General features: G+C 70.7%; 95 protein-coding genes. 31 read left to right on the forward strand and 64 right to left on the reverse strand.

Annotated features, from left to right (window positions below; genetic code table 11):
• From Amac_RS53960 to Amac_RS57485, 3 genes are all read left to right on the forward strand, one after another.
• Window positions 1-274, forward strand: a 274-nt coding sequence (locus Amac_RS53960) for an HNH endonuclease signature motif containing protein (protein WP_170322819.1), incomplete at its 5' end; no start/stop codon positions are given.
• 104 nt (window positions 275-378) lie between these two features.
• Complete coding sequence (locus Amac_RS35605; RefSeq protein WP_155358819.1) at window positions 379-531, forward strand: hypothetical protein; 153 nt, start codon at window positions 379-381, stop codon at window positions 529-531.
• A 144-nt stretch (window positions 532-675) separates the two neighbouring features.
• Window positions 676-804: a hypothetical protein gene (locus Amac_RS57485; RefSeq protein WP_281356382.1), complete on the forward strand. Its 129-nt coding sequence runs from the start codon at window positions 676-678 to the stop codon at window positions 802-804.
• A gap of 59 nt (window positions 805-863) precedes the next feature.
• Here Amac_RS57485 and Amac_RS35610 read toward each other — a convergent pair whose 3' ends face one another.
• On the reverse strand, window positions 864-1706 hold the full coding sequence (locus Amac_RS35610; RefSeq protein WP_155358820.1) for a TIGR02452 family protein: 843 nt from the start codon (window positions 1704-1706) through the stop codon (window positions 864-866).
• Window positions 1707-1844: 138 nt separating this feature from the next.
• Here Amac_RS35610 and Amac_RS35615 point away from each other — a divergent pair, with 138 nt between their 5' ends.
• Window positions 1845-3101 carry an MFS transporter gene (locus Amac_RS35615; RefSeq protein WP_218041480.1) on the forward strand — a complete coding sequence of 419 codons (1257 nt, stop codon included), beginning with the start codon at window positions 1845-1847 and terminating at the stop codon, window positions 3099-3101.
• Window positions 3102-3114: 13 nt separating this feature from the next.
• Here the strand turns inward: Amac_RS35615 and Amac_RS35620 are convergent, their stop codons facing one another.
• From Amac_RS35620 to glnT, 6 genes are read right to left on the reverse strand one after another with little or no spacing between them, the layout of a single operon-like run.
• Window positions 3115-3684, reverse strand: a complete 570-nt coding sequence (locus tag Amac_RS35620) for a helix-turn-helix domain-containing protein (protein WP_155358821.1) — start codon at window positions 3682-3684, stop codon at window positions 3115-3117.
• A complete protein-coding gene (locus tag Amac_RS35625; RefSeq protein WP_218041481.1) occupies window positions 3681-4829 on the reverse strand; it encodes an NAD(P)/FAD-dependent oxidoreductase in 1149 nt (382 codons plus the stop codon). Before Amac_RS35625 ends, Amac_RS35620 begins: the two co-directional genes overlap by 4 nt.
• Entirely contained in the window at window positions 4826-6091 is a 1266-nt protein-coding gene (locus Amac_RS35630; RefSeq protein ID WP_155358823.1) for an FMN-binding glutamate synthase family protein, read from the reverse strand. Before Amac_RS35630 ends, Amac_RS35625 begins: the two co-directional genes overlap by 4 nt.
• 55 nt (window positions 6092-6146) lie before the next feature.
• On the reverse strand, window positions 6147-6806 hold the full coding sequence (locus Amac_RS35635) for a GltB/FmdC/FwdC-like GXGXG domain-containing protein (RefSeq protein WP_155358824.1): 660 nt from the start codon (window positions 6804-6806) through the stop codon (window positions 6147-6149).
• Window positions 6791-7501: a class II glutamine amidotransferase domain-containing protein gene (locus Amac_RS35640; protein WP_218041482.1), complete on the reverse strand. Its 711-nt coding sequence runs from the start codon at window positions 7499-7501 to the stop codon at window positions 6791-6793. The genes Amac_RS35635 and Amac_RS35640 overlap by 16 nt, the downstream gene beginning before the upstream one ends.
• Window positions 7468-8769, reverse strand: coding sequence for a type III glutamate--ammonia ligase (glnT, locus tag Amac_RS35645; protein WP_155358825.1), 1302 nt, complete (start codon window positions 8767-8769; stop codon window positions 7468-7470). The genes Amac_RS35640 and glnT overlap by 34 nt, the downstream gene beginning before the upstream one ends.
• A 137-nt stretch (window positions 8770-8906) precedes the next feature.
• Between glnT and Amac_RS35650 the strand changes: the two genes are divergently transcribed.
• Genes Amac_RS35650 through Amac_RS35660 form a run of 3 tightly spaced genes read left to right on the forward strand, consistent with a single transcriptional unit; the run spans window position 8907 to window position 10985 of the window.
• Window positions 8907-9515, forward strand: a complete 609-nt coding sequence (locus Amac_RS35650; protein WP_155358826.1) for a TetR family transcriptional regulator — start codon at window positions 8907-8909, stop codon at window positions 9513-9515.
• Complete coding sequence (locus tag Amac_RS35655) at window positions 9512-9712, forward strand: ferredoxin (RefSeq protein ID WP_155358827.1); 201 nt, start codon at window positions 9512-9514, stop codon at window positions 9710-9712. The genes Amac_RS35650 and Amac_RS35655 overlap by 4 nt, the downstream gene beginning before the upstream one ends.
• Before the next feature lies 1 nt (window position 9713).
• Window positions 9714-10985 carry a cytochrome P450 gene (locus Amac_RS35660; RefSeq protein WP_155358828.1) on the forward strand — a complete coding sequence of 424 codons (1272 nt, stop codon included), beginning with the start codon at window positions 9714-9716 and terminating at the stop codon, window positions 10983-10985.
• Here Amac_RS35660 and Amac_RS35665 read toward each other — a convergent pair.
• Together Amac_RS35665 and Amac_RS35670 are read right to left on the reverse strand one after the other, a co-directional pair.
• A complete protein-coding gene (locus tag Amac_RS35665) occupies window positions 10982-11197 on the reverse strand; it encodes an alpha/beta fold hydrolase (protein WP_218041483.1) in 216 nt (71 codons plus the stop codon). The two genes, Amac_RS35660 and Amac_RS35665, sit on opposite strands and share 4 nt — an antisense overlap.
• A gap of 47 nt (window positions 11198-11244) precedes the next feature.
• Window positions 11245-12663 carry an aldehyde dehydrogenase family protein gene (locus Amac_RS35670; RefSeq protein WP_155358829.1) on the reverse strand — a complete coding sequence of 473 codons (1419 nt, stop codon included), beginning with the start codon at window positions 12661-12663 and terminating at the stop codon, window positions 11245-11247.
• A gap of 179 nt (window positions 12664-12842) precedes the next feature.
• On the opposite strand from Amac_RS35670, the gene Amac_RS35675 reads away from it, so the two are divergent.
• Window positions 12843-13664 carry a helix-turn-helix transcriptional regulator gene (locus tag Amac_RS35675; protein WP_170322820.1) on the forward strand — a complete coding sequence of 274 codons (822 nt, stop codon included), beginning with the start codon at window positions 12843-12845 and terminating at the stop codon, window positions 13662-13664.
• 5 nt (window positions 13665-13669) lie between these two features.
• On the opposite strand, the gene Amac_RS35680 is transcribed toward Amac_RS35675, so the two are convergent.
• Window positions 13670-17365 (reverse strand): CHAT domain-containing tetratricopeptide repeat protein, encoded by a 3696-nt coding sequence (locus tag Amac_RS35680; RefSeq protein ID WP_155358831.1) that lies wholly within the window; start codon window positions 17363-17365, stop codon window positions 13670-13672.
• 515 nt (window positions 17366-17880) lie between these two features.
• On the opposite strand from Amac_RS35680, the gene Amac_RS35685 reads away from it, so the two are divergent.
• The gene (locus Amac_RS35685) at window positions 17881-18633 is read left to right on the forward strand and encodes a nucleotidyltransferase (RefSeq protein WP_155358832.1); all 753 of its coding nucleotides are present in this window, start codon (window positions 17881-17883) and stop codon (window positions 18631-18633) included.
• Window positions 18634-18796: 163 nt separating this feature from the next.
• Here the strand turns inward: Amac_RS35685 and Amac_RS35690 are convergent, their stop codons facing one another.
• The 4 genes from Amac_RS35690 to Amac_RS35705 are packed head-to-tail and all read right to left on the reverse strand — an operon-like array spanning window position 18797 to window position 22249.
• Window positions 18797-19969: an ABC transporter permease gene (locus Amac_RS35690; RefSeq protein ID WP_155358833.1), complete on the reverse strand. Its 1173-nt coding sequence runs from the start codon at window positions 19967-19969 to the stop codon at window positions 18797-18799.
• The gene (locus Amac_RS35695; protein ID WP_155358834.1) at window positions 19966-20658 is read right to left on the reverse strand and encodes an ABC transporter ATP-binding protein; all 693 of its coding nucleotides are present in this window, start codon (window positions 20656-20658) and stop codon (window positions 19966-19968) included. Before Amac_RS35695 ends, Amac_RS35690 begins: the two co-directional genes overlap by 4 nt.
• Window positions 20655-21722, reverse strand: coding sequence for a peptidoglycan-binding domain-containing protein (locus Amac_RS35700; RefSeq protein WP_155358835.1), 1068 nt, complete (start codon window positions 21720-21722; stop codon window positions 20655-20657). Before Amac_RS35700 ends, Amac_RS35695 begins: the two co-directional genes overlap by 4 nt.
• Window positions 21719-22249, reverse strand: a complete 531-nt coding sequence (locus Amac_RS35705) for a hypothetical protein (RefSeq protein ID WP_155358836.1) — start codon at window positions 22247-22249, stop codon at window positions 21719-21721. The genes Amac_RS35700 and Amac_RS35705 overlap by 4 nt, the downstream gene beginning before the upstream one ends.
• 145 nt (window positions 22250-22394) lie before the next feature.
• Here Amac_RS35705 and Amac_RS35710 point away from each other — a divergent pair, with 145 nt between their 5' ends.
• Together Amac_RS35710 and Amac_RS35715 are read left to right on the forward strand one after the other, a co-directional pair.
• Window positions 22395-23591, forward strand: coding sequence for a sensor histidine kinase (locus Amac_RS35710; protein WP_155358837.1), 1197 nt, complete (start codon window positions 22395-22397; stop codon window positions 23589-23591).
• The gene (locus Amac_RS35715; protein WP_155358838.1) at window positions 23588-24250 is read left to right on the forward strand and encodes a response regulator; all 663 of its coding nucleotides are present in this window, start codon (window positions 23588-23590) and stop codon (window positions 24248-24250) included. The genes Amac_RS35710 and Amac_RS35715 overlap by 4 nt, the downstream gene beginning before the upstream one ends.
• A 1-nt stretch (window position 24251) precedes the next feature.
• Here Amac_RS35715 and Amac_RS35720 read toward each other — a convergent pair whose 3' ends face one another.
• Window positions 24252-24689: a MarR family winged helix-turn-helix transcriptional regulator gene (locus Amac_RS35720; protein ID WP_170322821.1), complete on the reverse strand. Its 438-nt coding sequence runs from the start codon at window positions 24687-24689 to the stop codon at window positions 24252-24254.
• Between the two features lie 112 nt (window positions 24690-24801).
• Between Amac_RS35720 and Amac_RS35725 the strand changes: the two genes are divergently transcribed.
• Window positions 24802-25647 (forward strand): NAD-dependent epimerase/dehydratase family protein, encoded by an 846-nt coding sequence (locus Amac_RS35725; RefSeq protein ID WP_155358840.1) that lies wholly within the window; start codon window positions 24802-24804, stop codon window positions 25645-25647.
• A gap of 7 nt (window positions 25648-25654) precedes the next feature.
• On the opposite strand, the gene Amac_RS35730 is transcribed toward Amac_RS35725, so the two are convergent.
• The 3 genes from Amac_RS35730 to Amac_RS35740 all read right to left on the reverse strand — a co-directional run bounded on the left by Amac_RS35730 (window position 25655) and on the right by Amac_RS35740 (window position 28500).
• On the reverse strand, window positions 25655-27115 hold the full coding sequence (locus Amac_RS35730; protein ID WP_155358841.1) for an MFS transporter: 1461 nt from the start codon (window positions 27113-27115) through the stop codon (window positions 25655-25657).
• Between the two features lie 73 nt (window positions 27116-27188).
• A complete protein-coding gene (locus Amac_RS35735; protein WP_155358842.1) occupies window positions 27189-27677 on the reverse strand; it encodes a MarR family winged helix-turn-helix transcriptional regulator in 489 nt (162 codons plus the stop codon).
• A gap of 16 nt (window positions 27678-27693) precedes the next feature.
• Window positions 27694-28500, reverse strand: a complete 807-nt coding sequence (locus Amac_RS35740; protein WP_155358843.1) for an SGNH/GDSL hydrolase family protein — start codon at window positions 28498-28500, stop codon at window positions 27694-27696.
• Between the two features lie 160 nt (window positions 28501-28660).
• Here Amac_RS35740 and Amac_RS35745 point away from each other — a divergent pair, with 160 nt between their 5' ends.
• Complete coding sequence (locus Amac_RS35745; protein ID WP_218041484.1) at window positions 28661-28936, forward strand: exonuclease/endonuclease/phosphatase family protein; 276 nt, start codon at window positions 28661-28663, stop codon at window positions 28934-28936.
• Between the two features lie 93 nt (window positions 28937-29029).
• On the opposite strand, the gene Amac_RS35750 is transcribed toward Amac_RS35745, so the two are convergent.
• The gene (locus Amac_RS35750; RefSeq protein ID WP_155358844.1) at window positions 29030-29494 is read right to left on the reverse strand and encodes a MarR family winged helix-turn-helix transcriptional regulator; all 465 of its coding nucleotides are present in this window, start codon (window positions 29492-29494) and stop codon (window positions 29030-29032) included.
• 61 nt (window positions 29495-29555) lie between these two features.
• On the opposite strand from Amac_RS35750, the gene Amac_RS35755 reads away from it, so the two are divergent.
• Together Amac_RS35755 and Amac_RS35760 are read left to right on the forward strand one after the other, a co-directional pair.
• Window positions 29556-29939 (forward strand): tautomerase family protein, encoded by a 384-nt coding sequence (locus tag Amac_RS35755; protein ID WP_155358845.1) that lies wholly within the window; start codon window positions 29556-29558, stop codon window positions 29937-29939.
• A 239-nt stretch (window positions 29940-30178) separates the two neighbouring features.
• Window positions 30179-30676 (forward strand): GntR family transcriptional regulator, encoded by a 498-nt coding sequence (locus tag Amac_RS35760; protein ID WP_155358846.1) that lies wholly within the window; start codon window positions 30179-30181, stop codon window positions 30674-30676.
• Here Amac_RS35760 and Amac_RS35765 read toward each other — a convergent pair.
• From Amac_RS35765 to Amac_RS35780, 4 genes are all read right to left on the reverse strand, one after another.
• Entirely contained in the window at window positions 30649-30831 is a 183-nt protein-coding gene (locus Amac_RS35765) for a hypothetical protein (protein WP_155358847.1), read from the reverse strand. The two genes, Amac_RS35760 and Amac_RS35765, sit on opposite strands and share 28 nt — an antisense overlap.
• The gene (locus tag Amac_RS35770) at window positions 30832-31140 is read right to left on the reverse strand and encodes a DUF6247 family protein (protein WP_155358848.1); all 309 of its coding nucleotides are present in this window, start codon (window positions 31138-31140) and stop codon (window positions 30832-30834) included.
• Window positions 31141-31339: 199 nt separating this feature from the next.
• Window positions 31340-32011: a response regulator transcription factor gene (locus Amac_RS35775; RefSeq protein ID WP_155358849.1), complete on the reverse strand. Its 672-nt coding sequence runs from the start codon at window positions 32009-32011 to the stop codon at window positions 31340-31342.
• Window positions 31990-33246 (reverse strand): sensor histidine kinase, encoded by a 1257-nt coding sequence (locus tag Amac_RS35780; protein ID WP_218041485.1) that lies wholly within the window; start codon window positions 33244-33246, stop codon window positions 31990-31992. Before Amac_RS35780 ends, Amac_RS35775 begins: the two co-directional genes overlap by 22 nt.
• A 110-nt stretch (window positions 33247-33356) precedes the next feature.
• Here Amac_RS35780 and Amac_RS35785 point away from each other — a divergent pair, with 110 nt between their 5' ends.
• Window positions 33357-34097, forward strand: a complete 741-nt coding sequence (locus tag Amac_RS35785; protein ID WP_155358850.1) for an ABC transporter ATP-binding protein — start codon at window positions 33357-33359, stop codon at window positions 34095-34097.
• The gene (locus Amac_RS35790; protein WP_155358851.1) at window positions 34097-36043 is read left to right on the forward strand and encodes an FtsX-like permease family protein; all 1947 of its coding nucleotides are present in this window, start codon (window positions 34097-34099) and stop codon (window positions 36041-36043) included. Before Amac_RS35785 ends, Amac_RS35790 begins: the two co-directional genes overlap by 1 nt.
• On the opposite strand, the gene Amac_RS35795 is transcribed toward Amac_RS35790, so the two are convergent.
• The 5 genes from Amac_RS35795 to Amac_RS35815 all read right to left on the reverse strand — a co-directional run bounded on the left by Amac_RS35795 (window position 36019) and on the right by Amac_RS35815 (window position 41032).
• Complete coding sequence (locus Amac_RS35795; RefSeq protein ID WP_155358852.1) at window positions 36019-36651, reverse strand: response regulator; 633 nt, start codon at window positions 36649-36651, stop codon at window positions 36019-36021. The two genes, Amac_RS35790 and Amac_RS35795, sit on opposite strands and share 25 nt — an antisense overlap.
• Window positions 36644-37876: a sensor histidine kinase gene (locus Amac_RS35800; RefSeq protein ID WP_170322822.1), complete on the reverse strand. Its 1233-nt coding sequence runs from the start codon at window positions 37874-37876 to the stop codon at window positions 36644-36646. Before Amac_RS35800 ends, Amac_RS35795 begins: the two co-directional genes overlap by 8 nt.
• 20 nt (window positions 37877-37896) lie before the next feature.
• Complete coding sequence (locus Amac_RS35805; RefSeq protein ID WP_155358854.1) at window positions 37897-38637, reverse strand: ABC transporter permease; 741 nt, start codon at window positions 38635-38637, stop codon at window positions 37897-37899.
• A gap of 1 nt (window position 38638) precedes the next feature.
• Window positions 38639-39544: an ABC transporter ATP-binding protein gene (locus Amac_RS35810; protein ID WP_155358855.1), complete on the reverse strand. Its 906-nt coding sequence runs from the start codon at window positions 39542-39544 to the stop codon at window positions 38639-38641.
• Window positions 39545-39637: 93 nt separating this feature from the next.
• Entirely contained in the window at window positions 39638-41032 is a 1395-nt protein-coding gene (locus tag Amac_RS35815; protein ID WP_246268942.1) for an SGNH/GDSL hydrolase family protein, read from the reverse strand.
• 373 nt (window positions 41033-41405) lie between these two features.
• Here Amac_RS35815 and Amac_RS35820 point away from each other — a divergent pair, with 373 nt between their 5' ends.
• Window positions 41406-42275, forward strand: a complete 870-nt coding sequence (locus tag Amac_RS35820; protein WP_155358856.1) for an LLM class flavin-dependent oxidoreductase — start codon at window positions 41406-41408, stop codon at window positions 42273-42275.
• 136 nt (window positions 42276-42411) lie between these two features.
• Entirely contained in the window at window positions 42412-44613 is a 2202-nt protein-coding gene (locus Amac_RS35825) for a catalase (protein ID WP_155358857.1), read from the forward strand.
• Between the two features lie 3 nt (window positions 44614-44616).
• On the opposite strand, the gene Amac_RS55490 is transcribed toward Amac_RS35825, so the two are convergent.
• The 3 genes from Amac_RS55490 to Amac_RS35840 all read right to left on the reverse strand — a co-directional run bounded on the left by Amac_RS55490 (window position 44617) and on the right by Amac_RS35840 (window position 46489).
• Window positions 44617-45339: an SRPBCC family protein gene (locus tag Amac_RS55490; RefSeq protein ID WP_218041486.1), complete on the reverse strand. Its 723-nt coding sequence runs from the start codon at window positions 45337-45339 to the stop codon at window positions 44617-44619.
• Complete coding sequence (locus tag Amac_RS35835) at window positions 45336-45923, reverse strand: ArsR/SmtB family transcription factor (RefSeq protein WP_174900267.1); 588 nt, start codon at window positions 45921-45923, stop codon at window positions 45336-45338. The genes Amac_RS55490 and Amac_RS35835 overlap by 4 nt, the downstream gene beginning before the upstream one ends.
• 113 nt (window positions 45924-46036) lie before the next feature.
• Window positions 46037-46489 (reverse strand): Lrp/AsnC family transcriptional regulator, encoded by a 453-nt coding sequence (locus Amac_RS35840; RefSeq protein ID WP_155358858.1) that lies wholly within the window; start codon window positions 46487-46489, stop codon window positions 46037-46039.
• A gap of 103 nt (window positions 46490-46592) precedes the next feature.
• Between Amac_RS35840 and Amac_RS35845 the strand changes: the two genes are divergently transcribed.
• Window positions 46593-47210 carry a LysE family translocator gene (locus Amac_RS35845; protein WP_155358859.1) on the forward strand — a complete coding sequence of 206 codons (618 nt, stop codon included), beginning with the start codon at window positions 46593-46595 and terminating at the stop codon, window positions 47208-47210.
• Here Amac_RS35845 and Amac_RS35850 read toward each other — a convergent pair.
• Window positions 47188-47835, reverse strand: a complete 648-nt coding sequence (locus Amac_RS35850; RefSeq protein ID WP_218041487.1) for a TetR/AcrR family transcriptional regulator — start codon at window positions 47833-47835, stop codon at window positions 47188-47190. The genes Amac_RS35845 and Amac_RS35850 overlap by 23 nt on opposite strands.
• A gap of 109 nt (window positions 47836-47944) precedes the next feature.
• Here Amac_RS35850 and Amac_RS35855 point away from each other — a divergent pair, with 109 nt between their 5' ends.
• Together Amac_RS35855 and Amac_RS35860 are read left to right on the forward strand one after the other, a co-directional pair.
• The gene (locus Amac_RS35855; RefSeq protein WP_155358861.1) at window positions 47945-48871 is read left to right on the forward strand and encodes an NADP-dependent oxidoreductase; all 927 of its coding nucleotides are present in this window, start codon (window positions 47945-47947) and stop codon (window positions 48869-48871) included.
• Between the two features lie 40 nt (window positions 48872-48911).
• A complete protein-coding gene (locus Amac_RS35860) occupies window positions 48912-51497 on the forward strand; it encodes a helix-turn-helix transcriptional regulator (RefSeq protein WP_155358862.1) in 2586 nt (861 codons plus the stop codon).
• 6 nt (window positions 51498-51503) lie between these two features.
• Here the strand turns inward: Amac_RS35860 and Amac_RS35865 are convergent, their stop codons facing one another.
• The 10 genes from Amac_RS35865 to Amac_RS35910 form a co-directional block, all read right to left on the reverse strand.
• A complete protein-coding gene (locus tag Amac_RS35865; RefSeq protein WP_170322823.1) occupies window positions 51504-52436 on the reverse strand; it encodes an ACP S-malonyltransferase in 933 nt (310 codons plus the stop codon).
• The gene (locus tag Amac_RS35870; RefSeq protein WP_155358864.1) at window positions 52421-53008 is read right to left on the reverse strand and encodes a malonate decarboxylase holo-ACP synthase; all 588 of its coding nucleotides are present in this window, start codon (window positions 53006-53008) and stop codon (window positions 52421-52423) included. The genes Amac_RS35865 and Amac_RS35870 overlap by 16 nt, the downstream gene beginning before the upstream one ends.
• Window positions 52999-53799, reverse strand: a complete 801-nt coding sequence (gene mdcE / locus Amac_RS35875; RefSeq protein WP_155358865.1) for a biotin-independent malonate decarboxylase subunit gamma — start codon at window positions 53797-53799, stop codon at window positions 52999-53001. The genes Amac_RS35870 and mdcE overlap by 10 nt, the downstream gene beginning before the upstream one ends.
• Complete coding sequence (gene mdcD, locus Amac_RS35880) at window positions 53796-54617, reverse strand: biotin-independent malonate decarboxylase subunit beta (protein WP_155358866.1); 822 nt, start codon at window positions 54615-54617, stop codon at window positions 53796-53798. Before mdcD ends, mdcE begins: the two co-directional genes overlap by 4 nt.
• Window positions 54614-54919 carry a malonate decarboxylase subunit delta gene (locus Amac_RS35885; RefSeq protein WP_155358867.1) on the reverse strand — a complete coding sequence of 102 codons (306 nt, stop codon included), beginning with the start codon at window positions 54917-54919 and terminating at the stop codon, window positions 54614-54616. The genes mdcD and Amac_RS35885 overlap by 4 nt, the downstream gene beginning before the upstream one ends.
• Window positions 54907-55776, reverse strand: coding sequence for a triphosphoribosyl-dephospho-CoA synthase (locus Amac_RS35890; RefSeq protein ID WP_155358868.1), 870 nt, complete (start codon window positions 55774-55776; stop codon window positions 54907-54909). Before Amac_RS35890 ends, Amac_RS35885 begins: the two co-directional genes overlap by 13 nt.
• Complete coding sequence (locus Amac_RS35895; RefSeq protein WP_155358869.1) at window positions 55745-56116, reverse strand: malonate decarboxylase subunit alpha; 372 nt, start codon at window positions 56114-56116, stop codon at window positions 55745-55747. The genes Amac_RS35890 and Amac_RS35895 overlap by 32 nt, the downstream gene beginning before the upstream one ends.
• A gap of 8 nt (window positions 56117-56124) precedes the next feature.
• Window positions 56125-56895: a GNAT family N-acetyltransferase gene (locus tag Amac_RS35900; RefSeq protein ID WP_155358870.1), complete on the reverse strand. Its 771-nt coding sequence runs from the start codon at window positions 56893-56895 to the stop codon at window positions 56125-56127.
• 87 nt (window positions 56896-56982) lie between these two features.
• On the reverse strand, window positions 56983-58755 hold the full coding sequence (locus Amac_RS35905) for an acetyl/propionyl/methylcrotonyl-CoA carboxylase subunit alpha (RefSeq protein WP_155358871.1): 1773 nt from the start codon (window positions 58753-58755) through the stop codon (window positions 56983-56985).
• 14 nt (window positions 58756-58769) lie between these two features.
• Window positions 58770-60299, reverse strand: coding sequence for an acyl-CoA carboxylase subunit beta (locus tag Amac_RS35910; RefSeq protein ID WP_155358872.1), 1530 nt, complete (start codon window positions 60297-60299; stop codon window positions 58770-58772).
• 92 nt (window positions 60300-60391) lie between these two features.
• Between Amac_RS35910 and Amac_RS35915 the strand changes: the two genes are divergently transcribed.
• On the forward strand, window positions 60392-61054 hold the full coding sequence (locus tag Amac_RS35915) for a TetR family transcriptional regulator (protein ID WP_155358873.1): 663 nt from the start codon (window positions 60392-60394) through the stop codon (window positions 61052-61054).
• Here the strand turns inward: Amac_RS35915 and Amac_RS35920 are convergent.
• The 15 genes from Amac_RS35920 to Amac_RS35990 form a co-directional block, all read right to left on the reverse strand.
• Window positions 61023-62021, reverse strand: a complete 999-nt coding sequence (locus Amac_RS35920; RefSeq protein WP_155358874.1) for a zinc-dependent alcohol dehydrogenase — start codon at window positions 62019-62021, stop codon at window positions 61023-61025. The genes Amac_RS35915 and Amac_RS35920 overlap by 32 nt on opposite strands.
• Window positions 62014-62364 carry a hypothetical protein gene (locus Amac_RS35925; protein WP_155358875.1) on the reverse strand — a complete coding sequence of 117 codons (351 nt, stop codon included), beginning with the start codon at window positions 62362-62364 and terminating at the stop codon, window positions 62014-62016. The genes Amac_RS35920 and Amac_RS35925 overlap by 8 nt, the downstream gene beginning before the upstream one ends.
• A complete protein-coding gene (locus Amac_RS35930; protein ID WP_155358876.1) occupies window positions 62361-63377 on the reverse strand; it encodes a phosphotransferase family protein in 1017 nt (338 codons plus the stop codon). Before Amac_RS35930 ends, Amac_RS35925 begins: the two co-directional genes overlap by 4 nt.
• 14 nt (window positions 63378-63391) lie before the next feature.
• On the reverse strand, window positions 63392-65344 hold the full coding sequence (locus tag Amac_RS35935) for an alpha-ketoacid dehydrogenase subunit alpha/beta (protein WP_218041488.1): 1953 nt from the start codon (window positions 65342-65344) through the stop codon (window positions 63392-63394).
• Entirely contained in the window at window positions 65341-66510 is a 1170-nt protein-coding gene (locus Amac_RS35940) for a CaiB/BaiF CoA transferase family protein (RefSeq protein WP_246268943.1), read from the reverse strand. The genes Amac_RS35935 and Amac_RS35940 overlap by 4 nt, the downstream gene beginning before the upstream one ends.
• Window positions 66507-67169: an SDR family NAD(P)-dependent oxidoreductase gene (locus Amac_RS35945; RefSeq protein ID WP_218041489.1), complete on the reverse strand. Its 663-nt coding sequence runs from the start codon at window positions 67167-67169 to the stop codon at window positions 66507-66509. The genes Amac_RS35940 and Amac_RS35945 overlap by 4 nt, the downstream gene beginning before the upstream one ends.
• 26 nt (window positions 67170-67195) lie before the next feature.
• The gene (locus Amac_RS35950) at window positions 67196-67780 is read right to left on the reverse strand and encodes a TetR/AcrR family transcriptional regulator (protein WP_170322825.1); all 585 of its coding nucleotides are present in this window, start codon (window positions 67778-67780) and stop codon (window positions 67196-67198) included.
• A gap of 32 nt (window positions 67781-67812) precedes the next feature.
• Window positions 67813-69009 carry an acyl-CoA dehydrogenase family protein gene (locus Amac_RS35955; RefSeq protein WP_155358880.1) on the reverse strand — a complete coding sequence of 399 codons (1197 nt, stop codon included), beginning with the start codon at window positions 69007-69009 and terminating at the stop codon, window positions 67813-67815.
• Window positions 68996-70519: a class I adenylate-forming enzyme family protein gene (locus tag Amac_RS35960; RefSeq protein WP_170322826.1), complete on the reverse strand. Its 1524-nt coding sequence runs from the start codon at window positions 70517-70519 to the stop codon at window positions 68996-68998. The genes Amac_RS35955 and Amac_RS35960 overlap by 14 nt, the downstream gene beginning before the upstream one ends.
• 13 nt (window positions 70520-70532) lie before the next feature.
• Window positions 70533-72029, reverse strand: a complete 1497-nt coding sequence (locus Amac_RS35965; protein ID WP_218041490.1) for a sugar ABC transporter ATP-binding protein — start codon at window positions 72027-72029, stop codon at window positions 70533-70535.
• Window positions 72026-73126 (reverse strand): SMP-30/gluconolactonase/LRE family protein, encoded by a 1101-nt coding sequence (locus Amac_RS35970; RefSeq protein WP_155358882.1) that lies wholly within the window; start codon window positions 73124-73126, stop codon window positions 72026-72028. Before Amac_RS35970 ends, Amac_RS35965 begins: the two co-directional genes overlap by 4 nt.
• Complete coding sequence (locus Amac_RS35975; protein WP_155358883.1) at window positions 73123-75249, reverse strand: ABC transporter permease; 2127 nt, start codon at window positions 75247-75249, stop codon at window positions 73123-73125. Before Amac_RS35975 ends, Amac_RS35970 begins: the two co-directional genes overlap by 4 nt.
• A 76-nt stretch (window positions 75250-75325) precedes the next feature.
• The gene (locus tag Amac_RS35980) at window positions 75326-76396 is read right to left on the reverse strand and encodes a sugar ABC transporter substrate-binding protein (RefSeq protein WP_170322827.1); all 1071 of its coding nucleotides are present in this window, start codon (window positions 76394-76396) and stop codon (window positions 75326-75328) included.
• 31 nt (window positions 76397-76427) lie between these two features.
• Entirely contained in the window at window positions 76428-77447 is a 1020-nt protein-coding gene (locus Amac_RS35985) for an ABC transporter permease (RefSeq protein ID WP_218041491.1), read from the reverse strand.
• A 162-nt stretch (window positions 77448-77609) separates the two neighbouring features.
• The gene (locus Amac_RS35990; protein ID WP_155358886.1) at window positions 77610-78437 is read right to left on the reverse strand and encodes an SDR family NAD(P)-dependent oxidoreductase; all 828 of its coding nucleotides are present in this window, start codon (window positions 78435-78437) and stop codon (window positions 77610-77612) included.
• 114 nt (window positions 78438-78551) lie between these two features.
• On the opposite strand from Amac_RS35990, the gene Amac_RS35995 reads away from it, so the two are divergent.
• Window positions 78552-79160 (forward strand): TetR/AcrR family transcriptional regulator, encoded by a 609-nt coding sequence (locus Amac_RS35995; protein WP_155358887.1) that lies wholly within the window; start codon window positions 78552-78554, stop codon window positions 79158-79160.
• 632 nt (window positions 79161-79792) lie between these two features.
• Window positions 79793-80305 carry a hypothetical protein gene (locus Amac_RS36005; protein WP_155358888.1) on the forward strand — a complete coding sequence of 171 codons (513 nt, stop codon included), beginning with the start codon at window positions 79793-79795 and terminating at the stop codon, window positions 80303-80305.
• Here Amac_RS36005 and Amac_RS36010 read toward each other — a convergent pair.
• On the reverse strand, window positions 80245-81315 hold the full coding sequence (locus Amac_RS36010) for a hypothetical protein (RefSeq protein WP_155358889.1): 1071 nt from the start codon (window positions 81313-81315) through the stop codon (window positions 80245-80247). The genes Amac_RS36005 and Amac_RS36010 overlap by 61 nt on opposite strands.
• Window positions 81316-81618: 303 nt before the next feature.
• Complete coding sequence (locus Amac_RS36015; RefSeq protein WP_155358890.1) at window positions 81619-82176, reverse strand: DUF4145 domain-containing protein; 558 nt, start codon at window positions 82174-82176, stop codon at window positions 81619-81621.
• 374 nt (window positions 82177-82550) lie between these two features.
• On the opposite strand from Amac_RS36015, the gene Amac_RS36020 reads away from it, so the two are divergent.
• The 3 genes from Amac_RS36020 (at window position 82551) to Amac_RS36030 (ending at window position 85017) form a co-directional block, all read left to right on the forward strand.
• On the forward strand, window positions 82551-83204 hold the full coding sequence (locus Amac_RS36020; RefSeq protein ID WP_155358891.1) for a PASTA domain-containing protein: 654 nt from the start codon (window positions 82551-82553) through the stop codon (window positions 83202-83204).
• 295 nt (window positions 83205-83499) lie between these two features.
• Window positions 83500-84474, forward strand: a complete 975-nt coding sequence (locus Amac_RS55495) for a hypothetical protein (RefSeq protein WP_218041492.1) — start codon at window positions 83500-83502, stop codon at window positions 84472-84474.
• Window positions 84475-84789: 315 nt separating this feature from the next.
• A complete protein-coding gene (locus Amac_RS36030; RefSeq protein ID WP_218041493.1) occupies window positions 84790-85017 on the forward strand; it encodes a hypothetical protein in 228 nt (75 codons plus the stop codon).
• A gap of 159 nt (window positions 85018-85176) precedes the next feature.
• On the opposite strand, the gene Amac_RS36035 is transcribed toward Amac_RS36030, so the two are convergent.
• Complete coding sequence (locus Amac_RS36035; protein WP_155358892.1) at window positions 85177-85608, reverse strand: VOC family protein; 432 nt, start codon at window positions 85606-85608, stop codon at window positions 85177-85179.
• Between the two features lie 91 nt (window positions 85609-85699).
• Here Amac_RS36035 and Amac_RS36040 point away from each other — a divergent pair, with 91 nt between their 5' ends.
• Complete coding sequence (locus Amac_RS36040) at window positions 85700-86506, forward strand: SAM-dependent methyltransferase (RefSeq protein ID WP_155358893.1); 807 nt, start codon at window positions 85700-85702, stop codon at window positions 86504-86506.
• A gap of 4 nt (window positions 86507-86510) precedes the next feature.
• Here Amac_RS36040 and Amac_RS36045 read toward each other — a convergent pair whose 3' ends face one another.
• Window positions 86511-87146: an HD domain-containing protein gene (locus tag Amac_RS36045; protein ID WP_155358894.1), complete on the reverse strand. Its 636-nt coding sequence runs from the start codon at window positions 87144-87146 to the stop codon at window positions 86511-86513.
• A gap of 232 nt (window positions 87147-87378) precedes the next feature.
• Here Amac_RS36045 and Amac_RS36050 point away from each other — a divergent pair, with 232 nt between their 5' ends.
• Entirely contained in the window at window positions 87379-87735 is a 357-nt protein-coding gene (locus tag Amac_RS36050; RefSeq protein ID WP_155358895.1) for a hypothetical protein, read from the forward strand.
• 98 nt (window positions 87736-87833) lie between these two features.
• Here Amac_RS36050 and Amac_RS36055 read toward each other — a convergent pair whose 3' ends face one another.
• Both Amac_RS36055 and Amac_RS36060 read right to left on the reverse strand, forming a co-directional pair.
• Entirely contained in the window at window positions 87834-88565 is a 732-nt protein-coding gene (locus tag Amac_RS36055; protein ID WP_155358896.1) for a sulfite exporter TauE/SafE family protein, read from the reverse strand.
• 81 nt (window positions 88566-88646) lie between these two features.
• The gene (locus Amac_RS36060; protein WP_155358897.1) at window positions 88647-89753 is read right to left on the reverse strand and encodes a winged helix DNA-binding domain-containing protein; all 1107 of its coding nucleotides are present in this window, start codon (window positions 89751-89753) and stop codon (window positions 88647-88649) included.
• 58 nt (window positions 89754-89811) lie between these two features.
• Here Amac_RS36060 and Amac_RS36065 point away from each other — a divergent pair, with 58 nt between their 5' ends.
• The gene (locus Amac_RS36065; protein WP_246268944.1) at window positions 89812-90306 is read left to right on the forward strand and encodes a GNAT family N-acetyltransferase; all 495 of its coding nucleotides are present in this window, start codon (window positions 89812-89814) and stop codon (window positions 90304-90306) included.
• Between the two features lie 7 nt (window positions 90307-90313).
• Here the strand turns inward: Amac_RS36065 and Amac_RS36070 are convergent, their stop codons facing one another.
• Entirely contained in the window at window positions 90314-90892 is a 579-nt protein-coding gene (locus Amac_RS36070; protein WP_155358899.1) for a TetR/AcrR family transcriptional regulator, read from the reverse strand.
• Window positions 90893-91098 lie beyond the last annotated feature (206 nt).

Raw genomic sequence — 91098 nt, forward strand, 5'->3', positions numbered from 1 at the left:
ACCCGCACAGCGGCGGGCCGTCCTGGCCCGCTACGCCACCTGCTACCGCGAAGGCTGCCCCATCCCGGCCGACATGGCCGAAATCGACCACGTCCAAGGCTGGGCCGACGGCGGCACCACCGACCTGGACCTTCTCGCCCCCGCGTGCACCTGGCACAACCGCGACAAAGCAACCCACCCCGACCGCTACCGCACCCGCCGCAACCACGACGGCACCTGGACCCTCCTCTACCACGGTAAGAGAAGCCGCTTCGCCGGACGGTTCCGGTGCTGAACCGGACCGGCACGAGAGCGCCACCCACCCAGGCCGGGAACCCAGGGGGTTGAGGGAGTTCTCCGATCCTGAGACAGCGCGTGAAGAGTCGATCCTGGCCTGCCATGCGTGGCTACGTGATCGGCACGCCACGCCTGCTGAACTTCACCGACATCGCCGACGGTACCCGCTGGGCACGCGACGACTTCCGCAACCCGCTCATCGCCCTCGGTCTCACTAGGCGAGAGTTCTTTCGGCCCTGGGTGAGGGCCGGGTGAGGGCAGTGTGCACTTGACGTTGGGCAACGCCTTGCCTGATGAGATGAGTGTGGACGGTCTGCTCGTGGAGGCCGAAGCGCTTGGCGAGCTTCTTCTGGGGTGTTCCAGCGTTGTAGGCATCGACCAGCTCAATTACTTCGGCAGGTGAGAGCTTGCGGTTTCTCTGGCCTGGAGGCGTACCTGGGCCGGATCGTCGACACCGGACTGGGCGATGATGGTCTGCGCGGGGTGCTGATCGGCGGGCAGCTTCTGACCTACGGGTTGGCTGCTTAGCGTTGTGAGCAGGCGATTTAGGGGTGTGGGTGGGTTCGAAAGCGAGTCATGGAGGCGCCCTATCTCGAACTCGAACTCCGCGCGAAACGTTCGGCGAAGGCGGCTCGGTTGGCGGAGTCGGGTGAACGGTCCCAGACCGCGAACACCACCCGTTCGAACGCGGTTGAGAATGTGCCGCCCTCAGCGAGATGGGTGTGGAATGCGTCGGCGACCTGGTGGGGGTCGTTGCGGAACACCCCGCAGCCCCAGGCGCCGAGGACGAGCTGGCGCGCGCCGTGGTGGGCGGCCACGGCCAGTACGCGTTCCGCGCGCTGGTAGAGCGCGCGCTGGATCGCATTCCGCGCGTTCGGGTCACGGCGCAGCGCCTCTCCTGCGTTGGGAGCGGGAGAGGTCAGAAATGAGACGCGATACGGATCGGGCAGCAATCGGCCGTTGTCGTCGCGGTGCACCGGGACGTCGGGAGACCAGATGACGCGGTGGCTGTAGAGCAGGTCAGGGGAGGCCCGGTGGGCGGCGTAGTAGTCGGGGGCCTGGAGCAGGCAGGGATACAACAGGGCGTTGCGGCAGAGATCCTCTTCTTGAGCCTTGGCGCCGCCGAGGTAGCCGCCTCCGGGGTTGCGGGCCGAGGCGAAGTTCAAGACGGCGATTTGTTCGGCCCCGGCGATGTGGAGCCGTCGTGCGGCTTGAAGGCTGCTTTCGGCGGTCACCTCGAAAGACGTTCGGTGACCGGTCCCTGGGTGGGGCGGGTCGATGCGTTCGTCCGGTGGATGGCTCACCGTGCCGGAGATCGCCGCCTCCAGCGCTGGGCCTACGACGACGACGGTGCCGTCGTCGGTCGTGTACTCGCCCTCGGCGATGATCTGCGCGTTGACACCCGCGATTCCCAGCAGTCTTCCACTCACGCAACCGCATGGTAGGCCGTGATCGTCTCACCGGCCGAATGGTTTACCGGCTACCGGCTACCGGCTTCCGGATCAGCGTTTGGACGGTGTCGCCGCTGGTCGTTAGGGTGTCCGGCGGGAGCTGGTGGAGGTGACACCGTGACAGCGCGACCACCGGCACCGCCGCGGGTCATGAGCCGCTGGCTGACCTTCCTGTTCGCCGTGGCCGCGGGCGCCGCGGTCGGCAACCTGTACTGGGCGCAGCCGCTGCTCGGCTTCATCGCGGATGATCTGGGCGCCTCCACCGCGATCGCGGGCTGGCTGGTCACCGCGAGCCAGCTCGGGTACGCGGCCGGGATCCTGCTGCTCGTGCCGCTTGGGGACGTGCTCAACCGGCGCAAGCTCATCCCGATCATGATGCTGTGCTCCGCGGCCGCGCTCGTCCTGTGTGCCGTGGCGCCGTCGTTCGGCGTTCTTCTTCTCGCGATCACGGTGCTGGGGGTGACGACCGTTTCCGGGCAGATCCTCACCCCACTGGCCGGGGATCTCGCGGATGACGCCCACCGTGGCCGCGTGGTCGGGGCCGTCGTGTCGGGCATTCTCACCGGCATCCTGGTCTCCCGTACGATCAGCGGACTCGTCGCCGACACTGCCGGGTGGCGCACGATCTTCGTCCTCGCCGCGGTCGTCGCCGTCCTTCTCTCGTTCCTGCTCTACCGGGCGATTCCGCCGCTGGCGCCGAAGACACGCGTGGCCTATCCCGCGCTGATCGCCTCCGTCGCGGCGGTCGTCCTGCGGGAACGGAGCGTGCGATGGACGCTGGTTCTCGCCGCCACCGGGTTCGCCGCCTTCACCATGTTCTGGACGGCGCTGACGTTTCTGCTCAGCGGGCCGCCGTTCCACTATCCGGTGTCCGTGATCGGGCTGTTCGGGCTGGCCGGGCTCGCCGGCGCCCTCGCCGCTCAACGCGCCGGGCGCCTGCACGACCGAGGCTGGTCGCTTCCGGCCACCGGCGCGACATGGGTGCTCACCCTTATCGCCTTCGTCGTCGCGGCGTTCGCCGGTCGCTCCGTCGTCCTCGTTCTCGTCGTGGTCGTCGTCCTCGACGCCGCCCTGCAGGCGCACGGCATCCTCAGCCAGACCCGGGTCTTCGCCGTCTCGGGCGATGCTCGCAGCAGGCTCAACACCGCCTACGTCACCTGCAACTTCATCGGCGGTGCCATCGGCTCCGCCGCCGCGGCCGTCCTCTGGTCCGCCGGTGGGTGGACGGCCGTCGCGCTCGCGGGCGTGGCGCTCAGCTGCGTCGCGCTCACCGTGTGGGCAGTCGGGCGTCGAGGCCCGCTCGTCGTGGGCGAGGGCGCCACCGCCAACCAGGTCGGCCCCACTCCAGCGGCGGAGACCACAGGCCGCGTTTAGCCCAGGCCGAAAGTCAGCCGGGCCAGGCGGTGACCGACAGGAAGCGGATCGGTAGTTCGATCAGGCGTTGGGGGCCGTGAGGGCCGGCGCCGTCGAACTGGAGGCAGTCGCCTGGAGTGAGGGTGTAGCTGGAGCTTCCGTGGCCGTAGACCATTACGCCTTCCAGCATGTAGAGGCATTCGGTGCCGGGGTGCTGGAAGAGGGGGAAGACCTCGCTGGACTCGGTGAGGGTGACCAGGACGGGTTCCAGGCGGCGGTGGACGCCGCGCAGGGCGCCGAGTAGCTGGTAGCGGTGGCCGATCCGGGTGCCGCGGCGGACGATCTCGGCGCCGTGGCCGGCGGGGGTGAAGACCGCCTCGCTTTCCACGTCGACGCCACGGAACAGGGCGGTGACCGGGATCTCCAGGCCCTCGGCCAGGCGGGCCAGGGTGGTCAGGCTGCACGAGGTCTGGGCGTTCTCGATCTTGGAGAGCATGGCTTTGGAGAGGCCGGTCCGGCGGGCGAGGACGGTCGCGGAGAGGCCGGCGGCCTGGCGGTACTCCTTGGTGCGCTGGGCGATGATCTCCTCCAGCGTGCCGCTCACCGCATCTCACCCGCGCCCGCGTACGGATGCGCGCTGGTCAGCGGGCGTCCCTCGGCGAAGCGGCTGAGCCGGAAGTCGGGCAGCGCGGCACCGGTGATCATCTCGGCGGCCATCCGGCCGACGGCGGGGGAGATCTTGAATCCGTGGCCGCTGAACCCGGCCGCGACGAAGAGGCCGTCCGGTCCGGCCGGGCCGATGATCGGGTTGAAATCGGGGGTGACGTCGTAGCAGCCCGCGTACGAGGTGACGAACGACACGTCCGGCAGGCCGGGGAAGCGGCTGCCGAAGCGGCTGGCCGCCCGTTCCAGGTGGGGGCCGTCGGCCCGGTTGAGGTAGCGGTCGGGGTCGGCCGGTTCCGGGTCGGTCAGGTCGCTGTTGCCGATCAGGAGGCGGCCGTCGGGCTCGGTGCGTACATATTGCAGGCTGACCAGGTCGGAGAAGACCGGCACATCCCCGAGAGCCCGGCCGGGGTCGGCGATCACGATGGGCTCGCGGATGGCGCGGACCGGCAGGTCCACCCCGGCGGGGGAGACCAGCGCGGTGGACCAGGCGCCGGCCGCGACGACCACGGTGCCGGCGCCGACCCGGCGGCCGTCGGCCAGCCGCACCCCGATGACCCGGTCGCCGCCGGTGACCAGGGCGGCCACCGGGGTGTGCTGCAGGATGCGGGCGCCGCCGCGCCTGGCGGCTTCGGCGAAGTGCTGGCAGGTCCGGTACGCGTCGCCGTGACCGCCGCGCGGCTCGTACGCGAAGGCGGCGAAGTCCTTGGTTTCCAGCCCCGGCCACATGGCGTGCACGGCGTCGTGGCCGATCAGCGACACCTCGACGCCGAGGATGGACTGGGCGGCGACGTTGGCGCGCAGCGCGGCCTCGTTCTCGGGGCCGACCCCGACCACGTAGCCGGTACGGCGGAACCCGAGCCCGGGCGTGTCCTCGAAGAAGCGCACGCCCTCCCAGGCCATCGCGGCCAGCAGCGGCACCCCGTAGTGGCAGCGCACGATGCCGCTGGACTTGCCGGTGCCGCCGGACCCGATCGTGCGGCGTTCCAGCACGAGCACGTCGCGGACGCCGCGCCTGGTCAGGGCGGCGGCGATGGACATGCCCTCCAGGCCGCCGCCGACGATGACCACCTCGTGCGCGCTCACCGGCCCGGGATCCATTCGGTTCCGGCCAGCGGCACCCGGGCCATCGCCGCCGCCTCGACGGTGAGCGCGACCAGGTCCTCCGGCTCCAGGTGGTGCACGTCGGCCTTGCCGCAGGCGCGGGCGAGCATGGTGGTCTCCATGGTGATCGCGCGCAGGTAGTTGGCCACCCGCTCGGCGCCGCGTACCGGATCGAGCCTGGCCTGCAGGCCGGGGGACTGGGTGGCGATCCCGACCGGGCAGCCGCCGGTGTGGCAGGCGACGCAGTTGCCGGCCGTGGTGCCGAGATCGGCGTAGGAGGCGGGGCCGAAGTCGTGCACGGTGTCGTTGCAGCCGAGGGCGACCAGGGCGGCCATGCCGATGGAGACCGCGTCCGCGCCGAGGGCGAGCGCCTTGGCCACGTCGGCGCCGCTCCGGATGCCGCCGGAGACGATCAGCGCGACGTCCGGGAAGTCGGCCAGCGCGTCGGCGGCCAGCCGGACCGCGGCGAGGGTGGGGATGCCGGTGTGCTCGATGAAGACGTCCTGGGTGGCGCCGGTGCCGCCCTGCATGCCGTCCACCACGACCACGTCCGCGCCCGCCGTGGCGGCCAGGCGGACGTCGTGGTAGACGCGGGTGGCGCCGATCTTGACGAAGACCGGGACTCGCCAGTCCGTCGCCTCGCGCAGTTCCTCGATCTTGATGCGCAGGTCGTCGGGGCCGGTCCAGTCGGGGTGGCGGCAGGCCGAGCGCTGGTCGATGCCCTCCGGCAGGGTGCGCATCGCGGCCACCCGGGGGCCCAGCTTCTGGCCCATCAGCATGCCGCCGCCGCCCGGTTTGGCGCCCTGGCCGAGCACCACCTCGATCGCGTCCGCCGCCCGCAGGTCGTCGGGGTTGAACCCATAGCGGGACGGCAGGCACTGGTAGACCAGCGTCTTGGAGCTCATCCGCTCCTCCGGCGTCATGCCGCCGTCGCCGGTCGTGGTCGCGGTGCCGACCTCGCTCGCGGCCCGGCCGAGCGCCTCCTTGGCCGGGGCGGACAGCGCGCCGAACGACATGCCGGCGATGGTGATCGGGATCTCCAGCACGACCGGATCGCGGGCGTTCGCGGCCCCCAGGACCGTCCGCGTCGCGCAGTGTTCCCGGTAGCCCTCCAGGGGGTAGCGGGACGCGCTCGCGGTGAGGAACGTCAGGTCGTCGAAGGTGGGTACGGCCCTGCGCGCGCCCCCACCGCGGATCGGATATCGGCCGAGCCTGGCTCGTTCCCGGATCTCGTCGAAGCTCATTAGGTTCCCCAGCGGGAGGTTGGGCGGAGACACAGGCGGATGACCGGTTCGCTGCTCATGGAGTTCCCCAGTGGTAGAGCTGTCTGGCGGAGGCCACCCGGGTCACGTTCTCCGGGTCGATGTGGTCGAATCCATGCTGTTTGGCCAGGCGGGCGACCAGTTCGACGTCCGATTCGGCGAGTTCCTCGACCCGGGCGTCGGCGCCGAGGTCCTTGATCCTCCCGGCCACGTAGATGACCGCCTCGTAGAGCGAGTCGCCCAGGCCGCGCCCGGCGTCGCCGCCGACCAGGATCGTCCCGGCCTGGGCCATGAAGCCGCAGTGGTCGCCGACGTTCCCGGCGACCAGCACGGTCGCCCCCTTCAGGGAGATGCCCGCGCGAAGCGAGGCGTCGCCGCGCACGACGATCGTGCCGCCGTGCGCGCTGGCGGCCAGGCTCTGCGAGGCGTCGCCGTCCACCCGGATCAGGCCGGACATCAGGTTCTCCCCGGCGCCCCACCCGGTCGTGCCGTGGACCAGCACGGTGGCGTTCTTGCTGAGCCCGCCGACGTAGTAGCCCGCCGTGCCGTCGATCTCGACGGTGATCTCCTCGGTCAGCCCGACCGCCAGGTTGTGCCGTCCGGCCGGGTTGGTGAGGCGGGCCGTGGCACCCGGGGGGAGGGCGCGGAGGGTGGCGTTCGCGGTCCGGACCGTCGTCGTGCTCAGGTCGATGTCCACAGGTAGACCTCCTCCGGCTCGGGTTCGTACACGCGGGCGGCCTCGATGCCGGGGAGCACGGCGAGCGCGCGGTACTCCGAGGCCATCGCCACCCAGCCGGGGGTCTCGGCGATGATCGCGGGCTTGCAGGCGATGACGTCCCGGACCACGGCGAAGGCGTCCGGCGTCTGCACGGCCAGGGTGTAGAAGCCGTCGAAACGCTCGCAGAGCAGGCGCAGCGCCTTCTCCAGGTCGTCGCCGCTGTCCAGCCGGTACGCGAGGAACCGGGCAGCCACCTCGGAATCGTTGTCGCTGTCGAAGGCGACGCCCCGGGCGAGGAGTTCGCGGCGGATCGTGGCGTGGTTGGCGAAGGAGCCGTTGTGGACCAGGCTGAGGCCGTCGCCGACCACGAACGGGTGGCAGTGCGCGGCGGTGATCGCCGACTCGGTGGCCATCCGGGTGTGCGCCACCGCCTGCGTGCCGGATATTTCATGCAATCGCCACTCGGTGGCCAGCACCGCCGGATGCCCAACCCCCTTAAGCACCGCTATTTCCGGATAAATCGTGATTCCGGCGGAGTCGGGGCCGCGTTCTGCGACCTGGGCCATCATGGCGGCCATCAGGGCGCCCAGCCGGGGCCGCAGGCCGGGGTCCCGGAGCTGCAGAGCGGTGATGCCGCACATCAGAACGCCGTCAGGTAGGTGTCGAGCTCCCACGGGGTCACCGTGTTGTGCCAGGAGAAGAACTCCTCCCGCTTGCGCCCCGCGTAGTACGCCGCCACCTCCGCGCCGAGCACCTCGCGCACCACCGCGTCCCGCTCCAGCGCCTCCACCGCGTGCAGCAACGTCACCGGCAACTCGGCCGCCGAATCCGCGAACCGCCCGGGCCCGCTGGGATCCCCCGGATCCAGATCCCGCTCGATCCCGTCGAGCCCGGCCGCCAGCACCGCCGCGATCGCCAGGTACGGATTGGCGGACCCGTCACCCCCGCGCAGCTCCACCCGGTCACCCTCCGGCACCCGCAGCAGGTGCGTCCGGTCGTTCCCGCCGTAACTGGCCCGCTTGGGCGACCAGGTGGCCCCCGAACTGGTCGTCGCCGCGCCGCGCCGCTTGTAGGAGTTGACCGTCGGCGCGATCACCCCGTGCAGCCCGGCCGCGTGGTCGAGCACTCCGGCCACGAAGGCGTACGCCAGCTTGGAGAGCCCCAGCCCGCGCGGATCGTCCTCGCCGGGGAAGAGCGGGGTCTCGCCGTCCCAGAGGGACAGGTGCAGGTGCAGGCCGCTGCCGGTGCGGTCGGTGAACGGTTTGGGCATGAAGGTGGCGATCATGTCCCGGCGTTCGGCCAGCATGTGCAGCACATACCTGAGGGTGATCACGCGGTCGGCGGTGGTGAGCGCGTCGGCGAACCGGAAGTTCTGCTCGAACTGCCCGTTGGCGTCCTCGTGGTCGTTGGCGTAGTTACCCCAGCCGAGGGAGTTCATCGCGCTGGAGACGGTGGTCAGATGCTCATACATGCGGGTGACCCCGCGCGCGTCGTAACACGGCTGCGCGGCCCCATCCCGCTCATCCGCCACCACCACGTTCCCCGAAGCATCCCGCTTTAACAGGAAATATTCGACTTCGGCGCCGACATACGGGGTGTACGGCATCCGCGCCAGCAACCGCCGCAGGATCACCCGCGGCGCGTACGGCCATGGCTCCCCGTTCACATGCGGATCGCAGTGCACCAGCGCCAGCCCCTCCCGCAGGAACGGCAACGGCGTATACGACCCCACATCCGGAATCGCCATGATGTCCGGATCGTACGGCTGCTGCCCCAGCGCCCCCGCCGCGTACCCCGCGAAGCCGACCCCGTCCGCCTCCAGGTCGTCCACCGCCTCCACCGGCACCAGCTTGGCGCAGGGTTTCCCGGTCAGATCGACGAACGTGGCCAGGATGAACCGCACACCATCGGCTCTGGTCAGCTCTGCGAGCGAGGTCGCCATCGAAGGGCTCCGTCCACTGTCGGTCACCAGCGTTGAACCGAAGTGAACAACCGCGCTGTTGCCGCCGAATGGCCTCCTGGTTTCGACCCTGTTTCCCCGGACATTGACATATCAAATGAACGCTTTTTAATTTGTCCATGGGCCGGATCGCGGGCGTCACCGCCGCCGAGACGCGCGAGCGGCTGCTGCGCGCGGCCGCCGAGGTGTTCGCCGAGCGCGGCTACGACGGCACCCGGGTGGCCGACATCGCCGCGGCCGCGGGGGTCAGCAACGGCGCGCTGTACGCGCATTTCGGGTCCAAGGCCGAGCTGCTGGTGGCCGCGCTGCGCGCGCACGGGCGGCGGCTGCTGGCCGGCCTGTTCGCCGCCGACCCGGATCGCTCGATCACGGATCTGCTCCTCGCCATCGGCCGCTGGCTGCCCCGCCGCCGCGACCCCAGCCGCTTCCTCATCGTGGAGGCGCTGGTCGCGGCCCGCCGGGACGCGGACGTCGCCGGGCCGACCCGCGCCTACGTCGGCGAGCGCGCCGACTGGCTCGCCGAGCTCGTCCGCCTCGGCCAGGCCGGGGACGAGCTCGACCCCGCCCTGTCGCCGGGCGCGCTCGCGCACTTCTGCCTGCTGCTCGCGATGGGCAGCGCGCTGATCACGCCTGATTTGCACGCGGTGGACGACGAGGAGTGGACCGCCTTGCTCACCCGGCTCGCCACCGCGCTCGCCCCCGCCGCACCGAAGGGAACACCGCGGTGAAAGTGAAGATCGACTCCGAGCGTTGCCAGGGGCACGGCCGCTGCTACGACCTCGCCCCCGACCTGTTCGGCGCGGACGACGAGGGATACGGGCAGGTCATCGGCGACAGCACGGTGCCAGAGGGCCAGGAGCGCGCCACCAGCCTGGCGGCGTCCAACTGTCCCGAACGCGCGATCGAGATCCTGCAGGAGGCCTGACATGACCGTCGACGACCGATTCAGCCGGGACTTCCAGGAGATGCGGGCGGACCGGCCCATCGGCACCCGCAACGAGATCGTCACCGGCCCGGTCTCGGACTGGGCGACCGACTTCTCCCACACCGAGTCCGAGTGGGCGGCCGACCCGTACCGCATCCAGGACGAGCTGCGGCAGCGCTGCCCGATCGCGCACACCGAGCGCTTCGGCGGCGGATGGCTGCCGACCCGCTACGAGGACGTCGCGGCCATCGCGTACGACACCGACCGCTTCTCGTCCCGGGCGATCATCATGGGCAACTTCCGGCCGCCGCCCGAGCTGGCCCCGATCGGCGGCTCGCCGCCGATCTCCTCCGACCCGCCGTTCCACCACCACGCGCGCAAGCTCCTGCTCCCGGCGTTCACCAAGCACGCGGTGGCCAGGCGGGAGGCCGCGACCAGGGCGTTCTGCCACGCCCTCATCGACGCGCTGGAGGGGGAGGACGTCGTCGACGCCGCCCGCGACTACGCCCAGCACATCCCGATGCGGGTCATCGCCGACATGCTCGGCTTCCCGCCCGAGGACGGGCCGCGCTTCCGCGCCTTCATCGAGGGCGTGCTCGAAGGCGTCAACCTCCCGCCGGACGAACGCCTCGGCCGGATGGACAACCTGTTCGACTACCTGCTCGCGCAGATCCACGACCACGTCGGCAATCCGCGCGACGACCTCACCACCTACCTGATCAACGTCGAGTTCGGCGGGCAGAAGCTCAGCTCGTCCCACGTGGCGGGCACGATGGCGCTGCTGCTCATCGCCGGCATCGACACCACCTGGAGCGCGATCGGCGCCTCGCTGTGGCACCTGGCGAAGACTCCGGCCGACCGCGAGCGCCTGGTCGCCGACCCTGGCCTGCTGCCGACCGCGATGGAGGAACTCCTCCGGGCGTACGCCCCGGTCACGATGGCCCGGCTGGTCAAGGAGGACATGAGCTGGAACGGCGTGGACATGAAGGCCGACGACTGGATCCTGCTGTCGTTCCCTGCGGCCAACCGGGACCCCGCCCAGTTCGACCGGGCGGGCGAGGTCGTCATCGACCGCGAGGTCAACCGGCACGCCGCGTTCGGCCTGGGCATCCACCGCTGCGTGGGCTCGCACCTGGCGCGCATGGAGCTGCGGGTCGCCCTGGAGGTCTGGCTGGAGCGGATCCCCGACTTCGGCCTCGCCGACCCGGCCGCGGTGACGTGGGCCTCGGGTCAGGTCCGCGGCCCGCGCACGCTCCCGCTCCGGATCGGCTAGCTGCGGTAGGAGGCGGGATCCTCCGGTGTCGCGGACTGCCCGGTGCCCCGGGGGTCCAGCATGATCAACTGCCGATACCCCGGCAGCCCGCCGAGCTCGCCGAGGTAGTCGGAGTCCTGCAGCATGCCGCCCGGCAGGCAGATCACCGGCGCGCCCTCTCCGGACACGTGATAGGCGAGGACGGTTCCATCAGGTGCGGAGAAGGCGGGCATGGCGGCGATCCTTCCAGCGCCGTTCCGGCCGCGGCAACCGAATATGGTCAGCGCTGGATGGACTTGGTCTCCAGGAACTCCTCGATGCCGTAGCGGCCGAATTCGCGGCCGTTGCCGGACTGCTTGTAGCCGCCGAAGGGCGCGAGCGGGTTCCATGGGGCGCCGTTGATGTCGACCTGGCCCGTGCGCAGCCGCCGGGCGATCGCGAGCGCGCGCTCCTCGCCGCCGAACACGCCGCCGGTGAGCCCGTACGTCGTGTTGTTGGCGATCTCGACGGCCTGGTCGTCGCCGGCGTACGGGATGATCGTCAAGACAGGGCCGAAGATCTCCTCCTGGGCGATCACGGCGTCCGGGGCGACGTCGGCGAAGATCGTGGGCCGTGCGTACGCGCCCGTGGGCAGCCCGTCGGGCCTGCCGGGGCCGCCGAACGCGAGGGTGGCGCCGTCGGCGATGCCCCGTTCGATGTAGCCGTCGACCCGGCGGCGCTGCGCCTCCGACGCCATGGGCCCGATGCGGGTGGCCTCGTCGGCCGGGTCGCCGACGGTGTACTCGGCGGCGGCCGCCACGGCCAGTTCGACGATCTCGTCGTGCCGCGACGCGGGCACGAGCATCCGCGGCCAGGCGCCGCACACCTGGCCGCCGTTGGTGAAGGCCATGGCCACCCCGAGTGGTACGGCCTGAGCGAGGTCGGCGTCATCGAGGATCACATTGGCGGACTTGCCGCCAAGCTCCAGCGCGACCCGCTTGACGGTCTCCGCCGCGACGGCCGAGATCCGCCTGCCCACCCGGGTGGAGCCGGTGAACGACATCATGTCGACGCCGGGGTGGGCCGCGATCGCCTCGCCGACGACCGGCCCCGTCCCGTGGACGACGTTGAACACGCCCGCGGGCAGTCCCGCCTCGGCGGCGACCTCGGCCAGGATCCCCGCCGTCAAGGGCGCGATCTCCGACGGCTTGAGGACCATGGTGTTGCCGGCCAGCAGGGCGGGCGCCAGCTTCGAGACGATCTGCTGCAGGGGGAAGTTCCACGGCGTGATGGCGCCGACGACGCCGATCGGCTCGCGTACGACCAGCGAGTTGCCGATCTGCTCGGTCCAGGGGAACTCGGCGGCGAGCGCCGCGACGGAGGCGGCCACCTCGACCGGGAAGACGGCCTGCGCGTGGCGGGAGAGGGTGATCGGCGCGCCCATCTCGGCGGTGATCGTGGTGGCGATATCCTCGGCCCGGTCGCGCAGGCCCTCGGAGACGCGGCGGACGATCGCGGCGCGTTCGGAAATGTCGGTCGCGGCCCAGTGGGGGAGGGCGGCCGTCGCGGCGGCGATGGCCCGGTCGACGTCGGCGACGGTGCCCGACGGCACCCGGGCGACGATCTCGCCCGTCGCCGGGTTCAGCACGTCGATCGTGTCAGTGGATCCGGCGACGGCGTCACCGCCGATCCAGTGGGTGTTCAGCGTTGGTGTGCTCATGGGACCGATCGTGGCAATGCCCGTACGGCCGGATCCATGTACTCCTGATCCGTGGATCGACCCGCTGTGACCTGGATCACGGGATCGGCAGCGCCTGGATCCGGCCGGGCCGCCGGGGTGACGATGGACCTGGCCAGGGGATTTATTGTGAATGACTACCGTGAGAGGGGACGGACATCGTGGACCGTGCTCGGCTCGCCGACTTCCTGCGGACCCGCCGGGAGGCGCTGCAACCCGAGGACGTGGGGCTGCCGCGCGGCAGGCGGCGGCGGACGAGCGGGCTGCGCCGCGAGGAGGTCGCCGTGCTGTCCGACATGTCGATCGACTACTACAGCAGGCTGGAACAGGTACGCGGGCCGCATCCGTCGGAGCAGATGCTCGCCTCACTCGCCCGCGGCCTGCGCCTCTCCCTTGAGGAACGCGACCACCTGTTCCACCTCGCCGGGTACGCCACCCCGCGACGGGCCTTGCGCACCGACCACATCAACCCCGGGATGATGCGCGTCTTCGACGGGCTCGAAGACGCCGCCGCCCAGATCGTGACCTACCTGGGGGAGACGCTGAAGCAGACCCGGCTGTCGGTGGCGCTGATCGGCGACGAGGGCGCGCACACCGGGCTGGCCCGCAGCTTCCATTACCGGTGGTTCACCGACCCGGCCACGCGGCTGGTCTATCCCGGGGATGACCACCCGGCGCACACCAGGCTGATCGCGGCGAACCTGCACCGCGTGTACACACGTGACGGCAAGGACTCGCGCGCGGCGGCGATCGTCGACGCCCTGCTCGCCAGGAGCCCCGAATTCGCCCGGATCTGGGGCGAGCACCCGGTCACGGGCCCGTACTGCCCGCCCAAACGCGTCCAGCACCCGCAACTCGGACTGCTCGAACTGCACTGCCAGACCCTGGTCGACCCCGACCAGTCCCAGCTGCTGGTGGTCTACACCGCGACACCGGGCAGCGAGAGCCACGAGAAACTCCAGCTGCTGTCCGTCGTCGGCTGACCCTCTCAGGCTCCGGCGTGGAGGTAGGCGCCCCACAAGGACGGCGACTGGGGGAAACGCGTCCGCAGGGCGCGTACCGCATGGTGCAGGGAGTGGGCGGCGTGGGAGTAATCGGGTACGCCCGTCGCGGTGAGGTGGGCGTAGAAGTTGTCGGCCAGTTCGGCGGCCACGGCGTCGTTGATCTGCCACTGGGTGCCGATGACGTGGGGGAATCCGGCCAGCTGGAAGGCCGAGGTCAGGTGGATGGCCTCGTCGAGCAGCTCGGTGTCGGCGGTCATGGCCGTGTGGCAGGCCGAGAGGTAGGCCAGCCGGGCGTGGTCCAGGTCGATCGGAGCCAGACCGGCGATCGTCAGCGGGTCGTCGGCGTGGTCGTGCAGGAACAGCAGGCTGCGGGACGGGTTGGTGGGGTCGCTGGCGCCGTGGCAGGCGAAGTGGGCGATGGCGCAGGCGGGCAGGTGGGCCAGGACGTTGGCTTTGGTGGGAAGCGGGCCGGGGGCGGCGGTGTCGAAGAGGGGGTGGGGTTCGGTGAGCTGGACGGAGCCGGGGATGCGGGCGGCGACGTGGGCGGCTTCGGTGGCGGCGTGGGGGAGGCGGCCGCGGTTGCGCAGGCCGGGAGTGGTGGGCATGGCGACGATCAGCGCCCGCTCGGGTCCGCCCGGCCGGCTGATCCGCTGGCGGGCATGGCGCAGGGCGCCGATGGTGGGGGTGTAAGAGGAGACGACCCGGTCCAGGACGCTTCGGCCTTGTTCGTCGTGATGACCGGAGGCGTGGAGGGGCAGCAGGCCGAGCGCGCCGCCGGGGGACCACCAGACGCGGGGCCAGAGGTCGCCCGCGGGCGCACCATGGAAGCCGAGGGCGTCGAGAACGGGGCCGGTCGCGTTGTCCCACAGCCAGCCGAGGATCTCCCGTAGCGTCCCCTGCGCGGCCAAGCGCTCCTCCACCGTCGCGTCCGGGTCGCTCGTCCGGAACAGCGCATTGTGAAATATCTGGATATGTTCGGCCAGGGTGTCGAGGGTCAGGCCGGGGAGGGGCAGCGTGGTGATGCCATCCCGGGTGAGCAGGAGCGCGTCGCAGCGGTGACCGCTGACGCTGAACACCACGACCGGGCCGTGGACCGCCTCGGCGAGGAGTTCCTCGACGGTGGGCGGCAGCCCGAACGAGGCGAACCCGTCCCGCTCCCTGATCGTCTCCAGTAGCCCGGCGAGCTCCTGCGCCAGCCGGTGCCGGTCCGCCGTCGCGTCGTCGGGCCGGCCGAACCGCGGCCGGACCAGACCCCCGTCCTCGGGACTCGCGTCCAGCAGGTCGCGCAACTCGGTGAAACGGCCGGCCAGGGCGGGATGCCGGTCTACGAGTTCGGACAGGTCTCCCCGGGTGGCCAGGCTCTGGCTGAGCAGGACCGCGCGCCCGGCTTCCAGCAGCCGCAGCGCTCGGGCCTCCCGGCCCGGCCCTCGCCCGGCCAGCACGAGCGAGGCCGCACCCCCGGCGATCCCCGACAGGCCGGTCAGGGCGCGCTGCCGGTCGCCGCGGCCGATCCGGCGTGGGGTCATCTCCGGCAGCAGCAGGATGGCCTGTTCCAGCAGATCCGCGGCCCGCGCGGGCTCGTCGTCCAGGAACTGGGCGGCGACCCTGGCGGCGTTGACGCGCACCGAAGGGGCGGCGTTCTCCAGGGACGCGGCTTCTTCGAGGACGGTGATCAGGGCGTCGAGGTCGGCGGCGGCGCCGGATCGTTCGAACCGGCTGCGCAGGGAGACGCTGAGGTTGCCCAGCCGCTCGGCCCGGCTGGGGTGATCCGGCGGGAGCACGTCCAGCGAGTCCTGACCGGCCTCGATCGCCGCGTCCAGATCCGCGAGGTCGCCGGTCCGCGAGAAGCGCAGGTGCAGCGCGTTGGCGAGGTTGGACAGCCGCATCGATCTGCCCGGGTCCTCGGGTGCGGTGGCCTCGACCGCCGTACGGCAGGTGTCGACGGCGGCCTCGATGTCGGGTGCCGTACCGGTGAGCTCGGCCTTGGAGCGCAGCGGGAGCGCGAGGTTGTTCAGGAACATCGGCAGCTGCGGATGGCCGGCGGGGACGGCCGCCACGGCGGTCCTGCAGGCGGCGATGGACGCCTCCAGATCGGCCTCCGACCGGGAGCGGATGAATCGCTCCCACAGGCTGTAGCCGAGGTTGGACGCGAACATGGGCAGGTAGAAGTGCCCGTCGGGGACGGCCTCCAGCACGGCGTGCTCGAGTTCGATCGCCAGGTCCAGGTCGGCGGGCGCTCCCGTCCGCCGGGACCTGGCCGCGTACGAACCGGCGAGGTTGGACATGCGGATGGCGCGCTCGCCGAAGTCCTCCGCCGTGGCGGCGATCGCTTCCCTGCCGACCTGGATGGCCTCGTCCAGGTCCGCCAGCTCGCCGGTGCGCTCGAACCGGGCGCGCAGCGCCGCTCCCAGGTTGGATGACCATTCGGCCCGGTCCTGGCCTTTCTCGGGAGTGGCCGAGATGGCGACTCGCATGGACTCGATCCCTTGCCGCATGTCGTCGGGATCCCCGTACCGCTCGAACCTGATCATGTGTACGGCGCCGAGGTTGGCGTGGTGACGCGCCCAGTCGGAGTCGCCGGGGGAGAGGATCCCGACGATCCGCTGGAACAGGGTCAGCGCGGTGTCGAGGTCGCGGGGCGAGCCGAAGCGGGTGTGGCGCAGGTGCGCCGCGTTCGCCAGCGCGGCGAGGCGGTCGGTGTGGTCGGGGTGGTCGGGCGGGGTGGCCGCGACGGCTTCCTCGACGACCAGGATGCCCCGATCCAGGTCCGCCTCGTCGCCGATCCGCTCGAACCTGGCCAGCAGGGTGTCGCCGAGCCCGGCGAGATACCGCGCGCGGTTCGGGTCGGCGGGATCGACCGTGGATCTGGCGGTCTCAAGCGCCTGGAGCGAGGCGTCCAGGTCGGCGAGGTCGCCGAACCTGTTGAAGCGCTTGCGCAGGGAATTGCCCAGATTGTAGAGGTACATGACCCGGTCGGGATCGTTCGCGGGCGTCGCCTCGACGACGTCGCGGAGCGTGGCGATGGCGGAGTTCAAATCGGGGTCGGACTCGGTGAGATTCAGCCGCGCCATCCGCATGCTGGAGATGTTGTTCAGGAATCCGAGCTGGTCCTCGTGCTCGGGCGGCGTCAGGGCGATGGCCTCTTCCAGGACGGCTATCGCCCGGTCGAGGTCCTGGACAGAGCGGGTGAGGCTCGCGCGGGTCGCGAGGGCGCCGCTGAGATTGGCGAGCCAGTAGGTACGGCCGGAGTCGTCGGGCGCGGCCGTCTCCACGATGCGCTCCCACAACATCACGACCGCCGACAGGAACCGGGCGTCCGCCGAGTGCATCGCCCGTTCGAGCAGCTCGGCGGCCGGCCCCGCGGCTCTGCGCGCGAGCAGCGGCAACACGATCTCCGGAAGCTGGATCTGACCCGCCGCCGCGACGAAGCACTCGGCGAACATGTCGATCGCGAGCGTGAAGTCGTCCTGACCCTCTTCCGGGGGAAGGGCCTGGAAGCGGTACCAGTGCAGCCACCCGAGCACGAGCCACGCGTCCGGGTCGTTCCCGCCCATCGCGTCGGCCAACGCGCCGCCGGCGGCGAGCGCGTCGGGGTGGAGCGCCAGGGCCATGTCACCCTCGGCGGCCACCCGGCCGAGCCAGCCCTCGACCTCCGCGAGGAGACGATCGCGCTCGCTCACGCGGCCGCCAGGCCGCTCGTCCGCAGAGTCAGCATGTCGTTGAATCGCCGCCGAAGAAGAGGATGTTTCACTGGGCAGTCGAGCGGTGGACGTGATCGTGGTGCCAAGGAAACTCACGCCGTACTCTACTTTGTAAAGGCGCTCGCCTTGAGTTGAAATCTGCCAGCGACTACAAACCCGCACTCAGCAGTAGATGCACAACGAGGTCACACTGTCGGGATGGCGGTTCTTCGTCGAGCCGCTGCCCTCAGGCGTGCTGCGTATCGGCGTCGGGCTTGCTCTGCGGCCCGACAGGACCAACATTACAGACCTAGATGTGGCGGCTCAGCGTCGTGCTGCGACCATCGCGGTGATGGGACATCGCCAGCGCGCTCACCGGGTCAACTGGGCCCGTTCCGTTAGACCAGCACGGCAGATCCTTGGGTATTGACCATTGTTCGAGGTGACGTCAGGGAAGATCAGTGCGGGCTAGGCATGCCCTCGCCTTCTGCATTCGTGTGGCAGAGACTGACCGTATGACTGATGAAGCCACAGATCAGCTCCTCGGCCGTTTTGTGCACGCGGTGCATTTGGTTGTGCCTGTCGTCTCCGTGTGGGCGCATGGGTCGCTCGCGGGTGGGGACTACCAGGCGGGCCTTAGCGATCTCGATCTCGTCGCGATTCTCGGACAAGCCTGCTCCTCCGAAGATGAGCGGCGGTTGGAGGAAATGCACAGGCAGTTGAGCGAGTCGACCACCCTCGGATCCGAACTGCACTGCTCCTACCTCGTCCAGGCTGAAGTCGCTGACCTTGCGGCTGTACATCTCCGCTGGGCGCATGAGGAGCTGATGCGCAAACCCCTTACGTCGGTGACCCGGCGTGAGCTTCATGAGTTCGGCTTGGTCCTGTACGGCGAAGAGCCGGGAGCGATCCTGCCGCCGGTGACCGATGAGCAGCTCATGGACTTTGTGGTGGAAGATCTTGAGACCTTCTGGCGTCCATCGCTCGACCATCCGGAGTGGTGGCTTCGTGACATCTGGGTTGACCTTGGCCTGCTAACACTTGCCCGGGCAACAGTGACGTTGCGCACGGGCAAGTTGATCACTAAGCGAGAAGCCTTGGATGTTCTCGATCAATTAGGTGCACCGTCAGAGGTCGTGGAGGACATAAGGCGACGCCGGTATGGGGACGCCGCTCCGGTCTCTGAGCAATGGCTAGCTCGAAGAGCGGAACTGACCCTCGCTTTTCTCGGGCCAGCGATCGAAGCGACGCTGAAGAGGCAACTCTGAGGCGGCACAGATTACCGCTAGATGTGCGGGAAACTGCGACGCGGCGCGAGAGCGAACCATGCCGGGCGGTTGTACCACCGACCAGATCCACACCCAGCTGACGACCATCGACAAGTCCGTCGCCGACACCTTCCGCCGGCACCGCTGATTCGGCGAACGCATGTCAGGTGGATCGGAGCGCGTCGGTGGGGGCGAGGCGGGCGGCGCGGGTGGCCGGGTAGAGGCCGGCGAGGGCGCCGATGGTGATGGCCGCGGCCAGGCCGGTCCAGAGGGCGAGCGGCGGGACGGTCGGGGTCAGGTCGCGGGTGTAGGCGATCGCGGTGGTGACGGCCGCGCCGAGGGCGAGTCCGGTGGTGCCGCCGAGGGCGCCGAGCAGGATCGATTCGGTGAGGAACTGGGCGGCGATGTGGCGGCGGCGGGCGCCGAGGGCGCGGCGCAGCCCGATTTCCGCGTGTCGTTCGAGCACGGCGATGACCATGATGTTGGCGATGCCGATGGCGCCGACCAGGAGCGCGATGGCGCCGAGTCCGAGGAACAGGCCGGTGCCGGACTGGGCCACGGCCAGCCGGGCGGTGAGGGCTTCGGAGGGCCGGCTGGCTTGTACGGCGACCGGATTGCTGGGATTCGCGGTGCGGGCCAGTTTGGCGGCGACGGCTTCGACCTGGCCGGTGTCGGCGCGAAGGTAGATGCGGGAAGGCCCGTCGAGGCCGTACAGCCGGTTGGCGACCGGGAAGCCGATGAGCACGGATCGGTCGATCTCCGGCGCGAGGGGTAATGGCCGCAGGGTTCCGGCGACGGCGAACCAGTGGCCGGAGACCCAGATCCGGTCGGTACGGCCCAGCCGGGCGGCCGCTTCGGCGCCGAGCACCGCCACCGGGAACTCGGCGGTGGCGCTGCTGAGGAATGCGCCGTCGGCGAGGGTGGCGTCCAGGGTGGGCAGCAGGCTGGCGTCGGCGGCGCGCACCGACAGGCTTGCCGTGCGCACCACGGGAATGAGGTCGGTGCGGTAGGCGTGCACGGCGGGCAGCTCCGCGGTGGGCGCGACCGCGGTGACCCCATCGATCCGGTCGATCATCGTCGGCGCGGTTTCGGGGAGCGGCACCTCGCCGCCGCCGATGTTCTGCCCGTCGGCGACCGTGAGCAGGTTGGTGCCCAGCCGGTCGATCTGGGCCAGCAGGTCGGCCTGCGAGGAGGCGGTGACGCCGAGCACGCTGACGAGCGAGGCGATGCCGATCGCGATGCCGATGGCGGAGAGCGCCGCCCGGACCGGGCGGGTGCGCAGCCCGATGGTGCCCAGGGGCAGCAGGTCGGCGGCCCGCAGCGTTGAGCCGATCATCGAGGGCCTCCCTGGGTGTCGGCGATGACGCGTCCGTCGCGCAGTTCGATCCGCCGGTGGGTGACGGCGGCGACGGCCGGGTCATGGGTGACGACGATCAGGGTGGTGCCGGCGCGGTTGAGCTCGGTGAGCAGGGCCAGGATGCCGGCGCCGGTGGCCTGGTCGAGGTTGCCGGTGGGCTCGTCGGCCAGGACCACGGCGGCGTCGCCGACGACCGCGCGGGCGATGGCGACGCGCTGGCGTTCGCCGCCGGAGAGCCGGTCACAGCGGTGGCGCGTCCGGTGGGCCAGGCCGACGCGCGCCAGCGCCGCGGCGGCGAGCTCGCGGCGGCGGGCGGCCGGAACACCGCGGTAGAGCAGGCCGGTGGCCACGTTGTCCAGCACGGTGAGCGCGCCGATGAGGTGGAACTGCTGGAACACGACCCCCAGCCGGTGCGCCCGGACGGCGGCGAGCGAACGGTCCGGCATGGTGGCCACGTCGTCACCTGCGATGCGGATGACGCCGGAGGTGGGCCGGTCGAGGGCGGCCATCAGGTTGAGCAAGGTGGACTTGCCCGAGCCGGAAGGGCCGATGATCGCCACCATCTCTCCGCTGCGCACGCTCAGGTCGACACCGGCGAGCGATTCGACCGGCGGGGTGCCCGGATACTGTTTGCGTACGCCGTGGAGTTCGAGCACGGGCGGGGTCATCGCCGCGGCACCTCCACCCGCATTCCCTCGGCGAGGCCGTCGCCGCGGATCTCGATCAGGCTGGCGCGCTCGTCGAACAAACCCGGCCTGACCGGTACGGATCGGGACACGTTGCCCTCCACGACGGCTATCTCGTACGCTCCGGCGGCCGGAGCGGCTCGCAGCGCGGTGACCGGCACGGCCAGGACGCCCCGGCGCCGCGCGGTGGTGATGGCGACCTGCACGGGCGCTTGGTCCAGTTGGTCCAGGTCGTCGGCGTCGAGGGTGATGGCTACGGCGATGGTGGCCGGTGCGCCTTCGCCGCCGGTGGAGACGGCGACCCGGCCCACTTCGGTCACCGTGCCCGGGGTTCGCCGCCCGCCGGGCAAGGTCACCTCTACCTGCGCTCCGCGGCTGACCTGGCCCTGCCGGGAGGTGGGCAGATCGACGGTCACCACCCGGCGGGTCGTTGATGCTCGCAATACCGGTCCGGTGTCGATGCGCTGGCCGACCTGGGTGAGCACCTCCGCCACCCGTACGACACCGGGGGAGAACACCACGCTGCCCAGTGCCAGCCGCCCGGTCCGGGCGCGGCCCAGGCGTCTCTGCCAGCGCCGGATCGCGGCGGCGGTGGCCGAGGTGAAATAGCCGTCCACGCTTGGCCCGTCGTATCCGAGGCGGGCCAGGTTGTTCTCCAGTTGCCGAACGTCGGGGCCGGGTGACATTCCGGACTCGAATCCGCGCCATGGCGGACGGGCGCCGTAGAGGAGGTAGACCGGGCGGCCGTCCACCTCGTACAGGCGTTGCCCGCGACGGATCATCGCCGCAGGCGTCGGAAGGCCGGTGAGGACGCCCGGCGGGCCGGGATGTTCGATGGTCCAGTCGCCGAGGTAGCCCATCGTGCCCGGCACCTGCTCGCGAGCGCTCAGATCGGCGCGTGTGATCGCCGCTGTGGTGAGGCCGCTCGTGGGCGGTGGGGAGCTCGGGGTATCGGGCCGGGTGAGCCACCGCCAGCCCCCGAGTCCGCCTGCCACCAGTGCCGCGGCTCCCGCGACCACGGCCGCGCGACGCGAGACCGCGCTCACTGGAAATCCTCCAGGAGGATCCGGTCGCAGACGTTGCGCGCGGCGTTGCGGGTGTCCCGCAGCGGCGGATCGGCGTACCGGGGCGGGTCCACGATCTCCCCGTTGGGTCCTGGATCGGGCATGTCGGGCATGCCGTTATCGCGCATGCACTGCACGTACCGCTGCAGGACCTCCATCTGCTCCGGAGACACCGACTGCGCCGCCAGCGGGTTGGCCCGCGCCGGGAGCCGGTCCAGGATCGCCCCGCACGGCTCGCGGACCGCCTGGTACGCCTCCTTCTCGTTGAAACCCTCCGCGACGGGGAAGGCGGCCCTGCCCTGCTCGTCCACGACCGCGTCGGGCATGCCGGCCTGGCCGTTCTCGCGGGCACAGGAGACGAACTCGCGCCACACCGCCGCCGCGCCGGCGACCGCCGTCGAGCTGGGGGCGTCGGCCGGGGTGGCGGGGGCGGCGCCGCAGCCGGCCGTCACAGCCGCCGTGAGGGCGGCGGCGCACAGCAGGCGTTTTCTGGACACCGTTCTGGGCACGGGGCCACGCTCCTTCGGGGATTCGGGGGTGTGATGACGCCACTCTCGACGTCGCGGCCCGTCGCGGTCGTCAGCCTCGGGTCAACAGCCGGGTACATCGCTGGGGGGCAGCCGTCAGCGCGGCCGGGCCGTACGCTGCAGGGTCATGGACCTTCGGCGCATCGCGGTGGACGCTGGTGTCGTCGCGGTGCTCGCGACCGCGACGGCCGTCTACGTTCGCCGGCCCGACAGCTGGTCGTACTTCTCGACAGACCAGGCCTCGATCCTCAAGTTCGGCGGGGCCGCCGTGTGGCAGAGCGAGCTGGCCCGCTGGTGGGCCGCCACCTCGTTCGGGATGGCCGCGATGCTGGTACGCGGGCGGCTGCCGATCGTCGCGCTGGCGGGGGCCGCGGCGATGGCGCTGGTCCATGTCACCTCGCTGATCATGCCCCTGCTGCCGCTGGACGCCGCCGCCGCGATCGCGCTGTTCACCCTGGCCGCCGGGTCCGTACCGCGCTGGATCTCCTACGCCGCGTGCGCGATCACCGTGGCGCTGGCGTTCGTGCCGATCCTGTGGGTGGACCAGATGGACGCGGTCGGCTGGGGCGGCGGCGCCTTCACCCCGCCGGCGGTGGTCGCCTTCGCCTGGCTGTTCGGCGACCGCAGCCGGGCGCGCAGGGAGGAGAGCGCCCGCCGGGCCCGCGAGCTGGAACGGGAACGCGACCAGCAGGCCGCCATCGCCACGACCGCCGAGCGCGCCCGGATCGCCCGAGAGTTGCATGACGCGGTCGCGCACGGCCTGTCCATCATCGTGATCCAGGCCCAGGCCGCCGCGGGCGCGCTGGACCGGCGGCCCGACATCGCCCGGGCCGCGCTGGAGGCCATCGAGGACACCGGACGGGATTCCCTCGCCGAGATGCGCCACCTGCTCGGCCTGGACCGGCCCGAGGCGGCCGATCTCGCGCCGCTGCCGGGCCCGGCCGACCTGCCCGCGCTCATCGAGCGGGTACGAGCGGCGGGCCTCCCCGTCCACTCCCGCGTGACCGGGGACATCGCGACACTGCCCACCGGGATCGGCCTGTCGGTCTACCGGATCGTCCAGGAGTCCCTCACCAACGTGCTCAAACACGCGGGCCCGCTCGCCGGTGTCGACGTCGACGTGCGCCGGGAGGCGGATTTCGTGGAGCTGACGGTGGCCGACACCGGGCGCGGCGCCGGTGGCCCGCTCGACGAGAGGGGCGGCGGCGGGTTGCGCGGCATGCGCGAACGCGTCGCGCTGCTCGGCGGCACGCTGACCCTGGGCGACCGGCCCGGCGGCGGATTCCAGGTCCACGCCCGGGTCCCCCTGGAGGTGACACGATGACCGTGCGGGTGCTCATCGCCGATGACCAGCCCCTGGTTCGCACCGGGTTGCGTACCATCCTCGACAACGCCGGCGGGTTCGACATCGTCGGCGAGGCCGCCGACGGTCAGGAGGCCCTCGCCCAGGCCGGCGCGCTGCGCCCCGACGTCGTCCTCATGGACGTCCGGATGCCCCAGCTCGACGGCATCGCCGCCACCCGCCGCATCCGCGCCGCGCCCGGCGCGCCGAAGGTGCTGGTGCTCACCACCTTCGACCTCGACGAATACGTGTACGCCGGGCTACGCGCGGGCGCCAGCGGCTTCCTGCTCAAGGACGCGCGCGCCGCCGACCTCGTCTCCGCCATCCACGCCGTCCACGCGGGCGACGCCGTCGTGGCCCCCAGCGCCACCCGCCGCCTCATCGAACGTTTCCTGGACAGCACCCCCGAACCCGACCGCGCCCGTACGCACCTGCTCACCGCCCTCACCGAACGCGAACGCGAGGTGCTCGTCAAACTCGCCCGCGGCCTGTCCAACGCCGAAATCGCCGCCAGCCTCTACCTGTCCGAAGGCACCGTCAAAACCTACGTCAGCCGCATCCTCACCAAGCTCGGCCTCCGCGACCGCGTCCAGGCCGTCGTCTTCGCGTACGACACCGGCCTCACCCGCCCCGGCGAATAGCTCAGCGGGGACGTAGCTGGATGGACAGCCGGTGGAGGGTTTTCAGGTCGGCGTGTGACAGGTCCGACAGGGCGGCGGGCGGCTGGTAGAAGCGGTCGAATACCTGGGTTCGGAGTTGCCTGCCGCGTTGGCTGAGGACGACGACCTTGACGCGTCTGTCGGTCTCGTGGGCTTGGCGTTCGACCAGGCCCTGTTTTTCCAGCCGGTCGACGATCCAGGTGACGGTGGAGGCGTCGCATCGCCACATGTCGGCCAGGGCGCGCATGGGTTCGCGGCGGCCTGGATCCAGGCGCATGAGGGCTTTGAGATCTCCGGGGCTCACGCCGAACTCGGCGACGGATTCGAGGTGGCGTTCGTGCTCGTCGAGGAAGAACTCGTACAGCGACTTCCAGATTTCGGACTTGAGTTGTTCGTCCTGCTCAGGGTCGCGGTCTTCCATGAGGGCCATGGTACGTCCGTCGCAGGCGTCGGAATATTTGATGCATCAAAAGGTTGGATGGATCAAAGCTTCTGCTAGTGTCGAGACGACATCGAGCGTCTGGAGTCTCGCTATGACCATCCTGGTGACCGGTGCGACCGGTCGAGTCGGGAGCCGGTTCGTCCCTCGCCTGCTGCGGCAGGCCAAGCCCGTCCGCGTCCTGGTCCGCGACCCGGACCGGGCCGAGTCCCTCGCCCGTCTCGGCGCGCAGGTTGTGATCGGCGATCTGCGTGACACCGGCACGCTGGACGCCGCCGTCAAGGACGTGGACGCGGTCGTTCACCTTGGCGCGGCCTTCCGCGGCGTCCCCGACGAGGAGGCGGTCGCGATCAACCACACCGCCACGGTTGAGCTGGCCGAGGCCGCCATTCGCGCCGGCGTCACCCGGTTCGTCTACGCCAGCACCACTCTGGTCTACGGTCCCGGCCGGGGCCGCCCGGCGGTGGAGGCCGATGAGCTCGCGCCGCCCGCCCGGGCCTATCCGGCGAGCAAGGCGGCAGCCGAGGGTGCCCTGCTGCGGCTTCACCAGGCCGAGGGGTTGCCGCTGCGCATAGCCAGGCTGGCGTTCGTCTACGGCGACGGCGATCCGCATCTGGCCGAATCGCTGCTGTGGGCTCGCGACTGGCCGCTGCACCAGCGCCTGCACCTGGTCCACCACGCCGACGTCAGCCAAGCGCTGATACGGGCGATCCAGGCGAACGGGATCGACGGCCAGATATTCAACGTCGCCGACGACGCGCCCGTCACCGCCCTGGAACTGCTCCACCTCAACGGCGAGCCGATCGCCGAGGACGCGGCGAGCCGTACCCTCGACGACCCCTGGGAGGGCATCGCCGACACCTCCAAGATCCGCCGTGAGCTCGGCTTCCGGCCGATCTATCCCACCGTCTACACCGCCAAGGACGCCGGCTCTCTCTGATATCTGATCAGGCCTTCTCGTACGGACGGGGGGACACGGGCACGGCCTGGGCGCTGTGCGGTTCGGGCTGGCGCAGTACGAGGAACGTGACGGTGAGCGCGGCCACGAGCAGGGCGGCGGCGATGGTGAAGGCCAGGCGGTAGCCGCCGGTCAGCGCGGCCGCCTCGCTCGCCCCGCCGGACAGCAGCCCCGCGGTACGCGAGGCCGCCAGCGTGGAGAGCACCGCGACTCCGGCGGCCATGCCGATCTGCTGGGTGGTGTTGAACAGCCCGGAGGCCAGGCCCGCGTCGTCGGCCTTGGCGCCGGACATGCCGAGCGTGGTCAGCGCCGGGAGCACCAGGCCGCCGCCCGCGATGAGCAGCATCACCGGGAGCAGGTCGGTGACATAGGCGGCGTTCACCGGCACGCGGGTGAGCCAGCCCATCGCCCCGAGCAGGAGCGCCAGGCCCGCCAGCAGGACGGCGCGCGCGCCGAAGCGCGTGTTGAGCCGGGCGGAGACGAACAGGGACACGCCGCCGATGGCCGCCGCCGCGGGAAGCATGGCCAGGCCGGTGTCGAGCGCGCCGTAGCCGAGGACCTTCTGCATGTAGAGCGCGACGATGATCTGGAAGGCGAACATGGCCGACAGCGTCAGGATCTGGGCCAGGTTGGCGCCCCAGACGTTGCGCGGGCGGAGGATCCGCAGGGGCATCAGCGGGGTCGTGGCGGTCGCCTGCCTGGCGATGAACGCGGCCAGCAGGGCGAGCGCGAGGGCGCCGAGTCCGAGGGTGTGCGCCGCGAGCCAGCCGTACTGCTCGATCTTGACCACGGTGTAGATGCCCAGCATCAGCCCGCTGGTGACCAGCACCGCGCCGGTGACATCCGCCCCGGCGGCGAGTCCGATCCCGCGCTCGCGCGGCAGCGCTTTGATCGCCAGCGCGATGGTGGCCAGCCCGATGGGCAGGTTGATGAAGAAGATCCAGTGCCAGTTGAGCGCGTCGGTGAGGACCCCGCCCAGAACCTGGCCGATCGAGGCTCCGGCGGCGCCGGTGGAACTGAAGACGCCGATCGCCATCGCGCGCTCCCGGGTCTCGGTGAACAGCGTCACCAGGATGCCCAGCACGACCGCGGAGGCCATCGCGCTGCCGACGCCCTGCAGGAACCGGGCGGCGATCAGCATGCCCGGCCCGGTGGCCGCCCCGGCCAGCACCGACGCCGCCGTGAAGACCGCGTTCCCCGCCAGGAACATGGCCTTGCGGCCGATGAGATCGCCCAGCCGACCGGCCAGCAGCAACAGCCCGCCGAACGCGATCAGGTACGCGTTGACGGTCCAGCTGAGCCCCGCCGGCGAAAAGCCCAGATCCCGCTGGATGGCCGGCAGCGCCACGGTAACGATGCTGCCGTCCACCACCGTCATGAGCATCGTGGCGGACAGCACGGCGAGCGCCGGCCATCGTGATCGGTTCAGTCGAGGGGAAGGTCGCGCCATAGCCGTCTCCTGTTCAAGAGGGAACAGAAGCGACCGTAGCAGATAGTTCCGTAACAGACGATCCCTTGCGGACCTATTTCGTCCGCTGGCGCGCCCTCCGTGCCGCCTGTGGCGCCTCGGCAGGAATGGCCAGATACCCGGCTACCAGGCGACTCATGGCCCGCAAGAGCACCTCACCCTCACCCTCCGGCAGCGCCTCCAGAACCGCCCGATGCACCCCGTCGACGATCTCCTGGCTCCGCCTCGCCACCTCGGCCCCCTTCTCGGTGACCGCGACGATCCTGGCCCGCCGATCAGCACTGGACGGCCGCCGCTCGGCAAGCCCCGCCTCCTCCAAGGCGTCAACGGTGACCACCATCGTGGTCTTGTCCATATCCCCCAACTCGGCAAGCTGGATCTGCGTGCGCTCCTCCTCCAGAGCGTGAACCAGCACGCAGTGCATCCGCGCCGTCAACCCGATCTCGGCAAGCGCCGCCGCCATCCGCGTCCTCAGCACATGACTGGTGTGATCCAGCAAGAACGACAGATCCGGCTCGGTACGAGCGGGCGCCATAGCGATCATGCCACCATCCTACCAACTAGTCCCGTTCCGGATTATCTACAAGCACACCGGTTACGGGGAGCAGGTGGGGACGTTTGGCCGTGCGCCCGTCGCCGGAGGAGCGGCCTCGCAGGCGTCTGGCGAGCCAAGGGCCGAGGAAGGTGGCGATCCAGCGCAGTTCGACGGCCGCGGTCTGCCAGCCGGTGGGGGTGGCCGCCGGTGGAGGCAGCGGGTGAGTCCAGGAGTCGTCGCTCCCGGGGAGCTGGAGCGCGTGGGCGACGGCCGCCGCGATTCGCTGATGTCCGAGCGGGCTGGCGTGCAGACGGTCCAGAGTCCACAGTCGCGGGTCGGTGACGACCGGATGATGAGAGGTCTCTGCGACGGCCACCCCGTGGCGGCGGGCCGCGTCGCGGATGCGCTGGTTGAGGACGGTGACGCGGGAGCTGATCGGGCGGGCGAGCGGGGTGATCCTCGCGACGTCGGGAAAAGTGACAGTGGCCACGCGGGCACCCTCGGCGGTGAGCGCGGCGAACATCGCCTCCAGATGGCCGCCCACCTCGTCGGCGTCGAACCGGGACCGGAGCAGGTCGTTGACCCCAGCGACGACGGTGGCCAGATCGGGACGTAAGGCGAGGGCAGGCCCGAGCTGCTCGGCATGAACTTGGGCGGCCACTCGCCCCCGCACAGCCAGATTGGCGTAGCGAAGACCGGGATTACGCACCGCAAGCTGTTCCGCGAGCCGATCGGCCCATCCACGCAGCCCACTGATGTCGTCGCCATCACCGAGCCCCTCGGTCTGACTGTCACCCAGAGCGACGTAACGCAGGTACCCATCGTCGGGCATGAGTCATCCGCCTTCCCGCGAGGACCACCCGCCATTTCCCGATAAACCACGATAGTCAATTATATGACTAATCACTTCCTTGACTAGGTGGGAGCCGGAATGCGTGTGCTGACCTGGAACGTGTGGTGGCGCTTCGGGCCGTGAGTCGATCCCCGGCCAGGTGCTCCTCGACGCCTGGGAATACGCCGATCCGCTGGCACCCACGGCCACCTGGGATCCCGCCAACCCCTACGCCGCCCGCACTTTCGAGCCCGCAGGTCGCATCGACTACATCCACGTCGGCCCGCCGGACCCCTCCGGCCTCGGCCGCGTCGTCAGCGTACGCCGCGCGGGCGACGCGCCGATCAAAGGAGTCTGGCCCTCCGACCACGCCGCCGTGGTCGCCGACCTGGCCTGCGACGATCACTCCGCGACCGGCGACGGCGTCGAGGGCTGACGGGCATCGGAACGAAGGTCCCGTTAAGAGAGTTACGCAGGGCGGATAACCCCGCGACATTCGTTCGGATGCGGTCGGGTTCGGTAATCCGAATCAGGTGCTTGTGTGCTTCTCCAGGGCGGCTTCGTAGGCGCGCATCGTGGCGACGATCGTCACTCGTTCAGCGGGCGTGAGCGTGGCCAGCACCTCGGTCCAGGCGGTGGCGCTGCCAGACAGCCACTCGGTGATCGGGGCCGCGTAGTCCGATGCGATCGCGACGATTCTGCGTCGCCGGTCGGCATCGTCCTCCTCCCGCGTCAGGATGCCGTGCCGGGACAGGTCGCCGACCATGAGGCTGACGGTGGTGGGCGCTACTTCCAGCCGATCGGCCAGCTGGCTCACCGTCAGCGGCCCGTCGTATTGCAGGTGGGCCAGCAGGGCGAGATGCCGGGGAGCGAGGTCCAGTCCACGCAGGGCGGCCGGGATCGGCAGGCGCTTTGCCCGTCCGACCAGCCGCGGCATCAAGAGCAGCATCGATCGGACTGCCTGTTCCGTCGTCATGGCGTCGCTGGTGATCATCTCTCCACTCCTGTTACCTTTATAAGCAAATCCTTTTTGGGAACAAATGGAGATCTCGACTATGCCACATCTGATCGCACGTGTGCCCGAGGCGCGACTGGCCGGCCACGAGCCGGCACTGATCACCGCCCTGACCGATGCCGTCGTCCAGGTGTACGGCGAGTGGGCTCGCGACCTGGTGGTCGTCCATCTCGACGGCATACCGCGGGGACGCTGGGGCATCGGCGGACGGGCCGTCGATGACGCCGCGCCCGCGATCACGTTCGGCATCCGCGAGGCAGCCCTGACCCGTCCCGACGGCAAGGAGATCGCGGCACGGCTCGTCGCCGGGCTGACCGACGCGGTAGCCGGTGTACTTGGCGAGCAGACACGCAGCGGTACCAGCGTCGAACTCGTCGCCACTCCTGAAGGCCGCACCAGCCTCGGAGGCACCATCTCCGAATAGCTGGCCGACCGTATCCATCGCACTCCAGGGCCCCGGACTGGTGCGCTGATTCGCCTACGACCGGTCGAGAACCCGCAGGTCAGCGAGATGAGCCAGTCGGAAGTCCGCGATCGCGAGCCAAGCCAGGCTTCACCGTCCGCACGTACGGAGACACGGCCACCAGCGTAGAGACATGATCGGTTTAATGCGCACTTTTCGTCGTTCCCGGCGGGAAACCACAAGGCCAGCGCCCGCTGTACGTGCGGATCGCCAACGACATCGAGACGCTGATCCATAGAGGGAAACTGGTTCCCGGGGACCGGATCGGCAGCCAGACCGAACTGGCCCAGCAATACAGCGTCTCGATCACGACCTCGCGGAAGGCGCATGAGGCGTTGCGGACGCGGGGGCTGGCGCACACGGTGGCGGGGGCGGGCACGTTCGTCGGGCCGGAGGACACCACACCCGCCCCGCATGTGATGCCGGCGTATCTGGTGATCGCCGATGAACTGGCCACCCGGATCCGGGCCGGGGACATCCCGGCGGGCCGCCAGATCCCGAGCCGGAGACTGCTCGCCAAGCGATTCCAGACCAGCCTGGTCACGGCGGGGGAAGCCACAGCCGTCCTGCGGGAGAAGGGCTGGGTGTACACCGTCGCGGACACCGGGAGCTTCGTCACCCCGGCGGAGAGGTGGCCTTCCGAGCAGGAATGGCAAACGACGATCGCTCGTCATCGGGGCCGCAGAGAGGAGAGGTAACCCCAGACGAGCATGTTCCCGGTGCCGAGGCTTCGGCCGTTTTCCGGGGTCATGCGCAGGACCTCGTAGATTTCCAGCAGGATGTCGATCTCAGCGTCGGACAGGTCCGCTAGCTGCGCCTCGGCGACGGGACTGCCTATGCGGATGACGTACACCTACAGCTGGACTCCCCGCCGGGCCAGAACCTCGGCCAGCGTCGGGCCCTTTGGGCGCCTGCCTGACTGGATCTGGTCCGCTTCATGGTGCATCAGCTGCCAGTCGTCCCGGTTCTGGGCGCGTGTGGCAATGCGCCACCACCCGGACAGGAAGCTGTCCAGCGCGGCCAGGTCGACAACGTCGGCGTGGGTGATCGCCTCTAGTTCGGCGTCGAACGCGGCAAAGTTGGCGGCGGGCAGCGCGGCGCGCACGGCGGTGAACGTGCGCTCGATCTCACGGTGGTGACCTTCATGCCGTTGGATGGTCATGACGACGCCTCACCTCCTGCCTAACACCAGCGTTTTCCCAGCTTACTGGGCCGGACACGGACAGGAACGGGAAAGGCAGCTGCTAACGGGACTGCAGACTTCCGATAGACGCTGGCTTCGGCGACGTAGCGCAGGTACTCATCGTCGGGCATGAGCCATCCGCCTTCCCGCGAAATCGAGAGGATAGTCAATTTTATGACTAATCACTTCCTTGACTATAGAGGTAGGCCAGGACGGCGAGCACTCGGCGGTGGTCGTCGCCGCCCGGTGTGAGGTCGAGTTTGAGGAAGATGCCGCCGATGTGCTTGGCCACCGCGGCTTCGGTGACGAAGAGGCCGCGGGAGATGGCGGCATTGGTCTTACCCTGGGCCATCAGTTCGAGCACCTCGCGTTCCCGCTGGGTGAGGCGTTGCAGCGGGTTCTCGCGACGGCGCAGCAACTGCCGTACGACCTCCGGATCGACGACCGTGCCGCCGCCGGCGACCCGGACCAGCGCCTCGGCGAACTCGCGGGCGTTTCCGACGCGGTCCTTGAGCAGGTAGCCGACCGCTCGTCCGTCGCCGGAGTTGAGCAGTTCGGCGGCGTAGGTGTGCTGCACGTACTGGCTGAGCACGAGCACGGGCAGTCCGGGGTGCTCGGCGCGGAGTTCGACGGCGGCGCGCAGCCCGTCGTCGGTCATGTCCGGCGGCATCCGTACATCGGTGACCAGGGCGTCGGGGGTGAGATCGCGCACGGCCGCCCGCAGCGCGGGTGCGTCGCGGACCGCCGCGGCCACCCGGTGGCCGAAGCGTTCGAGCAGGGTGACCAGGCCCTCGCGGAGCAGGGCGTCGTCCTCGGCGAGGACGACGGTCAGGGGCCGGTCGAGGTGCATGGGATCTCCACGGTGAGCGCGGTGGGTCCGCCGGGCGGGCTGGTGAGCTCCAGCGTGCCCTCCAGTACGGCGATGCGGTCGGCGAGTCCGGTCAGCCCGGTGCCGGCGGCCAGGTCGGCGCCGCCTGTCCCGTCGTCGCGGACCCGCACGGTGAGAACTCCCGCCTCATGCCGTGCGCGCAGGCAGCCACGGGAGGCGTTGCTGTGCTTGGCGACGTTCGCCAGCGCCTCGCTCACCACGAAGTACGCGGCGGTCTCCACCGGCTGGGGGAGTCTTCCCGGCAGGGAGACGTCCACGTCGACGGGGATCGGGGAGCGCGCGGCCAGGTCCTCCACGGCGGCGGCCAGGCCCCGGTCGGTGAGCACCTGGGGGTGGATGCCGTGGATCAGTCCCCGGATCTCGGTCATGGCGAGGCCGGCCAGCTCCTGCGCCTTGGCGACCTGGGCGGCGGCCGGGCCGTCCTCGGGCAGGTCGAGCTGGGCGAGGCCCAGCGCCATGGTGAGGGCGGTGATCCGCTGCTGCGCCCCGTCGTGCAGGTCACGTTCGATGCGGCGGCGCTCGGCTTCGAAGGCCGCGACGAGCCGGGCGCGGGAGCTGGTCAGCTCCTGGACGCGGCGCTGCAGCCCGCTCGGCTGCGGAGCGATCAGGGCCCGCGTGATCATTGTCCTGGCGCCGGCGTACGCGCAGGCCATGAGCCCGCCCGCGCCGAGCAGGACGACGCCGACCGGGAAGAGCAGCAGCGCGAGCAGCCACGTCTCGTCCGTGAACCACACCCACGCCACGGAGGTCAGGCACAGCATCGGCAGCCCGGCCAGGATGAGCCCCGCAACGAGGTCCACGCCCCACAGGGCCGAGCCGAACAGCACCGCGTAGGCAAGCTCGCGCCAGGTCGCCGGGTCGATGAACCGCGCGGCGAGCCGGCCGGTGAGCGAGTCCGCGTCCGCGCGGCGGTAGCCGGCCTGGGCGGGGTCGAAGTCCACCAGGCGCAACCTGCGCCGCTCGAACCTGGCCACCGGCCTGCTCACATACACGAGGAACAGCACAAGCATGACGATCAAGTACGGCGCCGTGGTCGTCACGGCGACCACCACCAGCGTCAGCAGCCCCAGGAGGAGGGCGCCGATGAGCGCCCCGGACATCGCGTAGCCGAACGAGCGCCAGGGCCACGACGTGCGAAGCAGCCGCAGCGGCGGCTGGCTCATCGCCTCCCAGGCGTTAGCAGGGCTGACGTCCATGCGACCGAACCTAACCCGCGCCGCGCCGCCGCGGCGGTAGAGAAATCTCTACCTTCCCTCTCACTCCAGCACCAATGACCGGGTTCCCCGCCGGCGCCCATCGTGGCGGCATGACCGCTATCCCCGACACCGCCCTGCGCCTGCGCGATCTGCGCAAGGAATACCGCATGGGCAAGCAGACCGTGACCGCCCTCGACGGCGTCACTCTCGATCTCCCCCGCGGCAGCTTCACCGCGGTGATGGGCCCGTCCGGCTCCGGCAAGTCCACGCTGCTGCACTGCGCGGCCGGGCTCGACCGGCCGGATTCCGGCACGGTGGAGCTGGCCGGCACGCCGCTGGGCGGGCTGAGCGAGCGGGCGCTGACCAAGCTGCGCCGGGGCCGGGCCGGCTTCGTCTTCCAGGCCTTCAACCTCCTTCCCTCCCTCACCGCCGCGCAGAACGTCTCGCTGCCACTCCGGCTGGCCCGCCGGCGGCCGGCGCTCGCCCAGGTGGCGCGGGCCCTGGCCGCCGTGGGGCTGGCCGAGCGGGCCAGGCACCGGCCCGCCGAGCTGTCCGGCGGGCAGCAGCAGCGCGTCGCCGTCGCGCGGGCGCTGGTCACCTCACCCGACGTGCTGTTCGCCGACGAGCCGACCGGCGCCCTCGACACCAAGAGCTCCCACCAGGTCATGGGGCTGCTGCGGCAGCTGGTCGACGAGCACGGCCAGACCGTCGTCATGGTCACCCACGATCCGGTGGTGGCGGCGTGGGCGGACCGCGTGGTCTTCCTGCGCGACGGCCGCCTCGCCGGTCAGCTGGACCGGCCCACCCCCGAAACCGTGGCCAACCGCCTCGCCCACCTGGAAGACGCCTGATGCCCACCCAGACCCGGATGACCGCCCCGACTTCGGCGCACCCGCTGTCGGGGCTACGCTCGCGCGCCGCCGCTCTCACCGGCACCGCGCTCGCCCTCGTGCTGGGCAGCGCCCTCACCTCCGGCACGCTGCTGGTGATCGCCGCCGCCGCACAGGCGTCGGACGCCGGCGAGAACGCGCGGTACTGGGCGACCGTCGTGATGGTCCTGCTGGGTACGGCGACGACCGTGGCGTGCTTCGTCTCGGTCTTCGTCGTCGCCTCGACCTTCGCGCTCAACGTCGCCCTCCGGCGGCGCGAGCTGGCGCTGCTGCGGCTGAGCGGCGCGACACCCGGCCAAGTGCGGCGCTCGGTGCTGGCCGAGGCCCTCGTCACGGGGGCGCTGGCCGCCGCGCTCGGCGCGGCGCTCGGGCCGATCACCGCACCCGTGCTCACCGGGCTGATCGACCGGAGCGGGCTGGTGGCAGGCGGCTTCCCCGTCCCGTACGCCGTCTGGCCGCAGGCCGTGTCCTTCGGCCTCGGGCTGGCGGTGGCGCTGACCGGGGCGTGGGCCGCGAGCCGGCGCGCCGGGCGGATCAGCCCGCTGGAGGCCCTGCGCGAGGCGTCGATCGACAGGAAGCCGATGACGAGGAGCCGCTGGACCGGCGGCCTCGCCTTCCTGGCCATCGGCCTGTGGCAGGTGGCTCACGCCCCGTCCACCAGCTCCGACAGCGCGCTCACCGACACCACGCTCGTCGCCGCGTGCCTCATCACCGCCGTCGCGCTCCTGGCGCCCGTCATCGTCCCGCCACTGCTGCGCGCGGCCTGCCTTCCGCTCGCGCGCGGCCGGGGCGCGAACGGGATGCTGGCCAGGGAGAACGCCGGCGCCGCGGTCCAGCGCACCGCGGCCACCGCCGCCCCGGCTCTCGTCACCGTCGGGCTGGCCGCGGCGCTGGCGGGCGCGCTGGGCACGGTGAGCGCCGCCCAGCTGGGCGATGTCCGGCACCTGGTGCGTGCGGACGCGGTCGTGAGCGCGCCAGGTGACGGCTCCGTACCCGAGGCCGCCGTGGACGCAGCGGCGGCGATCGATGGAGCGACGGTGAGCGCGCAATCCCGCGGCGAGGTCTACCTGTCCAAGCCCGACGGCGACGAACGGCGGGCCGCCATCGGAATAGACGCGCGCACCTGGCCCCGGGCGATCGCGGTGAACATCTTGCAGGGCGACCTTGGCGGGCTCTCCTGGCCGGACACCATGGCCGTCGCCCAGCAGGAGGCCGGGGACCCCGCCATGTCCGTGGGCAAGGCCATCCCCGTACGGTTCCCGGACGGCACGACGCGGCGGCTCGAAGTCGTGGCCGTCGTGCGCCAGGTCTCGGAAGCCCTGCCGATCCCCTCGGTGCTGCTGGACCGCGACCTCCTGCGTGCCCACGACCAGCGAGCCCGTACCGAGGTGGCGTACGTCAGCGGCGCCGACGTACCGGAGGTACGGGCCGCCATCGCCGGAACCGGAGCCCGCACGGGAAACGCCGCGGACTACGCCGAGGCCCTCCACGGCACCGCCCGGGACAGCAACAACGTGCTCCTGGCCCTCGTCGGCGGCATGTCGCTGGCCTACACCTTCATCGCTCTCGCGAACACCCTGGTCATGACCACGGCGGATCGCAGGAGGGAATTCGCCATGCTGCGGATGGCGGGGGCCACCCGGGGTCAGATCGTGCGGCTCGCGGCGTACGAGGCCGCGGCCGCCGTCCTGGTCGGCGCACTCCTCGGCATCACCGTGGCGCTGCTCACCTTGCGAAGTCTGGCTTCGGCCCTGTCGGAGAACTTCGTCACGATCTCTCCGGTCATGCCATGGGCGCTGACCGCCGCGGCGACGGGCGCCTGCCTCGCGGCGGCCGCCGCCACAGCGGCACTCACCGCGACATACACGCTTGGCTGGCCGCGTCAGCCGAGGATGCCGCGGTCGTAGGCGGTGGCGACGGCGGCGGCGCGGTCGTTGACGTTGAGTTTGGCGTAGATGTGGGTGAGGTGGCTTTTGACGGTGGCCTCGCTGATGAACAGGATGGCGGCGACCTCGCGGTTGGGGGTGCCCTTGGCGACCAGGCGGAGGATCTCGCGTTCGCGGGCGGTCAGGGTGGTGGTGGCGGGGGAACGTACCCGGGAGACCAGGCGGGCGGCGATGGCGGGGGACAGGACGGTGCGGCCCGCGGCGGCGGCGCGGACGGCGGTGAACAGTTCGTCGCGGGGGGCGTCCTTGAGGAGGTAGCCGGTGGCGCCGGCCTCGATCGCGGGGATGGTGTCGGAGTCGGTGTCGTAGGTGGTGAGCACGAGCACCTTGCAGCGGGGGTTGCGGCGCGACAGATCCCTGATGGCCTCGACTCCGCCGCCGCCGGGCATGCGCAGGTCCATCAGGACCACGTCGGGGTCGAGCCGCGCGGCCAGGGCGACCGCGGTGACGCCGTCGGCGGCCTCGCCGAGGACCTCGAAGCCGGCGGCGGAGGCGAAGATGCCGTGCAGCCCGTGCCGCACGACCGGATGGTCGTCGACGATCAGCAGGGTGATGGGCGGTTCAGTCATGGCGCACCAACGGTACGCGGGCCGAGACGGCGGTGCCGCCGCCGGGCTCGGACTCGATCTCGACGGTGCCCGCCACGCGCTCGGCCCTGGCGCGCATGCCGCCGAGCCCGAAACCGCCGCGCGCGGGCCGGGACGGCGGGTCGAAGCCGCGGCCGTCGTCGCGGACGTCCAGGCTCACCTCGTCGTCGAAGTAGGACAGGGTGACGCCGATCCTGGTGGCGTGCGCGTGCCGGCCGGCGTTGGCCAGCGCCTCCTGGGCGATGCGGAGCAGGGCGGCCTCGATCTCCTCGTGCAGGGGTTCCACGATCCCGGTGACGGTGAACTCGGCCCGTACGCCCGTCGAATCCGACCAGGCCGCCACGATGTTCTCCAGCGCCTTGGGCAGCGGGTCGTACTGCAGCGGGGCCGGGCCGAGGTTGCGGACCGAGCGGCGGGCCTCGCCGAGGCTCTGCCGGGCCAGGGCCGCCGCCCGCTGGATGTGGTCGGCGGGGGCGGCGCTGTCGGCCGCCGCCTGGAGCTGGGTGACGATGCCGGCCAGGCCCTGGGCGATGGTGTCGTGGATCTCGGCGGCGAGGCGGCGGCGCTCGTCGTGCACGCCCGCCTCCCTGGCCTGGACCAGGAGCTGCGCGTGCAGACCCGCGTTCTCCGCCAGCGCCAGCTCCAGCCGGGCGTTGGCCTGGCGCAGTTCGGCGATGGTGTCGGCCTTGGCCTTGGCGCTCTCGCCCTCCTTGACCGAGAAGTGGTGGAGCAGCAGGACGATCCCGCTGTTGATCGCGTAGAGCACGGCGAAGCCCATCCACTCGGTCGGGCCGTTCAGCGGGAAGCCGCCGGCGGTGGCGGCGGCCATGGGCACGGCCGTGGCGAGCAGCGCGGCGCGCACCTGGCGGGGCGGCAGCCAGCGGTCGGCGTCGTAGTAGCCGATCAGGGCGTAGACGGCGAAGACCGGGGCCAGCCAGGACAGGGCGAAGGAGAGCGCGTACCTGATTGCGTAGTACGCCTGGCCGGCCGCCCCGATCCCCGCCCGGCCGGGGGCCGCCCGGCTCCACCACAGCTGCAGCGCGAGCGCGGCGCCGGCCAGCGCCACCGTCCCGCGCCGCGCGCCGGCTCCGGCCGGCAGCAGGTCGGCGGCGACCGCCATCAGCGAGGAGATGCCCAGCAGCAGGTACGGCCCCCACCGGTAGAACTGCTCCCACCGGACCTCCACCGGCACCGCGTCACTCGCCATGCCCCCAGTCTGCGGGCCGGTCACTCCCAGCGGAACCATCGTGCGGCGGCCGCGATCAAGGCGACGGTCCACAGCGCCGTCACGGCCAGCAGCGACCAGGCGGGCCAGTCGCCGCGCATCGCCTGGCCGAGCGCCTGCGCGGCCGCCCCGAACGGGGTGAGCTCCACGACGCGGCGGGCGATCTCCGGCAGGACCTGGACAGGACCCCACAGGCCCGCGGAGACGACCAGCGGGAAGAAGACGATCGTGGCGGCCGTGGTGGCCGTCCTGGTGTTCGGGACGAGCGCGGCGATGATCGTGCCGATCGCGAGCGCCACCAGGGCGGCCAACACCAAGGCCACCGAGTAGCCGGGCAGGTGGCGGGGGAGCGACACGCCGTGGATGAGCCGCCCGGCGGCGATCACCAGGACGGCCGAGCCGAGCGCGACCAGGGTGTGCAGCACGATCTGCGCCGTGAGCAGGGTGAGCGGCCGGACCGGCGTGGTGGACATGCGGCGCAGGATCCCCTGCTCCCGGTAGCCGGCCAGGAACCCCGGCATGACCTGCGTGCCCGACATGATCACGGCGAGCAGCACGGCCACGGGGACGTAGGCGTCGACCATGCGCAGCCCGCCGAGCGCCGGGTCGGCCGCCCGGAAGGACGGCAGCAGGCCCAGGATCGTCAGCAGCAGGGGCGGGAAGGCCACGACCCAGAACACCCCCGCCCGGTTGCGGCCGATGAGGCGGGCCTCGGCTCTGAGTACGGCGGTGGAGGCGGACATGTCAGGTCTCCCGCTCGGTGAAGTGGAGGAAGGCGTCGTCCAGGGTGGGGGTCGTGACCTGGAGCCGGTGCGCCGTGATCTGGTGCCTGGCCAGCAGGGCGACCAGCGGCCCGACGGTCTCGTCGGTGCCGCGCACGCTCACCTGGCCGTCCTCGCCGTGCCGTACGGACACCACCGCGGGCAGCGCGGCCAGGTCCAGGTCGGCGACGGGCCGGGAGGGCGTGAAGGTGATGACCGTGGCCCCGTCGGTGCGGCGGATCAGCCCGGCGGGCGTGTCGAGGGCGACGACCTTGCCCGCGTTGAGCACGGCGATCCGGTCGCACAGGCGCTGGGCCTCCTCCATGAAATGGGTGACCAGCAGGACGGTCACCCCGGCGGCCCGCACGTCCTCGATCAGCTGCCAGGTGTCGCGGCGGGCGCGCGGGTCGAGTCCCGTGGTGAGCTCGTCGAGCACGACGGCCCTGGGGGAGCCGATGAGGGCGAGCGCGATGGACAGGCGCTGCCGCTGGCCGCCGGAGAGGGCGCCGAAGCGGGCGCCGAGCCGATCGGTGAGGCCGAGTTGTTCCGCCAGCGCGCGCCAGTCGGCCGGGGCCGGGTAGAAGGCGCTGTAGAGCTGGAGCGCCTCGCGTACGGTCAGGTTCTCCTGGAGCGCGCTCTGCTGGAGTTGCACGCCGAGGATCCGGGTGACCCGCGCCCGATCGGCGCGCGGGTCGAGCCCGGCCACCCGGACCTGCCCGGCGTCGGGCGCCCGCAGCCCTTCGACGCACTCGACCGTGGTGGTCTTGCCCGCGCCGTTGGGGCCGAGCACGCCGAAGATCTCCCCTTCCTCGACGGCGAAGGAGACACCGTCGACCACGGGCCGGCCCCCGTAGGACTTGCGCAGTCCGGTGACTTCGATGATGGGCATGCCTCGATGGTCGCGGGCGGGGCGGCCGCCGGGCATCGCCCGTCGCGCTACGCCCCCATCATCCGATCGGATGATGGGGGCGTACGACCGGGCCTAGTCGAAGCCGAAGCCCCAGGGGAGCGGTTCGCGGTGGAAGAGCCGGCTCGGGACGGCGTCGGCGATCGCCTTGTAGCCGGTCGGGTTCAGGTGCAGGTGGTCGCCGACGTCGTAGGCCGGGAGGAGCTGCCGCGGGTTGGCCGGATCGCGCGTGGCCCGGTCGAGGTCGATCACGGCGTCGAACCTGCGGCTGGTGCGGATCCAGTCGTTGACCGTCTGCCGGGCCGCCTCCCGGAATCCCTGCGCGTCGTCGTAGGCGGTGTTGGCGCCGAACGGCGTCAGCGTCGCGCCGTACACCCGGATCCCGTGGGCGTGGGCCCGGACGATCATCTGGTCGTAGGCTGTGATCAGGTCGGCGGCGACCTGCTGCTGGGCGGCCTGGGTGGCCTCGGCCGTGCCGATGTCGTTGACGCCCTCGAACAGGATCAGCCACTCGACCCCGCTCTGCGCCAGCACGTCGCGGTCCAGCCGGCCCAGGGCGTTGGGCCCGAGCCCGTCGTTCAGGACCCGGTTGCCGCCGGCGGCCTGGTTGAGCACCGCCACGTTCGCCGTGTCCTGGCGGGCGTGCAGGCGGTCGAGCAGCTGGTCCGGCCAGCGGTCGTTCATGTTCGTGGTCGAGCCGCGCCCGTCGGTGAGCGAGTCGCCCACGACGGCGACCGCCGCGGTCGTGCTCTTCGACCACACCTCCACGCCGCTGAGGAAGTACCAGTGGTCGGTACGGGTCGCCCCCACCAGATCCGCCGCCCCGACGTGATCACCCGCCAGCAGGTACGACGAGGTCCGGGAACCGGGATGCGAGGTGATGTTGTTGGAGTTCTGCCCCTGGGCCAGGTACAACGTCACGGTGAGGTTGGAGCGCGGGGTCACGGTGAAGTTCAGCGGGTCGGAGACCACCTGCGCGCCGACCGGGACGACCACCGAGGACCGGCCGCTGAACGTGACCGGCCGGATGGTCGCCGGCAGGACCGCGCTGACGCCCGCCTGCCCTCCGGCCGGCAGCGCGATGGTCACCTGGGTGATGGGCAGCGCCGTACCCCCGAAGGCGTTGGAGAAGCGCAGCCGCATCTGCTGCCCGCCGACCGAGGTGTGTACGGTCTGCCGCAGCGTGGCGTCGGCGAGCACCAGGTTGTCCTGCGTGAACGGCGCCGGGGGCAGGTTGCCCGGCTCGGTCAGCTGGGGCATCGACACCCAGGTGTTGACCCAGTGCCCCGCCATCTTGGGCGAGACGCGCGCCGGATCCTGTGCGCGGCCCTGCGCGCCCAGGGCGCTGAAGGCCGGCGCCGCCACGACGACGGCCACCGCGACGACCGCGGCGATCATGACCCGGACGAGCTGCGACATCCGTTCGGCCGGCTGGGCGAGCACGGCCGGGTACGGCCGGGCCCGCCTCACCGGCCGACTCCACGGCGCCGGGGGGAGTGCAAAGGTTTCATCGCTGACCCTCCATCAACTCTGTTCCTGACGACGATCGGCCCCGAAAAGTTTCTGACCAGTTCGGAAATATTTCGGAGGCAACGTACGACGCCTGGATCACCCGGTCAATGGGCTCCCCGCCACCAAGCGGAGCTCGCCCGCGAGGCCCTAGCGGCGGCCACCACGCACAGCCTCGGCTCCGGCGAGGTTAGGCCCACTGTGATGAGCGAGCCCGACCCGGCGGCCGCAGATCCTCCGTCCCGTGAAACGTTCACCCCCGATGACACGCGAGCAAGATCTTTGGGGGCCGGGAGTGCCGTGGATAGAGTTGCCGTAATCACGGGGGTGCGAAATGAACGTCGGCCTTGGCCTGCCCATCGGCGATCCGCGGACGCTGCTCGACTGGGCCCGGCGGGCCGACGCCGGGCCGTTCAGCACGATCGGCCTGCTGGACCGTCTGGTCTACGACAACCCCGAACCCCTGGTGACGCTGGCGGCACTCGCGGGCGCCACCACGCGCATCCGGGTGCAGACGGGGGTGCTGATCGCCCCGATGCGGCAGCCCGCCCTGATGGCCAAGCAGGCCGCGACGCTGGATCGCCTCTCCGGCGGCCGTCTCACGCTCGGCATCGGGCTCGGGGCCCGGCGGGACGACTACTTGGCGGCGGGAGTGGAACTGCGCGGCCGGGGCGCGCTGCTGGATGAGATCATGACCGTGCTGCGCCGCGTCTGGTCCGGCGGGCCGTACGGGGTTGGAGTGGGGCCGATCGGGCCCGCGCCCGCGCGCGAAGGCGGCCCCGAGGTGCTGTTCGGCACCTTCAGTCCGGCCGGGATCCAGCGGATCGCCCGCTTCGGGGACGGCCTCCTGTGCTCGGCGCCGCCGGCCGAGATGACGCGCCTGTTCCGCGCCACCGAGCAGGCCTGGCAGGCGGCCGGCCGCGACGGGCGCCCCAAGCTGGTCGCCCAGGTCAACGCCGCCCTCGGCCCGGATGCCGTCATCGAGGAGGCGCGCGGCCAGCTCCACCGCTACTACAGCGGACCCCAGTTCCTGAACGCGCCGGATGACTACGCCGACAGCACCGTGCGGCGAATGCTCGGCACGCGCGACCAGATCCACGATGCCCTCGGCCGGGCGCGCGACATGGGAGCCGACGAGGTCATGTTCTACTGCTGGTCCAAGGACGTGGATCAGGTCGACCGCTTCGCAGACGTGATGCCGTGATTGCTCAAGGCGTGCTCATCGGACGATGCGATCTTCGCATGGGCCGGCCAATTCCGGCGTAGCAGCGCTCCCACGCCGGTTCAAAGCGACACTTGTGGGCATTCGTGACTCCCAGTCATAAAAAGGAAGAGGAGTCATGAAGAAGCCGATTATTCCTGGACGGCCGGGTGGGGAAGCGCCCCAGGTTGAGGAGCCCACGGAGCCGCGGGAGCCGCTGCCGCCCAAACCCGACCAGCGGGGCCCGGACTCCTACAGCCCGACCGGGCAGGCCACCGGAATGCCCGCCGAGTTCCGGGCCCAGCGCGGCGCGTACCTGACGACCGCGCAGGGACTGCGGCTGCCCGACACCGACCATTCCCTCAAAGCGGGCCCGCGCGGCCCGGTGCTCCTGCGCGACCACCACCTGCGAGAGAAGATCACCCACTTCGACCACGAACGTATCCCGGAGCGCGTCGTGCACGCCCGCGGCGCCGCCGCGCACGGCGTCTTCCGCGGGTACGGCAACGCCGCCGCCATCACCAAAGCGGCGTTCCTGGCCAAGGGCGAGGAGACCCCGGTCTTCGTCCGCTTCTCCACCGTACTGGGCTCGCGCGGCTCGGCCGACACCGTGCGCGACACCCGCGGCTTCGCGACCAAGTTCTACACCAGCGAGGGCGTCTTCGACCTGGTCGGCAACAACATCCCAGTGTTCTTCATCCAGGACGCGATCAAGTTCCCGGATGTGATCCACGCCGCCAAACCGCAGCCCGACCGGGAGATCCCGCAGGCCCAGAGCGCGCACGACACGTTCTGGGACTTCGTCTCCCTGCACACCGAGGCGACGCATCACACCCTGTGGAACATGTCCGACCGGGGCATCCCGCGCTCGTTCCGGACCATGGAGGGGTTCGGGGTGCACACCTTCCGCCTGGTCAACGCCGACGGCGGGACGTCGCTGGTCAAGTTCCACTGGAAGCCGAGGATGGGCGTGCACTCGCTGGTGTGGGAGGAGGCGCAGCTGATCAACGGCATAGACCCGGACTTCCACCGCCGCGACCTCGCCGACGCGATCGAGGCGGGGGCCTTTCCGGAATGGGAGTTCGGCGTGCAGGTCTTCCCCGACACGCCGGAGCAGACCTTCGAGGGCATCGACCTGCTGGACCCCACCAAGATCGTCCCCGAGGAGCTGGCGCCGGTCCAGCCGATCGGGCTGATGACCCTCAACGCCAACCCGGTGAACTATTTCGCCGAGACCGAGCAGGTGGCCTTCCACGTCGGCCACCTGGTGCCGGGCATCGACGTCACCGACGATCCGCTGCTGGCCGGGCGGCTCTTCTCCTACCTGGACACCCAGATCACCCGCCTGGGCGGGCCCAACTTCGCGCAGCTACCCATCAACCGGACCCACGCCCAGGTCAACGACCTGCTGCGGGACGGCATGCACCAGACCGCCGTGCACGCGGGGGCGGCGCCGTACCGGCCGAACTCGCTGGACGGCGGGTGCCCGTTCCAGGCGGGGACGGCGGCGGGCGGGTATGTGGAGACGCCGGTTCAGGTGGCCGCGGCGCCGCGGGTGCGGGCGGCTCCGGCGTCGTTCGACGATCATTTCAGCCAGCCGAGGATGTTCTGGCTGAGCCTGTCGCCGGTGGAGCGGGAGCACGTGATCGCCGCCTACACCTTCGAGCTGAGCAAGGTCTACGAGCCGGCGATCAGGGAACGCGTGGTGCGGGTGCTGGGCGGGATCGATCCGCGGCTGAGCGCCCAGGTGGCCGAAGGGCTCGGGCTGCCCGCGCAGGAGCAGCCGGGCAAGCCGGCGTCGGTGTCGGCCAGTCCGGCGCTGTCCCAGATGGGCGGGACCTGGCCGATCACCGGGCGGGTGATCGGCATCGTGGCCGGTGACGACGATCTCGACGCCGTACGCCGGGTGCGGCAGGAGGTGTTCGAGGCGGGGATGGTGCCGCTGGTCGTCGCGGCCAGCGGGGGCGTGCTCCCCGGCGGGGGCGATCCGGTCCCGGTGCAGCGGACGTTCGCGGCGGCCCGGTCGGTGGAGTTCGACGCCCTGCTGGTGGCCGGCGCGCCCGGTCCCGGCAAGGACGCGCGCGGTGTCCGGGACGCGAAAGCCGCCAACGGCAAGGCCGCCATGGTGATCGATCCGCGGGTCCTGCTGATGCTGCACGAGGCGTACCGGCATGCCAAACCGCTGGGCGGCTGGGGCGACGCGGCGACCGCGTTCGACGTGGCGGGCATCGCCACCGACGCGCCCGGGATCGTCATCGGCTCCGACGCGGCAGCCGTGCTGGGCGAGGTGACCGAGCTGCTCACGCGGCACCGCGTCTGGGACCGGTTCCCGGCGGCCTGATCGTCAGCCGAAGCGCTCGGCCGTCCAGGCGTCCCACGCGGCCTGCTCGTCGCGGCCCGCGAAGTTCTGGTGGCCGAGCACGAGGGCGTCGCCGCGGTCGGACCCGGAGTGGATGAACCGGTACAGGCCCTCGCCGGTCCGCACGCCCAGGTTGACGGGCAGGTTCGCGTAGAAGACGACCCCGGCGGAGCCGTCCGGAAGCCGGACGGCCGCGCCGTCGGCGACCTCGGGCGTGACGCCCAGCGACTCGGTGACGACCTTCCAGACGGCGTCGGGGCCGCCCGCTCCGGGCCGGAAGACCGTGGTGACCGACGGGGCGCGGCCCGCGAAGTGCGCGAGATACTGGCTGAGGGTCTCCAGGTAGATGGGCCAGCCGGCCTTCATCGCCTCGAACTCGGTCTCCCAGTCGTCGCCGAGCATGCCGCTGTGCACCAGCCGCAGCACGGTCGTGCCGCCGCCACGCCCCTCTATGAGGTATTCCATCGCCATGAAGCGGCCGTCGGGGGCTTCATCACTGCGGGTCGCGAAGCGGCTGCCCGGCTCGTAAGCGGTGATCGTGGACTGCTCGGTGTGGCCCAGCATCGTGAACGCGGCGCGGCCGTCGGCGAACTGGGTGCGCCCCATGAACCAGGAGTCGACGCCGGGACCGGTCGCGATCGCCTCCCAGACCTGCTCGGGCGTGGCGGCGAGCTCGATCTCCTGGCTCAGCTCGAACGGGTGCGTCATCGGGCGTCCTTCACGCTCGGGTGGACGGCGACGACGATCCGGTGATCGCGGCCGTGCTCGGCGGCCTCGTCATGGTACCGGGACACCAGGGCCGCGACGGCCCCGGCGAGCTCCTCGGCGAACGCGGCCCGGTCGGCGGCCGAGGCGAAGCGCACCTCGCCGTCGATCGCGAAGGTCGCGACCCGCTTGCGCGCCCGGGCCGCGCCGGTGATGAGCGCCCCGACGTCGCGGACCAGCCGGGCCGCGACGGCCAGCAGCCAGCTCGCCGACAGCTGGTCGGGGGAGCGGGCCGGGTCCGGCTCCAGCGACCCCAACGCGGCCGGGGAGATCACGTAGGAGGCCGCGGTCGCCCGCATGATGCGCTCGTGCACGTTGCCCTTGCGCCGCTCCTCGATCATCTCGACGAGCCCGTGCGCCTCCAGCGTCTTCAGGTGGTAGTTGACCTTCTGCCGGGGCAGGCCGACCTTGGCGGCCAGCATGGTCGCGGACCCGGGCTCGCTCAGCTCGGCCAGCAGCCGGGCCCGGATGGGCGCCAGCGACACCTCGGCGGCGGCCGGGTCCTCGATCACGGCGATGTCCTGCATAACTCGCAGGCTACCTCCGACAAATTTTTCTGTCAAGGAAACCCTATTCACCGGACAGACTCGCGGCCTCGGCGCGCCCGCTCGTACCGGCGGGGATGACCGTGCCGAAGTGCTCAGGTGGGCAGGGGGCGGTCGTTCACCACGTGCTTCATCACGAGGGTGGAGTTCAGTCGCTGCACGCCCGGGAGCGCGGACAGCACGTCGTCTTCCAGTTCCTGGTAGGCGGTGAGGTCGGCGGTGATGACGCGGAGCAGGTAGTCCGGGTCGCCGAACAGGCGCTGGGCCTGGACGACCTCCGGCACCCGGGCCACCGCCGCCTCGAAGCCCAGCAGGGTGTCGCGGTCCTCCTGGCGCATGGTGACGAACACCAGCGCCTGGAACGTCAGGCCGAGCGCGGCGGGGTCCACGATCGCGCGGTAGCCGCGGATCGTGCCGCCACGCTCCAGTTCCCGCAGTCGGCGGTGGCACGGCGAGACGCTCAAGCCCACCCGCGCGGCCAACTCCGTGATCGTCAGGCGGCCGTCCTCCTGAAGGACAGCAAGAATCTTCCGGTCGATCGCGTCCATTTGGAAGATTCTCCCACATGAGCGGCTTGGCGAAGTGAAAGTTGGAAGCACTTTCGGGCTGATCGAAACTATTCTTCTCCCATCGTCCGCCAATGGGGGATTTATGGCCGCCAGTTCCGTGCTCGCCTTCTGGGCGGTCGCGCTTCTGCTCATCGTGGTGCCGGGCGCCGACTGGGCGTTCACCATCAGCGCCGGGTTGCGCCGCCGGTCGGTGTATCCCGCGGTGAGCGGACTGGTCGTCGGCTACGCCGCGATCACCCTCATCGTCGCGGGCGGCGTCGGCGCCCTGGTCGCCGGAAACCCGGCCATCCTGACCGGTCTCACCCTGGTCGGCGGCCTCTACCTGATCTGGCACGGCACGACGACCTTCGCCCACCCCGCCGAACCCGCCACCCCGGCCGACGGCCTGACCGGCACCGACTGGAACACCTTCCTGCGCGGGATCGGCGTCAGCGGTCTCAACCCCAAAGGCCTGCTGATCTTCCTCGCCCTGCTCCCGCAGTTCACCGACCCGCGCGGCCCCTGGCCGATCGCCGCGCAGATCAGCGTGCTCGGCCTGGCCTTCATGACCACCATCGGCCTGTTCTACCTCGGCATCGGCCGGCTCACCCACACCGTCCTGTACGGCAGGCCCGCCGCCGCACGCCTGATCAGCCGCCTGTCCGGAGCCGCCATGATCGGCATCGGCGCCTGGCTCCTCATCGACCACCTGCTGAACTGAACGGAACCGCCGCGCGGTGCAAGCTGAGGGCCGCTGCCGGTGGCAGGGGCTCGGGCGGATCGACCGGATGCGCGCGGAGGGACTGGAGCAGCAGAGCCACGAGCCGGCGGGACGCCGCCACGGTCGCGTCGAGGGACGCGGCGCTGATGCCGCCGTTGGCCATGATCAGAAGCTTGAGGTCGTCATGCGTGAAGTCGGCGCGCAACTGCCCGCTCTCCTTGGCGCGCCGCGTCAGCTCGGCGAAACCGCGCACGTTGTGGTCGAGCTCCCGGCCGAAGTCGATCGCGTCGGGGAACGCCCCCAGGAACGCCGCGGTGAAACCCCTGTCGACGGCCTGCATGGCGCACGCCTTCTCGATGACCGCGCAGAATCCGCGCCACGGGTCCGGGTCGGCGAGGGCCTCGTCGACAGCCGCCACGCAGGTCGCCACCTGCTCGGCGAACACCTCGGTGATCAGCGATTCCTTCGTGGGGAAGTGGCGGTAGAGCGTCGCGGGCCCGATGCCGGCGCGCCGGGCGATCGCGCGCATCGGCACGTCAAGACCGAGCGCCGCGAAGGTCTCGCGGGCGACCTCGACGATGCGGTCGCGGTTGCGTCGCGCGTCGACGCGCAAGGCAGCTGGCATCCGAGAAGCATCGGCGGTCATATCTCTCACTTTACCGCAAACGGACGGGGTGTTCCGATTCCCTTGCTAGCGTCCAGGACAACGGGAACACCTCGTCGGAAGGCACGGCATGTTCGCTCTGCAGTACTCGCGGTTCGGCCCTTCCGACGTGCTCACCGTCGGCGAAGCGGCCGAGCCGCACGCCGGGCACGGCGAGATCCGCATCGCCGTCCGGGCCGCCGGCGTCGCGCCCGCCGACTGGAAAGTGCGCTCCGGCATGCCTCCGGGCCGCCCGCCGCTCAACTGGCCGCACATCCCCGGTGTGGACGCCGCGGGCGTTGTCGACCAGATCGGTGCCGGCGTCACCGGCGTCGCGATCGGCGAGGCCGTCTTCGGGCTGGTCGACATCGCCAAGCTCGGCGGCGCGTCCGCCGAGTTCGCCGTGCTCAAAGCGTGGGCCGCCAAGCCGGACGCGCTCAGCTGGGAGCAGGCCGGCGGCGCGGCGACCAGCGTCGAGACCGCCACCCGCGCCTTGACCGTGCTGGGCGTCACGGCGGGCACGACACTGCTGATCGAGGGCGCGGCCGGAGGCGTCGGCACCGCGACCGTGCAGCTCGCGGTCGCCCGCGGGGCCACCGTCATCGGCACGGCCGGCCCGGGCAACCACCAGTTCCTGGCCGGCCTCGGCGCCACGCCCACCACCTACGGCGCCGGCCTCGCCGAGCGGGTCGCGGCGCTGGCGCCCCGCGGCGTCGACGCGGTGCTCGACGCCGCGGGCTCCGGCTCGCTGCCCGATCTGGTCGCCGTCGCCGGTGACGCCGCCCGGGTCCTGTCGGTCGCCGATCTGAACGCCCACCAACACGGCGTACGGCTCTCCTACATCGGCAGCGGCGACGAGCCAGGCTACGCGGGCCTGGCCGTGGCGGCCGCCCTCGCCGCCGAGGGCCGGTTCACCGTGCCGCTGCACGCGGTCTTCCCGCTCAAGGACGCCGCGAAGGCCCACGACCTGAGCGCCACCGGCCACGCCCGCGGAAAGATCGTGCTGACTGTGCCGTGATGAGCGATCGCTCCGGCCGTAGTATCGGCGGGAGGGCGCTGTGGACGTATGGCCGTTCGTGGGCAGGCGGGCCGAGCGGGAGTGGGCCGTGGCGACGCTGCGGCGCGGCAACGTGGTGATCGCCGGGGCCGCCGGGGTGGGGAAGAGCCGGCTGGCGAGCGAGGTCGCCACGGCGTTCGACGCGACCGTGCACGTGCGTGGGACGCGGGCGGCCCGGGCCTTGCCGCTGGGGGCGTTCGCCCCGCTGCTTCCCGAGGGTGAGCCGGGTTTCAATCCGCTCCGGTGGGCGGCGGGGGCGATCCTGTCCCGGGCGCCGTCGTTGCTGGTGGTGGATGACGCGCACCTGCTGGACGCCTCGTCGGCCGCGCTCACGCACCAGCTGGCGGATGCCGTCCGGGTGCTGGCGACCGTACGGGCGGGAGAGGAATGCCCGGATTCGGTGACCGCGCTGTGGGAGGACGATCTGGGCAGCCGCCTCGATCTGGCCCCCCTCACGGACACGGAGACGGCGGCGGTTCTCGCCTCCGTCCTGGGCGACCAGGTGGATCCACCCGCGGCGGCGCGGCTGCACACGCTCAGCCAGGGCAACGTGCTGCTGCTGCGCGAGCTGGTCACCGCCGCTCTGGAGGGCCAGGTTCTGGTCCGGCCCGACGGCCTGACCTGGCGGCTGGAGGGCGAGGTGCCCCGGGCGCCGCGCCTGATGGAGATGATCGAACGCCGGATGGGCCGGTTCGGCGACGCCGTCACCTCGGTCCTGGAGCTGGTCGCCCTGGCCGAGCCGATCGGCCTGGCCCCGCTGGCCGCGCTGACCGGCGGCGACGCGATCGAGGAGGCGGAGTCCCGCGGCCTGGTCGAGGTCGTCTCCGACGGCCGCCGCGCCGCCGTCCGCCTGGCCCACCCCCTGTACGGCGAGGCGGTGCGGCTCCCCGTCACGCGCCGGAGGCGCCGCTACGGGGAGCTGGCCGACGCGCTCCAGGCGACCGGCGCCCGCCGCCGCGAGGACGTGCTGCGGATCGCGGTCTGGCGGCTGGAGAGCGGCACCACCCCCGACCCGGCCCCGCTGGTGCGCGCCTGCCGCCTGGCCTGGGCCTCCCATGACTTCCCGCTGGCGATCCGGCTGGCCAGAGCCGCGCTGGCCCGCGCGGGAACCGACGAGGACCGGGTCGACGCCGCCATCATGCTCGGCACCCTGCTCAACTACTCGGGCCAGCCCGCCGAAGCGGAGACCTTGATCGCCCAGCTGCCCGCCGTCGCCGTCGCCGTCGACGAGCGGCGGCGCACCGAGCTCGCCCTCACCCGGGCGTGGAGCCTCGCGCTGGGTCTTGGCCGCGTCGAGGAGGGCATGGAGCTGCTGTCCCGGACCCGGGAACAGATCACGCAGGTCGCCTTCCGGCAGGACCTGTCCACGCTGCTGATCATGATCATGTCCGCGCGCACCGGGTTCGAGGAGCTGCTGGGGCACATCAACGCGTTGCTGGCGGAACCGCCGGTCACCGCCGCCGTACGGGCGCAGGCGCTGAACTGCCGGGCCCTCACCCTCGCCACGATCGGCCGCTACCACGAGGCGGGGGCCGACATCGCGGCGGCCGTCGGCGATCACGCGAACTGGGTGGACGCCGTGCCCGTGATCCTGCTGCCCCTGCACGCGAACTGGTCGCTGAACCGGATGATGCTGGGCGACGTCGACGGCATGGAAGCGGCCATGGACAACCTGGCGGAACTGGTCGGGTCGGGCCACGGGTTCTCGTACGCGGCCCAGGCCCTGGCCCTGCACCGCGCGATGGCGGCCCGGCTGCGGGGCAGGTTCACCCAGGCCGCCAGGCTGCTCCAGGCCGCCCGGCGGCTCCCGGGCGACGACGCGCTCACCGGCCTCCTCGTGATCGAACACGCCTACGTGCTGGCCTTGCGGGGCGACGGGCCCGCCGCGAGGACGGCCTTCGACGAGGGCGTCACCGCGTACACCCGGCTTGGCGGCCTGGTCGACATGTTCCGCTACCTGACCGAACCCTGGGTCATCGCCGCCTCCGGCGAGCTGCGCAAAGGCGCGGAGTTCGCCCTGGTCACCGCGGACGTGGGCCGGGGGATGGGCGCCGTGGCCTTCGAAACCCACGCCCTGCACACCGTGGCCCGCCTCGGTTTCGCCGAACGCGCCGCCGACCGTCTCGCCGAGCTCGCCTCGGCCCAGGACGGCGACCTGGCCTCCCTCTTCGCCGTGCAGGCGCGCGCGTCCGCCGTCCAGGACGCTCCCGCGCTGGAACGGGTGACGTCCGAATTCACCAGGCTCGGCCTGCTCCCGTACGCGGCCGAGGCCTGCGCCCAGGCCGCCCAGGCGTGGGAGCACGCCGGCCGCCACGCCTCCGGCCGCGCCGCCGCCAGCCGCGCCTGGCTGCTGGCCGCCCGCTGCGACGGCCTGCGCACCCCGGCCGTGGCCCACCTCACCGCTCCCGGCCTGACCCGCCGGGAGGCCGAGATCGCCCGCCTGGCCTGCACCGGCCTGCCCAGCAAGCAGATCGCCGAACGCCTGTTCCTGTCCCCCCGCACGGTCGACAACCACCTGCAGAACGTGTACGCCAAACTCGGCGTCTCCAACCGCTCCGACCTCAGGCGCGTGCTGCGCCCCGACTGATCCCGATCAAAGCAGGCCTCGCGCGAGGGTCGCCGCGTCGGTGACGCGGGTGTCGGCGAGGGTGATGACACGGGTACGGGGGTGGGCGGCCTGCGCGGTTCGGGCCAGGACGTGGCCCGGTGGGGTTTGGATGAACAGGGTCGTGCCGAGTTCGCCGAGCAGGGCGATGCCGTCGCGCCATCGCACCGTGGTGGCGACGCCGCGGGCGAGATCGTCCAGGACGGCGCCGGGGTCGTGGAGGAGCCGGCCCGTGGCGCCGCCGAGGAAGGGGTGGAGGAGGGGGCGGCGGGGGAGTGCGGCGAGGTGGTCGGCCATGGCGTCGGCGACCGGGGTGAGGAGCGGGCAGTGGGAGGGGACGCTGACGTTCAGGCGCTGTACGCGGCGGGCGCCGGCCTGGGCCGCCGCGGTGGTGAGGCGTTCCAGGGCGGTGACGCTGCCGGAGACCACGGATTGGTGGTCGGTGTTGACGATGGACAGGTAGGCCGGTTCGTCGTGGGTGGTTACCGAGTCGACCAGTCGCCGGACCTGGGGGACGCTCAGTCCCAGGACGGCCGCCATGCCGTATCCGGACGGGTAGGCGTCGCGCATCAGCTCGCCGCGGTGGCGTACGGACTGGAGGGCTTCGGCGAACGTCAGCGCTCCGGCGGTGACGGCGGCGGGAAAGGCTCCGGAGGAGTGGCCCGCCACCGCGCCGGGAGTGACGCCTTCGGCGAGCAGGGCGTTGGCCGAGGCGACTCCGGCGACGCAGAGCGCCACCTGGGCGGTGACGGTGGACGTCAGCGCGTCCGCGCCGTCCTGGTGGGCCGAACCGGGCAGGATTCGCTCGGCCTCGGCGAGGGTCGCCGTGACGGCGGGGTGATCGGGCAGGTCGTGGAGCATCCCGGGGCGCTGCGAGCCCTGGCCCGGGTAGAGGAACGCGACTCTTATCCGGGAGCCCATGGGTCTTTCACCAGGTGCGGGCCGCGTTCGGTGCGGGCCATCGCGAGACCGCCTGGGCGGGCCCATTCGGTCAGGCTGACTCCGCCACGGGGAGTCTCCAGCTGGCAGTCGACGGGGACCCCTGCGAAGGCCGTCACCAGACGCGCGGCCTGGGCCCGCTCCAGCCTGCGTGGTGCCCGGAGCAGCAGGTCCAGATCGCTGCCGGGATGGGTGACCGGCCGTCCGGTGGCCAGTTCGAAGCCGACACTGCCGACCGGCCCCCAGACGGCGTCATCCCCGAGTTCGGCCGCGACGACGGAGAGCGCGGCGGCGAGCCGGGGGAGGCGGGGCCGCCGTTCCCGCAGATCCTCCGGCCGCACCACGCGGATGATCGAGTCCGGTGAGACGAGGGCGGCGTGCCGCTGCCATCGTTCGGTCCCGCGCACCCCGACGGGGATCAAGCCCGAGGTGTACGGTGCCCGCCGGACGACTCCCCACGGGCAAGCGGCAAGCGACTCGCGCGCCCAATCGGGGAGCCCGTCGATGGTGACGTCGAGCCGGAGCAGGTCGTGCGGGCGCACGATCACCCCCATTGGGCGGTCATCGCCTCGCGAACGCGCAGGGACGCGCCCCGGGTTCGCCGCGCGCCGGGAGAGGTGAGACGGTTGCTCAGATCGCGCGGACCGCGGCGGGCTCGCGCTACGGCCGAGACGAGCGCGTCCTTCACCTTCCGGACATCGGCGCCGTCCGGCTCGTCGGCGTTCCCGACCTCCAGCAGGTCGTCGCACAGGCCGAGCTTCGCCCAGTCGGCCACGTCGTAGGAGAGCGGAGGAACCCGCCGGGCCAGCTCGTCGAGCTCCGCCACGCTCCGCAAGGTCACCCTCGCCGCGGCTTCCCTGTGCATGGCGTGAACCACCACCCCCGGATCGTTGAGCGCCAGGATCTGGTTCGCCTGGAAACCATGCGCGAGGAACCCGCCCGACAGCGCCGTGCCCACAATGAGCGCGACTACGGGATGCCCGGCGGTGCGAGCACGCGCATAGGCGTCAACGGTGACAGCCAGCGCGTGATGCAGCCCGAGCAGCTCCTCCACGCGCCCGTACGCCTGGCTGGGCAGATCGACGACGGCGACGATCGGACGCCGCCGATCTTCGGGCAGGTGCGCGCCCGCGACTCCCGCCACCGCCTCGGCGAGCGCGTATGCCTCACGGAGACCGACCTCCCCCTTCCGCGCCCGGTGGTACGGACTCCCCGGGTCCGGCACGACGGCGATCAGGCGAGCGACGTCCTCACCCAGCCTGGCGTCCGCCGTGATCACCGACGGGACCACCGGGCTCACCTCGCCATCGGCCAGCGCCCGAATCCAGTTCCTGCCTCGGCTCATCCCCGACCCCAAACAGCCGCCAAATCGCCCGGCTTCGGCGGATCGGCCGGGTCGACAGCGGCAAGGAGCGCCCCCAGCTCGCCGATCCGTTGGGAGCGATGCTCGGCGGGCACTCCACATCCCACGGCCTCGATCACGGCCGAGCGGATGGCGGCCACGTCGTCGGGAACCAGCACGTCCGCCAGGCCGGTCCTGGTGCGTTGCGTGCCGCCGTCGATCGACCAGATCATCGTGTGGTCGGAGGCGTCGAACTCGGCGACCCCGGCCTCGGACTCGATCACCTGGGGACCGTCCAGCCCGAGACGGCCCTCCCTGGTCATGATCAACTCGGTGCACAGCCCGGCCGCGATGCTCATCCCGCCGAAACAGCCCAGCATCCCGGCGATGACCCCGACGACAGGCTGGAGCGCACGTAACTCCAGCAGCGCTGAGCACACCTCCGCCACCGTGGCCAAGCCCAGATTGGCCTCCTGCAGCCGCACCCCGCCGGTCTCCAGCAGCAGAACTGCGGCCGTCGGAACACCCGCGCGGCTGTCCCGGGCGGCCAGCGACAGCGCTGTGGCTAGCTTCATGCCGGAGACCTCGCCGATGCCGCCGCCCTGGAAAGCCTGCTCGATGCCGATCACGACCGCGGATCGCCCGTCCAGCTTGCCCCGCACCACGACCACACCGTCATCGGACTGCGGAACGACATCCTGAGGTTCCAGCCATGGCGACTCGATACGTTCGAACGGACCGCACAGTTCACCGCCGGTGCCACCGTCGAGCAGCGCGAACGCGCGCCCCCTGGCGTCCAGCTCGATGAAACTGAACCTCATGCGCTGCCCTCCTCCATGCTTTCCTCGACCGCCTGCCGCAGCCGCAGCGTGACCACACCGGGAGTCGCCCCCGAGTCGTTGAGCTCGAACCCCGCGGCCACCCGATGGCGGGCGAAGAAACGCTCCAGCACGACCCGCCACACCGTGTCGAACCCATCCACGCTGGTACGCACGCGCACCCGCGCGACACCAGCCGGCCCCGGCGTCATCAGCACCTCCAGATCCCCCGAACCGGCCACCCCCACGTGCGCCCGCCGCGCCGGCGGCCGGTCGGCGGGAAACTCGAAGTTCAGCGTCTGCACGAGACCACCCCCGGCTCGGCTCCGGCGACGGACCCAGGCCACGGCACCAGGTCAAGGAAGAGCCCTGCGGCCAGCAGGTCACCGCTCCCGCCCGGCGACAGCCGGCCCGCCCGCAACCGCCCGTCCAGCTCCAGGTGGGCGGCCCGGCCGGAGCCCGTCCCCGCGCCTCCCTCGGCCAGGACGCGGGCGGCGCCGAGCCGTACCACCCGGAGCCCCTCAAGGCCGCCGCGATGCAGCACGCAGGTGTCGTCCAGGAGGCTCATCACCGCCAGCAGCGCGTCCAGCCGGGCCACGTCCTCGGCGAGCCCGGCCGCCCGGCCCGCGCGCAGCCGCGGCAACGCGACCTCGACCACGTGGGGGAAACCGGCCGCCGCCTCGGCGCGAGCACCGCCCACCCGGAATCGCCGCCGTACCCGCTCGCCGTGGGAAACCGGCACGTCCCCGTCCGGGATGGCGGCCAGCCTGGCCGCACGACCTACGGCCTCCGTCTCGTCGTCGGCGGTGGCGGCGCCCGCGACCAGCAGCCCGAGCGCCCACAGCGCCCCCCGGTGGGTGTTCACCCCACGGGTGACCCCCAGCATGACCCGCTCACCCGCCCGGCCCAGCCGCCCCAGCTCCGCACGAAGCCCGGCCCCAACCGGCATCCGCCGCGCCGCCCGCGCGAGAGACCGGAAGACGGGCCGCAGCGCCTCGGCGGAGGCCAGCATGAGCGGCAGATCCATGTCGTCGTGCGCGCCGCGGCCCCGATGGTCGACCAGCCCAGGTTTTGGCCCCAGGCGCGCCTCCGCGCACAGGGCCTGGACCGCGAGATCGGCCAGCATCGGATCACCAGGTCCTGAACCGGGCAGGCGGGTCATACAGACCTCCCGACCAGTCGACCAGATCCTCGATGCTGCGGGCTGCCAGCAGGGAGCGCTTCGCCTTCCGCACATCCACCTTCAGATCCTCGGGCAGCGCCACCAGACCGTCGCGGCGCAGCGCCTCGACGCGCCGCTCGTCCAGGCCCCGCCCGACCGGGGTGGCGCCCGCGATCGCGGCCAGCGCCTCGCGCCGCTCGGCCAGCGCCTCGCGCCGCTCGGCCAGCGCCTCGCGCCGCTCGGCCAGGCCGGAAGCCTTGTACAGGTACGCCACGCCCTCCTCGGTCACCACATGACTGACGTCCGCGCCGTAGATCATGACCGGGGGGATGGGCTCCATTCGGTTCGTCAGGAGATGTGTTCTCGCGTGCGGTAGTGGTAGCGGCACAGTTCGGTGAAGCCCGCGCGCTCGTACAGCCGTAGAGCCGGGGCGTTGTCCCGCACGACCTGGAGATACATCTGGCCGGCGCGCTGGCTGCCGGCCCAGCCCGCGAGGGCGGCCAGCACGCTCGCGGCGGCGCCTTGCCCGCGCGCCTCGGGAAGGGTGGCCATGCTGAACACGCCCGCCCAGCCACTGTCGACGACCGCGCGGCCCACGGCGACGACGCGGTTCCCGTCAACCACACTGGCGTAGACGCTCGGTAGTTCCACTCTGCTGAGCATGTCCCACTCGGGACCGGGGTCGCCGCCGTGCACGGCATGCCAGGCCTCGAACCACGCGTCCGTCGGGCGCTCGTCCAACCCTCCGCGCACCGGCCCCGCCGTCCGTGCCACGACGGAGGAGGTCACCGCCGACTGCAACGATATCGAGTATTCGCGGCGATAACCCCGCTCCGCCAAGGCGGCGTCGAGCTCGGCCGGGGAGGCACCCGGGGTGACCTGAAACCGCGTGGCTGCGCCGTGCGCGGTGTAGAACTCCTCAGCGAAACCGATCCTGCGGGACAGATCCGCGGACGTGGCGTCGCCGTGGGCCAGCACCGTCCCGGCCCACCACGCCCCGCAGTCCACGCGGCGCAGCCACCAGCCATCGAGATCATCGACAGACAGCGGCGGCATGGCCCGGGCCGCTCGTTCCTGCAGACCTTTCACCAGTTCGGGGGCGATGAGTGATGCGGACATGGCACTCACTCCTATCACGAGATCATGAACCCCGCTGATAGACGAACGACCTACGCGCTGCTGCGCACGTGCGACGACGACTTCGACCTACCGGCGGTCGCCCCCGTCTGACGGCGGGTCCTTGATCTCGCAGATGGCCGCGCCCGCCGCCACCGTGGCTCCCACCTGGGCGGACATGCCGACCACGATTCCGGTCTTGTGGGCGGTGAGGGGCTGTTCCATCTTCATGGCCTCAAGGACGACGATGATGTCCCCGGCGGCCACCTCGTCGCCTTCGGCGGCCAGCACCTTGACGATGGTGCCCTGCATGGGGCTGACCAGGGAGTCCCCGCTCGCCGCGGCTTTCGCCGGGCCGGTGCCGCCGCGCCTGCGCGCGGGAGTGGCCCGGTTCGCGGTCGGCGGGCCGCCGATGCCTGCGGGCAGTACGACCTCCAGGCGTTTGCCCCCCACCTCGACGGTGATCCGCTCACGTTCGGCGGGCTCCTCGGCGGCGGCGGTCTGGCCCGCGTACGGAGCGATCGTGTTGTCGAACTCGGTCTCGATCCAGCGGGTGTGGACGGTGAAGGGTTCGCCGGTGAAGGCCGGATCCGTCACCACGGCCCGGTGGAAGGGCAGCACGGTGGGCATGCCGTCGATCTCGAACTCGGCCAGTGCCCGGCGGGCGCGTTCGAGCGCCTGGGCTCGGGTGGCGCCGGTCACGACCAGCTTGGCGATCAGCGAGTCGAACGAGCCCGGCACGGTTTCGCCCTGCTCGTAGCCGGAGTCCAGGCGGACGCCCGGGCCGGAGGGGGCGCGCCAGCGGGTGATGGTGCCGGGGGCGGGCAGGAAGCCGCGCCCGGCGTCCTCGGCGTTGACGCGGAACTCGAGGGAGTGGCCGCGCGGCTCCGGGTCGCCGTAGCCGAGTTCCTCCCCGGACGCGACGCGGAACATCTCCCGTACCAGGTCGACGCCGGTGACCTCCTCGGTGACCGGGTGCTCCACCTGCAGGCGGGTGTTGACCTCCAGGAAGGAGATCGTGCCGTCCTGGCCGACGAGGAACTCGCATGTCCCGGCCCCGACGTAGCCGGCCTCGCGCAGGATCGCCTTGGAGCTGTCCCGGAGCAGGGCTTCCTGCGCGGCGGTGAGGAACGGCGCGGGCGCCTCCTCGACCAGCTTCTGGTGGCGGCGCTGCAGGGAGCAGTCGCGGGTGGAGACCACGACCACGTTGCCGTGCGCGTCGGCCAGGCACTGGGTCTCCACGTGCCGGGGCCGGTCCAGGTAACGCTCCACGAAGCACTCGCCCCGGCCGAACGCCGTCACCGCCTCGCGGACGGCGCTGTCGTACAGGTCGGGGATCTCCTCGGCGGTGCGCGCCACCTTCAGGCCGCGCCCGCCGCCGCCGAAGGCCGCTTTGATCGCGATGGGCAGGCCGTGCTCGGCGGCGAAGGCGATCACCTCGGCCACCCCGGAGACGGGGTCGGGGGTGCCCGCCACGAGCGGGGCGCCGACGCGCTGGGCGATGTGCCTGGCCTGGACCTTGTCGCCGAGCGCGGTGATCGCCGCGGGCGGCGGCCCGATCCAGACCAGCCCGGCGTCGATGACCGCCTGGGCGAAGCCGGCGTTCTCCGCCAGGAAGCCGTACCCGGGGTGCACCGCGTCCGCGCCGGACCGCGCCGCCACCTCGATGATCTTGTCGATGTCGAGGTAGGTCTCGCCCGGCGTGGCGCCGCCCAGCGCGTACGCCTCGTCGGCCATGCGGGCGAACAGCGCGTCGCGGTCCTGGTCGGCGTAGACGGCCACGCAGCCGATGCCGGCGTCCCGGCAGGCGCGAATGACCCGGACGGCGATCTCGCCGCGGTTGGCGACGAGCACCTTGCGCATGGTCGTGGATCCTTTCACAGGGGGATGTTTCCGTGCTTCTTGGGCGGCAGCGCGTCCCGCTTGCCGCGTAGCAGCCGCAGCGCGCGGGTGACCTCGCGGCGGGTCTCACTCGGCGCGATCACCGCGTCCACGTACCCGCGTTCGGCCGCCAGGTATGGCGTGGCGAGGGTGTCCTCGTACTCACGCACCAGCTCGGCCCGCAGGGCGTCGGGGTGGTCGACCGCGGCCAGCCGCTTGCGGTGCAGGAGGTTGACCGCGCCCTGGGCGCCCATCACCGCGATCTGCGCGCTGGACCAGGCCAGGTTGACATCCGCGCCCAGATGTTTGGAGCCCATCACGTCGTACGCCCCGCCGTACGCCTTGCGGGTGATCACCGTGACGAGCGGCACCGTGGCCTCGCCGTAGGCGTACAGCAGCTTGGCCCCGCGCCGGATGATGCCGTTCCACTCCTGCTCGGTGCCGGGCAGGAAGCCGGGCACGTCCACGAGGGTGAGCACGGGGATGTTGAAGGCGTCGCAGGTGCGTACGAACCGGGCCGCCTTCTCCGAGGCGTCGATGTCCAGCGTGCCGGCCAGCATCAGCGGCTGGTTGGCCACCACGCCGACCGGCTGGCCTTCGACGCGCCCGAAGCCGACCACGATGTTGGGCGCGAACAGCGCCTGCACCTCCAGGAACTCGCCGTCGTCGAGCAGGGCGGCGATGACGGTGTGCATGTCGTAGGGCTGGTTCGGGGAGCCGGGGAGCAGCGAGTCCAGGGCCAGGTCGCTGGCGGAGATCTCCAGGTCCGCCGCTAACCCGGAGTACGGCGGCTCGTCCAGGTTGTTCCGCGGCAGGTAGGACAGCAGGGCCCGGGCGTAGTCGAGCGCGTCGTCCTCGTCGTGCGCCAGGTAGTGGGCGTTGCCGCTGCGGCTGTTGTGCACGCGGGCGCCGCCCAGGTCCTCGAAGGTGACGTCCTCGCCGGTGACCGTCTTGATGACGTCCGGTCCGGTCACGAACATGTGGGACGACTCGTCCACCATGATCGTGAAGTCGGTGAGGGCCGGGGAGTAGACGTGACCGCCCGCGCACGCGCCCATGATCAGGGAGATCTGCGGGATCACGCCGGAGGCGCGGATGTTGCGGCGGAAGATCTCGCCGTACAGGCCGAGGGAGACCACGCCCTCCTGGATGCGCGCGCCCGCGCCCTCGTTGATGCCGATGATCGGCGACCCGGTCCGCATGGCCAGGTCCATGACCTTGCAGATCTTCTGGCCGTACACCTCGCCCAGGCTGCCGCCGGACACGGTGAAGTCCTGGGAGAAGACGCAGACCTGGCGGCCGTCGATCGTGCCGTGGCCGGTGACCACGCCGTCGCCGTAGCCGAGGGTGCCCCGGGCCAGGGCGTCCAACTCGGCGAACGAGCCGGGGTCCAGCAGGCGCTCGATCCGCTCCCGGGCGGTGAGCTTGCCCTTGGCGTGCTGCTTGGCGGCCGCCCGGGCTTCGCCGTCGTGGACCGCCTCGTCCAGGCGCTCCCTGAGGCGGGTGAGGGTGCCATGCGGTTCCATCGATCACCATATCTGCGTTGGTACTCAGTTTCACAATGACGATACTCAGTCCTCTGTGCGGGGACAAGCCCGGGGTCCGCGAGAATGGCCGCGTGCCCAAACCGCCTATCAGCCAGCGCCTCGCCGAAGCCGCCGTGGCGCTCTTCGACGAGAACGGCTACGACGAGACCACCGTCGACGACATCGCGGCCCGGGCGGGGGTGAGCCGCAGCACGTTCTTCCGCTACTACCGGTCCAAGGAAGACGCGATCTTCCCCGACCACGACACCCTGCTCGCCTCGGTCGACGCCCGCCTGCGCTCCTCGACCGCCGACACGGCGATCGTCGCCATCATCGACGCGGTCCGCATCGTGCTGACGCACTACGTGGACGACGCGGAGGTGTCCTTGCGCCGCTATCGCCTGGTCGGCCGCGTGCCCGCGCTACGCACCAGGGAGATCGCCAGTGTGGCCCGCTACCAGCGGTTGTTCCGCGAGTTCGCCGGCGCGTGGCTGGCCGGATCGCCCGACGCCGACCTGCGCGCCGAGCTCGTGGCCGCCGCGGTCGTGGCCGCGCACAACCAGGTCCTGCGCGGGTGGCTGCGCAGCGGCGGCACGTACGACCCTTTCGGCCCCCTCGATCACGCCTTCCGGTATGTGATCGCCACCTTCCGCGAGCAGCCGCGGGAGGACGCCGACGAGGTCGTCGTGGCGACATTCCGCCGCTCGGCCTCTCCGCAGGCGGTCATGGCGGCCATCCAGCAGCACCTGGAGTGATGGCCACCTTGACCGCGTCCTGATCGTCAAGGGCGTATGCGAAGGCGGCGTTGATGCCGGTCAGCGGGAAGGTTCGGGTGACTGCGGCGCCGAGGCGTACGGCGTGGGTGTTGATGAGGGTGGCGGCTTGGTGGAACTCTTCGGTGCGGTAGCCGAAGGAGCCGTGGATCTCGATCGGGTGGGGGAGGGGCGGCAAGGGGGCGGGGCCGAGGGCGGCGACGGCGATGTGGCCGTGCGGGGCGGTGGATTCGACGGCCAGGCGGAGCGCCGCGGGTGTGCCCGCCGCGACGATGGTCCACGGGAACGCGCCGATCGGCTCGCCGGGACGGTAGACGGCCTGGGCGCCCGCGGCCAGGGCGGTCGCGTGGCGCGCGGGCCGGGGTTCGACGACGGTCACCTTCAGGTGGCGGGCGTGCGCCGCTGCGATCACGCATAGGCCGAGCGGGCCCGCGCCGACCACCAGCAACGCGTCGCCGGGCCGGGTGTCGCCGAGCGCGGCCACGCAGTGCAGGGCGACCGCCAGGGGCTCGGCCCAGATCGCGTCCAGAATCGGGACGTCGGCGGCCAGCAGGATCACGTCGCCGGGTTCGAGATCGCGCAGGATGAGCTCCTCGGCGTACCCGCCGGGACGCTGGAAGGACAGGGTGAGCTCGCGGGACCGGTCGCACAGCTGGGTGCTGCCCTGGGCGCAGTACCAGCAGCGTCCGCACGAGCGCATCGGGCGGACCATGACCCTGGCGCCGACCGGCAGGGCGCCCGCTTCGGATACGCGGGCCACGATCTCGTGGCCGAGCACCTGGTCGGGGGCGGCGTCTCCGGCGCGGAAGGTCGCCAGGTCCGAGCCGCAGATCCCGACGGCCAGCACGTCCATGCGCACGTCGGCGGGGCCCAGGGAATGCGCGGGTCCCGGCGTGACCTCGAACCGCCGGGGCGCGGCCAGCAGCGCGCGCTTCGGTCCCTCACTCATCCCAGCCTCCGATGACGGTCACCTCTCGGGCGACCAGCGTGTCCAGGCTGGGCATGACGGTCTCGGCCGCGAGGGACGCCACCCGGCCGCCGCGCCGTACCCAGCGGGCGGCCAGATCCAGCCGCCCCCGCACCGACACCACGACGTCGGCGCGCCCGCTGCCGCCGCGCGCCTCCAGCGCCGCGCGCGCCGCCGCGAGGGTCGGACCCTCGCCGTCGAGGAGCTCGTCCGCGCCGTACGCCGAGGTGAATCCGGCCGCCACGAGCCCGGCCAGCAGCCCCGGCAGCTCCTCCGCCGGTCCCAGCACCAGCAGCACGTCCTCGACGTGCGCGAACTCCTTCATCGAACCTCCCTTGCCAGCAGCTCCTCGGCCCGGTCCAGCATGTACGGCGAGGCGTCGGCCAGCACCTCCCAGGCCGGATCGGGCCGCCGCCCGGTCCGATGCAGGCGCAGGCTCATCGCGGTGATACAACTGAGCCGGAACCCGGCCAAGGCCCGGAACCAGGCCAGATCCGGCACCTCCGGACCGCCCGCCGCGCGATACGCGCCCAGCAGGAACTCCGGCGAAGGCGACCACCGCGACCACTGATGCCGGGCCGGACCCCAGCTGCGCGGGTCGTACATCATGCAGATCCACCCGATGTCCACCCCCGCGCACCCGATCGAGGCGATCTCCCAGTCCAGCACCGCGGTCAGCCGCCCCTCGGCGAACAGCCAGTTGTTGGAGTAGAAGTCGCCGTGCACCACGCTCGTCTCGGCCATTTTCGGCATGCTCGCCACCAGCCGGTCCCTGAGCCGCAACCCGCGCTCGATCCAGCGCGGGTCGTCGGACTTGAGCAGGCTCGGCGTCCAGGAGTCGATCTCGCCGGCCAGATCCCGCGGGGTGCTCCACCCGGCCAGCTCGCGCCGCCAGTCCACCCGGTGGATCGCCGCCAGCACGCCCATCGCCTCCGCGAACACCGGCTCGAGCCCCGAGCCGTCGACCAGCTCGGCCGCCCCGGCATCGAACAGGTGCGTCGACTGCCCGCGCACGTGCTCCACCATGTGGTACGGCACGCCGAACCACGACTCGTCCGCGTCGAACCAGCGCACGCCGGGCACCGGCAGCCCGGCCCGTTTCATCGCGCGCAGCAGCGGCACCTGCCGCATCACGTCGGCGTTGCCCTGCCGCGCGACCCCGGGCGGGGCCAGCCGCACGACCAGCGCCTCGCGCTCACCTAAGTGTTCGACGTCGAAGCCGTAGCTGATCCCGGAGTTGCCCGGCATCCGGCGCACGCCGCCCACCACCGCGCCGGGACCGTAGTGCGCACGCGCCCACGCCTCCAGCCGCTTCGCGAAGACAGCATGATCGCTCACAGTGAATCCCCCATCTAATACGCGACCAGTTGCTCGACGGCCCGGACCACGGCGGCCTGGTCGGGCAGCCAGAGCCGTTCCAGGTTCGGCGCGTACGGCGGCGGCATCCTGGCGGCGCCGACCCGCTTGATCGGGGCGTCCAGCAGCTCGAACGCGTGCTCGCCGACGTGGGCGCTGATCTCCGCGCCGACCCCGAAGTCGGTGATCGCCTCGTGCGCGATGAGCAGGCGCGAGGTCTTGGCCAGCGAGGCGATGATCGTCTGGTAGTCCAGCGGCGCGATCGTGCGCAGGTCGACGACCTCGCACTCGATGCCGCGCCCGGCCAGTTCCCGCGCGGCCGCCAGGCAGACCTGGGCCATCCGCGAGTAGCTGACGACGGTGACGTCGGAGCCTTCCCTGACGACGTGCGCGCGGCCGAGTTCGAGGGACTCGCTCCGGTCGGGCGCGTCCCCGGAGACCTCGTAGAGCAGCCGGTTCTCGATGACGATGACCGGGTTGGGGTCGCGCACCGCCGCCCGCAGCAGGCCGTACGCGTCGGCGGGGGTGCCCGGCATGACCACCTTGAGCCCGGGAATCGCGGCCAGCAGCACCTCAAGGCTCTGCGAGTGCTGGCTGCCGGAGGACCGGCCCGCGCCGAACTGGGTGCGTACGGTCAGCGGCACCTGGACGGCGCCGCCGGTCATGAACCGCATCTTGGCCGCCTGGTTCATGAGCTGGTCCAGGCAGACCCCGATGAAGTCGAGGTACATGAGCTCCACCACCGGCCGCAGGCCGGACATGGCCGCGCCCACGCCGAGGCCCATGATGGCGGTCTCGGAGATCGGCGTGTCGATGAGCCGCCCGGGGAAGCGCTCGTGCAGCCCCCGGGTGAGGCCGAAGACGTTGCCGCCCGCCGCCACGTCGATGCCGGCCAGGAAGACCGAGGGGTCGGTGGCCAGCTCGTCCTCCAGCGCGGCGCGGATGGCCCGGCTGGTCTTGATGGCGGGGGTGGCCTGGACGTCCGCGGGGACGGGGAGCGGGGGCCGGTGCCCGACCGGCGAGTAGACGTACTCCTGGAGGGTTTCCGCGCCGGGTTCCGGTGCGGCCCTGGCGAACGCGATGGCCGCCTCGACCTCACGCTCGACCTCGTCGGCGATCTTGGCGAGCAGGTCGCCGTCGCCGTCGGCGCGGATCCGCGCGGCCAGGATGGCGAGCGGGTCGTTGGCTTCCCGGGCGGCCAGGTCCTCGGGTGTGCGGTAGCGCTGCTGGTCGCCCTCGTAGTGGCCGCGGGCCCGGTAGGTCTCGGCCTCCACCAGGACCGGGCCCGCGCCCGACCTGACCCGGGCGACCTGGGCGGCCATGACCCGGGCGACGGCCTCCACGTCGTTGCCGTCCGCGTGGGCGTAGGCGATGCCGTACCCGCGCGCGCGGTCGGCCAGCGGGAGTTCGCGGATGACCGACGCGTCGGAGAACTCGGCGAAGTGGTTGTTCTCGCAGAGGAACACGATCGGCAGGTCCTTCACCGCGGCCAGGTTGACCGCCTCGTGGAAGGCCCCTTGGGCCACCGCGCCGTCCCCGAAGAAGGCAACCGCGACATCGGAGGTTCCGCGTAGCCGCATCGCCATGGCCGCGCCGGTGGCGATCGGCAGGCCCGCGCCGACGATGCCGTTCGCGCCGAAGACCCCGGCGTCCAGATCGGCGATGTGCATGGAGCCGCCCCGCCCCCGGCAACTGCCATCGGCCCGGCCGAGCAGTTCCGCGAACATCCGGCCCATGTCCCCGCCCTTGGCCAGCACATGCCCGTGACCCCGATGCGTGGAGGTGATGATGTCCCTACCGGTCAGCACCGAGCAGGCCCCGACGGCGACCGCCTCCTGGCCGATCGACACGTGCACGAAACCGGGGATCTCGCCGTCCCGGTAGAGCTGCGCGGTGCGCTCCTCGAACCGCCGGATCCGCGCCATCCGCCGGTACAACTCGACCCTCACCACGGGGCACCGGCCTGGACCACGGTGCCGTCGCCGATCAGGTCGTCGACCTCCGCCGCCGACAGCCCCCAGGAGGTCAGCCCGGCCACCGTGTCCTGCCCGGGCGCGGGCGGCGGCGACGGCACTCCGGGGGCGGTACGGCTGAAGCGCGGCGCGGGCGCGGGCTGGACCATCGAGCCGACCCGCACGAAGGCGTCCCGCTCGACGTTCAGGGGATGCCCGGCCGCCTCCCCCAACGGCACCACCTCGGTCAGGCAGGCGTCGGTCCCCTCGAACTCGGCCAGCCATTCGGCCTGGGTACGGCTCCGGAACACCTCCGCCATCCGCTTCTTCAGCACCGGCCACGATTCCGGCCTGGCCTGCCCGTCCAGGAAGTCCCGGTCCTGGTCGAGCCCGAGACCGGCCAGCAGCCGCCGGTAGAACTGCGGCTCGATCGCGCCCGCCGCGACGTGCCGGCCGTCGGCGCATTCGTACACGTTGTAGAAGTGCGAGCCGCCGTCCAGCAGGTTGACCCCACGCGCGGGCGACCAGAACCCCTCGCCGGCGAACGCGTGGAACAGCGTCATGAGCAGCGAGGCGCCGTCCACGATGGAGGCGTCCACCACCTGCCCGCGACCGGAGGCGCGGGCCTCGTGCAGGGCGCACACCAGGCCGAACGCCAGCAGCATGCCGCCCCCGCCGAAATCACCCACCACGTTGAGCGGCGGCAGGGGCGACTCCGGCGTGCCGATCGCCGCCAGCACACCGGTCAGCCCGATGTAGTTGATGTCGTGCCCGGCCCGATCGGCCAGCGACCCTTGCTGGCCCCAGCCGGTCATCCGCCCGAAGACGATGCGCGGGTTACGTTCCGCGCAGGCCTCCGGGCCGATGCCGAGCCGCTCCACCACGCCGGGCCGGAAGCCCTCGAAGATGATGTCCGCCGACTCCACCAGCCGCAGCACGGTCTGCGCGCCGCGCGGCGCCTTCAGGTCGATCGCCACCGAACGCCGCCCCCGGTTCATCAGGTCGGCGTGCGGCGGCAGCGGATTGGCCGGGCTGCGGTAGCCCGGCCGGTCCACCCGCAGCACCTCCGCGCCCATGTCGGCGAGCATCATGCCGCAGAACGGCCCCGGGCCGATCCCGCCGATCTCGATGACCCGCACACCGCTCAGCGGTCCTGTGCTCACAATGTCCACCCGCCATCCACGGTCAGCACCGCGCCGGTGCAGAAGGTCGCGTCCTCCGCCAGGAAGACCGCCGCTCTGGCGATCTCCTCGGCCGTGCCGAACCGGCCGAGCACCGTGCGCTCCACGATGCGCCGCCTGGCCCGCTCGCCGAGCCCGGTGGTCATGTCGGTGTCCACGAATCCGGGTGCCAGCACGTTGACCCGGACCCCGCTCTCCTTGGCCAGCGCCCGCGCGAAGCCGGTCATGGCGGACTTGGCGCTGGCGTACGCGGTGTCGCCGGGGAAACCGGCCTGGCCTATCACCGAGGAGACCAGCAGCAGCGAGCCCGCGCCGGACGCGCGGAGCGCGGGCAGCGCGGCGCGGGCCAGCAGGTGGTTGCCGCGCAGGTTCGTCTCCACCACCCGCCACCAGTCCTGCGGCGGCAGCTGCTCGATCCGGCCGCCAGCCCATTCCCCGGCGTTGAGGATCACGGTGTCAAGCCCGCCCAGCCGCCGCACGCACCGGCCGATGAGATCCTCGGCGTCGCCGTCCAGCAGGTCGTACGGCTCCGCGCCCGCCATCTCGGGCGAGGGCTTCCGGGAGGTGAACACGACATCCACCCCGCGATCGGCCAGCTCAGACACGATCGCCCGGCCGATTCCGCGAGCGCCGCCCGTCACCAGCGCCCGCCTGCGCGTCGCGCCCACTAGTGGGCCGCCATGCCGTCGATGATCAGCACCACCAGCCGCTCGGCGATCTCGTCCACCGAGGTCGGGCCCTTCGGATCCAGCCACACGTAGGTGTAGTTGAGCAGGCCGAGCACCCCCATCACGTCGATCGGATGCGCGGTACGGAACACCCCGGCGGCCACGCCGCGCTCGAAGACCTCCTCGAACAGGCTCTGGTACTCCCGCCGCAGCGCCCGCAGCCGCACCGACCGGTCGCCGGTCAGCGAGCGCATCTCGTGCTCGGCCACGATGACGTCGCTGCGGCGCTCGGCCAGCGTGTTGAGGTGGGCGTGCACCAGCCGCCGCAGCTGCTCCCGGGGGTCGGGGGTGCTGGCCACCGCGGCCCTGCCCCGGGTCAGAGCCTCGTCCACGTGCCGTTTGCACAGGTCGAACAGCAGATCCTCCTTGGACCCGATGTGGTAGTACAGCGCGCCGCGCTGCAGGCCCGCCGCCTCGCCCAGCTCGGACACGCCGGCGCCGTGATAGCCCTTCACGGCGAATATCTGGGACGCGACCTGCAGGATGCGGTCACGGGTGGAGTCCGCTGGCTGCTCGCCGGACACGTGGTCCTCCGTCTCTTGGGGATGGGTAGGGGTCATCGGGCTTTGTGGGTTCTCAGGACATTGCGGGCCACCGTCTGCCGGTGCACCTCGTCAGGGCCGTCGTAGATCCGGGCCGACCGGGCGCGGCGGTACATGTCCTGCAGCGGCAGGTCGGTGGTGAGCCCGAGCGCGCCGTGCACCTGGATGGCCCGGTCGATGACGTCGTGCAGCATCTGCGCGCCGCGGAACTTGATCGCGCTGATCTCCGTCCTGGCCGCCTTCACGCCGTACCGGTCGATCGTCCAGGCCGCGTGCAGGGTCATCAGCCGGGCGGCGTGCAGGTCCGCCCAGGATTCGGCGATCCAGTTCTGCACGGTCTGCTTGTCGGCCAGCGGCGAGCCGTGGCTGTAGCGCGCCAGCGCCCGCTCGCAGAGCAGGTCCAGGGCGCGCGAGGCCTGGCCGATCCACCGCATGCAGTGGTGGATGCGGCCGGGCCCGAGCCGCTCCTGCGCGATGCGGAAGCCCTGGCCGCGCTCGCCCAGCAGCGCGTCCGCGCCGACCAGCACGCCGTCCAGGACGACTTCGGCGTGGTTCTCCAGGCGCCCCCACTCGGGCCGGGAGTCCTCCAGCGTGCCGATCTCCCGGACCACCCGCAGCCCGGGCGTGCCGGTGGGCACGATGAACTGGCTGGCCCGCTCGTGCGGCCCGGCGTCCGGATCGCTCACCGCCATGACGATCATGAAGTCGGCCGCCGAGGCGTTGGTGATGAACCACTTGTGCCCGTCCAGCCGCCAGCCGCCGGAGACCTGGACCGCCCTGGTGGCCAGCAGCGTCGGGTCGGCTCCCGCGCCGGGCTCGGTCATCGCGTAGCTAGAGCGCAGCCGCCCCTCCAGCAGCGGGACCAGCCAGCGTGCGCGCTGCCCGGCGGTGGCGTGCCGGGCCAGGATCTCGCTGTTGCCCGCGTCCGGGGCCTGGTTGCCGAACACGTACGGCGCGACCGCGCAGCGGCCGATGATCTCGTGCATGAGGCCCAGCTTGAGCTGCCCGAAACCGGGCCCGCCCAGGTCGGGCGCGAGGTGGGCGGCCCAGAGACCGCGCTCCTTGACCACCTGCTGGAGCGGCACGATGAGCGCGGCGAACTCCTCCCGATCCGGCCGGAGCGTCTCGATCGGCACGATGCGCTCGTCGACGAAGGTCCGCATCCAGTCGAGCTGGGACTGGAACTCCGGGTCGGTCTCAAAGCTCCACATCTGATGTTCCCTTCGGCAGCTCCCGCAGTTTGGACTTCAGCACCTTGCCGGAGGTCGTCCGGGGCAGCGGCTCGGCGCCGAGCACCCACACCCGGGGCACCTTGTAACCGGCCAGGCTCTGCCGCGCGTGCCGCGCCAGCTCCGGCGGGGTGACCCCCGCGTCCGGCGCCACGACCACGTGCGCGCGGCCGACCTCGCCGTACACCTCGTGCGGGACGCCCACGACGGCGACCTCCCGCACGGCCGGGTGCCGGAGCAGGACCCGCTCGATCTCGGCCGGGTAGACGTTGAGGCCGCCGGAGATCATCATGTCCTTGGCCCGCCCGGCCACGTAGAGGTAGCCCTCCTCGTCCAGCCAGCCGTTGTCGCCCGTGTGCAGCCAGCCGTCGCGCAGCGCCAGCGCGGTCTGCTCCGGCGCGCGGTGGTAGCCGATCATCGAGGCGGGGGAGCGGACCACGATCTCGCCCACCTCGCCGGAGTCGGCCGCGGTCCCGTCGGATCGCCTGATCTCGATGACGGTCATCGACATCGCCTTCCCGGCCGAGCCGCGCTTGCGCACGGCGCTGTCCCGATCGAGGTACGTCATGATCATCGGCCCCTCGGTCATGCCGTAGCACTGCATCACCCAGACGCTGGGCAGCGCCGCCTCGAACTCCTCGATGAGCTCCACCGGTAACGCCTCGCCGCCGGAGGCGAGCAGCCGGATCGAACCCCACGTCGCGGCCGACACCAGCCCCGAGCGCAGCAGGATCCTGAGGACCGAGGGCACCAGCACCACGATGCTGACCCGGTGGCGGACCAGCAGGTCGCGGAAGCGCGCGGGGTCGAACGAGCGGCTCGGCAGCAGCGTCACCCGGCCGCCCGTCCAGAGCACCGCGAGGGTGAAGTCGTGGAACCCGGCCGCCCAGCACAGCGCCGGCACGCACAGGTAGGAATCCCGCTGATCCACCCCGAAGTCGACGACCTGCTGGACCGTGTTCCACATCAGCGTGTGGTGGGTGTGCACGGCGGCTTTGGCCACGCCGGTCGTGCCCGAGGTGTACTGCAGGAGCACCACGTCGTCCGGCGCGACCTGCGGCCTGGCCGCGAGCACGCCCGAATCCCGGAGCGCCTGGTAGTCGTCGCCGCGCTGGATGACCCGGGTCCCGGACAGGTCGAGCCCGCTCAGCAGGCCGGTCATCGAGCCGTCCACGACGATCCAGCCGGCTCCGGAGTCCCCCTTGATGTGGCGGACCTCCTCGGGGCTGAGCAGGTAGTTCACCGGGACGATGATCCCGCCCAGGGTGGCGACGGCGTAGAAGAGCTCGACGTACTCGACGCAGTTGGGCAGCACCGCCAGCAGCGCGTCGCCCGCGCCGAAGCCGAGCCGGTCCAGGCCGGCGGCGACCTCGTCCACCCGGCGGCCGAGCTCGGCGTAGGTCAGCTCGGTCTCCTCGAACGCCAGGGCCACCGCCTCGGGCGAGCGGGCGGCGCCCACGTCCAGCGTGGCGCGGAGCGTGAATCCGGTCATCATTGCCTCCCCATCAGTGCACGGCCGCGAACATGACGGACTCCTCGGTGGCCGAGTCCGGCGCGAACTCCGCCACGATCCGGCCGCCTCTGGCGACCAGGATCCGGTCCGACAGCGAGAAGATCTCCGGCAGGTACGACGAGATCAGCACCACCGCGACCCCCTGATCGGCGATCTGGCGGATCAGCTGGTGGATCTCCTCGATCGACCCCACGTCCACCCCCCGGGTCGGCTCGTCGAAGATGACCACCCGGGGATCGCCGGTGAGCGACTTGGCCAGCACGACCTTCTGCTGGTTGCCCCCGGACAGCTCCACCACGCGCGCGTTCGGGGTGATCGTGCGGATCTGGAACCGCTGGATGAACCGGGCGGCCACCGCCTTGACCCGGCGGGAACCCCGCAGCAACGCCAGCCTCCGGCCCGCCGCGGCCTCCCCGATGGCGATGTTCTCGGCGATGGACATGGTCTCGAAGAAGCCGTTGACCTTACGATCCTCGGTGACGTAGACGATCCCGTCCCGCACGGCCTGGCGCGGCACCCGGTAGCGCACCGGCCGCCCGTCCAGCAGCACCCGCCCGCCGTTGACCCGGTTGCGCTTGAGCGCGCCGGTCACCACCAGGCACGCCTCGGTACGGCCCGAGCCCACCAGCCCGGCGATGCCGACGATCTCCCCGGCGAAGGCCGAGAACGTCATGTTCCTGACCACCGTGCCCATGGTCAGGTTCTCCACGCTCAGCACCTTCGGGCCGCGCACCAGGCCCGGCTTCGGCGGGCGGCGGGCGTACTCGACCGAGCGGCCGACCATGAGCCGGATCACCTCGTCCCTGCCGATGTCGGCGGCCTGGGTGGTCAGCTGCCGCCGCCCGTCCCGCAGGATCGTGACCCGGTCGGCGATGTGCAAGGACTGCTCGATGGCGTGCGAGACGAAGATGACGCCCGCGCCCGACCGGGTCAGCTGGCCGATGGCGCCGAACAGCTGCTCGGTCTCCTCCGGGGTGAGGGTCGCCGTCGGCTCGTCGAAGATCACGACCTTGGCGCGCCTGCGGATCGCCCGGGCGATCTCCACCATCTGCTTCTGGGCGCTGCCCAGCGCGGACACCAGCGAGGTCACCTGCACCGGGAAGTTCATCGACCGCAGCAGCTGGCGGCCCTCGATGTTGAGCGAGCGGAACCGCGACAGCAGCGCCTCGTCGCCGAGGCGCAGGTTCTGGGCCACGGTCATGGTCGGGACCAGGCTGGTCTCCTGGTAGACCATGGCCACGCCGTCGCGGAGCGCCTGGCTGGGGTGGGTGTACTCGCGCGGCTTGCCGCCCATGGTGAGCCGGCCGGCGTCCAGCCGTACCGCGCCTGAGATGACCTTGCACAGGGTGGACTTGCCCGCGCCGTTCTCGCCGAGCAGCGCGTGCACCTCGCCCGGGTGCAGGGTGAAGTCGATGTCCTGGATCGCCCGTACGCCGGCGTAGCTCTTGGACCCGGCGACGATCTCCAGCAACGGCTGTGACGTCATCATGCCGCCTCCCCTTCCGCCGCGAGCAGCATCCGGCCGCCCTTGCTGACCATGACGATGTCCGCGCCTGCCCGCCGTCCCGCGGTGATCCCGGTACGGGCCGAGCCCGCCCGCGCGTGCCACCCCCGCAGGAACGTGCCGTCGGCCGCCATCCGCGCGAGCAGCCCGTACGAACGCGACGGCGCCCACGGCTTGGTCTGGTTGAGATGCTTGATGGAGCCGATCTGCAGCGGCTCCCACCGCTCCCCGGTCGAGCGCAGCGCTGGCGAGATCCAGAACTCCGGCGGCACGGTACGGATCATCTCCGCCCGGAAGTAGTCCTCCCGGAGCACGAAGTCCACCAGATGCGTCCGCAGCGCCACGAACGCGAGCAGGTAGTCGCCGTTCCCCTCTGGGGCCAGCCGCCACGGGTAGCCGGGCAGGTTGGCCAGCAGCGGGCGGCTTGCCCGGCGGGTGACGTCGAACTCCAGCACCCGGTGCCGCCAGGCCTCGGTGACCAGCAGTTTCGACGGCCCGTCCGGGCCGATGGCGACCCCGGCGGGCCAGGCCAGACCGGCGGCCAGCGTCTCGGCCCGCCCGGAGGCGAGATCGACCCGCACCAGGCTTCCCGACGCGCCCTTGCCCATGAGGTCGTGCGTCCACTGGTCGGCGGCGAACTCGGCGCTGCCCAGGGTGAGGTATGCCTGCCCGTCCGCATGCACGAGGCTGGTCGGGCAGGTGAACGAGGTGTCGCCGACGCGCTCGGCGACGCCGCCGGCCAGCCGGTAGAGGCCGCCCCCGTCCACCACGGCGAAATCGCCGTCCGGGGCGAGGGCCGACACCCGGCCCGGCAGCGACGCGACCGTGTGCGTGCGCCCGGTCCGCCGGTCCAGGCCGAGCACGTCGCGGCCGGCCGTGAACAGCAGCGTGTGCTCGTCGGCGACCGCGAGGTCGTCCGGCTCCGCGTCGGCGCCGGACCAGAGCACCTGGCAGGCGTCCACGAGGTCGTTGGCGGCCAGGCCGCCGTCCAGTGACGGGATCGCGCGGTTCTCCGACCGGGAGGGCAGCAGGAACTCGGCGGCCAGGCCCAGGCTGCGGCGGAGTTCGGAGGTAAGGCTCATGGCGCGCTCACCACCCGCTCGGACCCGGCCCGCGCCGGGATCTCGTGCTGGGGGAGGGCGATCCGGCCGAGCCGGTCGTTGGTCAGCCCGCCCAGATACAGGTAGCCGTCGTGCTCGCGCATCGAGGTGATCACCGCATGGTCCTTCTGCTGTCCGTCCCACAGGGACTCCACCACCTGGCCCGCCTCAGTGATCTTGATGACGCACGAGGTGTTCAGGTTGGGCACGAGCCATTCGTCGAAGGGGAGTTCCTTCACCATCCGGCGGCGGAACTTCGGCATCGAGATGGCGAGGTCCCACACCGGCGTCCGCATGCCCGCGAAGGCGACCCAGTAGCCGCCGTCCGAGGCGCGATTGATGTTGTCCGGAATGCCGGGCAGGTTCTCGGCGAAGGGTTCCAGCTGCCCGGCTTTCGGCCCGGCGAGGTGGAACCGGTCGATCCGGTAGAGGTTGGAGGAGTTGATCAGCACGGACGCGCCGTCGTGCGACACGCAGATGCCGTTGGGGAAGGCGTAGTTGCGCAGCACGACCGTGGTCTGCCCGGTGTCCGGGTCGTAGCGGAGCAACCGGCCGTTGGGGCGCGACTCGATCAGGTCGAGGAAGTACTCGTCGCCGTCGAACCGGGTGCTGGCGTCGCTGAAGTAGATCTTCCCGTCCGCGGCGACGTCCAGGTCGTCGGCGAGGCGGATGGCCGAGTCGTCGTTGATCCGGTACCAGGTGCGTTTGACGTCGGTGGCCAGCGGGGTGACCTGGCCTTCGGGGGTGATGCCGTACAGGCCCATCCCGGCCACGCACATGGCGATATTTCCGTCTTTGTCGATGACCAGGCCGAGGGGGTGGCCGCCGACCCGGGCCACCAGCTCCGCGGGGGAGTCCGGGCCGTCGAAGCGCCACAACCAGCCGCGGCGGTCGCCGCAGTACAGCCGTCCCCGCTCGTCGAGCACCACGTCCTCGGGCCCGTCCAGCTCACCGAGACCGATCGCCTGCGCGCCGGTGAGCCGGTCGTTCAGCTCCCAGACACCGCCCTGCTGGTAGATGTCCGGCGAGGCGCGCAGGCGGAACCTGCCGGGCGCCATGTAGATCTTCTGGATCGCCTTGCCCCGGTTCTTGCCCCACTTCAGGTCGGCCGCGGCGAAGACCAGCAGGATCACCGCGAGCACCGCCGAGTAGAGGGGACGCGGCTGGGCCTGCAGGGTGAGACCCTGCGAGATCGCGGCCACGGTGAGCGCCCCGATGAGCGCGCGCATGGCCGTGCCCCTGCCCCCGGCCAGGCTCACCCCGCCGATCACGACGGCGGTCAGCACCGCGAACTCCATCCCCAGACCGGTCGAGGCCGAGCTCTGCTCCAACCGGCTGGCCGTCAGCAGCCCGGCCGCACCGGCCAGCGCGCCCGCGACGGCATAGGTGCTGAAGGTGATCGCGGGCAGGTTCATCCCGGCCCGGCGGGCCGAGGTGCGGGACGAGCCGATGGCCGTGATCCGCCACCCCCACCGGCTCCGGCTGAGCAGCACGTGCACCACCAGGGCCACCACGACCAGCAGCACGAACTGGGTGGTCAGCCCGGCCAGGCGCCCCGCGCCCAGCATGTCCCAGATGGGATCGATACGCGTGGTCGTGGCCATGCGCGGGCTGTACATCGTGTCGATGTACTCGGCCACCGTGCGGTAGGCCAGGAGGGTCACCAGTGTGGTGATGAACGGCCGCGTCTTCGCGTACGCGATGAGGACGCCGTTCACCGAGCCGAGCAGCGCGCCCAGCGCGATGGCCGCCGCCACCACCAGCGGGACCGGCCAGTCGAGCAGTCTGAACGCGATCAGCGCGAAGCCGTTGACCACCCCGAAGACCGCTCCCACGCTCAGATCGATGCCACCGCCGATCAGCACGATCGTCATGCCGAGCGCGACCAGGCCGAGCTCGGCGAAGTTCTGGGACAACGTCGAGGCGTTGTCCAGGGTGAGAAAGCCGTCCGCCGTGACGCCGAAGTAGGTCAGCACGCTGACCAGCAGCAGGCACGGGACCATCGCCTCCATCCAGCGTTTGCCGAGCAGCTCGGCCAGGGATCGCTGGAAGGAGAACCTGTGTCGCCAGGACATACCGGTGAGAGCGAAAGCATCCTTGGGCACGTGTCGTTCCCCATTCTCGAAGCGCGGGTCACCTCGATCCGCGGGTGGGTGAGTGGCCACCCACCCGCGGGGTGGGCTACTGCGCCGCCGCCGCGTAGCAGGAGCCGGCCAGCTGGTAGTTGGACTTGTCGATGATCTGGGTCGGCGTGAACAGGGCGGTCCTGCTGGCTCCCGGGGTGACCCCGCTTTGCAGCAGGTACTGGGTGACCGCGACCGCGTCGTCGCCCATCGTCGTGCCGCCGCCGTAGTTGACGGCCGCCGCCACCGTGCCCTTGGCGATGCCGTCGCAGGCGACGTCGCTGGAGTCGGTGGTGTAGACGCCGACCTGGCCGATCTTGCCGGCCTGGGCCACGGCGTTGGCGGCGCCGGACATCATGCCGTCCCAGTTGCCGATGAGCGCGCACAGGCCGGGATGCTGCTGCAGCAGCGTGCGGGTGATCTCGTTGGCCTTGGTCGGGTCGTACTGACCGGGCTGGCTGGCAACCAGGTTCATGCCCTGGTCCTTGAAGACCTGGGTGGCCGACTCCACCGTCAGCAGCGAGCCGGTGTCCGAAGCGAAGCCGCTGATGATGGCGACGTCCTTCTTGTTCATCGCCTTGCAGTCGGCGGCGGCCCGCTCGGCCAGCTTGCCGACCATCGCGGTCCAGTTCGGGCCGATGTAGGCGTCGCTCTGGGCGTTCGAGCCGAGGTTCAGCACGATCACGTAGATGCCCGCGCTCTGCGCCTGCTGGATGAGCTTGGCCAGGCCGCTGAGGTCGGCGTTGTGCAGGATCAGCGCGTCCGGCTTCTGGTCGATCGCCGTCTGCACCTGCTGGGCCAGGACCTGGGTGTCGAAGTTGGCGTTGATGGCGGTGAAGTCGACACCTACCTCCCGGAAGCCGAGCACGGTGCGCTCCTTCCAGGCCCGGGTCAGCGCCGCGCCGTCGCCGCTGATGGTGATCATCTGCACCTTCTTGCCGCGCATCGCGCCCAGCGACTTCGCGATGACCTCCTGCGGGGAGGCGATCGCCGGCAGGCCGCCGGATCCGGCCGGCTGGGTGGCGGCGCCCTGCTCGGCCGCGCCTTCGTTTCTCGTGCTGGTGCAGCCGGTCAGGGCGAGGGTGAGGGCCACCCCCGCGGCCACGATCACCTGCTTGTATGTGCCCATTGGTGCCTCTTTCGATGAGCGGGGGGTTGTGTCACATGTCGCCGGCACGTGCGGTCTCCTCATCACGGGGATGGAGGAGGCTGTCCAGCACGATCGCCAGCAGGACGATGAACGCCTTCGACAGGGACTGTTCGATGACGCTCATGTTCAGCAGCGTCATCGCGTTGCCGATGACGCCGAGGAGGAGGGCGGCGCAGACGACGCCGCCGATGCTGCCCCGCGCTCCCGCGAGGCTCACGCCGCCGATCACGACCACCGCGATGACGTCGTACAGCTGGGTTCCGGTGACCGCGGCCCGCAGGTCGTACGAGCCGGCCACCGAGACGCCCACGACGCCGGCCACGAAGGCGGCGGACGCGGACACCAGGTAGGTGGAGACCAGCAGCGGCCGGGTGGGCAGGCCCACCAGCGCGGCCGCGGCCGGGTTGTCGCCCTGCGCCCGGACGAACCTGCCGTAGTTGCGGGACATGAACCAGGTGGCCAGGGCCGCCGCCGCGGCCAGGACCAGGACCGGGCTGGGCACCCCGAGAACCGAGCCGCGCCCCAGCCAGGTCATCAGGCTCGCCCCGGCCGGAACGGCCTGCTGGTCCTTGGGCAGCAGCACGAGCCGGAAGAACCCGAGGTAGAGCAGGCTGGTCGCCAGCGTCACGAACAGCGGCGGCACCTCGACGTAGGCCACCAGCAGGCCGTTGACCAGGCCCAGGCCGAGCGCGATCAGCAGGCCGGCGCCCAGCGCGGCCGCCTCGCCGTGACCGGCGAGCATCAGCTCGACGGCCATCGCGCAGCTGACGCTCATGATGATCACGACCGACAGGTCGAGCCCGCGGGCGATGACCACCACGGCCATGCCGATGGCCAGCAGCCCCAGGACCGAGGCGCTTCTGGCGGCGTTGAGCAGGTTGGCGGTGGAGAAGAAGCCCGGCAACGTCACCGAGAACACCACCACCAGGGCGAGCAGCACGCCCGCGACGATGTAGCCCTGATCCATCGCGGCGAGCCGGCGGCGAACACCGCCGACGGGGGTTTCCGAGGCCACTGAGCTTGTCACCATGGCTCCTCTGTACTGACTGATCGGTACATAATGGGTCGGCCCTAACATGTGCCGCAATACCGGAGAAATGGGTGTTACGGGCTTGTTACAGGGGGTGAGAATTCCGCGCACGCCAAATCCACGGGGGCGCGTACGCCTCCCGTGGACCTGGTCGTTATGGGGTCAGAAGTGGTAGCCGCCGCCGCAGACGAGGGTCTCCCCGCTGATGTAGTCGGATTCCGGCGCGCAGAACAGGTACACCGCTCCGGCCGCCTCCTCCGGCGTGCCGGCCCGGCCCAGCGGGATGGCCGCCTCCAGCTCCGACACCCGCTCGTCCGGCATGCCGACCCTGACCTCGTGCCCCGCCACGGTGATATGGCCGTCGGCGACCGACCTGGCCTGGGTCAGCCGGGTCTGGATGAAGCCGAACGCGACCGCGTTGACGGTCACCTGGTAGCGGCCCCACTCCTTGGACAGGGTCTTGGTCAGCCCGACCACGGCGGCCTTGGCGCTGGAATAGTTGACCTGGCCGGGATTGCCGTCCAAGCCGGAGATCGAGGAGATGTTGACCACCTTGCGGGTGTGCGCGATACCGGCCTCCCGCTCCGCCCGGTGCAGGCCGCTGATCACCGGCTGGGCCGCGCGCAGGATCCGGAACGGCGCGGTCACGTGCACGGCCAGCATGGCCTCCCACTGCTCGTCGGTCATCCGCTGGATCACCCCGTCCCAGGTGTAACCGGCGTTGTTGACGATGATGTCCAGCGCGCCGAACCGGTCCACGGCGGTGCGCACGAACCGGCCCGCGAACTCCTCGTCGGTGACGCTGCCCACCACCGCGACCCCGCTCGCGCCGACCTTGCCGATCGTCTCCAGCGTGTCGTGCGCCGCGTCGGCGTCGATGTCGTTCACCACGACCCGGGCGCCCTCGGCGGCCAGCTTGAGGGCGATCGCCCGCCCGATTCCCTGCCCCGCCCCGGTGACCAGGGCCACCCTGCCGTCGATGGAGCCCATCGGCCTCAACCCTCTACTTTGTTGACTTAACGGTCGCTAAAGTAACTCGGGCCGCGTCGACGCACAAGCCCGGCTCCCGTTAGCCTTCAACCCTTGAGAGGAGTGACGACCCGGATGGCGCCCGCACACTGGCGGCACTACCCCCCGCTGGACCTGCCGCCCATCCTCCGCGGCGCGCTGGAGGTCTTCACCGCCCGCGGCTACCACGGCAGCTCGGTCCGCGAACTCGCGACCCACGCCGGGGTCACCGTGCCGGGCCTCTACTACCACTACCCCAGCAAGCAGGCGATCCTGGTCGCCCTCCTGGACGCCTGCGTCGGCGAACTCCTGTCCCGCGCCGGCGCCGCCCACGATGAAGCCGCCCCCACCCCGCGGGCCCGCTTCACCAACATCGTCGAGAGCATCGTCCTCACGGTCACCCACCGCTCAGCCCTGACCGTGCTCGACTCCGAACTCCGCTACCTGGAACCAGAAAGCCGCCGCCACTACGCCGCAGCCCGCAAACAACTGGAGAACCTGCTCCTCGGCGTGGTCCGCGCAGGCCACCAGTCCCGGACCTTCGACGTCTCCTCCCCGGAAGACACCACCCGCGCCCTGCTCGGCATGTTCCAGGCCATCGTCACCTGGTACGACCCGGCGGGCCCGCTCACCCCACCCGAAATCGCCACCCGCTACCGCACGATCGCCCTACACACGGTCGGCGCCACTGAAGCTCAGCGGTAGCCGTTCTCCTTCAGCTCGCTCACCCAGGCCCGGCGCTCGCCGATCTTGCCGCCGCGCACGACGAACACCTCGGCCATGGACATGACCCTCGCCGAGATCCGACTCATGAATGCTGGTCACTTCTTGTGACAGCTCTCCCGGGGGTTCTTGTCCGCCGCCGACTGCGCCCGGCGGGCCCAACCGGACCGCGCGGTGGCGCTCTCTGGGTCCTTCGCGGCCTTCGACTGGGCAGGCGCCGACGCTGCCTTGTCCGTCTGATTGCGCTTCGTGGATGCAGACGTCCCCCACTTCGCAGGGTGCAATCTGGGAGCCGGAAGGGTGTACGACACCAAACGCAGTCCCGCGCAACCAATTCCACCGATCCAGCACGTGGACAACCGGATGCCCCGGTTCGGCAGTCGTCGATCGCGATCTCCCGTCAGGGTTAGGACCCGTGGACCACCGGTTTGCTAGCACGAACCGCTTCCACACGTAGCCCAAGAACAGGGTCACGACCCCAACGACCAGGGGCAAATGGCCGGCGAAGCCCTGCTGGCCAGCCCGGAAGGACCAATGCAATGCCGAATCGCGCTTCCTCTACGGAGAGACTTCCGTCGGGTGTACTTCCCGCACTGGGGTGGCAGGGCTGCCAGATGGTCATGGTGCGAGCCCTCAGCACCCCCCGCATGGTGGTGTGCGAGCTGGACGACTCCGAACACGCCAGGCGGCAGGACGCAGGATTGCTGCCCACGGCCGACGCCCTGTTGCTGCACTGCCGGGCACACGTCGAACCCTCGTTCCTCAAGCGGCCGTCACCAATACGCATTCGCGGAGCTGTCGCCGCACGAGCCTCCTGGCAGTCGGCCCGGGCGAACCTGGCGGAGTTCGCCGCTTTTGGCGCCCGTGTGGCCGTCCTGCCAGCGAGAATCGCACACCGGGATGGAGTGCGAGCCGAGGCCATTTATCACGGCTTTGGCCTGGTGACCGCCGAACAGCCCCATGAGGTAATTCAGCCCCCCGATACCCGTGTCGGTGCCGGGCGGACATGGGTCCATCGCCTGGTGGAAGAAGTCGTCTACGACGCCGTGCTGTCTCAGCAAGCCGCTCAGCGCCAAGATCTGGGCATCCAGGCATTCATGAAAGCGGGCGGTTCCCAGGTGATGTGAAACTCGTCTTGGATCCATCCGTACGAGCCCAGCGCGTTGCTGATCGCCCGCTTCCATGAGTCCGGAGTGGTGATCTGCTGGTGAAGGTCGTCCAGGACGCAGATGTTGTGGGCGGCGAGGCTGAGATCTGTGCAGGTGGTGAACCGGTCCATGGTGCGGTTCCCGCATTCCACGCAGTCACAGCGCCACAGGCTCTCATCCAAATCGTCGTGGCGCTGGACGTGGGCCCAGCCCTCGGCAATGCGTTCAACGTTCATAAATGTCATCAGCCGCGGAACGATCGCATGCCGTGGTCGCTGCGGCCCGGAAGGGCGACCTTTCTTGTCAGCTGGGTACAGATGCCGCAACGCGGAGGTAACCCCGACCGCGGCCCATGATGCGCCGTAAGCGATCGCCCCCAAGCCGGAGATATCGGTGCAAAGCAAGCCGACCGATACCTGTGCTTGGCTGAGCAGGTGCTTGAGCCCGTTGACCGCGTACTGGGTACGGAGTGGGTCACTGGCATGCTCCAAAACGAGCGCCACCGGTGTCTCGCGCTGATTTACCTCGCTGATTAAGAACTTCACTCCGGGATCGGCAAGCCAGGAGATGTGCAATGGAAGGACAGCGGTCACATTGACCCCGGCCCGCATCGTCTGCTCCAGGATTGCGGCAAGGGCCTCATGATCACCTTCTCCTACATAGCCGGAATCGGTGAGCACGGTCGCCGTGTTCAGGTCACGCTGAATCCCTATCCAGGATGGATCGAACCTCGCTGTCCCGCGCGGACGGTTGCTCCCAGCGTAACGGCGACGATCGACTAAGAGCGGCCAGGTCATCCCTTGCGTTCTCCCGGATACGGCGGTGAGAGAGCCAGCCCCGCTCACCACGATCCCTCCATCGCCATAATCGCCCACCGACCAAAAATCCCCGGCCCGATCGGCAGGGACCTGCGCCAGCAACCGGTTGGTCAAATCAAAGCCGCCACGGTCACGGTCTCCGGATCGTTGGGTGGCATCGGTGGTGTCCATCGCGATCTAGCCCTCCCTCGCCATAGAAGGGGAATATCTCGATTTGTCTCGACGGTGACCGCCCACCAGTCCGTAGTCAAGATGGAGTCAATTTCCCTGACGCAAGGGTTAATTCCTGGGGCGAAACGCATCGCGCGTGACCGTCGACTTCGCTCCCACGAGCGCTGAAAGGGCCGTCACATCCCAATGGCAGCCCTTTGTATCTCGCCGACTGCGTCGACGTCGCCTGACCCCTGCCCGGAGGCCGTCCAGCATGCCGAGGAGCGGGTGGAGCCGCGCCCGGGAGCGTAGTGCCGCTGGTGCTTATGGCGAAGACGAATTGCCAGCCCCGGGAACGAGCTGGCCCAGCCGCCAGTTGCGCGCGAACAAGGCGGCGGTGGTCTTTCGGCGCAGCTCCGGAGTGACGTACAAATGCCCGAGCATGTGCTGGGCCAGCGCGATCGCATCCGCAGCGTCGTCGAACGCCGCACGCGAGTCGGTGTCATGAGCGCCATCGTTGCCGACATCCTTGAGGTGGATCGCCCAGTCGTAGAGCTGCCCGGTGATCACACCGCTCGTGTGCGACTCCTGCAGCTTGGTGTTCAGCGACCTGAACCCACCCTTTGCGGTCGTCGCGCTGACGCCGTGATCGGCGCACAGGGCTTCAAGCAGGCGCCGAACCATGATGGTCGCGGCGGTGTGGGCTCCACTGTCGTGGCACACCTGCGCCTCGGCGAGGCTGTCAGCCAGCGCGGCGGGGATGGAAGATTCGAACGGCGGACGCGTGGGCGGCCACATCTGGCGCAACCCGGACAGCAGCCTGATGTAGACGACGACCTGGCCGCATGAGCCGTAGCCGACAGGGGCACAGCAGCGCGCCAAGCGTAGCCCTCGCTGCGGGCTTCAAGGATCAGCTGTTGTTCGCGACAGCTCGGACACGCGAGGGTGTCGAGCTCCTGCTGGAAGTCCACAGCGGGAACCATAGCCGTGCCCGGGACACCGACCCCTTCGGTTTTGACGGCGATCGCCCGAAACGGCACGCCGTGAAGCGACGCCCGGACGAGGTGGTGGTCGACGGAGCTCTCCCCTCACGGGCACGGTCAAGCTCGAAGAGGTAGAAGAAGTTACCTGCGTGACTCGATCCGGCTGGCCATCAATTCCGGATTGCGCGGGCCGCTAACGCGATTTCTGCCGAGAATTGTCTACGTCAGATAACGCAAGTCACTTTGGGTGCCGCATTTCTCTACCATGCCGATATGGCTCGTAGGAACAGCAATGCCAGCGGATGCCTGATCTTTTTCATCTTGGCCGCCATCGTCGGCGGCTGTAACCAGTTATTCAAGGGCGATGACGATGAGGCCGTCGCCGCCCAGTCCGTCGGCCCCACTGCGGTGCCAGCCCTGATCGGGAAGCAGGTGAGCACGGCCGAAGATCAGCTGGAGTCGTTGGGCCTCGATGTCGACGCGATCGGCATCGGGAACTCCTCGTGCTACACCGATGTCGATTGCACGATCTATCGGATAAAACCGGCCGTTGGCGCAATTGTTGATCCCGGCGAAACAATTGAGGTGTGGTTCTACACCAGGGCACAACTGTCCTGGTACCGGAAGCACAAGACCATGCCCAACCTCGTCGGCATGAGCGAGAAACGCGCCAAGAAGCTCCTGGAGCCCATCGAGGATGCCACCGACTCGGACTCCAAGGAAGTGACCTCGCTCCCGGTGGGGGTCGACGATCGAGTGATCTCCCAATCCCCAAAGGCCGGCACGCGCATCAAGTTCGGGCGGGGCATCAAGTTCGTCGTCGGATTCAACTACGGTTGGAGCGGCTCCGGCTCGGGGGGCGGAGGTGATGGCGATGATGGGAGCGTCAACTGGCCGAACTTCGGCCGTGACCGCGGCTGGTTCTAGTTGAGGTAGAGGCCGCTCGCGGTCCGGCGCGCTCCCTGAGGAACCGCGCTCGGGCCGGGGAAGACGAGCCGCTCGCCGCCGAGTGAAATGCGGTCATCCGAGCAGGAAAAACCCCGATGATCTTCCCTCGTAAACAGGTTTCGGTGCCGCTCGATCGCCGTCAAAACGACGGTTCGGTGACGACGGCCGCCGACCGGCGGTGCGGCGATTGGAATGGAAGGTATGCCGTTACTGCCGCGCCGTACCCCCAGGGTGGACCCGCCGCCGACTGGATTTCCCGCGGTTGCTCAAGGTGATGATGCCTCCGCAGTTGCGGACCCCGAAGGCCGCCGCCTGGTGGATCGTCCCGGTCACGCTGCTGGTCGGCGGGGTGGCCTGGTGGCTGCTGTCCGCCGGATGGAGCGTGGCTGAGGCCACCGCTACGCAGGGGGCGTTGCAGACCGCGCTGGCCACCGGCGCCGGGGTGGGGGCGGCGGTCACCCTGATGCTGGCCTTCCGCCGCCAGCGTCACCAGGAGCACGCCGCGCACGCCACCGCCTACCTGGCCGAACGCAACGCAGACCTGGCCGACCGCAACGCGGCACTGGCGGAGAAGATCGCCGACAACACTAAGCACGACGCCACCGAACGCCGGGTCACCGACCTGTACACCAAAGCCGCCGAGCAGCTGGGCGACGACAAGGCCGCCGTCCGGCTGGCCGGCCTGTACGCCCTGGAACGGCTGGCCCAGGACAACCCCGCCCGCCGCCAGACCATCGTGAACGTGATCTGCGCCTATCTGCGCATGCCTTACACCCCGCCCTACCCGCCGCACGATCCCGGAGCGCCGCACGCTCCGGGCCCCGTGGGCCGCCGCGAGCCCAGCCGGGGAGACCGCCCCCGACCGCGAGGGGGAACGCCAGGTCAGCCTCACTGCCCAGACCATCCTGGCCGACCACCTCCGCGACCAGCGCACCCCCGACCAACGCCACACCGGCCACCCCGCCGACCCCCGCTTCTGGGAAGACATGCGCATCAACCTGACCGGCGCCACCCTCATCGACCTCGACCTCACCCACTGCCACCCCGCACACGCCAACTTCCCCGAGCTGGGGTGTTGCGACGACCGCTAGAAGGAAGGCCGGGAGGGCGGGCCGATTTCGTCATGTCCGGGGTAGACAGGGCTGGCTACCGTGGTCCCGGCGGTCGAGCGCCCTCGGGGAGGAAGACCGTGTACCCGGTTACATGGCCGTTCAGTCCGTTCATGGCCTGCTCTGGAGTCCAGCCGTGACGATCAGCCTTGTGAGCGACGGTCTGCTCTAGCGCCCGGTCACTGCAAATCAGGTTTCGGCCGCGCAACTCCACCGAGCCAGTAGCTTCTCCCGTGAGGCAGTTGTAAGCGAGAAGTTTGGTCAGGGCCGTCATAGGCCCAGACTAGGACGCTCCCAGCGGGTCTGTGGCGGGGTGTCCCGATTGTGGCAGCCCTGGGCGGGGAGCTCCCCGGGTGGGTGGAGCTGGTCGAGCGGCGGCCGGAGGCGTAGGCCGGCAGGATGGGTGCTGAGTCCGGCCCAAGCAACCTGTACGACGTGTCACCAAACGGCTGACCATGCGCGGCGTACTGGTGAGCGACCATCTCGACCGCTCCCCCGAGTACCTCGCCAAGGCCGCGGCCTGGCTCGCCGACGGCAGCCTGCGAACCCGGGAGACGGTGGCCGAGGGTCTCGACCAGGCTCCGGCCGCCTTCCTCGGCGTACTGCGCGGCGCTAACACCGGCACGATGCTGGTCCGCCTGACTGAAGGAGGACGTCACCGGCTTCACCGGTCCTCCCAATGACGAACTCACTCGTAACCAGCGACCTCGTGTCGCACCACGGGAAAAGTGCTCCGGAACTCGTGCGGAAAGGATCTTCGAGAAGCCCTATCCTTCCAGTTCAGAGAGCACTTTTCCGATGCGAACGATCAGATCCTGCGCCGTCTAGGCGAAAGCCCGAGGCTAGAGATTCACCGGTGGGACCCGCACGCGGTCGCCCGATTCCGCCGTGACGGTGGGGTCGGTGGCGTACAGGCGAATCTGGACGCCGTCGGGGTCGCGGAAGCCCAGGCCGTACCCCCGGGACGCGCGAATGACCGGGGAGTGCGCGATGCCCAGCGCGTCCAGGTGGGCGATCCACTCGTCCAGCCCTTCGCGGGTCGTGGCCAGGGCGAACGGGTCGGCGTCATTGAGCGCCTCGGCGAGTTGGCGATTCTCCCGCAGAGCGATCTCGAAGTCGGTCCCGGCCACGTGGAACGCCATGCCCCGCACGACGCCGTCCTGATCCTCGAAGCTCATCGAGAGCTCCAGGTCGAAGACCTTCTCATACCATTCACGGCTGCGGGCAAGATCGGTAACCCAGATTTTAATGTGGTGTACGCCGGTTACGAACATGCCACAATCATCGGCGATGAAGCCGTGGGGGCTTGAGTACCGGGCTACTCATCTTTGCCTCACCGGCACGAGGACCTGGTTTGGGAGAACAATGTCCACGGACTACCTGGCGTCACCGCGGTTTCCGCGGACCTCGCGTTACCACCCGGAGTGGATCCGATCAAGTGTCAGCGGCGGCGCCAATTCATTGTGGCTGACCGAATGGCTGACCGAGGCGATGGACCTGCGGCCGGAAATGCGGGTGCTGGATCTGGGCTGCGGCCGCGGAGCCTCATCGGTCTTTCTGTCCCGCGAGTTCGGTGTTCAGGTATGGGCCACCGATTTGTGGTTCAGCGCCGACGAGCGCCTGCAACGCCTCCACGACGCCGGGGTCGGCGATTCGGTGTTCCCCATCCATGCCGACGCCCGGGCGCTGCCGTTCGCCGCGGATTTCTTCGACGCCATCGTCAGCATCGACTCGTACTTCTATTACGGCACCGACGACCTTTACCTGAACTATCTCGCCAGGTTCGTCAAACCCGAGGGCCAGATCGGCATCGCCGGAGCGGGGTTGGCGCAGGAGATCGACGGGCCGGTTCCCGAGCATCTCCAGGAGTGGTGGGAGCCGAGCCTGGCCTGCCTGCACTCGGCCGAATGGTGGCAGCGGCACTGGGAACGCAGCACCATCGCCCACGTCGAACTGGCGGACGCCATGACCGACGGCTGGAAACACTGGCTGGAATGGCAGCATACGGTCGCCCCCGACAACAGCGTGGAAATCGACGCCCTCACCGCCGACAGCGGACGCTATCTCGGCTACGTTCGCGCAATCGCCCGACGGCGCCCCGGCGTTTCGCTCGACGAGCCCATCTCGTCGATCCCCGTCGCCTACACCAAACAGTCGTTGTACCGCGTGTGAGGCCCTATTCGGGCCAGTCGGAATCGCGGATTACTTCGACAAAGTCGGTGTGCTTGAAATCGGGGACGAAGTGTTCGAGGACATCGGCATTCATCGTGCCGAACGTGGTGCCGGGCCGATCCTTGAATCCATCGGTGAACGCCCGGAGAATGCGATTCTTGAAGTCCGGCCGTGGATGTGCCGCGACCACCGCGTCGATGTCCTCCTTGGCCAGTTCGCCATAGCCGAAGCCGAGGACGTCGGTCTCGACACCGGCGGTAACCAGCGCTACCTCGGGCTCCAGCCGGTAGGGCACTTCCGGCGTCGTGTGCAGCGCGATGGCCTCCCACACCTTGCGCACGTCGATTTCGGGCACATTGCGTGATGCCAGGAAACGACGTGCCGCGTCGGCACCGTCAAGCTCGAAACGCTGGTCACTACGGTGACCCTCGGTCAGGCCGAGATCGTGGAACATCGCCCCCACGTACAACAACTCGGCGTCCGGTTTCAGACCAAGCCGTTTCCCCTGCAAAGATCCGAAGAAGTACACCCGCCGGGAGTGGTCGTACAGCAGCGGAGGCTCCACTTCCCGGATGAACTCGGTGGCCTCTCGCGCCAGCGCCGAGTCGGGAACGGCAACACCTGCGATCTTCTCGGTCATGAACGCCCCTCTCGGGATCATGTCAGAGACACCCTCGCAATCTTCACCCTCTCAAACGTGCGTGAGGATGTCCCGCCGTCTGGCACACACTTTCCGCAACCGAGTAGATTGCATGGGATGCCTGGTCACAGCCGACGTACGCTGGGATTCGCCGGCGCCGGGGTTGGCGGCGGAGACCCGATCACGGCCTGTCGCGCAACCCAAGGAGCACCGAACGGAGCTTTCATCGACGATGCCTGGGACGGCTGCTGATTCAAATCCCGCAAGCAATCCGATCATTCGCTGGGAGGACGCCGAGTCCGTCCGCACCTATCTGGCTCTGCTCGTAAAGCGCCTGGAGCCTGTCCGCCGGTCGATTCTGCTCACGCTGAGTCGCGCCGGACAGGTCGGGCTCCCCACGGCGGAGTTGATGTCGGTACACGGGATAGAGATGTCGGACATCAATTCGGCGGTGGAACGGGTGAACATATTCGCAGAATCATTCGGCTATCTGCCCTTGATCATCGGGGCAGGCGAGGGGTGGCGGATCAACTCGCCGGACCCTGGAATCGTTGAAGCCGCTCTTGCTGAAACGGAACGGTACCAATAGGTCACAAGGGTGGTTGCAGGTCATGTCCTCATGCATGCGTCCCAGCGGCGGGGGTGCAGAGGAGAACGGGCGACATCAAAAGATCGGGGAGACCATGATTACAGGCCCCAGAGTCCCTTGCCCAGCGTGGTGAGTCCGCCGGCCAGCGCAAGCAGCAGCACTATCCGCCGGGCCGGGCGCTCCGGCACCCGCTGGGCTAGTGCCTTGCCGATCGCGGAGCCTGCGGCGATCCCGGCCGTGACCACCAGCCAAGTCGGTACGGTGAGCTGTGGCAGGCCCTTGGCCGCGATGGAGAAGGCGTTCACCACGACTCCGTAGAACTGTGCGTTCGGGACGAACTCCCGAACCGTCCAGCCCGCGTTCACCGCGTACAAGGAAACAGCCGGGCCGCCTACCCCGGCTGAGGAGTTCATGAACCCGCTGGCGGCACCAGCGGCCAGCGCACCTGTGACACCGCGCAGGGCGGGCAGCCGCGTGCCCCACATCACCAGCAGCACGGCCGCGCTCACCAGCACCCCCATGCCCGCAAGCAGTACCGGCTCCGGCAACCGGGCGGCCACCCAGGCCCCGACCGGCACGGTGCAGGCGGCCGCGGTGACCAATGGGATCATCGCGGCCAGGCGGACCTCCCGCCAGGTGCCGACGAGCCCGACCGCGCTGATGGCACCGGCCGCGCAGTTCGCGAGCACCACACCCTCGGCCGGGCCGAGAAGCAGCACCAGCGCAGGCACCGCCACCAGCGCGAACCCGATCCCCGCCAGCCGCTGTATGGACGCGCCCGCCATGATGATGCCGCCCAGGACGAGGGCAACAGCCCAGCCACCTATCACGAACGGCTCCTCGCGGGTTCACACCACTGACCCGGCACAGCCTCCACTCATGGAACAAGCCTGATCAACAGCATTCCTCCGTCAGCCGGTTCGTACGCCGACGCGCAGGGTGTCGCCGAGTCGTGCGGCCTCCTTCTCGATCGCCTGTTTGGAGACCGGGCCTGCCTCCGTGAACAGGATGACGTCGAGGGATTCGCCGTCGGTGGTCCAGGTGCCGACGACACGGCCCCCGGCGATGACTACGGGGGAGATCCAACCGGCGGCCTTGCTGACGTGGTCGCGGCGTTCGGGGGCGATGATCTGGGGGTTCTTGGTTCCGGGTCCCAGGACGTACTGGTCGAATGCGGGGAGCAGCCGGATCTCGGTGGTCGGATCGGTGGTGGCGAGGTCGTCCACGTCTTCGGTCCGGGCGTATGCTTGTTTGCCGTCCACCTCGACCTGCACCAGTTTTCCAGTCTGTTCCAGATCGGTGAACCAGGATTTGATCTGGGCTTTTTTCGACTGTCCGCGGATCAGCCACTGGTCGAATGTCGTCATCGAGGCAGGGCCGAAGGCGCCGAGGTAGGCGGGGATCACCGTTTGCGCCGCCTCGTCTGGTTCTGGCAGGCCAGGCCAGGTCGGCAACCAGGTCTCGGGGCTGGTGAAGGTGACCCGGTTGCCTTCCGAGGGCCCGTAGACGAGGAGTCCTTGCCAGGCGAGCGGTTTGAGGACCGCGCCCCACCCGGAGCGCAACTGTTCGGCGATCAGGTCGTCCCCGGTCTTTCTGACGATCTCGGTGGTCAGTTCCTCCCGGCTGAGCACGGTGCCGTTCAGGGACTCGCGCGCCGCGTCGGTGATCGCCGCGAGTTGCTTGGCGGTCGCGAAGGTGCGCTGCCAGGAGCCCTTCTCCCAGGTGCGTGCGGCGGAGATCAGCGCCAGGTAAGCCGCCGCGTCCTCGGAGGCCAGCAGGTGCAGAGTGCCGCGCATTGCCCATGTCTTGACGATTGAGCGGTCGCTGAGGCGTTCGCCCACCTCACCCCGATTCGGTGTGCTTCGTCGTACCGCCACCGCCTGTTCGGCGCTCGACGTGACCTGCGCCTGTACGCCGCACAGGCGTTTGACGATGGCAACGGTCCCGGCGTCCGGCGGACGGTTGAGGAACTGGCGTCGCATCCGCCAGGCCAGAACCTGGTCTGAGGTCAGCTTCATCCCAAGACTCCTCCGTCGACGGCCTGCTCAATAGAGTGACCTTATGGTCGAAGGCTTCGTGATTGTTGACGCTTCCATGGGTGATGGGGAGGTGCTGGGGGAGATCCACGCGGAGTCCTGGAAGGCGGCCTACGCCGGGTTCTTCGACCCGGCGTTCTTCGCCGAAGCGGTACGGCACCGGCGCGGGAAGTGGCACGACGTGCTCGCCAAGGGGCAGGACACCATCCTGCTCGCCGCGCGAGCGGGGCGGCCGCTGACCTTCTCCTACTTCGGCTCCTCGCCGACGCGGCCGGGATGGGCGGAGATCTTCGGGTTCTACAACCATCCGGACGGGTGGGGCAGCGGCAGCGCGGCCGCCCTGATGGTCGCGTCCCTGCGCAGGCTGCGCGAGGACGGCTTCGGCGGGGTGCATCTGTGGACGCTGCGCGACACACCCCAGTCACGCCGCTTCTACACCAAGACCGGCTTCACCGAGTCGGGTGCGGTCCGCGGGCACGATTTCGGGGACGGCAACCCGATCGAGCAGGTCGAGTACGAGTTCATCGCCCGCTGACCCTCCGTCACGGAAAGACGCAGGACAGGGCGTGGCGCAGGATGGCGGCGAAGGGTTCGGGGTTGCCTGGCTCGAGCCAGCGCCGCCCCGCGACGCGGATGGCGCCGGCGATCGCGGCGGCCATGACGGCGGGGAACAGGTCGCGTTCGGTGCCGGTGCGCGTCGCGATCGCCTCGGCGAGCGGGCCCTCGGCCATGCTGAACGCTTTCAGCGCCTCACCCTCCAGTTCGGGTGTCGACATGATCATGGACAGGCCGGCCCTGTCGGGCTCGGGGTTGGTGTAGAGCTCGATCACGGCCGCGATGACGGCCTGGTCGAGCGGCTCGTCGGCGGGCCGGGAGCGCAGCGCCTGCCCCACGCGCCTGGACTGGTCGGCCTGGAAGGCGCAGATCGCCTCCGCCCTGCTGGAGAAGTAGTTGTTGTAGGTCCGGGGCGAGACTCCCGCGGCCGTGGCGATGTCATGGACGCGGACCAGGGCCAGCCCGTGCGGGCCTTGCTCGATGGCCAGGCGCAGCGCGGCATGGCTGATCGCCTCCCGGGTGGCCTGGCTGTTGCGGGCCCGGAGGTCCATGGCGTCGTCGTTCATGAGGGCAACCTTACCTGATATTGCGTGCCACGCACTATATGCGTGACGCGCAAGTTGTGAGTAGAGTGCGGGGGAGCGCCTGGCACTCGCGCCTGGAGAGTGCCAACCCCAAGGCGTGCCGGGACGGCGAGGTCCGTCAGCGGACCGTCCGTCGCGGGCGCCGTCCCGGAGACCCCCGATCACGAGCAGGAGCAGGAATGACTTCG

Origin of the sequence: Acrocarpospora macrocephala (assembly GCF_009687865.1) — a bacterium.
Classification (GTDB): domain Bacteria; phylum Actinomycetota; class Actinomycetes; order Streptosporangiales; family Streptosporangiaceae; genus Acrocarpospora; species Acrocarpospora macrocephala.

Coding starts and splice junctions, on each gene's coding strand:
- Amac_RS35605 (WP_155358819.1), top strand. CDS start 379: ATGCGTGGCTACGTGATCGGCACGCCACGCCTGCTGAACTTCACCGAC.
- Amac_RS35630 (WP_155358823.1), bottom strand. CDS start 6,091: ATGAGCTTCGACGAGATCCGGGAACGAGCCAGGCTCGGCCGATATCCG.
- glnT (WP_155358825.1), bottom strand. CDS start 8,769: ATGGCGACCTCGCTCGCAGAGCTGACCAGAGCCGATGGTGTGCGGTTC.
- Amac_RS35650 (WP_155358826.1), top strand. CDS start 8,907: ATGGGCCGGATCGCGGGCGTCACCGCCGCCGAGACGCGCGAGCGGCTG.
- Amac_RS35660 (WP_155358828.1), top strand. CDS start 9,714: ATGACCGTCGACGACCGATTCAGCCGGGACTTCCAGGAGATGCGGGCG.
- Amac_RS35665 (WP_218041483.1), bottom strand. CDS start 11,197: ATGCCCGCCTTCTCCGCACCTGATGGAACCGTCCTCGCCTATCACGTG.
- Amac_RS35670 (WP_155358829.1), bottom strand. CDS start 12,663: ATGAGCACACCAACGCTGAACACCCACTGGATCGGCGGTGACGCCGTC.
- Amac_RS35685 (WP_155358832.1), top strand. CDS start 17,881: ATGACTGATGAAGCCACAGATCAGCTCCTCGGCCGTTTTGTGCACGCG.
- Amac_RS35690 (WP_155358833.1), bottom strand. CDS start 19,969: ATGATCGGCTCAACGCTGCGGGCCGCCGACCTGCTGCCCCTGGGCACC.
- Amac_RS35695 (WP_155358834.1), bottom strand. CDS start 20,658: ATGACCCCGCCCGTGCTCGAACTCCACGGCGTACGCAAACAGTATCCG.
- Amac_RS35710 (WP_155358837.1), top strand. CDS start 22,395: ATGGACCTTCGGCGCATCGCGGTGGACGCTGGTGTCGTCGCGGTGCTC.
- Amac_RS35715 (WP_155358838.1), top strand. CDS start 23,588: ATGACCGTGCGGGTGCTCATCGCCGATGACCAGCCCCTGGTTCGCACC.
- Amac_RS35720 (WP_170322821.1), bottom strand. CDS start 24,689: ATGGAAGACCGCGACCCTGAGCAGGACGAACAACTCAAGTCCGAAATC.
- Amac_RS35725 (WP_155358840.1), top strand. CDS start 24,802: ATGACCATCCTGGTGACCGGTGCGACCGGTCGAGTCGGGAGCCGGTTC.
- Amac_RS35730 (WP_155358841.1), bottom strand. CDS start 27,115: ATGGCGCGACCTTCCCCTCGACTGAACCGATCACGATGGCCGGCGCTC.
- Amac_RS35735 (WP_155358842.1), bottom strand. CDS start 27,677: ATGATCGCTATGGCGCCCGCTCGTACCGAGCCGGATCTGTCGTTCTTG.
- Amac_RS35740 (WP_155358843.1), bottom strand. CDS start 28,500: ATGCCCGACGATGGGTACCTGCGTTACGTCGCTCTGGGTGACAGTCAG.
- Amac_RS35750 (WP_155358844.1), bottom strand. CDS start 29,494: ATGATCACCAGCGACGCCATGACGACGGAACAGGCAGTCCGATCGATG.
- Amac_RS35755 (WP_155358845.1), top strand. CDS start 29,556: ATGCCACATCTGATCGCACGTGTGCCCGAGGCGCGACTGGCCGGCCAC.
- Amac_RS35770 (WP_155358848.1), bottom strand. CDS start 31,140: ATGACCATCCAACGGCATGAAGGTCACCACCGTGAGATCGAGCGCACG.
- Amac_RS35775 (WP_155358849.1), bottom strand. CDS start 32,011: ATGCACCTCGACCGGCCCCTGACCGTCGTCCTCGCCGAGGACGACGCC.
- Amac_RS35780 (WP_218041485.1), bottom strand. CDS start 33,246: ATGGACGTCAGCCCTGCTAACGCCTGGGAGGCGATGAGCCAGCCGCCG.
- Amac_RS35785 (WP_155358850.1), top strand. CDS start 33,357: ATGACCGCTATCCCCGACACCGCCCTGCGCCTGCGCGATCTGCGCAAG.
- Amac_RS35790 (WP_155358851.1), top strand. CDS start 34,097: ATGCCCACCCAGACCCGGATGACCGCCCCGACTTCGGCGCACCCGCTG.
- Amac_RS35795 (WP_155358852.1), bottom strand. CDS start 36,651: ATGACTGAACCGCCCATCACCCTGCTGATCGTCGACGACCATCCGGTC.
- Amac_RS35800 (WP_170322822.1), bottom strand. CDS start 37,876: ATGGCGAGTGACGCGGTGCCGGTGGAGGTCCGGTGGGAGCAGTTCTAC.
- Amac_RS35805 (WP_155358854.1), bottom strand. CDS start 38,637: ATGTCCGCCTCCACCGCCGTACTCAGAGCCGAGGCCCGCCTCATCGGC.
- Amac_RS35810 (WP_155358855.1), bottom strand. CDS start 39,544: ATGCCCATCATCGAAGTCACCGGACTGCGCAAGTCCTACGGGGGCCGG.
- Amac_RS35820 (WP_155358856.1), top strand. CDS start 41,406: ATGAACGTCGGCCTTGGCCTGCCCATCGGCGATCCGCGGACGCTGCTC.
- Amac_RS35825 (WP_155358857.1), top strand. CDS start 42,412: ATGAAGAAGCCGATTATTCCTGGACGGCCGGGTGGGGAAGCGCCCCAG.
- Amac_RS55490 (WP_218041486.1), bottom strand. CDS start 45,339: ATGACGCACCCGTTCGAGCTGAGCCAGGAGATCGAGCTCGCCGCCACG.
- Amac_RS35835 (WP_174900267.1), bottom strand. CDS start 45,923: ATGCAGGACATCGCCGTGATCGAGGACCCGGCCGCCGCCGAGGTGTCG.
- Amac_RS35840 (WP_155358858.1), bottom strand. CDS start 46,489: ATGGACGCGATCGACCGGAAGATTCTTGCTGTCCTTCAGGAGGACGGC.
- Amac_RS35845 (WP_155358859.1), top strand. CDS start 46,593: ATGGCCGCCAGTTCCGTGCTCGCCTTCTGGGCGGTCGCGCTTCTGCTC.
- Amac_RS35850 (WP_218041487.1), bottom strand. CDS start 47,835: ATGCCAGCTGCCTTGCGCGTCGACGCGCGACGCAACCGCGACCGCATC.
- Amac_RS35855 (WP_155358861.1), top strand. CDS start 47,945: ATGTTCGCTCTGCAGTACTCGCGGTTCGGCCCTTCCGACGTGCTCACC.
- Amac_RS35865 (WP_170322823.1), bottom strand. CDS start 52,436: ATGGGCTCCCGGATAAGAGTCGCGTTCCTCTACCCGGGCCAGGGCTCG.
- Amac_RS35870 (WP_155358864.1), bottom strand. CDS start 53,008: ATGGGGGTGATCGTGCGCCCGCACGACCTGCTCCGGCTCGACGTCACC.
- mdcE (WP_155358865.1), bottom strand. CDS start 53,799: ATGAGCCGAGGCAGGAACTGGATTCGGGCGCTGGCCGATGGCGAGGTG.
- mdcD (WP_155358866.1), bottom strand. CDS start 54,617: ATGAGGTTCAGTTTCATCGAGCTGGACGCCAGGGGGCGCGCGTTCGCG.
- Amac_RS35890 (WP_155358868.1), bottom strand. CDS start 55,776: ATGACCCGCCTGCCCGGTTCAGGACCTGGTGATCCGATGCTGGCCGAT.
- Amac_RS35895 (WP_155358869.1), bottom strand. CDS start 56,116: ATGGAGCCCATCCCCCCGGTCATGATCTACGGCGCGGACGTCAGTCAT.
- Amac_RS35900 (WP_155358870.1), bottom strand. CDS start 56,895: ATGTCCGCATCACTCATCGCCCCCGAACTGGTGAAAGGTCTGCAGGAA.
- Amac_RS35905 (WP_155358871.1), bottom strand. CDS start 58,755: ATGCGCAAGGTGCTCGTCGCCAACCGCGGCGAGATCGCCGTCCGGGTC.
- Amac_RS35910 (WP_155358872.1), bottom strand. CDS start 60,299: ATGGAACCGCATGGCACCCTCACCCGCCTCAGGGAGCGCCTGGACGAG.
- Amac_RS35920 (WP_155358874.1), bottom strand. CDS start 62,021: ATGAGTGAGGGACCGAAGCGCGCGCTGCTGGCCGCGCCCCGGCGGTTC.
- Amac_RS35925 (WP_155358875.1), bottom strand. CDS start 62,364: ATGAAGGAGTTCGCGCACGTCGAGGACGTGCTGCTGGTGCTGGGACCG.
- Amac_RS35955 (WP_155358880.1), bottom strand. CDS start 69,009: ATGTGGAGCTTTGAGACCGACCCGGAGTTCCAGTCCCAGCTCGACTGG.
- Amac_RS35960 (WP_170322826.1), bottom strand. CDS start 70,519: ATGACCGGATTCACGCTCCGCGCCACGCTGGACGTGGGCGCCGCCCGC.
- Amac_RS35965 (WP_218041490.1), bottom strand. CDS start 72,029: ATGATGACGTCACAGCCGTTGCTGGAGATCGTCGCCGGGTCCAAGAGC.
- Amac_RS35970 (WP_155358882.1), bottom strand. CDS start 73,126: ATGAGCCTTACCTCCGAACTCCGCCGCAGCCTGGGCCTGGCCGCCGAG.
- Amac_RS35980 (WP_170322827.1), bottom strand. CDS start 76,396: ATGGGCACATACAAGCAGGTGATCGTGGCCGCGGGGGTGGCCCTCACC.
- Amac_RS35985 (WP_218041491.1), bottom strand. CDS start 77,447: ATGGTGACAAGCTCAGTGGCCTCGGAAACCCCCGTCGGCGGTGTTCGC.
- Amac_RS35990 (WP_155358886.1), bottom strand. CDS start 78,437: ATGGGCTCCATCGACGGCAGGGTGGCCCTGGTCACCGGGGCGGGGCAG.
- Amac_RS35995 (WP_155358887.1), top strand. CDS start 78,552: ATGGCGCCCGCACACTGGCGGCACTACCCCCCGCTGGACCTGCCGCCC.
- Amac_RS36005 (WP_155358888.1), top strand. CDS start 79,793: ATGGTCATGGTGCGAGCCCTCAGCACCCCCCGCATGGTGGTGTGCGAG.
- Amac_RS36010 (WP_155358889.1), bottom strand. CDS start 81,315: ATGGACACCACCGATGCCACCCAACGATCCGGAGACCGTGACCGTGGC.
- Amac_RS36020 (WP_155358891.1), top strand. CDS start 82,551: ATGGCTCGTAGGAACAGCAATGCCAGCGGATGCCTGATCTTTTTCATC.
- Amac_RS55495 (WP_218041492.1), top strand. CDS start 83,500: ATGATGCCTCCGCAGTTGCGGACCCCGAAGGCCGCCGCCTGGTGGATC.
- Amac_RS36030 (WP_218041493.1), top strand. CDS start 84,790: ATGCGCGGCGTACTGGTGAGCGACCATCTCGACCGCTCCCCCGAGTAC.
- Amac_RS36035 (WP_155358892.1), bottom strand. CDS start 85,608: ATGTTCGTAACCGGCGTACACCACATTAAAATCTGGGTTACCGATCTT.
- Amac_RS36040 (WP_155358893.1), top strand. CDS start 85,700: ATGTCCACGGACTACCTGGCGTCACCGCGGTTTCCGCGGACCTCGCGT.
- Amac_RS36045 (WP_155358894.1), bottom strand. CDS start 87,146: ATGACCGAGAAGATCGCAGGTGTTGCCGTTCCCGACTCGGCGCTGGCG.
- Amac_RS36050 (WP_155358895.1), top strand. CDS start 87,379: ATGCCTGGGACGGCTGCTGATTCAAATCCCGCAAGCAATCCGATCATT.
- Amac_RS36060 (WP_155358897.1), bottom strand. CDS start 89,753: ATGAAGCTGACCTCAGACCAGGTTCTGGCCTGGCGGATGCGACGCCAG.
- Amac_RS36070 (WP_155358899.1), bottom strand. CDS start 90,892: ATGAACGACGACGCCATGGACCTCCGGGCCCGCAACAGCCAGGCCACC.